Origin of the sequence: Aeromonas sp. S5(2024) (assembly GCF_041403025.1) — a bacterium.
In the GTDB taxonomy this organism is placed as follows: Bacteria; Pseudomonadota; Gammaproteobacteria; order Enterobacterales; family Aeromonadaceae; genus Aeromonas; species Aeromonas hydrophila.
In genome coordinates, this window is the sequence record NZ_JBGLRI010000008.1 from 114208 (window position 1) to 229550 (window position 115343).

A 115343-nucleotide genomic window follows, 5' to 3' on the forward strand; every position below is an offset into this window, starting at 1 on the left:
ACGCGACCAGCACCGACCGGCCACCCCGGCCGAGCGCATCCCCGTCTACCAGATCGAGGTGGAAACCAAATGATGAAATTAGCCTGCCAACTCAACGACATCCTGCCTGGTACCGGCGTCTGTGCCCTGCTCGAGGGGCGCCAGATCGCCCTGTTCCGCCCGAGCGCGGCGGCCGAGGTGTTCGCCATCGACAACCGGGATCCCTTCTTCGCCGCCAACGTGCTGTCGCGCGGCATCGTAGGTGAACACGAGGGTGAGCTCTGGGTCGCCAGCCCGCTCAAGAAGCAGCATTTCCGTCTGCGCGACGGCCACTGCCTCGAAAATGCAGCCATGTCTGTCCAGAGCTACCCGGTCGAAGTGCGCGACCAACAGGTCTGGGTTGCCGTCTGATGTCGACAAACCCCAGATCCATGTCGGTACAGGGCTACGTCCCCGTCAAAGTACGTGATCCGCAGATCTGGGTCATCGGCTAACACCATGCATATCAGGGCTGCCCGCGGGCGGCCCTCTTGAAGGAACCAAAGATGTATACCGAAACCATCAACAAGTGTGCCGCCAACGCGGCCCGCATCAACCGCTTCGAGCGCAGCGACAAGCTCGGCTTCTGGCTCAGCTCCGCCATGGCGGGGGCCTATGTGGGCCTTGGCATCATCCTCATCTTCACCCTGGGCAACCTGGTGGATCCGAGCATCCGTCCGCTGGTGATGGGGGCCACCTTCGGCATCGCCCTGACCCTGGTCATCATCGCCGGCTCCGAGCTGTTCACCGGCCACACCATGTTCCTCACCTTCGGGGTGAAGACCGGCAAGATTTCCATGGGGGATCTGCTGCGCATCCTGCCGCAGACCTGGGCCGGCAACCTGCTCGGATCCATCGCAGTGGCGCTGATCTACTCCTACGGCGGCAGCCTGCTGCCGGACGCAGGCAGCCTGGCGCACAAGGTGGCGCTGGCCAAGACCCAGGCACCGGCGCTGACCCTGTTCATGAAGGGCGTGCTGTGCAACTGGCTGGTCTGCCTCGCCATCTGGATGGCGCTGCGCACCGAGGGTGCCGCCAAGTTCATCGCCATCTGGTGGTGCCTGCTGGCCTTCATCGCCTCCGGCTACGAGCACTCGGTCGCCAACATGACCCTGTTCGCCCTCTCCTGGTTCGGTGCCCACTCCGAGGCCTACACCCTGGGCGGCATCGGCCACAACCTGCTGTGGGTGACCCTGGGCAACACCGTCTCCGGCGCCCTCTTCATGGGCCTCGGCTACTGGTATGCCACCCCCAAGGCTGAGCGCCCGGTCGCGGTGAGCGAGACCACCACCACTGCCAACCAGACCCAAACCGCCTGATCAGGAGGCCCCATGGACTACTTGCCCATCTTTTGCCGACTCGACAACAAGCCCGTGCTGCTGGTCGGCGGCGGCGAGGTAGCGGAGCGCAAGGCGCGCCTGCTGCTGGATGCCGGTGCCCAGCTCACCGTGGTCGCGCCCGAGCTCGACCCCGAGCTGGCGGAACTGGCTGCCAACGGCAGCATCGAGTGGCTGGCCGGTGAATTCGCGCCGCAGCAACTGACGGGCAAGTGGCTGGTGGTGGCCGCCACCGATCGGCGCGAGGTGAACGCCCTGGTCTACCAGAGCGCCAATCAGGCGCGGATCTTCGCCAACGTGGTGGATGATCCGAAACGCTCCAGCTTCATCATGCCGTCGATCATCGACCGCTCGCCGCTGATGGTGGCCATCTCCTCCGGCGGCAAGGCCCCGGTGCTGGCCCGCTTGCTGCGGGAAAAACTCGAAGCCCTGCTGCCCCAGCATCTGGGCGCCGTTGCGGCCTTCGCCGGCAGCCTGCGGGAGCGGGTCAAGGCTCGCTTCGCCAGCATGGGCGAGCGGCGCCGCTTCTGGGAACGGCTGCTCGGGGCGGATCGACTCGGGCAGGCGCTGGCACGGGGGGATCACGCCTCTGCCAATCAGCTGACCGACAGCCTGTTTGCCGACGAGAGCCAGACCGGTGGCGAGGTGGTGCTGGTGGGGGCCGGCCCCGGCGATCCGGGCCTGCTCACCCTGCACGCCCTGCGCCAGATGCAACAGGCGGACGTGGTGGTCTATGACCGCCTGGTCTCCGACGAGGTGATGGCGCTGGTGCGCCGCGACGCCAAGCGTATCTTCGTTGGCAAGCAGGCGGGCAACCACTGCGTGCCGCAGGAGGGGATCAACCAGCTGTTGCTGGACGAGGCGAAGAAGGGCCAGCGGGTGGTACGGCTGAAGGGGGGTGACCCCTTCATCTTCGGCCGTGGCGGCGAGGAGCTGGAGACGCTGGTCGGCAGCGGCATCGGTTTTCAGGTGGTGCCGGGGATCACGGCGGCCAGCGGCTGCGCCGCCTACGCCGGCATTCCGCTGACCCACCGCGATCACGCCCAGAGCGTGCGCTTCGTCACCGCCCACGGCAAAGGGGGCGCCCAGGATCTCGACTGGCCGCTGCTGGCCAAAGACAAGCAGACCCTGGTGTTCTACATGGGGCTCTCCTCCTGCGCCACCATCCGCGAGCAGCTGCTGACCCACGGCAAGGCGGGCGACACCCCGGTAGCGCTGATCGAGCGCGGCACCCAGCCAAGCCAGCAGGTCATTCGCGGCACCCTCGATCAGCTGCCCGAACTGGCGGTGGGGGTCGAGAGCCCGGCCCTCATCATGGTGGGATCTGTGGTGACCCTGGCGGACCAGCTTGCCTGGTTCGGGCAAGGATGCGCCGCCGACGCAGCCCTGGCCTCGGCCTGATCGCGGCATCCATTCCAACGCCACCCTCGGGTGGCGTTTCTTTTTCTGCATTTACTGTCATAACCTCTTGTTTTGAGTCTGTTATCCTATGGGGTGTGTCAGCCGGACCACCGAATTCAGGAATTCTGCTTCATGTCCCTCCCCGCCAAGAACAGCGCCAAACAGCGTGAACAAGACAGATCGCGCATTCTCACCCTGCTGCTGGCCGATGATGCCCTCACCGACAGCCTGCTCGACCCGCAAGGGGTGCAGGATGCCACCCTGCGGGATCAGACCAGCGAGCTCACCCGGCTGGTCAACAGCCTGCCCGCCGCCGATATCGCCGATGCGCTGGAATCCCTGCCGCCGGACGAGCGTCACGTGCTGTGGCAGCAGGTAGACGAGGAGAAACACGGCCAGATCCTGGTCGAGGCGTCGGAGACGGTGTGGGACAGCCTCATCAGCGGCATGAGCGACAAGGAGCTGCTGCACGCCCTGCGCACCCTCGACATCGACGATCAGATCTATCTGGGCCAGTACCTGCCCCGCAACCTGATGGGGCGGCTGCTCACCTCCATGGCCCCGGCCCAGCGCGACCGGGTGCGGGAGGTGATCCGCTATGGCAAGCACACGGTCGGCGCCATGATGGACTTCGAGCTCATCACGGTGCGGGCCGAGGTGAGCCTGGCCACGGTGCAGCGCTACCTGCGCCTGCGCGGCAAGATCCCCGCCAACACCGACAAGCTGTTCGTCACCGACCGGCGCAACCGGCTGCAGGGGGAGCTGCCGCTCACCACAGTGCTGCTGCACAGACCCGAGACCCTGGTGCGCGACGTGATGGAGAAGGATCCGGTCACCTTCGATCCGGAAGACAACGATGAAGCCGCCGCCCGTACCTTCGAGCGGGACGACCTGGTCTCCGCCGCCGTCATCGATGGCCGTGGCAAGCTGATGGGCCGGCTCACCGTCGCCGAGGTGGTGGATCTGGTCTATGAGGAGAGCGACACCGACCTGCGCCGGATGGGGGGGATCAGTGAAGAGGAGGACGTGTTCGCGCCCGTCTCCAAGGCGGTCAAGACCCGCTGGGCCTGGCTCGCCATCAACCTCTGCACCGCCTTCGTGGCATCGCGGGTGATCGGCCTGTTCGAGCACACCATCTCCCAGCTGGTGGCGCTGGCGGCGCTGATGCCCATCGTCGCCGGCATCGGCGGCAACACCGGCAACCAGACCATCACCATGATAGTGCGGGCGCTGGCGCTGCAGCATATCCAGACCGGCAACGTCTCCTTCCTGCTGTGGCGCGAGCTGGGGGTGGCCCTGATCAACGGTCTGGTATGGGGCGGCACCATGGGGGTGGCCACCTACATCCTCTATCAGGATGCCGCACTCGGCGCGGTGATGACGCTCGCCATGATGCTCAACCTGCTGGTGGCGGCGCTGATGGGGGTCATCATCCCCATGACCATGAGCCGGCTGGGCCGCGACCCGGCGGTGGGGGCCAGCGTGATGATCACCGCCATCACCGACACCGGCGGCTTCTTCATCTTCCTGGGGCTGGCCACCCTGTTCCTGCTTTGATCCGCTCGGCAATAAAAAGGGAGCCTTTATGGCTCCCTTTTTCATTCGGCGCGGCCGCTATACCCGGTATTTGGCCACTGCCTGGTTGAGCAGCTTGGCCTGCTCGGTCAGGCCGTGACTCGACTTGGCGTTCTCCTCCGCCATCAGGCTCGACTCCTGGGCGATGTCGCGGATGTTGTTGACGTTGCGGTTCACCTCGTTGGCCACCAGGCTCTGCTGTTCGATGGCGGCGGCAATCTGGGTGCTCATGTCCATGATGTGGGTGACATCCTGGGTTATCTGCTCCAGCAGTTCGCCCGCCATGCTGGCCTGCTCCGAGCTGCTGTTGCCCTGCTCGCGGCAGGTTGCCATCATGCCCACTATGTTGCCGGTCTGCTTCTGCAGCGAGCTGATGATGCCGGCGATCTCCTGGGTCGACTTCTGGGTACGGATGGCGAGGCTGCGCACCTCGTCCGCCACCACCGCAAAGCCGCGCCCCTGATCCCCCGCCCGCGCCGCCTCGATGGCCGCGTTGAGCGCCAGCAGGTTGGTCTGCTCGGCGATGCCGCGGATCACGTCCAGCACGGAGCCGATGGTTTCGCTCTCCTGCTGCAGCTGGGCCACTTCGCGGGAGGAGTTCTCCAGATTGTCGGCCAGCGAGCGGATCTGGCTGACGGTATTCTCCACCGCACTGCGTCCCTCCATCGCCTTGTTGTTGGTGGTCTGGGCATTGTTGGCGGCCTGCTCGGTGTTGCGGGCGATCTCCTCTATGGTGGAGCCCATCTCGGTGGAGGCGGTCGCCACCATGTCGGTCTCCTGCAGCTGACGAGCGGCCCCCTCGCTGGTGCGGCGGACGTTGCCGGAGAGGTGATCCGCCGCCTCGGTCAGGGTGTGCACGCTCTGCTTCACGTCGCCGATGAGGTGGCGAAAGCCCCCCAGCATCACGTCCAGATTGCCTGCCAGCTGCGCCATCTCGTCCGCCCCCTGCAGCTCTATCTTGAGGCGCAGGTCGTTGTCCTGCCGGATGCGGTTGACGGTGTCGTTCACCCGCGAGATGGGGCGGTCGATGCTGCGGCCCAGCAGCATGCTCATGATGCCGATCAGCACTATGATGATGCCGCCGCAGACCAGCATCAGGGTATTGAGGCGCGAGGTCTGCCGTACCAGCTCATCGGCGATGTGCTTGCCGACGGCGGTAAAGCCCTGCTCGGTCTGGTGCACCAGGCCCCGCATCTCATTGCGCAGCCCCTCATCTTCACTCAGCCCCAGCACTTGCATGCCCTGCACCAGCGCGACGAAGTCCTGCCGGTACTGCTCGCTGGCCTGCTCCAGCTTGCTGCGATCAGCCTCCGGCAAGGTTGCCAGCCGCTGCTGGAAGTCCTTGTGCAGGGTCTGGAAGCGCTCCAGATACTGGATGTCGGAGCGCAGCATGAAGTCTTTCTCCGCCCGCCGCAGCTGCAACATGGTGATGAGCAGCCCCTGTTCATCCAGCTGCTTGAGCCCCTCTTCCACCTGATGCACCGCGGTTCTCAAACGCCCGTAGAGGCCGTCTTCCGGCCCCAGCCCGATGATCTGCTGCTGGGCCACCAGATCGTTGAAGGCCTTGCCATAGGCTCCCATCTGCTGATCCAGCCGGGTCAGCTCGCCCTGCACGGCGCTGAGGTTGTCATCCTGACCCAGGGTCTGGTTGAGCTGGTGAAAATTGGCCAGCACCTCGTTGAAGCGGGTCACGAAGGCCGGATCCTTGCGGATCAGGAAATCCTTCTCGGCCCGTCGCAGGTTTAGCATGGCGATCTCGAGCCCGTCCACGTTGCGCTGGGCCTCGGTCAGATGGCGGCTCACCTGGTTGGAGTAGAGAAACAGGCCGCTCAATACCAGCATGGCAACGGCGACCAGCGCGGTATTCAGGATCAATTTATGACGGATCAGCACGATGAACCTCTCACAAGCAAGGGATGGACTGCATTGAGCTTATGCGGAAAACGTTATCCCCGTTGTTGTTCAAGGAATATTCATTGAAATGCCGGTCCCACTCCTTATACTGGATCCCACCTGTTTCCAGCGGTGGATTTGACACAATGGAATACAACACTTCAGAACTGTGCGACATCTATCAGGACATGGTGGATGTGCTCGAACCCATGCTCTGCTCCTTCGGCGGCCGCGCCTCGTTCGGCGGCGTCATCACCACAGTCAAATGCTTCGAATCAAACGGCCTGATCCGTGAACTCGTCAAAGAGAACGGCGTCGGTCGGGTGTTGCTGATCGATGGCGGTGGCTCCATGCGCCGCGCCCTGATCGACAGCGAGATCGCCACCACGGCGGCCGAAAACGAGTGGGAAGGGATCGTCTGCTACGGCTGCGTGCGCGAGGTCGACATTCTGGAAGATCTGGATATCGGCATTCAGGCGCTGGCAGCCATTCCGGTGGGTGCCGACAGCAAGGACGTGGGCGAGACCGATCTGCCAGTCAACTTCGGTGGCGTCACCTTCCTGCCGGACGACCATCTCTACGCCGATACCACAGGGGTGATCCTCTCCCCCGATGCGCTCGACATCGAGTAAGCAGAGCAGAGTGAAAATGGGAGCCAAGGCTCCTATTTTTTATGCCCGTCGCTGGCCGAAAACACGCAAAAAAAGAGGGCCAGTAAAAACTGGCCCCTTAACTGGAAGCAATGTGAGCAATGTCGTGCCTTCACAAGAAGTCCATCACGTTGGAACGAATGAAGTCTTTCCCGGAAAACAAGGTAACAATAATCATTCTCATTTAACTTGGCAACTCTTATTTGCCAAAAATGCAAAAAAATTGACCACCCCTGGGGGTGGTCAATCTCGTCAGGCTTGTCGCGTGGCCGTTTGCAGGCCGGCCAATCCGGCCTCGCCCACCAGCTTGCGGCTGAGATAACGCAGCAGCACGCCGTAGAGCGGCACAAACAATCCCAGGCTTATCAGCAGCTTGAACACGTAGTCCACGGTGGCAATCTCGACCCAGTGCTCGGCCATGAAGGGATCCGTGCTGCGCCAGAAAGCGATGGTGAAGAAAGCGATGGTGTCCACCAGGTTGCCGAACAGGGTGGAAGCAGCCGGTGCCACCCACCAGGCTTTCAGCAGCCGCAGCCGGTTGAACACCACCACGTCCATGAACTGGCCCACCAGATAGGCCATAAAGCTGGCCAGGGCGATGCGCGCCACGAACAGATTGAATTCGGCCAGGTTGCCGATGCCCTGGAAGCTGCCCTCGAAGAACAGTACCGACAGGGCATAGGAGATAGCCAGCGCCGGCAACATCACGGTCTGGATGATCTTGCGCGCCAGACCGGCACCGAAGATCCGCACCGTCAGGTCGGTGGCCAGAAAGATGAACGGGAAGCTGAAGGCACCCCAGGTGGTGTGGAAGCCGAAAATGGTGATCGGCAGCTGCACCAGGTAGTTGCTGCTGGCAATGATCAGGATGTGGAACAACGAGAGGCGCACCAGCGCCGTCTGGTGCTGAGCAGGGGTCAGATTCATATTGTGACCTTTTTGGTTAATGGGGTTAGGGAACCCATACCGCCACCATTGGCGATAATTGAGGGGCGAGATTATACGCCCCCACACTGATAGTTCAATCTTTATGCGGTTGGTTGAGGCTGCCGTACCATCCTAACCCCTGATGCTGTCGGGCCAGCCAGAGCAGTACCTCGGCATCGGCCGGCTGCTCAGCCGCCAGCCAGCAGCCGCTGTAGTGTTCGTATTCGAGCCGAAAGCGACTCTCCTCAAACTCCAGCAACCAGCTGTGACGATCGGCGCCGCACTCCCGCTCGAGCGCCACCAGCTCCCACTCCTGCAACAGAGCCTCGGCCAGGGTCGGAAAGCTGTCCCAGTCGAGCGCGGGGTTCACCAGCGTCACCACCCCGGCGTCCCTGTCTGTCTGCGCGATATGCCAGTTCATCTGCCGCTCCTCAACTGCTGCAAGAGAGCTCGCCACCGCAGTACCATGCCGGTTGCGGAGTAGCGAGTTCCTCGTATTCGGGTTGCTCATCATAGGGGTGCTGCAGGACCGCAAACAGCCGCTCGAACGGTGCTATGTCGCCCTGCTCGGCAGCCTCGATCACCCGCTGAGCCAGCGTGTTGCGCAGCACATACTTGGGGTTGACCGAATCCATCAGTCCCTTGCGCACGCCATCTTCGCTCCCTTCCCGGGCCAGGCGCGCCCGATAGGCCTCAAGCCACCCTTGCCAGGCGGCAGGATCCGGCAGCAGGGCCAGCAGGCTGGCGGGCCACACCCCCTCTCGCGTCACCTCACCGAGACGGCGTAGGAACAGGTGGTAATCCACCCCGTGCGCCGCCAGCAGCCGGAACAGCTCACGGAACAGCGCCGGATCGTCCTCTTCCCACACCGCCAGCCCCAGTTTAGCGCGCATCAGCTCGGAGTAGTGCAGCATCAACTGGTGTTCGTACTGGGCCAGGGCCGCAGCCAGCGCATCCCCATCCACGTGGCCGGCCAGCGCCTGCGCCAGCTTTTGCAAATTCCAGTAACCGGCCGCCGGCTGCTGATCCAGCGCATAGCGGCCGCCCGGATCCGAGTGATTGCAGACAAAGTCCGGCACATAGGCATCGATGAAGCCGTAGGGACCGTAATCCAGCGTCAGCCCAAGCAGCGACATGTTGTCGGTGTTCATCACCCCGTGGCAGAAGCCTGCCGCCTGCCACTTGGCGATGAGCCGCGCGGTGCGGCGCACCACTTCGGCAAACAGCTCGGCACCATCGGCCAGCTCGGGGAAATAGTGGCGCAGCAGATAATCGATAAGGGCCGGGATCCGCTCCCCCTGCCCGCTCCAGGCGAAATACTCGACGTGGCCGAAGCGCAGATGACTCGGGGCGGTACGCAGCACGGTCGCGCCTGTCTCCACCTGTTCGCGGTAGACCGGCTCCTGGCTGCCCACCAGCACCAGTGCCCGGGTGGTGGGGATACCGAGGGCATGCAGCGCCTCGGACGCCAAATACTCGCGAATGCTGGAACGGAGCACGGCGCGACCATCGCCGAAACGGGAGAAGGGGGTCTTGCCCGCCCCTTTCAGGTGCAGGTCCCAGCGGCTGCCATCCGGCGCCTGCTGCTCCCCCAGCAGCAGGGCACGACCATCGCCAAGACGCGGGCTGTAGCCGCCGAACTGGTGACCCGCATAGACCTGGGCCACCGGCTGCATGCCGGGCAAGGGCATCCCATGGCCACAGCAGGCCAGCCAGTCGGCCTCGCTCACCGCCCCCAGTCCCAGCTCGCCGAGCAGCGCACGGTTGAGGTGCAGCAGACCGGGGGCATGCAATGGCTGGGGGGCAACGGGCTCACAGGCCCAGGGCAGTTCGGTGGCAAAAGTGTTGATCAGCTTCATGGTGGTGCGGTTCGTCCCTGCGTATGCTCGTGTCACTCTTTATACCGCCGTCGGCCAGCACTGGCTAACGGACGATGCGCTATTTCATTTCAAGGAGAAGAAGATGCAAAGATGGTTGGGCGCCCTGCCCCTGTTGCTGTTGTTGGGGCCGGCCCAGGCGGCCGATGTCGAGGCCGGCAAGACCAAGGCCGCCGTCTGCGCCGCCTGTCACGGGGTCGAAGGCAAGGCTCTTATTCCCAACTATCCCCATCTGGCGGGACAAAACGCCGCCTATCTGGTGAAACAGCTGAAGGCCTTCAAGGATGGCAGCCGCAAGGAGCCTTTGATGGTGCCCTTCATGGCGCCGCTCACCGATGCCGACATGGAGAACCTGGCGGCCTATTACGCCAGCCTCAAATAAGCTGGCGCGCCCGTTGGCGACGCACCCGCCCGGCGCGACTTCACCAACCTTTTACCGCCGGCAGTAGTCGATGATAAGGTCCATAAAGGCTTCACCGAAGCGCTCCAGCTTGCGGTGACCCACGCCGTTGACCGCCAGCATTTCCGCCTCGGTCATCGGCATCAGCTGCGCCATCTCGACCAGGGTGGCGTCGTTGAACACCACGTAGGGCGGCACCTCTTCATCCTCGGCGATCTGCTTGCGCAGGGCGCGCAGCTCCTTGAACAGCCGCTTGTCGTAGTTGGCGTTATCGAGCAGGCCATTGCGCTTCTCCTTGCGGCTGGAGATGGGCTGCAGACGCGGCACCGCCAGATCCAGCTTCACCTCGCCGCGCAGCACGGGACGGGCCGCCTCGGTCAACTGCAGCACCAGATTGCGGGTGATGTTCTGGGTCAGCAACCCCTTGTGGATCAACTGGCGGATGACGCTCATCCAGTACTCGTGGCTCTGATCCTTGCCGATGCCGTAGGTCGACAGCTTGTCGTGGCCGTGATCCTTGATGCGCTGGTTCAGCGACCCGCGCAGCACCTCCACCACATAACCCACCCCGAAATTCTGCCCCACCCGCCAGACGCAGGAGAGCGCCTTCTGGGCATCTTCGGTGCCGTCATAGCTCTGGGGCGGGTCGAGGCAGATGTCGCAGTTACCGCACGGCTTGTCGTTGTACTCGCCGAAGTAGTTGAGCAGCACCTGACGGCGGCAGGTCTGCGCCTCGGCGAAGGCCGCCATCACGTTGAGCTTGTACTGCTCCACCTGCAACTGCTGGGGGTTTTCGATGTTGTCGAGCAGCCGGCGCACCCGGCCGATGTCGGCGGGATCGTATAGCAGCAGCGCCTCGGCCGGGGTACCGTCACGGCCGGCCCGGCCGGTTTCCTGATAGTAGGACTCGATGTTCTTGGGAATGTCGTAGTGCACCACGAAGCGCACGTTGGGCTTGTCGATGCCCATGCCGAACGCCACCGTCGCCACCACTATCTCGATGTCGTCCTTGAGGAAGGACTCCTGAGTGCACTGGCGCAGCTCGAGCGGCAGGCCGGCGTGATAGGGCGCCGCCTTGCAGCCGTGGCGGGAGAGCCGCTCGGCCACCTCTTCCACCCGATTGCGGCTGGAGCAGTAGACGATGCCGCAGTTGCCCTTCTGGCTCTGCACATAGCGCAGCAGCTGCTCCGCCGCCTTGAATTTCTCCACCAGGCTGTAGCGGATATTGGGCCGATCGAAGCTGGCGGTATGGATAAAGGGGTCGTGGAGTTCCAGCCGATGCAGCATGTCGCTGCGGGTCGCCTCGTCGGCGGTGGCGGTGAGCGCCACCACGGGCACCTGCGGGAACCACTGCTTGAGCCGGCCCAGCGCCGCGTATTCCGGCCGAAAATCGTGCCCCCACTGGGAGACACAGTGCGCCTCGTCGATGGCAAACAGGCCGAGCGGCAGCTCCGCCAGCCGATCCATGAACTCGTGCTGCAGCAGACGTTCGGGGGAGACATAGACGATTTTTATCTCGCCGCGCCGCATGGCGGCGAAGTTCTGGATCATCTCCTCCCGGCTGAGAGCCGAGTTGATGTAGACCGCCGCCACGCCGTTGGCGCGCAGGCTGTCCACCTGATCCTTCATCAGCGAAATGAGGGGAGAGACCACTACCCCGAGCCCAGGGCGCAACAGCGCCGGGATCTGGTAGCAGAGCGACTTGCCGCCGCCGGTGGGCTTGAGCACCAGCGCATCGCGCCCCGCCACGATCTGCTCGATGATTTCGAGCTGGCCCGGCCGGAATTGCTGATAGCCGAACACCGCCTGCAGCAGGGCAAGCGGATTCTCTGGCTGGGGGTCAGGCAGGGTTTCGGCAATGGCGGTCATGGGCTCTCCTTTGGGGTCGCCATTCTAAAGCAGCCGCCGCCCACAATAAACCTGCCATTGCGACTGTTAAGGAAGTGTTGCAGACTGGCTGGAGTTTTTACTCGGTCGTACTGCCAAGGATCGGACTCAAGGAATGAAACAGATGCTCAAGAAGATGGCGCTCAGTGGCATTGCCAACCTGTTCGCCGAGAGGATGCCGTTCAACAAGCTGATCGGCATGCAGGTGACGCACTACGACTTCGACAAGGTGGAGCTGCGCATCAAGATGGAGGAGAAGCTGATCGGCAACCCCTTCCACAACATCCTGCACGGCGGCGTCACCGCCAGCCTGCTCGATGTGGCCGGCGGCATGATAGTCGCCGCCTCCTGCATCGACGAGCTGGAAGACTTCTCCCCCAGCTACCTCAAGGAGCGCTTCTCCCGCCTCGGCACCATCGATCTGCGGGTGGACTACCTGCGGCCGGGGCGCGGCAACGAGTTCATCGCCACCGCCCACATCATCCGGGCCGGCAGCAAGGTCGCGGTTGCCCGCATGGAACTGCACAACGAAGAAGGGACTCATATCGCCTTCGGTACCGGCACCTACCTGGTGGGCTGAGCCAGCCTATTGCATAAAAACCACGCTGCTAATCTGATTTTAATCATTAGAAACCTTACCCCCTCTGCCGCCACCAGGTTCATACTGAAAGTCGGGATTGTGTGCAGAGGGAGGATTGCAGGCGATGAGCGCGAAACCGGCCACCAAACCATCCAGAGCCTTGTTGAGGCAGCTCGAGTCCATGCTCGACGAGGTGCAGACACCCGAGTGTCGCCACTGGCTGGAACAGGAGCTTGAGGGATACTCTCTCTGCTCGCCCCTGCCTTGGTATCGCATCATAACCTGCCGGCAACGCGGTCACTTCTTGGACCTGAAGACGGGAAAATACCTGACTTGTCATATCAACAGTCAAACGCTAAGCCAACGCGACCTGGCCCAAATTCAGTTCATCTATGCCCGTGAACCCGCCGCCCACTATTTGCTGCAACGCAATTCCGGTATTGAGCCCTGGCCAGAACAGCTGCTGGAAGATTATCAGGAGCAGCTGATCCCCGGCCATCTATGCCTGCAAGCTTGGCATGAGCCCGTGTCTTCATTACGTGAACAACTGATGGAGGGAATCGAACATTTCATTAGTGAGTACCCCAAGCACGCGGCCTTGCAACCTCAGCACGGCTTCAAGGCATTGCGGCATCAGCACTGGCATATCTAACAGGCGCCTGGCGCGCAAGGAGGGCACCATAGACAGAACCCAACCAGAGATTGCCACAATCTAGAGTGCCGGAGTCAGGATCAGACTCCACCCTGGGCCACCGAGCGGTGGCCCTTTTATTGCCCAGTGCCGAGCAACGGAACTGACAAGATGGATGAAACAGAGGGACAGAGGGACAGAGGGACAGAGGGACAGAGGGACAGAGGGACAGAGGGACAGAGGGACAGAGGGACAGAGGGACAGAGGGACAGAGGAGCATTGCAGTTACCCTAGCAAGCCGCCAGCCTGAATATCGCCTCCATTTGCGCGAATGCCAAATGCGAAAAGGCCGCTCTATTGAGCGGCCTTTTCTAATGTGGTCGGTGTGAGAGGATTCGAACCTCCGACCCCTTCGTCCCGAACGAAGTGCGCTACCAAGCTGCGCTACACACCGATGTCTGCGGGACGGGAATTTACCGAAAGCCCCGACTCGACACAAGCCTTTTTTACGTTTGGAAGGAAAAAAATGGCTGTTCGCTCAACTATTCGTCAGTTCTATCCGTCCTGAGCCGTCAGCGGCCAAAAAATGGCCTGGCAACGCTTATGACGAGGCGAGCTGGAATTCGGCCGGGCCGAGCAAGCGGCGACGCCAGTCAGCGACCACACCATGCTCCAGCCAGTCTGCCGCATGCTTGCGCCAGTTGGGCGAGAGGGCCGGATTTTCCAGCAGCAACAGCAGGTCCGCCTCGTTGCGCAGCTGGTTGAACAGGATGTCAGCGGTGCGCTTTACCGTCAGCTCAGGGTAGGGCCTGTCCGCCAGCTCCAGCCGCTCCTGCGGCATCACCATTCCCTCCTCCAGCACCCGCAACAGCCAGCCGCAGCGGCCGCTGAGCTGCATCACCTGCGACATCTGGCCATAGCCGAAACGCTGGTTGAGCTTGAAGCAGGGGGATCTGGGCTGGCTTATCTGGATCAGCGCCTCGCCGAGTCGATAGACATCGCCGATGCAGGCCTGCGCCTCGGTCAGCCCGACCCCGGAGAGGTTCTCGCCGAAGGCAGCCGGTTGCCAGGGAGTACGCGGGGCCGGCAGGCCCAGCGCCGTCTGCCAGTTGTGCCACCAGGGGTAGTGATCGGCGGGATAGTAGTGCAGCGCCCGATCAGGGCCACCATGGTGGCGCTGGTCGCACTGTTCGTCGCCAGCCAGACCATTGGGACCGCACCAGAGCGGTATGGAGGTGGCTTGTTTGTGGATGGCACTGACAAGGCCGGGAACCAGTTCGGTACCCTGGCCGCTAAAGATGGAGATCCGCATTCTCATCCTCCGGATTGACGAGAGAATGCGGATCTTAACACGAGGTCAGGCGACTGCCTGCATCTGGGTGGTCATGGCGATCTCGGCGCGGCGACGTTTCTCCGCCTTGGCCATCAGATACCAGCTGCCGAAGGTGAACAGCGATACCGACAGCAGGATCAGGCTGGCCACCGCGTTGATCTCGGGTTTCACCCCGAGCCGCACCGCTGAGAACACCTCCATCGGCAGGGTGGTCGAGCCCGGGCCGGAGACGAAGCTCGCCAGCACCAGGTCATCCAGCGACAGGGCAAACGACATCATGCCGCCCGCCGCCAGCGAGGGGGCGATCATCGGGATGGTGATCAGGAAGAACACCTTCCAAGGCTTGGCCCCCAGATCCATGGCCGCCTCCTCGATGGAGAGATCCAGTTCCCGCAGGCGGGCCGACACCACGATCGCCACATAGGCAGTACAGAAGGTGGTGTGGGCGATCCAGATGGTCACCATGCCCCGCTCGGCGGGCCAGCCCACCAGCTGGGCCATGGCCACGAACAGCAGCAGCAAGGAGAGACCAGTGATCACCTCGGGCATCACCAGCGGCGCCGTCACCATGCCGCCGAACAGGGTCCGGCCACGGAAGTGCGGGATCCGGGTCAGCACGAAGGCCGCCACCGTCCCCAGCGCCACCGCCGCGATGGCGGTATAGAAGGCGATCTCCAGCGAACGCAGTACCGAACCTATCAACTGCTTGTTGTCGAGCAGGCCGAAATACCACTTCAGCGACCAGCCGCCCCAGACCGTCACCAGCTTGGAGGCGTTGAAGGAGTAGATCACCATGATGATCATCGGCAGGTAGATGAACAGCAGCCCCAGCCACAGCATCAGCTTGGCAAAACCAAAGCGCCTCATACTTTCCCCTCCAGCTCTTTGGCCTGGTTGCGGTTGAACAGGATGATCGGAATGATCAGCACCGCCAGCATCACCACCGCCAGGGCGGACGCCACCGGCCAATCACGGTTGTTGAAGAATTCCTGCCACAGCACCTTGCCGATCATCAGGGTCTCGGGGCCACCCAGCAGCTCCGGAATGACGAACTCGCCCACCACCGGGATGAACACCAGCATGCAACCGGCGATGATGCCGTTCTTGGAGAGCGGCACCGTGATCTGCCAGAACCGGGTCAGGTTGCGGGCGCCGAGGTCGGAGGCCGCCTCCAGCAGACTCTGGTCGTGTTTGACCAGGTTGGCGTAGAGCGGCAGCACCATGAACGGCAGGTAGGAGTAAACGATGCCGATGTAGACCGCCAGGTTGGTGTTGAGGATCTGCAGCGGCTCGTTGATGAGGCCGATGCCCATCAACAGGCTGTTGAGCAGGCCGTTGTTGCTGAGAATGCCCATCCAGGCGTAGACCCGGATCAGGATCGCGGTCCAGGTCGGCATCATGATGAGCAGCAGCAGAACGGTCTGGGTCTCCTTGTTGGCCCGGGCGATGGAGTAGGCCATCGGATAGCCGATCAGCAGGCAGAGCACAGTGCTGATGAAGGCCATCTTGAGGGAGCCGAGATAGGCCGCGATGTAGAGCTCGTCCTCCTGCAGCAACAGATAGTTGCCCATGTGCAGCAAGATGGTGAGCTGATCGTCAGCCCAGCTCACCACGTCGGTGTAGGGCGGGATCGCCACGTCCGCTTCGGCGAAGCTGATCTTCACCACTATGATGAAGGGCAGCAGGAAGAACAGGAACAGCCAGAAGAACGGGATGCCGATCACCAGCTGCCGCCCCCCTAGTGCCTTCAGTCGTCTCAATGCCATCATGATTGCAGCACCACGCCGCTGTCATCTTCCCAGTAGAGGAACACCTGGTCATCCCAGGTCGGCCGCTTGCCGTGGCGTTCGGCATTGGCGATGAAAGCCTGAACGATTTTGCCCGAAGGCAACTGGATGTGATAAACCGAATGACCGCCCAGATAGGCGATGTCATAGACTTCGCCCTTGGTCCAGTTGAAGTCCGGATGCTCGATCTCCACCGGTTTTTGCAGGCTCATCAGCAGTTTTTCCGGCCGCAGGGCGTAGGTGACCTTCTTGTTCTCGGCGCGGGAGCTGATGCCGTGGCCCACGTAGATGGGCTGCTCCAGATCGGCGCAGGCGATGGTGGCGTGGTCCTGCTCATCCTCCACCAGCAGGCCGTCAAACAGGTTGACGTTGCCGATGAACTCGCACACCAGCCGGCTGGCCGGGGTTTCGTAGATGTCCATCGGACTGCCGATCTGTTCGATGCAGCCAAGGTGCATGATGGCGATCCGCTCGGCCATGGTCATCGCCTCTTCCTGGTCGTGGGTCACCATGACGCAGGTTACCCCGACCCGTTCGATGATCTCGACCAGCTCGAGCTGCATCTGGGAGCGCAGCTTCTTGTCCAGCGCCCCCATGGGCTCATCCAGCAACAGCAGCTTGGGCCGCTTGGCCAGCGAGCGCGCCAGTGCCACCCGCTGGCGCTGGCCGCCGGAGAGCTGATGGGGCTTGCGACGGGCATACTGGGTCATCTGCACCAGCTTGAGCATCTCTTCCACCCGGGCATCGACCTCCGCCTTGGGCAGGCCATCCTGCTTGAGGCCGAAGGCGATGTTCTGCGCCACCGTCATGTGGGGGAACAGGGCGTAGGACTGGAACATCATGTTGATGGGGCGTTCATAGGGCGGCATGTCGGTGATGTCGACCCCGTCGAGGAACAAGCGTCCCTCGGTGGGACGCTCGAACCCCGCCAGCATCCGCAGCAAGGTCGACTTGCCGGAGCCGGACCCGCCCAGCAGGGCGAAGATCTCGCCCTTGTGGATGTTGAGGGACACGTTGTCGACCGCCAGCGTTTCATCGAACTGCTTGCTTACCCTGTCTATCTTGACCAGCACTTCTTTGCGTTGCTGGCTGCCCTCGAGGGCTTTCTTGTAGGCACTGGAGGCTATCGCCATTACCAAACTCCCAAAGGTAATACCGGCCGGGGCCGATCCATAAAACAGTCTGGCGCCCCGGGATGGGCGCCAAGGTTAGGTTCCGGACTTGATCTTGGTCCAACTCCGGGTGATCAGGCGCTGCACCGCACGGGGATGTGCCTGCTGCACATACAGCCGCTCCAGCACCGCCTGGGGTGGATAGACGGACTCGTCATTGCGCACGTGCTCCTCCATGAACTCCCCCGCCTTGGCGTTGGGGTTCGCGTAGCCCACATGATTGCTGATCTGGGCAATCACCTCGGGCTGCAGCACATAGTTGATGAGGGCGTGCGCCTCTTTCACGTTGGTGGCATCGGCCGGGATCGCCATCATGTCGAACCAGAGGTTGCCGCCCTCCTTCGGTATGCTGTAGGCGATCTTGATCCCCTTGCCGGCTTCGTCGGCACGGGCCGCCGCCTGCAGGATGTCGCCGGAGAAACCGGCCGCCACGCAGATGTCGCCGTTAGCGAGATCGCCGATGTACTTGGAGGAGTGGAAATAGGCCACGTAGGGGCGCACCTTGAGCAGCTGCTCCTCGGCGCGCTTGAGATCCGCCGGATCCTGGCTGTTGGGGTTGAGCCCCAGATAGTTGAGCGCCGCCGGGATCATCTCGTCTGCCGAATCGAGGAAGGCGACCCCGCAACGGGCCAGTTTCTGCATGTTTTCCGGTTCGAAGATCACGGCCCAGGAGTCAATCTTGTCGACCCCCAGCACGGCCTTGACCTTGTCGATGTTGTAACCGATGCCGTTGGTGCCCCACAGATAGGGCACGGCGTACTGATGACCCGGATCCACCTTGTCGAGCTGCTTGAGCAGCACGGGATCCAGGTTGGCCAGATTGGGCAGCAGGGCGGGATCCAGCTTCTGGAAGGCTCCCGCCTTGATCTGTTTGGCCAGGAAATTGTTGGAGGGCACCACCAGATCGTAACCGGTGCGTCCGGTCAGCAGCTTGCCTTCGAGGGTTTCGTTGGAATCAAACACGTCATAGACGGTCTGGATCCCGGTCGCCCGCTGAAAGTCGCTGAGGGTGGTCTCGCCGATATAGTCGGACCAGTTGTAAAAGTGGACCACAGGGGCTGCCTGAGCCACATTTGCCAACCCCAGAGCCAGGGCCATCGTCACTATCTTGGTTGTGTGCACTTACTCAGTCCTCTTAATGTGTGATTTGCCAGTCGCGCATCCTTACGCGCCGTCCAACCTGTCGGGTGGGTCACCTCCCTCCCGGCCGAACTGCGGACCGGGAGGGGCACTCGTCACTTACTTGCCTGACTTGATCTTGGTCCAGCTACGCGTCATCAGACGCTGCACCTTGGCCGGCAGATCCGGGAAGGTGTAGATCTTGGCCAGCGTCTCGTCGCTCGGGTAGATGCCCGGATCGTTGCGGATCTTCTCGGACACCAGCGGCACGGAAGCCTTGTTGCCACTCGGGTAGCTGACGGCGTCGGAGATCTTGGCGATCACCTCAGGCTTCATCAGGTAGTTCAGGAACACATGGGCCGCTTCCACATTCTTGGCATCGGCCGGGATGGCCAGCATGTCGAAGAAGCTGCCTGCCCCCTCTTTCGGGATCACGTAGGTCAGGTTGACGCCGTTCTTGGCCTCGATCGCCCGTGACTTGGACTGCTGCAAGTCACCGGAGTAACCGACCGCCACGCACAGGTTGCCGTTGGCCAGATCCGAAATGTATTTGGAGGAGTGGAAGTAGGCGGTATAGGGACGGATGGAGAGGAATAGCTCCTCCGCCTTCTTCAGCTCGTCCGGCTTCTGGCTGTCCGGCTTGAAGCCCAGGTATTGCAGGGCGGCCGGCAGCATTTCGGTCGGCGAGTCGAGGAAGGAGACACCGCACTCCTTCAACTTGGCCATGTTTTCCGGTTTGAACACCAGATCCCAGGAATCCACCGGCGCCTTGTCACCCAGCACGGCTTTCACCTTCTCCGGGTTGTAGGCATAACCGATGGTGCCCCACAGGTAAGGAATGGAGTACTGGTTACCCGGGTCGCTCGGTTCGAGCGCCTTGAGCAACGAGGTATCCAGGTTTTGCCAGTTGGAGAGCTTGGACTTGTCCAGCTTCTGGAACACGCCCGCCTTGATCTGCTTGGCCAGGAAGGGGTTGGACGGCACGACGATGTCATAGCCCGAACTGCCGGCCAGCAACTTGGCTTCCAGCACCTCGTTGCTGTCGAACACGTCGTAGACCACCTTGATGCCCGTCTCCTTCTGGAAGTCTTCCAGCGTGTTTGGCGCGATATAGTCGCTCCAGTTGTAGACGTGCAACACCTTGTCCTCGGCCATCGCCCCGGTACTCATCATGACCAGTGCCACAGAGGCTGCAATCATTCCCGTTTTGAAAGACATCGTCCTTGTCTCCTAAGCAAATTGTATGCGCAAGCCAACCTGCCCGGCGTCCGCCTATCCCCGCAGCTTTGCCGCCGTCAGATCGAGACTGAGCCTGGCCAGATTGACCAATTCATCCACCTGTTCCTCGGTGATCACCAAGGGGGGCGATATGATCATGGTATCGCCGACAGCCCTCATCACCAAGCCATTGTTAAAGCAGAACTCTCGACAGGTCATACCGGCCTGCAGCCCAGCCGGGAAGCGGCTGTTGGTCTGCTTGTCCTGCACTATTTCCAGCGCGGCCACCAGGCCTTTGCCACGGGTTTCGCCCACCAGCGGATGGTCCGCCAGCTCCGCCCAGCGGCGCTGCAAATAGGGGCCGATGGTATCATGAACTCGCTTAACTATGCTTTCGTTTTGCATAAGCGTAATGTTGGCAATCGCCACGGCGCAGGCCACCGGATGACCGGAATAGGTGAAGCCGTGGTTGAACTCGCCTCCCTCTTCCACCAGCACCTTGGCGACCCTGTCCCCCACCATCACGGCCCCCATCGGCAGATAGCCGGAGGTGATGCCCTTGGCCAGGCACATGAGATCCGGCTTGATGCCGAAGCCCTCGCTGGCGAACCAGTGGCCGGTGCGGCCAAAGCCGCAGATCACTTCGTCGGCGATCAGCAGGATGCCGTACTTGTCGCAGATGCGCTGGATCTCCGGCCAGTAACTGTCGGGCGGGATGATGACGCCGCCGGCACCCTGGATCGGCTCGCCGATGAAGGCGGCCACCTGGTCCGCCCCCAGCGCCAGAATCTTCTCCTCCAGCTGACGGGCACGGGCCAGCCCGAATTCGTGGGCGCTCATCCCCTGCCCCTCGCCGAAATGATAGGGCTGGTCGATGTGCACGATACCGGGGATCGGCAACCCGCCCTGAGCGTGCATCCCCTTCATGCCACCCAGGCTGGCGCCCGCCACGGTGGAGCCGTGGTAGGCGTTGTGGCGGCTGATGATCACCTGCTTGTCCGGCTGCCCCTTGCTGGCCCAGTAGTGGCGCACCATGCGCAGCACGGTATCGTTGCACTCGGAGCCCGAACCAGTAAAGAAGACGTGGTTGAGGTGCGGCGGCGTGATCTCGGCCAGCAGGGTCGCCAGCTCGGCAGCGGGCGGGTGGCTGGTCTGGAAGAAGAGGTTGTAGTAGGGCAATTGCTGCATCTGGCGGGTAGCGGCGTCCACCAGCTCCTGGCGGCCATAGCCCAGGTTGACGCACCACAGGCCGGCCATGCCATCCAGAATGCGCTTGCCTTCAGAGTCTTCCAGATAGACGCCTTCGGCCCGGGTGATGATGCGGCTGCCTTTCTTGTTCAGTGCCTGAAAATCGGTAAACGGATGCAGGTGATGGCTGGCTTCCAGTTGCTGCCACTCACGGGTGGTATGCTGCATTGCTTGCTCCTCGGTTCCTTCGATTTAAGCGATGTTTGTTGGTCAGTTGATGAGGGGCAGACGCTCTCCCGGTCACGGTGACGCACCGGGTGTCATGCAGTGCCTGCACCCCAACTGTCTCGATTCACGCGGGAGGGGCCGGCGGCCCCTCCGGGCAGGGTGATGCGCGACCGGCGCGCATCCGGGTCACACGTTCAGCAGCAGGAACTCCCGTTCCCAGCGGCTGATCACCCCGAAGTAGGTCTCATATTCCTTGCGTTTGACCGCCACGAAGGCCCGGGTAAAGCGCTCGCCCAGCATCTCCTTGATGGGGTCGCACTGCTCCAGGTGGCTCAACGCCTCCTCCAGCGAGCGGGGCAGGCTGTAGGGCAGCTCATAGGCGCTCGACTTCATCTCCGGCAGCGGTTCCAGCTTCTCCATCATGCCGAGGTAGCCGCAGGCCAGGGTGGCAGCCAGCGCCAGATAGGGGTTGGCATCGGCGCCTGCGAAGCGGTTCTCCACCCGGCGGGCACTGGCCTCGGAGAAGGGCACCCGCAGCCCGCAGGTGCGGTTCTCCACCCCCCACTGCACGTTGCGTGGCGCGCTCTCGCCAAAGGTGAGGCGGCGGTAGGAGTTGACGTTGGGGGCCAGCAGCGCGGTCACCGCCGGCGTGTATTTCTGCAGGCCGGCGATGAAGTGCATGAACAGCTCGGAGTGGCCGCCGTTCTCGGTGCCGAACAGGTTGCGGCCGTTCACATCTTCCAGGCTCTGGTGGATGTGCATGGCGGAGCCGGGCTCGTCGCTCATCGGTTTGGCCATGAAGGTGGCGTAAATCCCGTGGCGGTGGGCCGCTTCCCGCATGGTGCGCTTGAACAGGAACACCTGATCCGCCAGATCGACGGCATCGCCGTGCAGGAAGTTGATCTCCATCTGGGCGGCGCCGGACTCGTGGATCAGGGTGTCCACCTCCAGCTCCTGCGCCTCGCAGTAGTCGTACATGTCTTCAAAGATGGGGTCGAATTCGTTGACCGCGTCGATGCTGAACGATTGGCGGGCTGTCTCAGGGCGTCCGTTGCGCCCCACTGGCGGCACCAGCGGATAGTCGGGGTCTTCGTTGCGCTTGACCAGGTAGAATTCCAGCTCGGGGGCCACCACCGGCTTCCAGCCCTGCTTCTCGTAAAATGACAGGACCCGACGCAGCACGGAGCGCGGCGCGATGTCGATCAGCTTGCCATTGATGTCGAAACAGTCGTGGATCACCTGGGCGGTCGGCTCCAGCGCCCAGGGTACGAAACGAATGGTGTTTGGATCGGGATAGAGCTGCATGTCCCGCTCCAGCGGGTCGATCATGCTGTCGTCATCCGGATACTCGCCGGTCACCGTCTGGGTGAAGATGACCTCGGGCAGGCGCATACCCCCCTCGCGCAGAAACTTGTTGGCTGGAATGATCTTGCCTCGGGCATTGCCGGTGAAATCCGGAAACAGGCACTCCACTTCCGTGATGCGATTGCTCTCCATCCAGCCCTTGATACTGTCCATGTTAAACCCCGACTCTACGGTTGCCATTGGCAAGGGTGTCTAATATATGGAACACCCTTGTTATCAAATTGTAATCAACACCACCATAAAAGCCCGCCATCAGGGGCAATGTCAAGCGGTGGTGTTTAAAAAACTATAAATAACGGCGCATATAATGACCATTGCGGGGACAAATACTAAACACCCTGGCGTGATAACGACTCACTGCAAGCCCGGTGCCAACAAGCTTGCAGGATCCCCCATGTTCTCAGTCAGACCCTGTCTGAATCGGGTCATTTTTTTGCAAGGGCGCACAATACTTGTCCTCTTTGCTTTGCATGCCTGCATTTTTTTGGTACAAGGCCCGCCCTGATTTGCACTCTCCTGCTTGGATTTGGTGCAAATTCAGGACACAGGGCTTGGTCTGCAGGCAGACAGCCCCCATAAACAGGGATAATTGGGTTAGTAAACTGACTGGTAGTAAATCGTATGTGTGATTTCATGACTGAAGACCAACTGGCCTTTTACAAGGGACAGATCGAGCGCCAGATCCTCGAACTCGAAGATCGCCTCAACTCCCAGGCCAGCCAGGCCATCGCCACCGATACCAACGAGATGGCTGATGAAATTGACCGTGCCAGCATCGAGGAAGCCCGTCGTCTGGAGCTGAACCGCATCGAGCATGACAAGCTGCATCTGCGCAAGCTGCGTGGTGCCCTCAAGCGCATCAGCGAAGGGGATTTCGGTTACTGCGAATCCTGCGGTGACGAGATCTCCCTCAAGCGGCTGCAGGCTCGTCCCGAGTCCCGCTTCTGCGTTGAATGCCAGAGCACCAAGGAGTTCAACGATACCCACGTGTATCGTCGCGTCGCCTGACGCCTCGCTGCCTGCTCACATTCGTGCGGCGAGCGTTGCCAGCGGGGTGGGCATGCAGGTGACAATGAGGACACCAGGCTGCTCACCCTGGCGGATCACGGCTACGCAGCAAGAGAGTGACAAGTTCTGTTAGACTCCGGGCAAGCCCGGAATCTACAGGAGAGCAGAGAGTGAAATGGTTCCTCAAACTGTGCTTGTGTCTGCCGTTGCTGGCACAAGCACAGACCCTCACGGTCAAGGTTCCCAGCCGGCCGATCAACGACCTCGACAAAGAGTACCAGCTCAAGCTGCTGGAACTGGCGCTGACCCATGCTGGCCAGCCGTTTCGCATCAAGCAGGTCGAACTCAACCTCAACCAGTACAGCCTGCAGCAACAGCTGAGCAAGGGCCAAACCATCAATGTGTTCTGGATGGGGACCTCCAGCGCCCTCGAATCCTCGCTCATCGCCGTGCCGATCCCGCTGTTTCGCGGTCTGGAAGGGCTGCGGCTCTCCTTCATCCACGCCGATGCCCAGGAGAAGTTCAACCAGATCAACTCGCTGGCCGACCTCAAGCAGCTGAAGGCGGCGCAAGGGGTGGGCTGGGCCGACAACAAGATCCTGGAGAACGCCGGCATCCCCACCTACTCGGGGCGCTACAGCAACCTGTTTCGGCTGATCAACGACGGTGACAAGCTGGACTTTTTCCCGCGCAACCTGGTGGAGATCTTCGCCGAGCGCAGCGAGCTGGTGGCGCAATATCCCAACCTGGTCATCGATCAGCACCTGCTGATCCGCTACCCCTTCGCCGAGTTCTTCTTCGTCAGCCCGGAATCCCCCAAGCTGGCCAAGGCGATCCAGACCGGGCTTGAGCGGGCCTATGCCGACGGCAGCTTCATGAAGTTCTTTCGGGAGAACCCCAAGATCCGCGAGGCCCTGGCCAGCGCCAATCTCGAGCGGCGGGTCACCATCTCCCTGCCCAATCCCGACATGACACCGTTGCTAAAATCCATTCCGGCCCAATATTGGGAGTATCCCCCGCAGGGATAAGAGTCGGCCACCTCAACCGGGGTGGCACCCACAGCGCGCCAGGGAGGTGCCATGAAGGGAATCGAGGAGTGGTTTGAACTGTACGGCCAGAGCCACCGGCACCCGGTCAATGTGGCGATCCACAAGCTGGCGGTGCCCGGTATCTATCTCTGCGCCCTGGCCCTGCTCTGGTGCCTGCCGGCCGGGCCGCTGCCGCCGTCGCTCAACTGGGCCGCGCTGGTCGCCATCCCCGTGCTGGCCTTCTATCTGCGGCTGTCATTTGCGCTGTTTGTGGGCATGACGGTGCTGACCGCACTGGGACTGGTCATTTGCCACAGCTGGCAAGGCCCCTTGCTGTGGCCGGCGCTGGCCGGGTTCGTGCTGCTCTGGATAGCCCAGTTCGTCGGTCACAAGATCGAGGGCAAGCGCCCCTCCTTCCTCGCCGACCTGCAATTTTTGCTGATCGGCCCCGCCTGGGTGCTGGCCAGCCTCTATCGTCGTTTGGGCATTCCCTACTGAGGGAAGCCAACAGGAGAGACCATGAGACATCCTCAGATCCTTGCTCGCGCCCTGCCGCTGCTGCTGGGCGCACTGATTGCCGGCCCGGCGCTGGCCGACAAGGCCGACCCCGTCGGCGAGGTGAGCACCGCCTTCAAGCTGTTTGGCCCCAACCATAAGATCCTGGTGGAGGCGTTCGACGATCCCCGCATCGACGGCGTCGCCTGCTATCTGGCGCGTCCCAAGACCGGCGGCGTCAAGGGCGGACTCGGGCTGGCGGAAGATCCCTCCCACGCCTCCCTCTCGTGCCACCAGATTGGCCCCATCACCCTGCCCGCCAAGTTGAAGGCGGGGGAAGAGGTGTTCGACGTCAGCACCTCGCTGGTGTTCAAGGAGCAGAAAGTGGTGCGCTTTTACGATCAGAAGCGCAACGCGCTGGTCTATCTGACTTACAGCACCAAGCTGGTGGATGGCTCTTACAAGAGCGCGGTCAGCGCCGTGCCCATCATGCCGTGGGGCTGAATCCCCACCATTTATCCCGTGATGACGACCCATATTTGCTGTAATTTAACTACATCATTATCTGCGGAGAGCACACCATGAGAGTCGCCGTTTTCAGTACCAAGAGCTACGACAAAGAGCACTTCAATCAGGCCAACAGCCAGTACGGTTATGAACTGGAGTTCTTCGACGTGCGGCTGGAGGCCAAGACTGCCCGGCTGGCCCACGGCTTCCCGGTGGTGTGCCTGTTCGTCAACGACGATGCCGACCGCGAGGTGCTGACCGAGCTGGCCACCCATGGCACCAAGGTGATCGCCCTCCGCTGTGCCGGCTACAACAACGTGGATCTGGTCGCTGCCAAGGAGCTGGGGCTGAAGGTGGTGCGAGTGCCCGCCTACTCCCCGGAAGCGGTCGCCGAGCACGCGGTGGGCCTGATGATGACCCTCAACCGTCGCATCCACAAAGCCTATCAGCGCACCCGCGATGCCAACTTCTCGCTGGAGGGGCTGGTCGGCTTCAACATGCACGGTCGCACCGCCGGCATCATCGGCACCGGCAAGATCGGCATCGCCACCCTGCGCATCCTCAAGGGCTTCGGCATGCGCCTGCTGGTGAGCGATCCCTATCCGAACCAAGCGGCCATCGATCTCGGTGCCGAGTACGTGGATCTCGATACCTTGTTCCGCCAGTCCGACGTCATCAGCCTGCACTGCCCGCTGTTCAAGGAGAACTACCACCTGCTGAACAAGGAGGCGTTCGCCAAGATGAAGGACGGGGTGATGATCATCAACACCAGCCGGGGCGGCCTGCTCGACTCCAACGCCGCCATCGAGGCGCTCAAGACCGCCCGCATCGGCGCGCTGGGGCTGGATGTCTACGAGGAAGAAGAAGATCTCTTCTTCGCCGACAAGTCCAACGAGGTGATCACCGATGACGTGTTCCGCCGCCTATCGGCCTGCCACAACGTGCTGTTCACCGGTCACCAGGCCTTCCTGACCCGCGAGGCGCTGCACGCCATCGCCGACACCACCCTCAGCAACATCCGCGCCATCGACAGCCAAGGCCGCTCTGACAACGAGGTGGAGTAAACCACCGCGCAATAAGCGAGGCGCCGGGTTGTGAGACCCGGCGCCTTCGGGTAGGCTACCAGCCCTTTTTTGCTCAGGAGTCTGGCTGCCCATGTTTATCGGATTTGATTACGGTACCTCCAACTGTGCCGTCGCCGTGATGGAACAAGGCAGCCCCAGGCTGCTGAACCTGAGCGGTGCCCACTACCTCCCCTCCACCCTGCACGCGCCCCACCGGGATGCCATCGCCGGCCTGCTGGCCGAAGGGCTGGCCCCCGCCCAGCAGAGCGAGTACCTCAAGCTGCGCGGCCCCGTGGTCACCCGGGCCCAGGCGGTACGCCGCCAGATGCGCGAAGAGGGGCTGATCGACGAGCTCAGCTTTGGCGCCGCGGCGCTGGAGCGCTATCTGGAAGAGCCGGACGACGGCTACTACCTCAAGTCGCCGAAATCCTTCCTTGGCGCCTACGGCCTCAAGGCTCCGCAGATCGCCCTGTTCGAAGACATCGTCTGCGCCATGATGCTGCACGTGCGGCGCGAGGCGGAGCAGCAACTCGGCGCGCCGATCCGCCGGGCCGTGGTCGGCCGCCCGGTCAACTTCCAGGGGCTGGCGGGGGAAGAGAGCAACCGTCAGGCCATCGCCATCCTGAGCGAAGCGGCCCGCCTCGCCGGGTTCGAGCAGGTGGAGTTTCTCTATGAACCGGTGGCGGCCGGCTTCGAATTCGAGGCCCGCCTGACCGAAGATGCGGTGGTACTGGTGGTGGACATCGGCGGCGGCACCACCGACTGCTCGGTGCTGCGGATGGGCCCGAGCCACCGCGACCGGCTCGATCGCGACGGCGATCTGCTCGGCCACAGCGGCCAGCGCATCGGTGGCAACGACTTCGACATCCGGCTGACGGTGGAGGGCATGATGCCGCTGCTCGGCATGCACGAGACCCTCAAGACCGGCAAGCCGCTGCCCCACCCGCTGTTCTGGGACGCTGCCGCCATCAACGACGTCAGCGCCCAGAGCCGCTTCTACAGCCTGGATACCGCCCGCCAGCTGCAGGATCTGCAACTCGACAGCCAGCCCGGCAGCAAGCTGGGCCGCCTCGCCAGTCTGCGCGCCCACAAGCTGAGCCACCAGCTGGTGTGGCGTGCCGAGCAGGGCAAGATCGCCCTCTCGACGCAGGAGTCCAATCACCAGTCGCTGAGCGAGCTGGAAAAAGGGCTGGAGGCGGAGCTGACCCGCGAACAGCTGGCCAATGCCTCTGCCCTGCTGCTGGAGAAGATTGGCGAGCTGATGGATGAAGCCATCGCCGCCGCCGGCGTGCAGCCGGATCGGGTCTTCATCACCGGCGGCAGCGCCCGCTCCCCGCTGATCCAGGCCTTCATCCGCCAGAAGCTGCCCCAGGTGCCGCTGGAAGGGGGTGATGACTTCGGCTCGGTCGCCTCCGGTCTGGCCCGTTACGCCGAGCGGCTGTTTGGCAGCGGTCAACCCACCCCGATCTGACCCAAATGAAATCTGGCGGAGGGTCTGTGTTGCCATTTAACGACACAGGCCCCACCCACAGGGCGACAGAAGCAGTCGGGGGCGCTCCCCCTCGCCCTGCCTGAGGGCGCGCACAGAGGGTATGCTTGTCACTCCCACTACCGGAGCCCTTTCATGCCCAGATTCTTGCTACTGCTGCTCGCCCTGCTTCTGCTCAGCGCCTGCAGCAGTACTCCCCGCTTCGCCTCGCAAGACCTGCAGCACCACCACTGGGTGCTCGACAAGCTGGATGGCCAGCCCGTTGCCGCGCCGCGAGACAACCCGCCCGATTTCGAGATAGGTGAGCACTTCACCGTCAACGGCATCGCCGGTTGCAACCGCTACTTCGGGCAGGGCCACCTCGAGGGGAACAAGTTCTGGGTGACCAGTCTGGGCAGCACCGAGATGGCCTGTCTGGCCCCGCTCGATGCCGTGGAGCAGGCGGTGCTGACCACCCTTACCGAAGGGGCCACCCTGAACGGTACTACCCAGACCCTGATCCTGCAGGGCAAACGGCATCGTTTGGAATACACCCTGCGCGACTGGGTGCTCTAGGGCTCACAAACCGGCATCACAAACAGGAACATGTGCCCCGCCTGTGGCACAATATGAGGCAGTGCTCGCAATGGAGGCTGCCTCAGCCATGTCGATGGACCGTCTGTTTGACAAGATCAAACAACTCCCCACTATCCCGCAACTGCTGCATGAGTTGATGCAGAGCTTCAGCGATGAAAATGCCCGCATCGACGAGATTGCGGCCAAGATCGCCATGGACCAGGTGATCAGCGTCAAGGTGCTGCGAATGGCCAACTCGGCCGCCCTGCGCCGTGGCAACGAAGTCACTTCCATCGAACAGGCGGTCATCCGCCTCGGTTTCAACCGGCTGCGCTCTGTGGTGGTCGCCTCCGGTATCATCGGCAGCTTCAAGGCGCCTCCCAGCTTCGACAAGAACAAGTTCTGGACCGAGACCTTCCAGGTCGCCACCATCGCCAAGACCCTGGCCCAGGAGGCCAAGGTGCTCGACCCCGAGACCGCCTTTACCTGCGCCCTCATCCACAACATCGGCGAACTGCTGATCCAGAGCACATTGCCGGAAGAGGCGGAGCTCATCAGTCTGGCGATCCAGAAGGGGAGCAGCCGGGTCGAGGCCCAGCGCGAGATGCTGGGCTACGACTATGCCCAGCTCGGCGCCGAGCTGGCACGGCGCTGGAATCTCTCCGAGGCCTTCGTCGATGCCATCTCCCAGCAGCTGGATCCCCTCTCCCACGACCCGGTCAGCAAGGAGGCGGTGTTGATCCGCCTGGCGGTCTTCATCTCCTTCGCCTGGAACGCGGGAGTGCCGGCCCAGGCCATCATCGCCCGCTTCCCCAAGCCACTGGCCGACCAGCTGGGGCTGGATCCCAAGTCGCTCGCCGGCCAGCTCGAAACCTTGCATGAACAGGGCAATGCCCTCGCCGATCTTCTGACTCAATAAGCATCATGACCCATCCATTTCTGTTTCATCCCCAGGTGGCGCCCTGGTTCAAAGAGAGCGCCGATGCCCTGCAACTGACCCTGTTCAGCGAGCTGGATGCCCCGATCCGTGAGGTGTGGCTGCGCCACGAGCCGGACAACGAGGAGTACCTGATCCCGATGACGGCGGTCTCCACCCGTGACCGGCTGCAGGTATGGCAGGCGACCCTGCCGCTCATCAAAGGGCAGGACATTCACCTCTACTGTTTCAAGTGTCTGACCGATGAGGAGCAGTGGTGGCTGCACGGGGCCGGCGTCAGCGCCGCCATGCCGCCGCGCGAGCAGCATTTTCGCTTCAACAGCCTGCACCAGCCACCGGCCTGGGTGCAGGACCAGGTATTCTACCAGATCTTCCCCGAGCGCTTCTGCAACGGCGACCCGTCGCTCAGCGTCAAACATCACGAGTACGAGTACAGGGGCAAGGCGGTGATCAGCAAGGCGTGGGGCGAGCCGGTCAGCCGCCACGAAGAGGGCCACGGCGCCTGCGAATTCTACGGTGGCGACCTGGCGGGCATCGATGCCAAGCTGCACTACCTGCAATCTCTCGGGGTGACGGCGCTCTATCTCAACCCCATCTTCGATTCGCCGAGCAACCACAAGTACGACACCCAGGACTACTTCAAGGTGGATGCGCATCTGGGCACCAACGCCCAGTTTGCCGAGCTGACCCGCAACCTGCACCAGCGCGGCATGAAGATCATCCTGGATGCGGTGGTCAACCACACCTCGACCGAGCACCCTTGGTTCTGCCCGCCGCTGGGCGCCCAGCGCAACCCGGACTCACCGTGGCGCAGCTTCTACACCTTTGACAACGAAGGGGATTACGTCAGCTGGAAGGGCATCCGCAGCCTGCCCAAGCTCGACTTCTCCAGCGAACAGGTGCAGGACGCCGTCTACCGCGCCGACGACGCCATCCTGCGTTACTGGATGCGTGCCCCCTACCAGATCGATGGTTGGCGCTTCGACGTCATCCACATGCTGGGGGAGCGTGGCACCGCCGAGGGCAACCGCGGCCACGTACGTGCCATTCGCGGCGCGGTGAAGCAGGAGAACCCGGACGCCTACGTGCTGGGCGAGCACTTCTTCGAGGCAAGCCAGTGGCTACAGGGGGATCAGGAGGACGGCGCCATGAACTACTACGGCTTCGCCCACCCGATCCGCGCTTTCCTGGCGGGACAGGACATCGCCTACCACCCCATCAAGATCAGCGCCGAAGAGCTCGATCGCTGGCTCAAGCTGGCGCGGGCCCACATTCCGTTCAAGAACCAGCTGGCCCAGTTCAACCTGCTGGACAGCCACGACACCGCCCGCTTCCTCCACCTGCTGGGGGAGGACAAACAGCGGATGCGACTCGCGGCCACCCTGCTGCTCACCTACATCGGCGTGCCCTCCATCTACTACGGCGATGAAGTGGGACTCTCTGGCGGCAACGATCCGGACTGCCGCCGCTGCTTCCCGTGGGAGACCACCGCCTGGGATCACGTACTGCACGACCATTACCGCCGGTTGATCCAGATCCGCCGCCAGCGTCCAGCACTGCGTCGCGGCGACATCCAGACCCTCTATGCCGGTCCACACAGCTATGTGTTTGCCCGCACCCTGCAAAGTGATCAGGTGGTGGTGGCCTGCAACCGTCATCCCAGCGAGCCGCGCACCATCAGCCTGCCCCTGTGGCAGACCGCGAGCCCGGCCAGCCGCTTCACTGACGCCTTCAACGGCGACAAATTCGAAGTGGTGCAGGGAGAAGTACAGCTCACCATCCCCGCAAACTCAGCTAGAGTGTTGCTCTCCAGCTAGGCGTCAAAAAAGCGGCCCCCCTGTGTTCCGCTTTTTGTTAAAGCCCCCGAGATCGCATAAAGTTGTTTGAGCTGGGTTGGATTTCTCTATGAATCATCTAGTTAGTTCACTCAGAGTGGAATAAAACTGGCATCATACAAGACCGCTTCCGACCCTTTTCGGCTAAACTGGCCCAAGGCACATAAATTGCTTGTCACTTGGCATCACTAGCGAGAATCCGTCATGTTCGACAATAAAACCCTATTGATTACCGGCGGCACTGGCTCGTTTGGCAAGATGCTGGTCAAGACAGTGCTGGAACGCTACAAGCCGAAACGGCTGATCATCTACTCCCGCGACGAGCTGAAACAGTTCGAGATGCAGCAGGTCTTCAACGCCCCCTGCATGCGCTATTTCATCGGCGACGTGCGGGACGCCAACCGGCTCACCATGGCAATGCGCGGGGTTGACTATGTGGTGCATGCGGCGGCGCTCAAACAGGTACCGGCCGCCGAATACAACCCCATGGAGTGCATCAAGACCAACATCCACGGGGCCGAGAACGTCATCCAGGCCGCCCTGCTCAATCAGGTCAAGAAGGTGATCGCCCTCTCCACCGACAAGGCCGCCAACCCCATCAACCTGTACGGCGCCACCAAGCTGGCCTCCGACAAGCTGTTCGTCGCCGCCAACAACATCGCCGGTCAGGATCCAACCCGTTTTGCGGTGGTGCGCTACGGCAACGTGGTGGGATCGCGCGGTTCTGTGGTGCCCTTCTTCCAGAAACGGATCGATCAGGGCGCCACCACCCTGCCCATCACTCACACCGAGATGACTCGTTTCTGGATCACCCTGCAGCAGGGGGTGGACTTCGTGATGAACAACTTCCCGCGCATGAAGGGGGGTGAGATTTTCGTGCCCAAGCTGCCCTCGGTGCGGATCACCGACCTGGCTACCGCCATGGCCCCTCAGCTGGACCAGGAGATCATCGGCATCCGGCCGGGTGAAAAACTGCATGAAGTGATGTGCCCGTGTGACGACTCCTACCACACCTTCGAGTTCGACGACTTCTTCATCATCGGACCGACCATCAATTTCAACAATCGCAACAATGACTTTTCTGTCACCGCCTCAGGTGAAAAGGGAACTATGGTGACCCAGGGATTCGAGTACAACTCCCGTGACAACGAGGATTTCCTGACGGTTGAACAGCTGAAAGCATTGAACAGCAAGGTGGTAATGGAATGATCCCGTACGGCAGACAGTCGATCAGCGAAGCGGATATCGAAGCCGTGGTCGAAGTATTGAGGTCCGATTTTCTGACCCAGGGGCCAGTGGTACCCCGCTTCGAGCAGGCAGTGGCGGATTACTGTGGTGCCCGCTTCGGGGTGGCGGTCAACTCAGGTACAGCCGCCCTGCATATCGCCTGTCTGGCACTGGGTGTCGGCCCGGGTGACTGGGTCTGGACCTCCCCCATCAGCTTTGTCGCCTCGGCCAACTGCGCACTCTATTGCGGAGCACAGGTCGACTTCGTCGACATCGAGCCCGATACCGGCAACATGTGCGCCATGGAGCTGGAGCGCAAGCTGGTAGCCGCCAAGGCGCAAGGATGTCTGCCCAAGGTGGTCATCCCGGTACACTTCGCAGGCCTGCCCTGCGACATGCAGGAGATCCATCGTCTGGGACAAGAGTACGGCTTTCGGATCATCGAGGATGCCTGTCACGCTCTCGGCGCCCGCTATCAGGGTGAACCCACCGGCAACTGCCGCTACAGTGACATCACCGTCTTTAGCTTCCATCCGGTGAAGATCATCACCACCGGCGAAGGCGGCATGACGATGACCAATGACCCTGCGCTCGCCAAAACCATGAGCATGTTGCGCAGCCACGGCATCACCCGGGATCCGGCCGACTTCATCAACGAACCGGACGGCCCCTGGTACTACGAGCAGCAAATGCTCGGTTTCAACTACCGGATGACCGACATCCAGGCTGCATTAGGGTTGAGTCAGATGGCTCGACTCGAGGAATTCTTGGTTAAACGACGGAAAATTGCTGCGCGTTATCAGGCTGAATTACCACGCCTTGGCTTGGAAGTTTTATCAGACCGTAATAATCGACTCTCAGCTTGGCACCTGTTTGTTATCAAAGTCCAGACGGAAAACCGTAAGACTTGGTTTGAATTACTGAGATCATGTGGGCTTGGTGTAAACTTGCATTACGTACCTATCTACAACCAGCCTTATCATCATCAGGCTGAATGTATGCAGAAAATAGCAAGTATTTTTTCTGCTCAGAGTATATCGTTACCGATCTACCCAGATGTTGAACCATCGATAATCATAAACTCAATTAGTAACATTGAATTTGTAAGCTAGATAATATGTAAAAAATATAAATAGATATTAACCTCTGCTGCTGCCTCATCTCTAGATAAAATTCACCCTATAAATAGCTCTCTCAAAATCATTATTTCATTGTAGTAACTTTAAGGAGCCGATAATGAAATCAAAGCAAGTTATAGTTACCGGTGCGACAGGATTTATAGGGCAGCATCTAATACCCTCTCTAATAGAACAGGGATATAGTGTAGTAGCAATCTCCCGAAACGTTAAAAAAGGGCATCAATTCGATTGGTTCGAAAAAGTACAATTTGTTTCAATGGACTATCATGAGGATGATTTCAATTTCACTCCAGAGGAAGGCTCAAGCCTTATTCACCTTGCTTGGCAAGGATTATCAAACTATATGTCGCTTTCTCATTTTGAAGAGGATCTTCCTAAAAGCTACAATTTCATTAAAAGATGCATATCATTGGGTGTTAAAAATGTCCTTATAACAGGAACATGCTATGAATATGGCATGCAACATGGGCAGTTATCAAGTTCGACCAAGACTGCCCCAGTCACTCCATATGGATTAGCAAAAGACTGCCTAAGACTATTCCTAGAAAATTTAAAACTGGAACACCCATTCACTCTACAATGGACTCGACTCTTTTATATATATGGTCATGGACAGAATAATAACTCTATAATTACTCAACTAGATGCAGCAATTGAGAGAAACGATCCTATATTTTATATGAGCGGAGGAGAACAGCTAAGAGATTACCTACCAGTTGATGTAGCAATCATGCAGATTATAGAGATATTCAGTTCCGATCAAAATGGAATATTTAACATCTGTAGTGGCCAGCCGATTTCAATAAGAAGACTCGTAGAAAAAAGAATATTAGAAAAAGAGTCCAACATTTCTATATCGTTAGGCCACTTCCCATATAGAAGTTATGAGCCAATGGCTTTCTGGGGTACCAAAGAATGAAGTTCGACATTAGGGAAACCACAGATAAAATATTAGATGATCTTTCTGAATACATGATCCAACAGTTAAGTTTTCTTTATCCAAGCACATCAATAAATGAAGATAAACTAGCAATCAAAAATAGCTTGCCATTAGCACTTAGGAGAATGAAGGAAATAAAGAAAGTCGCCATGCCATATGATGAAAACATATTCTACACATACCATTCTATGGAATATAGTACTTTTCTTTATATCATAGCAAACACTATATACTTGACGAATGGGAGTATAGAACTATGTGATAGGCTTTTTCTCCTTAATAGGTCATTAAATTCAATTGATCTATTTTACAAAAACAATATGCCACCAATATTTATAATTGCCCATGGATTAGGCTGTGTAATAGGCAATGCAGAGTATGGAAATAATCTCATTTTCTTTCAAAATACAACAATTGGCAGAGTTGGAAATGACAGTCCAAAAATAGGAGATAATGTGATAATCTATCCAAACTGCGTTATTACAGGCAAGACTATTATTGGTTCTAACTGTGTAATATCTGCTGGGACTGTAATACACAACAGAATAGTTCCTGATAATAGTCTCGTTAGATCTTCAGGTAATGAAATAAAATTCTCCTCCTTAAAAAGGGATTACTTAGGATATTACTTCAGAGGAAAATAATTATATGTCAAAGAGTATTTTTGTTCCTGCGTTACCAAATAGTCCACTTATGTCAAAAAGTGATGAAGCTTTACATGGAGAGATACATCTTAGATTTAATCCGGAACTAGACTTTATTGAAAATTATGCCTTTGATCCAAAAAAAGCTACATATGACAATAATTATCAGAACAGTCAAGCCCATTCAGATATATTCAATGCTCATATGAAAGGGATGTTTGGGATTATTAAGAAATACATCCCCAAAGGAGGTTTAGTTGTAGAGGTTGGATGTGGCAAAGGGGACTTTGTTGAACTAATGGAATCTGATAGCTCATTCTCAGTAATTGGCTATGATGCAACCTATGATGGTGATAATCCTCTTATTGAAAAAAGATATCTATCATTTAACGATAAAATAGATGCTGACTTCGTTATTCTACGCCATGTTCTAGAGCATATTCAAAATCCACACGCCTTTTTGGTTCTTATGCAACATGTCTTCGGACATGTTAAAATATACATAGAAGTGCCTAATTATAGCTGGATTATAGAAAACCAAGCATTCTATGATATAACTTATGAGCATGTGAATTATTTCACACCATATTCTTTAGCATATCTCTTCGATCACCAAATACATAATTCAGGATTGTGCTTTAACAATCAATATCAGTTTTTAATAGCCGACCTTCAATTACTTTCCAATACTTACCAAGAGCAATATCTCAGTAATCAATGGATTGATATAGACTTTTATAAAACATTTCACATGCTCTCAGAAAAAATACTCCACATAGAGAAGAAGATAATAGAGAGTAATAAAATATATATCTGGGGTGCGTCCACCAAGGGTTGTATGTTCCTCGTACACTGCCTTGACCGTTCAAAGATAATAGATAACATTGGATTCGCCATAGACATTAATCCCAAAAAATGGGGGAAGTATCTACCTGGCTCACACGTTCCCATCAAATCAAAGGATGAATTTTTTCATACTGTTAGAGAAGAAGACATCTTGGTGATCGCAAACCCAAATTATAAAGACGAAATTATTTTCGAACTTACTTCACAAAAAATAAATAATCTAATTATAATCACATTATAATATTCTCAGAGAGGGGATTGCTGTGATGAATTTTGTGTTGAACTCTCGGAGATAATCTAATTGATTGATTATTTCATCTGAGATATTCCATGGTAATATCAGTACATAATCAGGGATCGACAAACATAAATCCTCAGGATGAAAAATTGGAATATGACTACCAGGTAAAAATAATCCCTGCTTTGACTTTGCTGCATCATATACACAAGGTAATAAATCCTTTCTAATACCAGCATAATTCAAAAGGGTATTACCTTTAGCTGCTGCACCATATGCAGCCACAGTTTTACCTGCATGTTTCTGTAATAATAAAAATCCAAGTAGCTCATTCTTAATATTATTCACTTTCTCCTGAAAATCAGCATAAATATCTTTACTCTGTAAACCAAAATGCTCTTCTTCAGCTAGAACCTTACCAACCTCAGAACTAATACAGCGAGACTCCTCGGCATGACCCGCATATATACGCAAGCTACCTCCATGTGTAGGCAATCTCTCAACATTAAAAACTCTCAAACCTACAGAGTCGAGTATTCTCTTAACTACTTGTAATGAAAGATAAGAGAAATGCTCATGATAAATAGTATCAAATTGTATTTTATTTAATAACTCCAACACATGAGGAAACTCTAGAGTGATAACCCCATCCCGCCTAAGCAAAATTTTCATACCAAGACAAAAATCATTTATATCGGGGACATGTGCTAGCACATTATTTCCGATTAATAGATCTGCACTTTTATTCTCTGCAACCAGATGACGAGCCAGTTCCGAACCAAAGAAGTGTCTAATTATCGGAATACCTATTTTTTCTGCAGCATCGGCTGTACAGTCCGTTGGCTCAATACCAAAACAAGGTATATCTGCTGCCACAAAATTTTTTAATAAATAACCATCATTAGCGGCTATTTCAACCACTAGACTTTTAGAATCCAAACTTTGCTCAGATATCATTTTTTTGCAATATCTAGCAGCATGTTCTAGCCAACTAACTGATGTACTAGAGAAATACGCATAGTCGGCTTTGAATAATGACTTAGCATCAGTGAAGTCTTCTGTTTGAACCAGCCAACACTCATCACATACATGCAAGCGAAGAGGGTATGTTATTTCTGGAGCATTTAGATCATGGGTTTTTAAATACGCATTAGATGGAGGTGTAAAACCCAAATCTAGAAAGGGAAAATTTTTCAATTGTTTATTACAATGTCGGCATTTCATGGCACTATGATTCCTTGGAAAGAAATATCTAATAGAGGACGGATACGATCTCTTTCTGATATTTCAGAAGCAGCTAATGGCCACTTGATGTCAAGCTCTGGGTCAAATGGATTCAACCCACCCTCAGCTTCAGCACGATATTCTGTAGAATGGCAGTATATCATCTCAACATCATCACATAGAGTCTGGAATCCATGAGCAAATCCCTCTGGAATTAGTAGTGAATGATGCGTATCAGATGACAACTCTTCAACGTGATAACATAAAAAAGTGGGAGAATTAGCCCGAATATCTATAACCACATCCCATACCCGACCACGGATACAAGTGACTAATTTTTTTTCTGCATATGGTGAATGTTGAAAATGCATCCCTCGCAACGTTCCCTTCAGTAAAGTTCTCGTCATATTCATTTGTATGGCAGAAGAGTCCCACCCTAAAGCGGACATGTCATTTTCACAGAACAGCCTACTAAATTCACCGCGGTGATCAAGAAACACATTTCTTTGTAACAGTAAAACTCCAGGGAGAGGTTGCGCCAAAGTAGTGAACGAGCTCATCTTCCACCCTTTTCAAATAAATCAATTTGCTGTTGACATAACTCTCTAGCTTCATAACCATGATACCAATCTTTATACCATGTCATTGTTTGCTTGATAGCATCTAATAATGACCAGCGTGGTATGACGCCTAACCTAATATTGGCCTTGGTTGTTTCCAATGCCAAATATTCTGCCTCATAAGGCTCGTCACTGCTTCCACACCAAGTTACCTCACCTTTTCCGAATACATTTCTTGCCTCCATAATAACATCCTTAACACTCGCGAGTTCATGGCTATGTGGGCCAAAATTATACGCCCCCGAAAAAGCTGAGGATTCATAAAGATGCTTTGCTAAAGTCAAGTATGCCGATATCGGCTCCAAAACATGTTGCCATGGTCGAATAGCCTCCGGGTTTCTTATCAACAGATTCCCACCCCCTTGCCAAGCACGTATAGCATCGGGAATTAAGCGGTCCGCTGACCAATCCCCCCCGCCTATAACATTGCCAGCACGAGCAGATGCCAAAACGATTCCTTGTTCTGCCAAGAATGCATCTCTATAACTATTTATGACGAGCTCACAGGCAGCTTTACTAGCGCTATATGGATCATGACCTCCTAGAGTATCAGTCTCACGACAAGGCCATATTGATGATGCATTTGAATATACTTTATCTGTTGTCACCATTACCATACTCTTGACTGAGCTAACTCCACGAACGGCTTCAAGCAAGTGTACAGTTCCCATGATATTTGTTTCGAAAGTATTTACCGGGTTACGATAGCTCTCACGAACTAATGCCTGAGCAGCCAGATGAAATATAATATCGGGCTGAAATAAACGAACCAAAGATGCTAGGCTATATTTATCATTTATATTGCAAATGTGATGTTCACATAGCTCTGATATATTTGCAGCTTCAAATAGATTAGGAGAGGTCAATGGCGCTAAACCCACCCCCATGACAGAGGCCCCTAAATTATGCAGCCATAAAGTTAACCAACTACCTTTAAACCCAGTATGCCCTGTAACAAGGACTCTTTTACCTTTCCAAAAATAAGAATCATGCATTTTATCCATTACCAAACTTTCCATGGAGCTTGATTACTCATCCACAATTCTTCCAATTGATTTTTTTCTCGTAGAGTATCCATTGGTTGCCAGAAACCATGGTGTTCAAAAGAAACCAACTCCTTAATATTAGCTAATTCTATTAAAGGGTCACCTTCCCAGCTACACTGGTCACCATTCAACAACTTGAATACTGCTGGTGAAAGTACGAAAAAACCACCATTGATCAGACCACCATCTCCTCTTGGTTTTTCAGAAAAGCCTGTAACAACCTCCCCATCGCGAGTCAATGCACCATAACGCCCTGGAGGAGAGACAGCAGTAACGGTAGCAATTTTCCCATGAGATTTATGGAAGTCTATTAGCTCCTTAATATTAAGGTTACTGAGGCCATCACCGTAAGTAAAACAAAACTCTGACTCTCCCCTTAAATATTCTTCTACACGCTGTAGCCGCCCTCCAGTTAGAGTATTCTCCCCAGTATCTACTAATGTTACACGCCATGGCTCTACATGATTATGATGAACTTCCATTCTATTATTAAGCATGTCAAATGTCACATCAGACATATGCAAGAAATAATTTGCAAAGTATTCTTTTATTACATACCCTTTGTACCCTAGGCAAATAATAAAATCATTTACGCCATAATGTGAATATATTTTCATTATATGCCATAGAATTGGCTTGCCACCAATTTCTATCATTGGTTTTGGACGAAGATGAGACTCCTCACTAATCCTAGTACCCAAGCCTCCAGCAAGAATAACTACTTTCATCCATCCTCCATTCTAGCTATATAGCTGTATAATAGTCACTTGTAATTTCCTCAACTCAGCTTCGCTACTCACCTCATGTGTAATATCAGTAGAAAACTCTTTAGAGGCAATAATGAAGCATGTAAATCCCAGCTCTATTGCATCGCTGACCCGAACAACAGGAACTGAAACGCCATCAAAGACCAATTCTTGACCAGACAGAGCCTTATCTGTAAATAATGATGCGGTTATACCATGGTCACTCATGCAATTATAAAGGCGACAACCTATATCACCAGCCCCACAGATGACAAATTTAGGCTGTATATCTTTATCATCCAACCTTATAACTTCAATAATTTGTGCTAGACGTTTGTCCCATTTGTCATGATTTAGCTGTGCTTTGAAACCTTTAATATTAAACTTTATCAGTTTATACAATAAATTGATCCATTCTATAACCCCTGCATCATTGACAATATTTATTGCTTTACGAGATGTCTTATGAAATGGGATGAAATAATCTAGCCAATTTTTTCTATAAAAAGCAAAAAGATTTCGTTTAGCACTTATTCCAAATGGACCAAATTTTACCCAACCTTGATTTGAACGATTTAATTTCCCTAATGAGGCAAGATGCATAACCAGCGTCCAATCATCACCATGGAAACCCTGCTGATATATTTCTGGCCATTTGATAACACTGGATCTTCTATGAAGTCCATAGAAATGGGAGTTAGCATGCCAACATGAAAAAAACTTCAACATTCGCAATGCAACTCTATCTTGATCAAGCATCCAATCCCCCATCATTTCATCAGGTACTTTCTTCCCATCAAAAATTGTAGGGGATGTAGAGGAGACATATGAAGGATTATTATCTAAAAAATTGACGTGAATAGCTAAAAAATCAGGCGATCGTATATCATCAACAGCGGCCCACATAAAATATTCTCCGATAGATTTCTCCATCAGAAATTTAAAGTTGAATGCAGTCCCCATATTTTCTTGATGTCTAATATATGTTACTCGCTTATCGTGAGACTCATACTCTCGACAGATTTGCTCAGTCTTATCATTTGATGCATTATCTGATATGATAAGTTCAAAATCAGTGAATGTTTGTTCAAGCATTGCATTGAGACACTGTCTAATGATCTTTTCACCATTATAAACAGGTACGCCAATAGTAACCTTTGGTTTCATTTTAGTCGTCTTATAAAAGTACTATCTAGATAAAATATTTAAACAGTATAAATTCGCAAATCACTGACTTCGTTATTAAACTTACTACGAATCTCTGACTCTATTTCATCCTTGTATACGTATGAAGCAATAATAAAAACATTACAACCATTGTCCACTGCGACATCAATAGATACTACATCAATATATTTGTCAACATATATAGAAGTTATATTTTTATCTGTAACATAGTCGAATTTTATATCTGCACTCTTAAGACTATTTATAACCTCCACTCCTACTTCTCCAGCCCCACATATTGCTACCGAGCCATTGTCATTATGACGCAACTGAGCAATAAGATCTGGAAACCCAATTGAAAGTAGAGGTTCATTGGCTAACTTTTCTATTACAATTTCAATCTCATAGCATCCTTTAGCATGCTCTGCATTAGATATAGAGTAATCAAATCCAGTATCATTCTCTTGTAAACTACGGATTCTATACGTATTTATATCTAATGCGCTCTCAATATCAGCTATCAACTTTGCCGATGTATAAAACCGTAGATGTTCGCGGTTCCAGCGTGAAGGTAATGTCATTTTCCTTTCATAAAGAAATTGATGAGGAACAGTGATTATCAGATAACCCCCTATCTTAACCACCCGAAACCACTCCTTTAACGCCAATACCGGATCATCAACATGCTCAAGGCAATGACTGGAATGCACGGCATCTTGGCTAGATGTAGGAAAAGGTAATGTTAGGCCATCATAACCCGGAAAACCAATGTCGATAATAGTCGCATTGGGAACCACTGCAGGCCCTCTCCCCCCTCCAATATCAAGAATATGCCGTCCAGATAAGTATTTTTTATAAAAACCCATTTTAAGACGCTCAGCATGTGTCTTGGATGGCTCTCCACCTGGAAGGAAGGTATTATCCATATTCATTGGTTATTACTCCTAAGATATTCAAAAAAAGTCAATACTTTCCGTATAACAGAGTCAACATTTATTAGGCTGATACAATGTACATCACTTGCTTGGCAACAATCAGAGCAACCATCTAAACCATATTCAGGTTGAATGCTGATGAATGGTACACCCCATGGGCCAAAGCGTTTAGGAGAGTTAGCATGCCAGATATAACCGCCTATAGGGTGCTTTGATATTTCTACCACAGGAGTTTTCGCTGCAGCAGAAATATGCATAAGACCACTGTCATTACCAATATATAACTCTGACTCAGAGATTATTTTTGCAGACTCAAATAAAGACAAGCTACCGACTAGATTAATAGAGTTTGTTGTTTCCTCAACATAGATAGCATCATCAACAACATCCTTACCCCCAAGCAAAAGGAACTCATAGGTCGGATAGTAATGGCTGAGCTTATTTATAAGTTTAGAATAGGACTCTTTTGGCCAACGTCGATCTGGTGAGGCTGCCCCTAAGCCAATTACAAATCGCTGCTCTCTTGAGGCGTTCTGTTTAACAAAAGGAAGTTTTAGGCAACTAAATTTTTTGCTTTCTAATCCTAGCTGCTCGATAAACCAAAGCATTCTTGCCGTCTCATGCACCTCAAAAGGAGGAGAAAGACAATCTGTCAACATTTGGTCATATAACAGATTGTATCTGTGACAAAATGGTTCACTTTGAAATCCTATGCGGACAGGTATATTAAGTAATACCGCAAGAAAGCGTGATACGTTAGTATCAATACAATATCTTGGGAATAATGCTATATCACAGTTAGGCAAATTGTTTTTTATTCTGTCTAGGTCTTCAGCTAAGACATGGCCATGTTCATGATTGAAACGAGAACGCTTGTGCTCAGTTGGTAAATAGACGATGCCAGAATAGCGATCGTCATGCTCAAAGATAGACCTCATTGCCTCAGTTGTAACAAGAAACACATTCCTCGCACCGCTACTTAGCACGGACTCAAAAAAAGGTGTAGTAGTGATGACATCACCAATACATTCAACTTTAAAGATGACAACATTCTTTCCTCTCAAGTCACGTATTATAGGGGCAGGAATAACTTGTGAGAAATTCCCCATATTTAAAATCATAGCTGTCATTATCGATAAGTAGCTATCGATTTCGTCTTTTTGCTCCAGAGATAAGTTACCACTTATTTTATAACTATTTATCATGTTCAATAGTGGTTGCGGGCTACTTATCATTTTAGAAAGCATCTGCTCAAACTTTTCAAACAGATAAGCGACTAGAATTCGATTCTTTGAAACATGTATACCAGAGATTTGCCAAGGGTTAGGAAATACACTTTTTGGCTGTCGCATCACATAAATTTTCATACTACCTTCAATCGCCTGTAAGGCAACCAAATGAGCCAGCCATCTATTATTTGATTCAACAATAGATTCAATATAAAAATGGGCAAATCGTCCTGGAATAATTGCACTCGCCAGATAATTATCTGGCGTATCATAGTCATCTATTGAATATAACTTCCTTTTATCATAGCGTATCGATCCTGGATGGAAAATCCCTATAGTATTTGGCATATTACTTAAGGCTTCCAACTCACTGTCTTGTGGCAAGACAATAGCTCCATCATCTGAACATACAATTATGAAATCATAACTCTCGGCTGCTATTAATAAATCCCTACTCAGATTATCAATGCTACATACCTGGCACCTAGTATTAAACTCATGATAAAGAAAATCGGATATGTAACTTTCTAATCCTGTCGGCGTTATCCAGTAATCCCATTCGCGAGGCCAAGTCGATAAAAGCTGATCGATAACATGAGGTTTATTATATGAACAATTAAGGATTATTAAATATGAGCCCATATTATTCCGCCTTACAATTAAGTAATTATAGACTCGGTAGGGAGAAGAGATTTAACACCATCAATGATCCTCATGACGACATCAGGCTGTCCAGCTGATACACGAACATGCTCCCACTCAGGATAATCAAGATGCCAGTTCTCTCCATCGGAAGGCACCCATACCACGCTCTTGATACCATAGCCTGCAGCTATATGAGCACTAGCTGAACGAGGGGTGAGAACTAATGCTGCATGGCGAATGATACTCAACATTGTGATCTCATCACCAAGATAGGATGAATCGGCACCTAGATGATTATTTTTATCTTTACAACCTATTTCAACCTCATCACTTATATTAGCTCTGGCATTTACGGGTATATATGAACCTGTGAGCACTACAGGAAGTGGACAATGCTGAATAATATTTCGAAGTTGAGCAGGAGTAAGATTTGGTTGTGCCCAATTTGCAGTAGGCTGTAAAGCAATATATTTCCCTGAAACCAGCCCCGGTAATAGTGGCATGTCCGGCAAGTCTATTTTTGGTAGCTCATCAAAGTCCATACCTAAACCAAGGTAATATGAACCAAGATAATTTCCAGCTGGTGATGACTCTTTCTCTCGATGAAAAATAGCATAATTTTCTGGTAATGGGTAAGCACCCGAACCTAGATGAATAAGATGATCATTGTATGCGCGAACGATACTTGATAATGAATTATAGTAGACAGTGAGATTTGGATTCCTTCTTGCAAACTCTCTAGCAGCACTCAGAGCACATATCCTATCACCTAACCCCCACCCCGTCTCAACGATCACTTCCAATTTCATATTAACAACTGGATTGATATAATCAGGAACGTTAATACAACCAGGGCGTAGTTTGGCAATGTTTAGACAGTCTAACTCTTTTGATAACTCTTTTCTAAATACCCGATGAGAATATCCAGAACAAAGGTCTATTACCAAGAAATCATGTGGAGCAGACGTAAGTTCTAGAGTAATTTCACGATGATATTTAGTATTTGCCACTATAACTAAATCAGGTTTTATATCTTCCAATTCATCGTAGCTAAAAACTTGTAATCCATTACCAAACTTACCATGTTTTGCGCCGCTTTTATCTAAAGCCCCCAATACTTCAAAGCCAATAAAAAAGCCTCTATATACAAGATTAAAAACCAATTCACAATGTGGAGCGAAAATGACTTTCTTATTCTGCCATTGAAACGGTTCAACTTGATCATGGTAGTTTTTCGAAACAATGGCTGGTAAAGGAGATAAATATGTTTGTAACGTAAACGCCATGGGACCTCACATACCAACTAAAATTTACGATCAGAGCTTTTAATACTGTTGTTAAATCCTTATAGATAAATATGAAAATACACGAAAATCTTCACTGGCAGTGTATTCACTTTTTATATAAGACACGATTTCGTATGCATATGCTCGTGATGCAACCACAAAGCACTTTATATTTTGTAACTTTGCTTTTTCCAGTGTTATTACATCATGACCAGCAAGTTTGAAATTCGTTGTTATAGCCCTTCTATCAATTACACAGTTGATTCTGATACCATGGTTAACCAACAATTTATACACCGAAGACCCTAACTCACCGGCCCCATAAAGTGCTGTTTCTTTAATGCCGTGTTGCTGCAACTGTTGCAATAGATAAGGACCAACCTTCTCATCATCCTGACTAGACATCATTTCACCAATACTCTGAAGCTGTCCAGGAAATGCAAGTGCTACCACACCAGGATACCACCAGCACTTACGTACAAGAGGAAATACCCCTTCACACCCAATGTCAAACGCTCTAACACCACTATTGGTGATACTTAACAAGCCACTCACGTGTGCATCATCGATTAGGAACGCGCATTGGCCACCACTCAGAGGGACAGGCAAGGACTTCAGCATAGTCGCCTCCAACCAAGTCGGGTACTGCACTAACCGATAAAGTATCCCAAATAAATATTTACGTTCTAAAACATTTATACCATTTGATAACCAGTTATTATTTTTAGCTAAATGAGAGAATAATAACACAGCATCATGGAAACGCTCAAAATCTCTCCTCAGACCGACCTTAAATACTGGTTTTTTCACTGCAACCGGCAATATTTTTTCATTTTTAAATTTATAAGAACGCGTTGATGATAATAACCCATTCAGCAAAATTTCAGACAACTCAGGTGAATTCGCTATTACATCTGACCATGGTGAAGACGAACCAGGCTGAAACACATTTAGATGCTGAGACAATGAAAACTTCAATGCTCGCCTGTTGCTATAAAACATGAAATAATTTACATGATCAAGCGTAGCTACATTACATAAGTTGAATAGCAAGCTGCCACCACACCCCCAATCTAGAATTGCAGTTTCGGATGAGTTATCGACACCTTGTTGTTCAAGATAGGCCTGTAACCATACGCGCTGTTGTTGAAGATGATTCTCGATATCTATCTGCTTACATATGATCCAAGAATAAATATCAGACCATAGCGGTAATTCAATCAATTCTGCTAGAGTTTGGCTCATTATTGTAAGCCACTTTTTAGGAGCATCTAACCCAACGTCTTCAAATAGTTCACCAAGAGTATATCCACGGCGTTGAGCTAATGTGTGAAGTATCTCTGGCGACCATTTATTCTGTGATGGTAAAAAACTAGAACGTCGTGAAACAGCTAGCGTTTTGACAACCAAGTTGTGACCGGGTACTAATTTAATTAAATTGGAAATTATCTCACCTTCACGGAGCAAACAGAATATTTTTTGAACGCCTAGTTGCTGACAGCGTATAACAACCCATCTCGCGAATGAAAATAATACCGGTCCATAGATTAATCCACCCAGGCGTGAAAATAGCGAATTATCCTTAGTATTCCATATCCATAGCTTTCTGAGATACTCTAACTCATGGATCTGCAATGAACATAATCGTTGCTCATATCTAATTTGAGAAACATAGTCGTCACCTAATGAGGAATGAAAATACCGTACCCCAGCAGCAATAGCCATCTGCTCATCTGCAATCTTGTCATCACCAATGTGCAATATGGAATCTGCAGGGACTGACAGATGGTTCATGATATAAGGAAAAATATCTCCTCTACGTTTACTTAAGCCACGTTCACCAGAAACATAAATGGTCGAGATAGATAATCCAGGTTCATTTTCATGAAAGAACCGTAGAATTAATTCCGACTGCAAATACATATCAGATACAAGAATAAGCTCTCTATCGGTGTCCACGTACTGCAGTAACAATGCAATTAGAGAGCGATTCAAACGCCAATTTTTATATTCAAGGTCATTTTCTAACGCGAGCAATTTATCTGATGCAGCACTAGGCCAGCAAGCATAAATATCTGCCAGCATCACCTCTTGATGATGATAGCGTTTCATACTAACTTCTCTTGCTCTCTCTTCGGCCGCTTTGCGAAGAGCAACAAACGTCCAAAGATCATCATCAGGCCATAGTCCTTGTTGATGAGCTTGTCTTGCAAGAGATAGCCAGAATTGTTCGGGAGTCCCTGCAGCCCTGAAAATAAGAGTATCAAAGACATCACATGATATAATAGCAAGCCCTGGATGCTTCAAACATACTTCGAGCTCTCTCAAAAGCTCAGACTCTGTTGTCACCGGCATATCTCCAAACGTAGACATATTTTTTCGTAACAATACAGTGCATTCATAGCCGCATCATCCATATCAAAATAGCGATACTCGGCAAGGCGCCCCAAGGCAATCAGCTGCGGGAACCCGGTCAACTCATCACGACACGCTTGATAATGCTGTTTGGCCGCGTCGGTAAATAGCGGGTAGTAAGGCTCGAGCCCCTGTTCCGGCTGATAGTCACAGGGATATTCGTAAACAATGCTGGTACCGGGATGTACCTGCCCGCTGAAATGCTTGAACTCGGTGATCCGCGTGAAGGCTTCTTCATTCGGATAATTGACGGTAGTGACCGGTTGAAATTGTTCCTGCGCCAGATGGCGATGCTCAAAACGCAGTGAACGGTATGGCAGGTAATTCCCCTCTGCCGGCAACAGATGATCCAGCATCCCGGTATAGACCAAGGGGCCGTCAAACGGCTCGCCATCCAGCAGCACCCGCTTCTGCTGCCAATCCAGCCTGACGTGCTCTGCCATGGGGGTCGACAGCCTCACGTCAATCAGCGGATGCGCAAGCATGCGCTCAAACATGGCGGTATAGCCTGCGGCCGGCACCGCCTGCCAGGGGTCGGTGAAGTAGCGATCATCCCGACTGACCACCACGGGTACCCGCGCCGTCACCTCGGGGGAGATCTGCTCGGGCGGTACTCCCCACTGTTTGCTGGTGTAGTTGACGAACGCCTTCTGATAGATGAAATCCGCCAGTTCGCCCAGCAGGGGAGACTGCTCCTTGCGCAGTTCGAGGATCGGTACTCTGGCGCCATCCCCGAACCGGGTACGCAGGGCCTCAGTCATGGCGCTGGCCTTGTCGGCGGGGAAACAGCGCTCGATGCTGGTCAGGTTGAACGGGATAGGCACCAGTTGCCCATCGATGCGTGACAGCACGCGATGCTCGTAAGGCAACCACTCGGTAAACTGAGACAGGTAATCCCACACCTCCTTGCTGTCGGTATGGAAGAGGTGCGGCCCATAGCGATGGATCAGCACGCCATGCTCGTCATACTCGTCGAAGCAGTTGCCCCCGATATGGTCGCGCTGTTCCAGCACCAGTACCTTCCAGCCAAGCTGGCTGGCCATTCGTTCAGCCATGACGGCACCGGAGAGCCCGGCGCCAATGACGATTGCCTGATAACTCACGCCGCTTCTCCAAACAGTTGTTGCATGACCCGGACGGGATGGGCCCGCTGCGCCCACGCCAGTTGATGGCGCTCGTCGAAGAACCAGCCTGACGCCAACTCCGCAACCTCTACCACCGACTGCTCGATGAGCTGCGTGAAGCGGGCGACATCATCCTGCCGCAAAAAATAGAGCGCGGCAGAGTAGTAGTGATGGGCACGCCCCTGGGCAATGATCACCGGGTCCACGCCAAACGCAGCCGCATTGTCACAGGCGCGCAGCAGGTCGCGCAGCGACTGCTCACGGCGTTCTGCCGACTTGCGGGTCTGCCCGCCGAAGCTCTGGGTATGGAAGCGATAACGCCCCAACAGCTCGGGGACGAAATCCAGGGTGCCCGGATTGAGGGAGAGATTCAGGATGTGCCAGGGATAATCGAGAATGATCTTGCACCCTTCATCGATGGCATCAGCCATGCCGTCATAGCGGCGGAACATGATGGAGCTGGCATTGACGAAGACCCCGAAGCGGATCAGCGCCTCCCGCGTCATCACAGGTTCGAGGTAACGAGCATTGTAGTAATCGCGGGTGAAGAGCTTGATGCGCGCATCGGTCTCATCATCAAACATCTCCGCCTCGTGATAGCAAAGCGTGCAGCCGGGGTGTGCGTCCAGATAGTCGACCTGACGCTGCAGCTTGCCCGGCAAGGCCAGATCGTCGCCATCCACATAGGCAAGGTAGGCCCCTTTTGCTTCACCAAGCAGCCGCTTCTGGGTTCTGGCCAGCCCCATGTTCTGTTCGTTTTGCAGGGCCCGCAGGGCCGGCCACTGCCGTGCTAGCCGTTGCATGATGGACCAGGAGTCATCACTCGAGCCGTCATCAATAGCTATCACCTCGAACTCGAAATCCGTCTGCTGCTCGAGCAGGCTGAGCAGGCAGGGTTCGATGAAGCGCGCCAGATTGTAGACGGGCACCAATACGCTGACTTTCATAGGGAAATCCAAGGGAAAATGAATAGAAAAGAAGCGGATGGAAGAAAATGGGCAAGGCTACCGCACGGTCCCTGTCAACCCTTCTCCCTCTCTGTCAGGTTTTACTGCAAGAGGTATGCCTGACCAAGCTAATCCATTGAAGCTGCTGGATTTATGTGAGCCACACCCGATTATTCACGTCGGCTGAGGCCACGACTGCACAGTTGCAGCATGTCGATGCCATCCCAGTGCCATTCGAACGCGAGCGCCTGTCCCGGCGCCACCACCCGGTCAATCCGGCAGGTGGGAGCAGTCGGCAGCGCCGCTTCGACCTCGGCCCTGTCACCGCCGACCCAGACGCAGGTCTGCATGTCCCAGGGCTGTACCAGCAGCTCATTCAGGGTATCGGCCACAAATTCGGCAACTGTACCTCCTCCGACGTGTGCGAGCCGCAGCGCGCTCGCCGGAGTCAATAAGGTGACGCCGGACAAGCGGGTCACCTTCATTCCCCCCAGCTCGGCGGCATTTTGTTGACTGTGGATGAGCCTCTCCATCGCCAGGGAGGGATCGGCAGCAAAGGGGGCAAACAGGGCTTCCAGCAAGCGCCGGCGCAGCCCCTCGTCGGGCTCGCCCAGCCAGCAGAGGGTAGTTGGCGAGGCGCAGGCCTGCTGGTTGAAACGGGTGCAGTCCTGCTGCAGGGCAGCCAGCGTCAGTTGCCACTCCTGCGGATCCAGCCCGGCCAGCCAGCGACTGTCGAGCACCGCCATCGAGCGGCGATCCGGAAACACCACCTCCTGCGCCGTTGGTGCCAGGGGAATGGCCCGCACCTGGCGAATGGTCTCGTCGCCGCCCCAGATGATGCGCAGCCGGCAGCGCGCCGACAGCCAGGTTGTGATGCCCTCGTCGTGGTCATAGCGAATGAAGCGGGTACGGGCGGCGATCTCTTGCCATTCACCGAGGTCGAACAGTTCGTTGAGGATCGTCAACATGGCCTCCTGCTGCGGATCGCGGCGTGACGAAAGCCGCACCACGCAGGGGTTACCCATCAACAGAGCCACCAGCCAGGAGTAGAAGGCCACCGTCGGCACGTTGGAGGGCACCAGGTGAAAGGTGACCCCCAGCGGCCCCCGCCCCTGCAAGCGCTGCTGTTCTCTGGCCAGCTGACGGGGCCGCAGCCAGAAACCGAACGCAGCCAGATCAGGGTGACGACGACCCTCCTGTTGCAGGCGGGTCGACAGCGCCGCCACGAAGTCACAGATGACAGGGGCAAAGCAGGGCAGCGGCTGCGGGCAGAAGGTTTGCCAGCCCGCAGCCGGCGCCACGAAGCTGACCGCCGGCCCCTCCTGCCAGAGCCCGGTGGCCACCCCGGACGGGGTCATTGAAAGGTGTCGCTGCATCCCCTCACCTCGGCGCCGTGCTGGCGTCCCGCTACGTGAAAATAACGGCCATGGCGGCCACAAGGGCAGTCATCCTCCCCCAGCAGCACACCGAGATCCTCACTCAGCAGGCTGTGGCCGGGATAGCTGCCGGGAATGGCGGAGAGCACCTGCAGCAGGCCTGGGCTGCCAATCCCGAGCGGCTGATGGCTGAGCGGATCGCGCACCTGTACATCGGCAAACACGGGAGCATGCAAGTGACCCTGCTCGCACTCGACGAAGATGGAGCCCACCTGCTCCACCATGCCGTAGAAGTTGTGTACCCGGCCCAGCCCCAGCTGTTCCCGGCAGCGGGCCTTGAAGGCGGGATTGTCCACCGCCAGGTGCTGCAGCTTTTTCCAGCCGCCGCTGTGAAACAAAATACCCTGCGTCAGCGGCAGTTGCAGGCCGCGCTCGCGCAGCGGTTCCAGCAGGCATTGCCAGATCATGAAGGTGAAGCCGAACAGCAGCACCGGCTGGCCGGCATATTTGTCACAAAAAGCCTCTATCACCGGCCAGTTGGGCCGCATCTGCTCGTCGAGAGCATAGGTATGATCACGGCCGAGGAAAGAGAGCCCCAGCGCGCCCGCGCCGCGCGCCGAAAAGCCGCTGCGGTTCTGGATGAGGGCGGGTTGCTCCACCAGCAGCATGGGCAGGCGCTGCTTGCCGACAAACTCCTGCAGGATCTTCACCAGCACCTTGCTCTGCAGGGCGGCGGTCTCCCTGTCCAGCACGATCCGTGATGGTGAACCCGTGGTGCCCGACGAGGTGAGCACCTTGAACACCTCGCTCTGCGGCACGCTCTGCCACTGGGCTAGTTTGAACAGCCGGGCCGCCAGGTAGGGCAGCGCATCGTAGTCGGTCGCCGCGGCCGTCCAGCCGAAGGCTTGCAGCACATTGTCATAGGCCGTGCAGTGCGCCTGATGGTGCGCAGTCAGCGCGTTGAGCCGCGCCAGCAGCAGCGCCTGTTTGGCGGCCTGGGGCAGCGCGAAGACCGGTGCGCTCAGCAACTGCTCCATCACGCCTCCCCCGCCAGTCTGGCCAGGGCGGCATAGTCAATCTTGTGATTCGCGGTGCGCGGCAGTTGTGTCACCTGCACCACCTGCACCGCCCGCGGCGGGGACTGCAGCCACTGCGCCAGCTCGCGCTGCAAGCAGTTGGTCGTCAAGTCATCGCGGGGCTCGACAGCCACCAACAGGCAGTCGTCACGCCCGCCGCAGGCCCCCGTCCAGCCCCAACGATGGAGCTGGCTCTCGACCTCCGCCAGGCTGACCCGCTTGCCGAACAGCTTGAGAAAACGGCTGAGCCGGCCGCAGATGTAGTAGCGGCCCGCCTCGTCGCAACGGGCCAGGTCGCCGGTGGCCAGCTCCTGCAGCTGGGCACCCAGCGCCAGATCCTCAGCCGTGCCGGCGTAGCCCAGCATGACGTTGTCGCCGCGATAGACCAGCTCCCCCTCCCCGAGCTTGCCCCCCTCCAGCGCGCGCAAAGCGAACTGACCGCCGGGAATGGCACGACCGATGGCATCCGGATGAGCGGCCACCTCGGGCGCCGCCAGCCAGGCCATGCGGGCGGTGGCCTCGGTCTGGCCGTACATGACGAAGAAGCGCCGCTCCAGCCGCAGGGCCTGCTCGGCAAACTGCTGCGCCAGCGCGGGTTCGAGACGCCCACCTGCCTGGGTCAGGGTCTGCAACGAGGGGTAGCGGGCCCAGTCAAAGCGCAGTCGGGCCAGCATCTGGTAGGTAAAGGGCACCCCGGCAAAGCTGCTCACCTCGTGCAGATCGACCTGCTGCCAGAAGTCGCGCTCCAGCACGCTCCCTTCGTGCTGCACCAGGGAGGCGCCCACCAGCAGATGGCTGTTGAGCACCGACAGGCCGTAGGAGTAGTACAGCGGCAGGCTGGTGATGGCCCGCTCGGCCGTCGTCAGCGCCAGATAGTCGGCGATGGAGGTGGCGTTGGCAGCCAGATTGCGCCCCGACAGCCGCACCCACTTGGCGCTGCCGGTGCTGCCCGAAGTCGGCAGCAATACTGACAGTTCCGGGTGCAGGGTAGGCGTCGTCGCGGCAAGCCGCTCCAGCTGGCCGGCGTCATTGACCCGCCAGCTCACGCCAAACTGCCGGCAGCTGGCATCGTGCTGGCTCTCTGAGAGGGCGGGGTCTGCCAGCATCACGACATGCCCCAGCTTGAGCGCGGCCAGGTAGTGCAGCAGGTGGGCGGTGCGGGTGAAAAAGGGCAGATAGACCAGGCTGAGCTCGTCCGGATAGCTGGCCGCCAGCCGCGCCACCCGCCGTGCCAGCTCGCCGTAGGAGAGCCAGCCCTCTTGCGGGTCGCGCCAGGCCGGCGCCAGGTTGTCTTCCCGCAGGTGGGCGAGCAGTGCGTGCGCGTGATCCATCAGACCGTCATGCCTCCATCCACGCCGATGACCTGACCGGTCACATAGCTTGCCAGGTCGGAGGCGAGAAACAGCGCGACCTTGGCCACTTCGTCCGGCGTGCCGATGCGCCCCATGGCGATGCTGGCGAGTCGCTCGGCAAACTTGTCGTCCGGGATGGCGTGAGCCATCTCGGTGTCGATGAAGCCGGGGGCGATGGCATTGACCCGGATCCGGCTGGCGGCCAGCTCCTTGGCCAGCGACTGGGTGATGCCGATCACCGCCGCCTTGCTGCCGGCATAGCTGCAAAGGCCGGCGGCACCCACCCGCCCCATCAGGGAGGCCAAATTGATGATGCTGCCGCCACCGCTGCGCTGCATCAGGCGGGCGGCATACTGGCTGCAATAGACCACGCTGAAGGTGTTGTGACTGAAGGTCTGCTCCAGCTGGGCCTGATTGACCATGCCGAGCAGCCCCTCTTCCAGCATGCCGGCATTGTTGACCAGTACGTCCAGCTGGCGCGTCTGGGCAAACAGCTGCTGAAAGGCCTGCTTGACCGCCTGCGGCTGTGCCACGTCGACACAGAGCGGCTGACAAGGCACGCCGAACTCGGCGCCGAGCTCATTGGCCAGCCGGCTCATGGCCGCCTCGTCACGTCCCGCCAGCCACAGCTCGGCCCCCTGCGCGGCAAACAGCCGGGCAATGGCGAGCCCGATACCGCGCCCGGCACCGGTGATCAACACCCGCTTGCCTTGCAGCAGCCCCTGCATCAGAGGGCGACCCCGTACTTGGCGAGGATCTCCCGCGCCTTGGCGACCGAGCTCATGTCGATGATGTCATCGGTATCAAGCAGCACGCCGTAGCAATCCTCCAGCTGGGCGATCAGGCCCATGTGGGCGACGGAGTCCCACTGGGGAATGCTGTTGTAGGCCAGCTGGTCGCTGACGCTGCCGACATCGATGCCGAGGGCATCGGCAAAAACCTGTTCCAACGCTGTAGTCATCTGAAAAATCTCCGTAGCCGTTCTCGGGCGGCATAATAATCGGCGGGCTGCAGTTCGAGGGCGATGAAGTCGCCCTGTTGCCCCTGTTGGCGATAGCCGAGCTGTGCATTGAGGCGCAGGGCGGCGTCGTTGCCGATGCGCACCAGGGTGCGGATGCAGCCGAGCTCGAAGGTATCGAAACCCTGATCGAGCTGTGACAGGGCGGCGGCGACGGCCAGCATGGGGTGGCGCACGCTGGAGCGGCCCAGATAGAGGCCGGCATCGGCCACCGGCTGCCCCTGCAGCGATTGCCGCGCCTCCCCTTTCAGGTTGACGTAGCCGGCCCGCAGGCCGCGGCACCAGAGCACCCAGTGCTGCTGGTCAGACCGTTCCAGGCTGCTGACGAACCACTGCCGTTGCTGGCGGGGGGAGATGAGTGCCTGCTCCACCATCTGCAACCGCACCTCGTCCTGGTTGCGCCAGCGTCGCAGGGTGGGCAGATCCCAGGGCTGGAGCGGGCGCAATTCGACACCATAACTCATGTTCAATACCAATGACGTCCCATCACTTGCCCATGTTATCGACCATCGCCGGGCAATTCCGTAGCAAAGCTCAATAATATAAGATGAAAACTCGGTATAATCTCAAAAATAATCAACGAGTTGTCATCAATTATCCGGCCCGGCGACCACGTCGGGCTCCTCAGGGAGAGAGCATCATGGCCATCGCCATCATCCCGGCACGGGGCGGCAGCAAGCGCATTCCCCGCAAGAACATCCGTCCCTTCTGCGGCTTGCCCATGATTGCCTACGCCATTGAGGCGGCCAGAGACTCGGGCTGTTTCAGTCGGGTGGTGGTCTCCACCGATGACCCGGAGATCGCCGAGGTGGCCCGTCGCCTCGGGGCTGACGTGCCCTTCCTGCGGGGCGCTGCGCTGGCCGATGACCATACCGGCACCACCCCTGTGGTGATCGACACCATCCAGCGGCTCGACCAGCTCGGCATCCAGACAGAGCACTACTGCTGCATCTATGCCACCGTGCCGCTGATCCAGGCTGCCGACCTGCGCGCCGCCCACGCTCGCCTGCTCGCCAGCCAGGCTCCCTTCGTCTATACGGTGGCCGAATTCGGCTTCCCGATCCAGCGGGCGGTACGCATGGACGAACAGGGCCGGGTCACGCCGTTCTGGCCGGAGCAGATGGCGAAACGCTCCCAGGATCTGGAGCCCGCCTATCAGGATGCCGGCCAGTTCTACTGGGGCAGTCGCGCGGCCTGGCTGGGAGGGATCAGCCCGGTGGGGGGAGAGGGGATCGGCCACATATTGCCGCGGCATAGGGTGGTCGACATCGACACGCCGGAAGATTGGCACCTGGCCGAACTGCTCTATCAAGTGCTGGCCCAAGATGACGTTTAAAGTTGCCTTCCGGCTCGACGCCGGCGCCGATATTGGTCTGGGCCACCTGATGCGCTGTCTGGCCATCGCCGATCGGCTGCACGCCGCCGGGGCCGAGTGCCACTTCCTCTGCCACGATCTACCGGCGCACCTGCTGGCGCTGCTGCGGCCCCATCACCATCATCCCCTGAGCGCGCTCGATGACGCCGGCGCCCTGCCCCGCCTGCAGCCCGACTGGCTGATCGTCGACCACTACCGGATTGACCGGCGGCTCGAAACCCAGCTGGCCGCCCACTGCGGCCGCGTGCTGGTGATCGATGATCTGGCCGACCGACCGCACCACTGCCAACTGCTGCTGGATCAGGGCCCCTTGCGCCGCGCCGCCGATTACCAGCCGCTCACCCCCGCCGATTGTCGGCTGCTGCTGGGCACCGACTATGCCCTGCTGCGCCCCGCCTATCGCCAGCTGGCGCGGCCACACACCAGTCAGTGGCAACGGGGCCTTGTCTGCTTTGGCGGCGCCGACCCGGCCGGCGCCTGCCTCATCACCCTCAACAGCCTAGCCCGGCTGCCCTGGGCCCGCACCATCCAGTGGACCCTGGTGGCGGGCGGCGCCAATCCCTTCTGGCCCGAGCTGGAGCAGAGAGTGGCCGAACTGAGCGGCCTCAACCTGGTGCTGCTGCGCCAGAGCGACCAGATGGCCGACCTGATGAGCCGGCACGACTTCGCCATCGGCGCCGCCGGCGGCATGACCTGGGAGCGGGCCTGTCTCGGCCTGCCGACCCTGGCGGTGCCCATCGTCGACAACCAGCAGTTCAACGACCAGGTGATCGCCCGCTTTCAGCTGGCCGAGCGGCTGACCCTGAGCGAGCTGGCCGAGCCTGAGCGGCTGCTGCAAGCTCTGCAACGGCTGGAACAACAGTCAGACGACTACCGCCGCCGTGGCCAGCAGCAGGTGGACGGGCTGGGGCTGGATCGGCTCACCGCCCGGTTGCTGCAACAATCGGATTATCAGCTGTTACCAGATGGCCAACAGTGGCAACTACGCCATGATGACAAACTGCTGCTCACCCTGACGCTGAACGGCCAGCGGCTGACATGGCAAGCCGCCCGGCCACTTCAGCCCACGGAGTGGCAAGAGCTGGCACATCGCTTGCAGACAATTCTCTCCCAATTTCCCCTCTATCTTGCCGAGCCACCGCAGATAGCGCCCCCTGCCCCCTGGCAGCCGGCGCCGCAAGGCTGGCAACTTGGCACAGGAGTCTGAACACAGATGCAGATCGCCCATCAATCCATCGGCCCGGCGCAGGCTCCCTATGTGATCGCCGAGCTGTCGGCCAACCACAACGGCAACCTGGAGCGTGCATTGGCCATCATGACCGCCGCCAAGGAGGCCGGGGCCAGTGCGGTCAAGCTGCAGACCTACCGGCCCGACACCATCACCCTCAACAGTGACAGACCCGAGTTCCAGATCCACGGCGGCTTGTGGGATGGCCACAACCTCTATGACCTCTATGAGTGGGCGCACACCCCCTGGGAGTGGCATCAGGCCCTGTTTGCCAAGGGGCGCGAGCTGGGCCTGACGGTCTTCAGCAGTCCGTTCGACTTCAGCGCGGTGGATCTGTTGGAATCCCTCGACTGCCCGACCTACAAGATCGCCTCCTTCGAGCTGGTGGACTTGCCGCTCATCCGCTATGCCGCCCAGACCGGCAAGCCGCTCATCATGTCCACCGGCATGGCGAACGAGGCCGAGATCGCCGCCGCGGTCGAGATGGCACTCAAGCACGGCAACGGCCAGCTGGCCCTGTTGCACTGCGTCAGCGGCTATCCGGCGCCTGCAGCCGAATACAACCTGCGTACCATCCCCATGTTGCGCCAGCGTTTCGGGGTCGAGGTGGGGCTCTCCGATCACACCCTGGGATCGGCCACGGCCATCGCCGCCACCGCGCTCGGGGCCACTCTCATCGAGAAGCACTTCACCCTGGCCCGCGCCGACGGCGGGCCGGATTGCGCCTTCTCCATGGAACCGGCCGAACTCACCGAGCTGGTAGCCTCGGTCAACACCGCCCATGCCGCCCTCGGGGTAGCCGACTACCAGCTCACCGCCAGTGAACAGGGCAACCGCGCGTTTCGCCGCTCCCTCTATCTGGTCAAGGAGATGGCCGCCGGCGAGGTGCTCACCGCAGCGCACATCAAGTCGGTGCGCCCCGCCCTCGGCCTGCCCCCCGCCGATTACGATCGGCTCATCGGCAAGCGGGTCAACCGCAGCTTGAGTGCCAATCAACCGCTGAGCTGGGAGTGGATCGACAACGATGAGTGATGATCTCTTCAACCAGCACGGCAGGCTCATCAGCCAGCGCTGGCCCGCCCTCTGGCCCCGCCTGCTGGCACAGGACGTGGAAAGCCTGCCGGTCGAGCTGACCGAAGGGCTCGGCTCCACCCTCAGCCTCCACGGCATCCAGCTCACCAGCCGGCACGACCGGGTGAAGGAAGCCGAGCTGCAGGCCGCCAGCCTGCCCGAGCAGCCGGTGCTGCACCTCTACGGCGCCGGGCTCGGCGATCTGCCGCGCACCCTGCTGGGGCGCAGCAGCCTCAAGCGGCTGGAAGTGAAGATCATGAATGGCGCCCTGTTTGCCCTGGTGCTGCGGCTGCTGGACCAGCAGGACTGGCTGGCTGACCCCAGGATCGAGCTGATGATGGCCGGCGACGAAGGGGAGGTGCGGCTGCCCTTCTTCGCCCTGCCGCCCGAGCTGCTGCTGGTGGAAGATGCCGCCGCCCGCATCCGCGACCGGCTGGTGAGTGAAATAGACTTGCCGTTCGCCCGGGCCAGGTTCGACGCCGAGCACCCCGACGTCACTAGGCGGCTGGCCGAAAACCGCGATCTGCTGGCCGGCGACGGCGATGTGGCGTCCCTGTTTGGTCTGGCTCAGGGCAAGCAGGCCCTGATCGTGGCGAGCGGCCCAACCCTGCAGCACAACCTGACCACCCTGCAGGCCCAGTTGCAGCGCCGTCGGCAGGACTACCTGCTGATCAGCGTCGATACCGCACTGGCGTTTTTGCTTGGCCATGGCATCCGGCCCGACATCGTCGTCACCATAGATGACGCCATCGACGGCAACCGGCTGCCCGCCGCCCAGTCGGCCCAGACCACCCTGGTCTATTACCCCACGGTTCCCACGGCAGCCCTGCTGGCCTGGCAGGGGCCACGCAAGACCGCCTACTCCCGCAGCCCCATGTATCAGCAGCTGCGACAGACGCTCCCCAAGGGCGTGCTGCACTCGGGCGGCAGCGTCATTCATCCCGCGGTGGATCTCGCCGTGCAGATGGGTTGCCGCCAGGTCATCCTGCTGGGCACTGACTTCGCCTTTCCCGGCGAGCTCACCCACTCGGGCTGGGCCGACGGTGCGCTCGGCCCTAGCGCTGCGCTGGCACTCAGCTGGGCCCTCGACGGCCATGGCCGGCGGGTCAAGACCAATCCGAACTTTTCCGCCTACCGCACCGAGCTCGAGCGCTACATAGCGCGCCACCCCGAGGTGCAGTTCTGGAACTGCAGCCGGGAAGGGGCGGAAATCGCCGGCTGCCGCTATCACCCGGAGTACGTGCAATGAAAAACGGCCAGATCACCCGCCTCACCGCCCTGGCGCACCAGTTTCGGCTGGGGCAGTCGGTCGCCGCGAGTCAGGCATTGCCGGAACTGCTGCAAGCGGTGCTCACCGAGCAGGGCAACCTGCCACCCGGACTGGTGGCCGCCCTGCTGCAGTGCCAGGAGCGCCAGGACTGGCTGGGGCTGGCCGACTACCTCGAATATGAAGTGGTGCACTGCCTGTCGACCCCGACCGGCGACACCACCACAGGAGACCATTGATGATCAAGGCCATGTCCAACGCCTCCGAGCAGGAGCTGTCACTCCGCCAGACCTTCAGCGAGTTGCTGCACGCCAGCCCGCTGCCTGCGGCCGAGCTGGTGATTACCCAGATCCAGCCTATCTGGTGATCGAGTAGTCCGGTTGCGGGCTGAGGCGACGCAGCAGCCCGGCCTCCAGCAGCATCCGCGCCAGCGGCTCCACCCGCCAGAACGGCGCCCCTATGGTCTCGGCGATCTCGAACAGGGTCAGCTTGCCGTCGCTGTAGGCCAGCAGATTCATCATCTCCCGTACCTGCCAGCCCGAATAGCGGGTCGACAAGTCCGGGTAGAGGCCCCGCTTGCCGAGCTGGGGTTCGCCCAGCACGGTGACCTCGCAGCGCTCGTCCAGCTCCAGACACTCGATGGCCCGGCGCAGCGCCATGAAGCCGCCGGCCAGCCCAGCCGGCGTCACCAGCGAGAGATCATCGAGCGAGGTGTGGTACTCGGCATAACAGCCGTATCGGCTGCGCATCACCGAGGTGACCGGCAGATCGATGCCGGGCGCGCACAGCTGCCGCTCGTTGGAGCCCCGCTCCAGGAAGCTGTAGGCATGGTAGCCAGGAGCCAGATGACCCAGCACATGGCGACCAATGCGATCCGCCAGCGTGTTGCCTTGGCGTGAGGGCAGGAAGGAGTAACTGCGATCATCGCCAAGACAGGTCAGATTGAACCCGGCCAGGGTGCGCTGCTTGAGCTGATCCAGATGGCGGGAGAGATAGACGATGGCCCCCAGGGTTTCAGGCACCAGCATCAGTCGGTAGCTGTAACGTCGTGTGGGCAGTGACGCCAGCCAGGCCATCAGGAAGACGCCGACACAGGGGCCGGAGAGCTCGTTGTTGGCCATGGAGGGGTGACAGGTGTAGCTCGACAGCAGGATCTCCTGCTCGCTCTCCCCCGGCAGCACCCAGTCGCCATAGGTGAGCGAGCCCGGTGCCAGGGTGGCATCGATCACCACCTGATATTCCCCCTCCGGCAGCGCCTCACGCAGCCGATGGGGCAGACAGAAACCCCAGCGGCGCTTGTAGTAGGAGGTCACATAGGGAATAGCATCCGGCTGCTCGGGCAGAGAGTGGAGATGGGGCTGCAGCTCGGCCAGCGAGAGGGTGCAGCGCACCGGCTCCGAGTAGCCGACCAGATGCAGGTTGTGGTCCTGAAAATCCACCACCCTGCGTCCATCCGGCCCCACTATGTAGGCCTCCCGCACGTTCCACTCGTCAGGCACGGTCCAGTCGAAACACTCGGTGCCGCTGGCCACTTCATGGATCTGCAGCTCGGGCAGGCAATGCTCGCGCCACAGGGCCAGCGACTGCCGAACCCCGTCCCCGGTCAGGCTGCGGTTGAGTGGAAACTGCAGGGTAAGCAGCCGATGCAGCTGTTCACCGATCTGTGCCTGGTCGTCCCAGTCGGTGGGCAGATAGCCGCTCTTGGGTGAAAAACTCATGGGGTGGGTGCCTCGATCAATTCGACAATGTGGCCAAGGGGGCTCAGGAAAAACTGGACGTGGGCGCCGCCAAAGGCGATGGCAGGCTGGCTGGGCCCGAGGGGCAGGTGGCGCTGTGTGCGCAGCCGTTCGGCACTCTCCTGCAGGTTGTTCACCCGATAGGCAAGGTGGTTGATGACGTTGCGCCGGGTCTTGAGCACCTGGGCGACCGGGCTCTCTTCGCCGGCCGGGGCGACCAGCTCGTAGCAGAGGCCATGGTCGTCATGCGCGAACTGCACCCAGACCCGTTGCAGCGGATCTTCCACCGCCGCCGAGAAGCGGCTCAGCCCCAGCACGTCGCGGCAATAGGCCACACCGCTCGCCAGGTCCGGCACCACCAGTCCGAGGTGATCAAACTGCATGGGGTTCTCCTCCCGCCCGGATCAGGGCGTATGGGGCCGCCGCCAGCAACTCGCTGGCAGCCAGGATGAAGTCGCGACACGACACAGCCCAGACCGGCACCCGCTGGCACAGCGTCTGGCGCCAGGCGCCCCGCTCCTGCAACAGGGCCACCAGCCGGGAGAGGTCGATTTCGCTGGCCAGCGACAGGTCGCGCACATAGTAATCCGCCTGCCACTCCCGCACGCGGCCATCGACGCGCACCTGACCCGCAAACATCTTGTGATAGCGATAAGAGACGGCCAGCCGCTGCTCCACGTAGTGGGTGAAGGTGATGCGGTCGGGGTGGCAACCCAGCCCCAGCAGCCAGCCGTCCTGCTCCGCCAGCCAGCCGAACGGGCTCTCCTGACCGAAACAGTCGTGACACTCCCGGGCTACCAGCGCAGGTCCCTGCGGGCCGCTGATCGCCATGCTGAAGACGGGATCCCGCGTGCGTACCACCCCTTCGCGCTGGCGGAACAGCTCCGTCATCAAGCCCACCTTGCTCGGGGTCTGCGCAGGGTCGAAGCACTCGTCCGCCATCGGGCTGTAACTGAAGGTCGGCACCAGCAGGTGTCCGCCCAGCCACTGCTCCAGGCATGTCCAGAAAGCCGCGATGCCTGCGGCGTTGCCCATGCCGGCAAACTGGGCCACCACCATGGCATCCGAGTGCACCATCAGGACGCCGCCTCTGGGGATCCCCAGCTCGGTCAGCGCCTGCTCGAGTGCCTGTTTCACACGGCAACCCCTTTGCGCAGCAGGGCTTGCTGGATGTCGGTCAGACTCTTCAACTCGGCCAGCTCGTGCGGCTCGAACCGCACGGCATAGTGCTGTTCGACCAGCAACAGCAGGTTGAAGTGACCCAGAGAATCCCACTCGGGAAAACTGCCGAGGGCAGACTGTGCATTGACGCTGGCCTGGGGGAACTGCTGGTGTGCCAGCGCGATAAGGTCATTCATTGGCATAGAACTCCAAAAACGGGAGAGAAAGAGAGCAGAGATCAAGCGTGAGGAACAGCTCGTCCGCCAGCGGCAGCAACCCCGCTGGAGTGGTTATCGGCCGGGTTGGCAGGCTCGCCAGAAAATCCCGGGCCGGCTGGTTGCGGGTGGTGGCAACCAGGCTGATGACCAGCTCGGTCACGCCTTGCGTCCGCAGATGGTTTGCCAGTTGCGCCAGCAGCCAGTATTCAAAGCCGCGCCCCAGCACCCGGCAGCTGATGGCCAGGGTATCCAGCAGCGCCCTGCCCTCCTCGAACGGGCGCACCACCAGCAGCGCCGTCATGCCGTGATCGGCGAATCGGTCTCGCAGGCCGGCCAGCCAGACGTCGCTCCCCTCGCTGGCCAGCCGGGCCAGTTCCGCCGCCTGATAGCGGCGGCCGGAGAGGTTGAACTGATTGGTCTTCTGGCTGAGCTGCTCGGCTCGCAACTGGTTGCCCGGGGAGAGCGGCTGCCAGTCGGCCTGCAGCGCCAATTGCCGCAGAAAGGCGTGCTCGTCGCCCAGTTGCCGGCGCACCGCCTCGGCCTCGGCCTGGGCCTGATAGGAGTGCTGCCGCAGGCCGTCATCCCGACTCTGGTGGCGACTGCACAGAGCCGGCAACGTCAGCAGGGCATCCGGCCAGCTCCAGAGATCGGCCGGCGGGGTCATCACCATCACCTCGGGGCAGTTGGCCCGCACCTCGGCCCGCTCCAGCTCGCTGTCATCCCAGAAGACCAGGCTGTCCAGCCCGACATTGAGGCGGGCGGCCAGCCGCCGCAGCCCCTGGGATTTTGGCTCCCAGCCGATCTCGGCGGCGGAGATCTGCGCCCGTGTCAGCACCATGCCCGGATGCGCGTCAAACAGCCGCCACACATCGTCCGCCAGATTCTTGGAGCAGAGCGCCAGCACTATGCCCTGCCCGTGCCAGTGGCTGGCCGCCTGCTGGAAGGCCTGGTAGAGCCGGCCCATCCCGTCCTGTCCCAACAGGACGCCGCCGACACCGTCTTCGCCGACCACGCCGCCCCACAGGGTATTGTCGCAGTCGAGCACCAGCACCTTGTGGGCGGGTCGCTGCAACCGCTGCAGCAAGGGGAGAATCCACTGCGCCAGGCTGGCCAGACCGGCCATGGAGAAGGGGCAGGACATCAGATAGAGGTTGCGCCGATCGAAGCAGTGCTGGCGGCCATGCTGTTGCAGCCAGAGCGGCAGGTGCAGGTCGTCCAGGCTGGGTTGCTGCAGGCGCAGGCGGGCCATCTGCTGCTCGAACGCACTGGCCAGCGCGGCGAGCACGGCAGGGGCCGGGCCATAGACACAGAGCGGGGCATGGCTGCAGGCCCCCACCAGCAGATGATCCTGCGGGCGGCGCTGCAGATGCTGCAACAGAGGCTGGCAGAGCGCGTCGACGAAGGCCGCAACCGCCAGCTGCTGCTCGTCCTGCGCCAGACGGCCCCACTCCTGCAGGGTCCGGGCGGGCACCAGATCTTCCCACAGCCAGATGATGATGTGGGTCCCGGCCGCAGCCTCGGCGCTCTGATGCATCAGGGTCTGCAACCACTGGCCGTGGGGAGCCACCTGCACTTCGCCGTATTCAGCCAGGGGTCGCCAGGCGAGATTGCCCGGCATCAAGAACGAACTGCCACTGAGATGAAGCATGGTCATCACCTTCCCCACTGCGCTACCGGAACCATCCCGGCGACCGACAAATGGGATGATCGTGTTTGATCTTCATGAAAAACAAAAGCTTTTTTGGCCGTATTCAGTAGTTGATGCTGACGTAGGGCACCTCGTCCACCTGCCACAGCTGCTTGAGGTAGACGGTCAGCACGAAGAAGAAGTTGGCCAGCAGGTTGGCAAACCGATAGAGGATGGGATCGAAACGCACCCCGCTCTCTTCCAGCCGCACCAGCAGCCGCACCACCTTCTTGCTGCCGCAGCGGCACAGGTGCAGGGTCGGGATCGGCTGCGGCCCTTGCGGCAGCACGAAACCGGTGACCCGGCCGCGGCTCGCCTCGTTGTAGTGATCGTAACGCCCCTTCAGCCACACCAGATCCTCCTCGAAGATGCCGAGCCTGCCGCGTACCGAGCCATTGAGGTTGTAGATAAGCCGCTGCAGCGCCGCAAGATCCGCTAGCATGGGCGCAATCTCGGCATCCGGAGCCAGGTGTGACAACACGGCGCCCACCTGGCAGCAGAGCTCGTCGGTGGCGATCTCGTAGTCACACTGGAACTGGGTTTCGAAGATGAAGGGGTAGCAAAGCTCGCGCTTGTCTCTGGGCTTTTTCGGGTTCATGGGCTGGCCGGATCGGGAAAAAGGCCAGTTTGCCAGCCCCCGCAGGAGCTGGCAAACGGCCGGTCATGGTCCTCGATTCGAAACGGTTCAGACGCTCTTGCTGCTGGCATCCGTCGCCGGCTGGAACTGGCCGATCATCCGCAGCGCATCCAGCATCCGCTGGTTGAAGCTGGTAAAGCTGCCCACCTGGGCCGGATCGCTCTGGCCACGGGCCGCCAGCACCGCCGGCGTCAGCGCCTGCTGCTGGGATGCCGGCAGCAGAGAATCCGCCTGCTGCTGCACCTGATCCAGCTTGGGCAGGTAGTCCGCCAGCGGCTTGAGCATCTCCTGCAGGGAGTGCGCCCCCTGATAGGTCTGGCTCAGCTTGAGACTCTGCTTGAGCTTGAGCGAATAGGAGGCCAGTTGGCTGTCATCCAGCTTCAGCTCGCCCGCCTTCTTCAACAGGTCGTCGAAATTGCCGGAGAAGAAGTTGCCGGCCAGATCGTCGATCCCCTTGACCAACTTGCCGATGGAGTCCATCTCCTCGCTGCTCAGGTTGCCCTCCAGCGAGAAGCTGAAGCTCTGGCTCGACTTGAGGCTGAACTGGCTGCCGCTGTCATCCTTCTGGGACTTGGTCTGCCAGCTGTCGTTGAAGCGCAGCACCACCTTGTCGCCATCCTTGGTCTGGATCTCCAGCGAACCCTGCTGGCGGCTGGCCATCTCGGCCTGCCCCATGTCGGTGGTGGAGACCTTGCCGAAGAACTCCTTCTCGAACTGATCGAGCCCCTCCTGGATCAGCTTGTAGCTCTGATCCATGCCGGTCTTGATGTCGGAATTGTCCGCCCAGTCGCCGAGCTGCTTCCTGGCATCGCCAAAGCCCTTGTCCACCCCCTTGCGAGCCTGCTCCATCATGCCGGTCAGGCTGTCGTCCGACTTGCCGTCGGCCCGGGCAGCCCCCAGCCGGCCGGTGACGAACTGCAGCACGTTGTCGGCCACCGACTGAAAGTCGAACAGGGTATCCGGGGTCACCGCCTCCGGCTGATCCTGTGCCTTGGGCGCCTTGTAGCCCTGACCATTGATCTCCAGCGCGAACTGCAGCGCCTGCTGCACCAGCACCTGCGCCCATTTCGGCGCCTTGTGCAACGAGACTTCGTCCTCGTTGTTTACCGGCTTCGAGTCCGCCTGCTGGGGCGATTTGGGAGCAACACCCACTCCCTTGGGTTGGGCCGCGCCCACTCCGTCGATCTGCATAATGTGTCCTCCCACCATGCCTGTAGATCAGCTATCGGCCTGACTGCACACTTCTTGACCACAAAATACTGGACAATCTGCGGCGGCCTTTTAAAATCGGGCCCCTTTGGGTGGCTGCAGGCTTCCCCCGATTTCGACCCGGCCAGACCGGTGTGCATGTGAGGTAAATCATGACCCAATCCCAGCAGGTTTCCGCCGACCCGGCGCCCCTTCGAACCCCGGCCGACTACCAGGCCCAGCTCGACGAGAAGCGCGAGCGCCTCTGCGGGTTGTTTGCCGACTTCACCCTGCCTGCGCTGGAAGTGCACGCCTCCCCCGCCGAACACTACCGGATGCGCGCCGAGTTTCGCATCTGGCACGACGGTGACGACCTGTACCACTGCATGTATGCGCCGGCCACCAAGGAGATTATCCGGGTCGATCAGTTCCCCACCGCCAGCCGCCTCATCAACCAGCTGATGCCGGTGCTGCTGGAAGGGCTGCGCCCGCACCCCGTGCTGCGCCGCAAACTGTTCCAGATCGACTACCTATCCACCCAGTCCGGCCAGATCTGCGTCAGCCTGCTCTACCATCGCAAGCTGGAGAGCGAGTGGCAGCAGGCCGCCGAAGCGCTGCAGGCCGACCTGCGGGCCAAGGGGTTCGAGCTGCAGCTGATTGGCCGCGCCCACAAGCAGAAGATCTGCCTGGGGGAGGAGTTCGTCATCGAGCGGCTGACCGTGCAGGGCCGCGAGCTGGTCTACAAGCAGGTGGAAAACAGCTTCACCCAGCCCAACGCCGCCATCAACGAACAGATGCTGGGCTGGGCGCTGGACGTGACCAAGGGGAGCGAGGGCGACCTGCTGGAGCTCTACTGCGGCAACGGCAACTTCTCCATCGCCCTGGCGCAGAACTTCCGCAAGGTGCTGGCCACCGAGATCGCCAAGCCGAGCGTGGACTCCGCCCAGTTCAACATCGCGGCCAACGGCGTCGACAACCTGATCATCCTGCGCATGTCAGCCGAGGAGTTCACCATGGCGATGCGCGGCGAGCGGGAGTTCAACCGCCTCAAGGGGGTCGATCTCGGCGCCTACCAGTGCAACACCATCTTCGTCGACCCGCCCCGGGCCGGCCTCGACGACGCCACCGTCAAGCTGGTGCAGGATTACGACAACATCCTCTACATCTCCTGCAACCCAGAGACCCTGCAGGCCAACATGGCAGTACTCGGCGACACCCACGAGATCGCCCGCTTCGCCCTGTTCGATCAGTTCCCCTGGACTCACCACATGGAAGCCGGGGTCTATCTCAAGCGCAAGGCAGGTTGATGCCGCCGGGGCATAATTCCCAGCTCGACCAGCAAAACAAGACAGGGCCCGCGGGCCCTGTTTGATTATTTAACCCTGTGCATGGGGCGGCCGGAGCCGCTATGCTGGCGGCACGCGCATCCGCGCCACAGTCTGGGTGTCATGCCACCATGCAACGCATTCTTTTTGTTGAAGATGATCCCGAGATAGGCCAGCTCATCAGCAGCTGGCTGGCCCGCCACGACATGGAAGTGCTGCTGGAGCCGAGGGGCGATCTGGCACTGGCCAGGGTCGAGGCCGAGCAGCCGGACCTGGTGCTGCTCGACATCATGCTGCCGGGTCAGGATGGTCTATCCCTGTGCCGGGATCTGCGCCCGCGCTTCGCCGGTCCCATCGTCATGCTTACCTCGCTGGACAGCGACATGAACCAGATCCTGAGCCTGGAGCTGGGTGCCAACGACTACATCCTCAAGACCACGCCGCCCCCCGTGCTGCTGGCCCGGCTGCGGGTCCAGTTCCGCCAGCAGGGACAGCAGGCCCCGCAGCCCGTGGTCGCCAGCACGCCGCCCCAGCGCCTGCAGTTCGGCCGGTTGCAGATCGACGGGCCGGGCCGGGACGTGCGCCTCGACGGCGACAGCATTCCGCTCTCCACCGCCGATTTCGATCTCCTGTGGGAACTGGCCTGCCACGCCGGCCAGATCCTGGGGCGGGAGGCACTGTTTCGCAGCCTGCGCGGTCGTGACTACGACGGCCAGGATCGCAGCATGGACGTGGCCATCTCCCGCCTGCGCCGCAAACTGGGGGACGATACCAGCAACCCGACCCGCATCAAAACGGTGCGCCAGAAGGGTTATCTACTAGTACCCCACGCCTGGGAATAAGCCCCGCCGAATGACCTTGATGCTCCCTTCTCCCCTTGCGGGAGAAGGGTTGGGGATGAGGGGGCAACAAGGCAATGCCCAGACGTAATCCAGGCAAGAGGAGAGCCCCATGCGCCGCCTGTTTATCCAGTTCTATCTGCTGCTGATCGGCTGTTTCACCCTGGCCATCCTGCTGGTCGGCATGGTCTATCAGGTCACCGCCGAGCGAGCGGGAGATCGCTATCTGGAGCGGATGATGCAGGGCTCCCTCGGTCTGCTCACCGGCGAGCTGGCCCGCTTGCCGCCGGAACACTGGCCCGCCCGCATGGCCGAGCAGAGCCGCCAGCTCACCCTGCCGCTGCAGATCGGCGCCCTCGCCAACCAGCCGCTGGCCAACGAGGATCAGGCCTTCCTGGAGGCCGGCAACATCGTCATCGTCGAAGAGGATGACACCTTCCTGCAACGCATTCCGGGCACCGATCAGGTGCTGATCGTCGGCCCCGTCCCCTATCTCTCCTACCTGCACGAACTGCACTGGGTCGACGTGGGGCTGCTGCTGGTCATCGGCCTCTCGCTGGGGCTGCCGATCCTGCTCTGGCTGCGCCCGCACTGGCGCGGCCTGCAACAGCTTGAACAGACCGCCCGCCGGGTCGGTGATGGGGATCTCTCCTACCGCACCCGTTTGCCGCCCGGTAGCAGCCTGGGTCGGGTCGGCCGCACCTTCGACCAGATGACCGAGCAGCTGCAGGCCATGCTGGCCAGCCGCAAGCAGCTGACCGACGCCATCGCCCACGAGCTGCGCACCCCGCTAGTGCGGCTGCGCTACCGGCTCGCCATGCTGGATCCGGCGCCCTCGGCCGAGGAGCAGCAGGGGCTGGAGCGGGATCTCGGCGCGCTGGATGCCCTCATCGAGGAGATGCTCACCTACGCCAGACTCGATCGTCCCGAGCTGCCGCTGCAATGCAGCGAGCTGGAGCTCGGCAGCTGGGCCGGCAGCCGCCTCGCCGACTGGCAGGCGCTGCGACCGGACAAACGGCTCGACTTCGTGCGCCCGGCCATGGCCCTGCCCTGGCGCGGCGATACTCGCCTGCTGGATCGGGCGCTGGAGAACCTCATCGGCAACGCCCTGCGCCACGCCGCCGGCCGGGTCACCCTCAGCATGGCGCGTCAGCAGGATCTCTATCTGCTGGAGGTGGCCGACGACGGCGCCGGCATCGATCCGGCGCTGGCACCGCAGATCTTCGAGCCCTTCGTGCGGCTGGATCAGAGCCGCGATCGACGCACCGGCGGCGCCGGGCTGGGGCTGGCCATCGTACGCAGCATCGCCCGCCACCACGGCGGCGAGGTACAGCTGCTGCCGAGCAGCAGCGGTGCCCGTTTCTGCCTGATGCTGCCTGTACATTTAGATACAAACCGTCACCAGTCACTCACTGAACCGCAGGTCGAACAGCCCTAGGATGAAGTCATGGAGAAACGCTCCATGTTATCAACCCGAATGAGGAACTGGAATATGAACAAGCTGATCCCCCTGAGCCTGGCTGCTGTCTTCGCCCTGACCTCCGGCTTCACCATGGCTGCCACCCCGACCAAGGCTGCCGCTCCCCAGGCTACCCAGACCAAGGTCGTGAAAAAACACCACAAGGCTGCCCACGCCAAGGCGCCGGCCGTCAAGGTTGCTCCCAAGACCAAGTAATCGACCAACAAGCTTCCCGTAATAAAAAGGGGCCCCGACATGGGGCCCCTTCTGTTTTCTGCGCACTTGCCTTGGCTCAGCCCAGCATGTAATCCGCCGGCAGGGCAATACGGGCCACCCCGGATTCCACCGCCGCCAGCGCCACGGCGCGGGCGACGCGCGGCAGCAGACGGGCATCCATCGGCTTGGGAATGACGTAGTCCTTGCCGAAGGCCAGCTCGCTGACGTCGGCGGCGGTCAGCACCTCGGCCGGCACCGGCTCTTTGGCCAGACCACGGATCGCCTCGACCGCGGCGATCTTCATGGCATCGTTGATGCGGCTGGCACGGGCGTCGAGGGCGCCGCGGAAGATGAAGGGGAAGCAAAGCACGTTGTTGATCTGGTTCGGATAGTCGGAGCGACCTGTGCCCATGATGAGGTCACCGCGCACTGCGTGAGCCAGCGCCGGCTTGATCTCGGGATCCGGGTTGGAGCAGGCGAAGATCACCGGGTTGGCGGCCATCAGCGCCACCGCCTCCGCGGGCAGCACATCCGGGCCGGAGACACCGACGAACACGTCAGCCCCGTCGATCACCTCCATCAGGGTGCGCAGGGGGGTGTCGTTGGCGAAGCGCTGCTTGTACTGGTTCAGATCGGTGCGACCGCTGTGGATGACACCCTGACGATCCAGCATGAAGATGTTGTGGGGCTTGGCACCACACTTGATCAGCAGCTCCATGCAGGCGGTGGCGGCAGCCCCGGCGCCCATGCAGACGATGCGGCTGTCGCCAATCTGCTTGCCCTGCACTTCCAGCGCGTTGAGCAGGCCGGCGGCGGTGACGATGGCGGTACCGTGCTGATCATCGTGGAACACCGGGATGTCGCAGCGCTCGATCAGTGCCTGCTCGATCTCGAAGCACTCGGGGGCCTTGATGTCTTCCAGGTTGATGCCACCGAAGGTGTCGGCGATGGCCGCCACCGTGTCGATGAACTGCGCGCTGGTCTCGTGCTTCACTTCGATGTCGATGGCGTCGATGCCGGCAAAGCGCTTGAACAGCAGGGCCTTGCCCTCCATCACCGGCTTGGAGGCCAACGGACCCAGATTGCCCAGCCCCAGAATGGCGGTACCGTTGGAGATGACGGCCACCAGGTTGCCCTTGCCGGTGTAGCGGTAGGCATCGGCCGGGTTGGCGGCGATCTCGCGCACCGGCTCGGCCACGCCCGGGCTGTAGGCCAGCGCCAGATCGCGGGCGGTCTCGGCGGGCTTGGTGAGGGCGATGGCGATTTTGCCCGGCACGGGCTGGGCGTGGTAATCGAGTGCTTGTTGACGAAGATCGTGACGCTGATCGGACATGGGGGACCCCGATACGGTAGTGAATTGAGTGGTGCATTGGCTCGCCCACAGGCGAGGGCTGGGGATCATAAAGAAAACCATCGGGCTTTCACAGAGGAAAGTATCGTCACCCAGCCACTGACAAGCCAGTAATTAGCATGTCATGCCAACCAAGAATACCCATTTAGTTATAGATATGGTTTCACCCCATCACCGGAATGCCGGCTTTCGCCTCCGCCTGTCTGGCGATCGCTTCCGTCATGCCCTGGAAGATGAAGAGGTGGAACGGCAGCATGGCGAGCCAGTAGGCCAGCCCCCAGGCCCCCTGTGGATGCCAGTGGGCCGTCACCTTGAGCCGGGTCAGCCCCGACTCCTCCGGCAGTATGTTGAACTCCAGCCGGCCGACGCCGGGGGCCCGCATGTTGAACAGCAGATCCAGCCTGCGCCCCTCGTCCACTCCGAGGATCTGCCAGGAGTCCAGCATGTCCCCCTTCACGAAGCGATCCGGATTGGTGCGGCCGCGGGTCAGCGCCGGGCCGCCGATCAGGTGGTCCATCCATTCGCGCACCACCCACAGCTGGTTCATGTAGAAGTAGCGCTGCTCGCCCCCCAGTTGTTGCAGCACCTGCCACACCACCTCGGGCGAGGCGAGGCAGATGGCATCGCCGCTGGCGGTGCGGTCATAGAAGCCGTACTCGGGGTGGCGCCAGCGCAGGCCGAGCGGGGTCTCCTCCCCCTGCTGCTCGGCGCCCAGCTGCTGCTCCAGGGAGAGGCTCTCGGCCAGCGCCTCGTCGAAGCTGAGCAGGGTTTGCGGCAGCAGGGCCCGCAGCGGGCCGTCGTCGGCCGGGATGTCGTGCTTGAGGCCGCCCACCAGCGCCTTGGCCACCGGCTGCGGCACCGAGGTGACAAACTGCAGCCACCAGGCGGAGAGGCGCGGGCTGAGAAACGGCAGCGGGATGATGGGGCAGCGCTTGCCGATGTGGGCGGCGAACTTCTGCAACTGCTGCTGATAGCTGAGCAGCTCGGGACCGGCGGCATTGAAGATCTGGCCGTCCACCCCTTCAGCCTCCACCAGTCCGCCCAGATAGTGCAGCAGGTTGGAGAGCGCAATGGGCGGCGTACGCGAGCGCACCCACTTGGGCGTCACCATCATCGGCAGGTTGAACACCAGATCCCGCATCACCTCAAACGCCGCTGAGCCGGGCCCCACTATGATGCCGGCGCGCAGCTCCACCGTCGGTACACCGGCGCCCCGAAACAGCTCGCCGCAATAACGACGGGAGTTGAGGTGGCGGCTGTTGCACTGCGCCGGCTGGATGGCACCCAGATAGATGATGCGACGCACCCCGGCGGCGCGGGCGGCGGCGGCGAAGTTCTTCACCCCCTGCTGCTCCAGCCGGTGGAAGTCGGCCCCCGCCCCCATGGCGTGCACCAGATAGAAGACGGTGTCGATGCCGGCCAGGGCGGGCAGCAATGTGATCGGCTTGAGGCTGTCGGCAAGGCGAAACTCTACCCCGGGCGGCAGACGGCAGGGGCGCCGCGCCCCGGCAATCACCCGATAACCCAGTTCTTGCAGATGGGGTACCAGGTAAGAACCTATGTAGCCCGCAGCCCCCATCACCAGACAATCACGCATCTGCACACTCCCTGTCTTGCCCATGTTACCGCCCCTCATCTCCACCCCTGCTCCCGCAAAGGGAGAAAGGAGAGTCCCACCATAGGGCAAAGCGGGCCGTTACAGAACGCCGACCAATAAAAAAGGCGCCCATCGGGCGCCTTTTTCAGAATTCTTCAGAAGTAGAATTACTTCTTGGTGGTCATCGCACCGAAACGCTTGTTGAACTTGTCTACGCGGCCGCCGCTAGAAACTTCTTTCTGCTTGCCGGTATAGAACGGGTGGCACTCGGAGCACACGTCCAGGTTCAGATCTTTACCCAGGGTAGAGAAGGTGTTGATGACGTTACCGCAAGAGCACTTGGCGGTGATGGCTACGTAGTCAGGATGGATACCAGCTTTCATGGACAACCTCAATTATCAGGCCGTGTCGCTATCCGATCTTCTGTCGGACACCACACGATTGTTGAACACAGTTTCAAAGGCTGCGAATAATATAGGAAATGCCTGAGTTCAGGCAAGTGGCTTCGCAGAAAAAATAGGCAATCTCTGGTGAATTCTTCCCAAACGCTGGATCTGGTTCGTGTGGCTGTGCCGGTGCCGTTACGCCGTCACTTCGACTATCTCTCCCCCCTGCCTTTGCCTGCTCCCGGCTGCCGGGTCGAGATCCCGTTCGGCCCGCAAACCCTGGTCGGTCTGGTGGTGGATCACCCGGCCGACAGCCAGGTGCCGCGCAACAAGCTCAAGCCGATCAAACGCGTGCTTGATAGCGCTCCCGTGCTGGGGCCCGACATTCTGGCGCTGATGAACTGGAGCGCCAGCTACTACCAGCATCCTCTGGGAGAGGTACTGCCCCACGCCCTGCCGGTGCTGGTGCGCAAGGGGGAGCCCGCCGCCTACCGCGAGCTGGAATTCTGGTTCGCCACCGAAGCCGGCATGGCGGTCGATCTCAACGAGCTCAAGCGGGCCGCCAAGCAGCAGCAGGCGCTCGCCCTGCTGCGCAAGGGGCCGCAGACCCCCTCCGCACTCAAGCAGGAGGAGATTTCGAGCGCTGCCCTCACCGCGCTGGAGAAGAAGGGGCTGCTAGAGAAGCGTTCGCTGGAGCCGAGCCATGACGGCGACTGGGTCGCCCGCTTCGAGCCGGGCGAGGGGCTGCGCCTCAACGGCGAGCAGGCGCTGGCGGTCTCCGCCGTCACCAGCCAGAGCGACCAGTTTGGCGCCTTCCTGCTGGACGGCATCACCGGATCCGGCAAGACCGAGGTTTACCTGAGCATCCTCGAGCCCCTGCTCAAGGCAGGCAAGCAGGCGCTGGTAATGGTGCCCGAGATCGGCCTCACTCCGCAGACCATCAACCGCTTCCGGCGCCGCTTCAACGTGCCGGTGGTGGCGATGAACTCCGCCATGAACGATCGGGAGCGGCTCGATGCCTGGCTCGCCTGCCGCGACGGCGGCGCTGCCATCCTGATCGGCACCCGCTCCGCGGTGTTCACCCCGTTTCACAACCTCGGCATCATCATCATCGACGAAGAGCACGACGGCTCCTTCAAGCAGCAGGACGGTTTTCGCTACCACGCGCGGGATCTGGCGGTGATGCGGGCCCATCGCGCCGGCATCCCCATCCTGCTCGGCTCGGCCACCCCGTCGCTGGAGACATTGCACAACGCCCGCAGCGGCAAGTATCACCACCTCAGCCTGACCCGTCGCGCCGGCAATGCCCAGACCGCCCGTCAGGTGATCCTCGATATCAAGAACGTGCGCTTGCAGGCCGGGCTCTCCCCCCAGCTGGAGCAGCTGATGGTGGAACATCTGGCGGCGGGCAACCAGGTGATGCTGTTCCTCAACCGCCGTGGCTATGCCCCGGCTCTGATTTGCCACCAGTGTGGCTGGAGCGCCGCCTGCGAGCGCTGTGACGCCTGGTACACCTGGCATCAGGCCGGGCGACGGCTGCACTGCCACCACTGCGACAGCGTGCGCCCGCTGCCCCACCACTGCCCCGAGTGTGGCAGCAACGAGCTAATCGGCTCCGGGGTGGGCACCGAACAACTGGAGCAGCTGCTCGGCACAGTTTTCCCGCAATATCCGGTGGTGCGCATTGATCGGGACAACACCCGGCGCAAGGGGGAGCTGGAGACCCACCTCGGCGACATCAAGGCGGGCAAGTACAAGATCCTGATCGGCACCCAGATGCTGGCCAAGGGCCACCACTTTCCGGATGTGACGCTGGTCGGACTGCTGGATGTGGATGGCGCGCTGTTCAGTGCCGATTTTCGCGCCGCCGAGAAGCTGGCCCAGCTCTACACCCAGGTGGCGGGCCGCGCCGGCCGCGCCAGCAAGCCGGGGCTGGTGGTGCTGCAGAGCCACCATCCCGAACACGCTCTGCTGCAAGATCTGACCCAGAACGGTTATGGCCATTTCGCGGATACCGCGCTCAAGGAGCGTCGCCTGCTGGGACTGCCACCGTTCAGCTATCAGGGGCTGTTTCGGGCCGAGGCCAATGGCCGCGACGAGGTGCAGCTGTTCCTCAGCCGTCTCGCCGATACCCTGCGCAGTGCCCGCTATCCCCATGTTCAGGTGCTGGGGCCCATCAGCGGCTTCATGGAACGCAAGGCGGGCAAGTTCCGCATGCAGTTGCTGGTGCAGGGGCCGAACCGGGCGCCACTGGCCCAGCTGCTGGATTGGGCGGTGAAGGAGCTGGAGGGGTGGCCCGAGACCAAGCGGGTGCGCTGGAGTCTGGATATCGACCCCACCGAGCTGAACTGAGTCGGATTCTGGTCGCTGACGGTGAAGCGGCCGCTGGCGCGCGGCGTCAGCGACCGGGTTTGCCATGCGGGTGCAGGGTTCAGACCCGCAGGTCGACCTGCTGCACCCAGCCTCCCTTGCCCTGCTCGGTCACATAGAGGCCAGACTGGCGCAGCACCCCCTGATTGCCGCTTTCCCCCAGATGGTTGAAGGGGGTGTCGAGGGGATGCAGCAGGATGGCGCCGATCCCCAGCTCCACCAGGGCGATGGGGGACTGTTCCGGCTGCCAGAACTGCAGCGCCGAGAACTGGCTGTCCCGCTCGTCCAGCACCCCGTTACCATCCTCATCCAGGGTCGCCAGCTCGCCAAAACCGTTGCCGGAGCGGGCCCCGAACAGCTCGCCGCCGTCATCTATGGTGCCGTTGCCGTTGCGATCCAGCGCCACGAAGCCGCTCCCTTCACTCAAGCCGGGCAGGCTGTCCGCCTTGCCATCCTGATCGATGTCGAAATTGACCCGGGCGTCGGTCAGGCCGGCTATCTTGCCGTCCAGGCTGAGCACCAGCGGATCCTTGAGGGCATTGAGGGTGGTACGGCGCTGGCTGATGTCGAGCTGGCGCCAGTCCAGCACAAAGCCCAGATCCAGCTGCAGGGTCTGGCCATCCTGGGTCTGCAAGTTCGCGGCCGCTACCACGTTGAGCTGCTCTTTTTGCAGCAGGCTGTCGGTCACCTCCACCAGCTGATCCGGCTCGGCGGCGGGCTGGGTCCCCTCACCCGTCGGGGCGGGGACTCCCTCCGCGCTCTGGTCGGCCGGTTTGATCGGGTCCGGCAGCTCTATCTCGTGGCCCAGCATCGCCTCGATCATCAGCTTGATGAGCCGCTGGCGGTTGTCGAGCCCGTCGTTGGGAATGCCATCCTGTTCGCCCTTGCCGGCCTCGGCAGGCTTGGCGGGTGCCGGTGTAGGGGCGGCTGGCACCGGGCCGGCCGCAGTGCGGCTGGCCATCTGCAGCGTCAGCAGGCTGCTGCGGGTGAAGGTGAGCTGGCTGCCACCGCCGGCCGCTGGCGTCGAGTCCGCCGGCGCCGTAGCAGGGGACTGCGCCTGGCTGGCTGCCGGCACGGGTCCGAGCCGGCGCACCTTGCGGGACTGCGCCTGTTGCTGCTGGTATTGCACCTCCCCCTGGAGGTCGTAGTGATCGATGCGCATATCTTCGCCCTCGGCGCCATACACCTGGTCAGTTATCGACCAGCTGCCGAGGAGGGCTTAACACCGATTGGCTATATCAGGAGGCTGCGGCATCGGCATCCGCACATAACCGCCCCCGCTGGCGGCAATGAAAAGGGAGGCCTGGGCCTCCCTTGTCGTTCATGTTGTCACCGTGGTCATTGCGCCGGTTGGGAGACCCCTTCCAGCCGCACTTCCACCCGGCGATCCGGTGCCAGACAGGCGATCAGCGCCGGTTTGGAGCCGCTGCTGCAGTTGTTGCCGGTGATCGGAGAGGACTTGCCGCGCCCCTCGACCCGTACCTTGTCGGCAAACAGTCCCTTGGCGATCAGGTAGTCGGCGACGCTGCGGGCGCGCTGCTCGGAGAGCGCCTGGTTGTAGGCGTCGGAGCCGATGCGATCGGTGTGGCCGATCACGGTCGCCACCCCGTCTTTCGGATTGGCCGCCACTATCTGGCTGAACAGGTTGTCCAGCGCCTGGCTGGCAGCCGGCTTCAGGGTCGCCTTGTTGAACTCGAACAGCACGTCCGAGCTCAGACTGAAGGTCTTGGGCACCACCACCACGGCGGGAGCAGGCGCCGCAGCCGGGGCCGGTGCGGGCGCCGCCACTTCGCCGCCCTGCTGGCCGAAGCGATAGAGCATGGCAAACGCCAGCATGCCGTTGTCCATCTCGATGCCGGCACGATCGAGGGAGGTATCCCCGAGCGGGGTGGTGTACTGGTATTCGAGGCGGGCGGCCCAGTCACGGTCGATGGCGTATTCGGCCCCCAGCGCCCCGACGAACACGGCGCCATGCTTGTTGCCGGTATCCTTGATGAAGTCGGTGGCCGTCTGGGCCGACAGTTCGCTGTTGGTCCAGGCGTAGCCGCCGCCGATCCGGCCATAGAGATCCAGCGCATCGTTGACCGGGAACCCTATCTTCATGGTGGTCTGGATCATCTGGCTCTTGGCTTCCCCTTCCACCCTCACCCCGCTCAATTCGCCGGACGAGGTGTACTTGCCGAACCAGTCATAGCCGAATTCGAAGCCCAGGTTGGGATTGAGCTGATAGCCGGCAAAGGCGCCCAGCCCGAGCGTATCCTTGCTGGTGCTGGTGTTCTGCAGCGCTCCCAGGGTGTCGGAGACGACCTGCTTCTGATCCACGTCGAAAAACTTGGACCAGCCGGCCTTGCCGCCGGCGTACCAGGTGTTGTCCTGAGCGGCAGCCTGCACGGCCCCGCTGACGAGCAGGCCGCTGACCAGCACGGCAAGTATCGATTTGTTCATGGTGAAAGCCTCTGCAATGAGTCGTGATGGGCGCTCTTGCGCCTCTCTTCCCTGATGGGGCAAACCCGGCCCCGTCCATCAGGTTATCCCATCTGTTGCCTGCCTCAAATGACTTGGGACTCAAGAGTGTGAAGCACCCGGCATTCCCGGCAGGAAAACGCCCCATGCAGGGGGTATCCGTGGATGTGCCGGCCAGCGCCATGAAAAAGGGAGGCCAATGGCCTCCCTCTTGTTGCTTGCAACCCACCTAGCTGGCCAGAAACAGCCGGTAGGCGGGGTCGTCACTCACCTCTTTCCAGCCGTAGCCAATCGCGTGCAGGTAGTCGTGGAAGGCCGCCACGTCTTCATCAGGCAGCTCGAACGCACAGAGCACCCGGCCGTAGTCGGCGCCGTGGTTGCGGTAGTGGAACAGGCTGATGTTCCAGCGACAGCCGAGGGTCTCGAGGAAGCGCATCAGGGCGCCCGGCTGCTCCGGAAACTTGAAGCTGTAGAGGCGTTCACCGAGGGGCCGGGCCGGGCGGCCGCCAATCATGTAACGCACGTGGTTCTTGGCCAGCTCGCTCTCGGTCATGTTGACCACCGGATAGCCGTTGCCGCCGAGCTGATCGATGATCTGGCCCAGCTCCTCGTCACCGCCGGTGAGGCGCACCGAGACGAACAGCGACGCCTGCTCCGCATCGGCGTAGCGGTAGTTGAACTCGGTCACCATGCGGGGGCCGAGCTGACGGCAGAAGTCGAGGAAGGCCCCCTTGCGCTCGGGGATGGTCACCGCCAGCATGCCCTCGCGCTTCTCGCCGATCTCGCAGCGCTCCGACACGTAGCGCAGGCTGTGGAAGTTGACGTTGGCGCCGGACAGAATGGCCGCCATCCGCCCCCCTTTCACCTGTTCCCGCTCGCTGTAGGCCTTGAGGCCCGCCAGCGACAGGGCCCCCGACGGCTCGGCGATGGCGCGGCAGTCATCGAAGATGTCTTTGAGCGCGGCGCAGATCTGGTCGTTGGAGACGGTCACCACCTCGTCCAGATACTGGTTGCACAGGCGGAAGGTCTCCTCGCCGATGCGCTTGACCGCCACCCCGTCCGCAAACAGCGATACCCGATCCAGATTGACCGGCTCGCCGGCCGCCAGCGCGGCCTTGAGGCAGGCGGAGCCCTCCGCCTCCACCCCGATCACCTTCACATCCGGCAGCAGCTGCTTGATGTAGACCGCCACCCCGGCAGCCAACCCGCCGCCGCCCACCGGCACGAACACGTGGGTGAGGTGGGTATCCTGCTCCAGCAGCTCCTTGCCGATGGTGCCCTGGCCGGCGATCACCTCGACGTCGTCAAACGGCGGGATCAGGGTGTAGCCCTCCAACTCGGCAAGGCGGCGGCTCTCGCCATAAGCCTCGTCGAAGCTGTTGCCAAACAGCATGACGTTGCCGCCCTGACGGCGTACCGCGTCAATCTTGATGTCCGGCGTGGTCTTGGGCATCACGATGATCGCCTTGATGCCGAGCTTGGCGGCAGACAGGGCGACCCCCTGGGCGTGGTTGCCGGCGGAGGCGGCGATGACGCCGCGCGCCTTCTGCTCCTCGGTCAGAGTGGCGATCTTGTGGTAGGCACCCCGCAGCTTGAAGGAGTGGACCGGTTGCAGATCCTCCCGCTTCAGGCTGACGTGATTGCCGAGCCGCTCGGAGAGTTTCTTCAGGGTTTGCAAGGGGGTAACCCGCGCCGCCTCATAGACGGGGGAGAGCAGCACCTTGCGTAGATAATCCGCCGCAGAGACCATGGTTTATTCCTCCAGCATCGAACGATCGCGCACCGCACCCTTGTCGGCACTGGTGGCGAACATGGCGTAGGCGCGCAGGGCAAAGGAGACCTGACGCTGGCGATCGAGCGGCTTCCAGCCACGGGCTTCCACGGCAACGCGGCGGGCAGCCAGTACGCTGTCGGCCACCTCCAGCACCATGCTGCGGGCCGGAATGTCGATGTTGATGATGTCGCCATCCTCCACCAGACCGATAGTGCCGCCGGAGGCCGCCTCCGGCGAGACGTGGCCGATGGAGAGACCCGAGGTGCCGCCGGAGAAGCGACCGTCGGTGATCAGCGCACACGCCTTGCCGAGCCCCATGGACTTGAGATAAGTGGTGGGGTAAAGCATCTCCTGCATGCCGGGGCCCCCTTTCGGGCCTTCGTAGCGGATCACCACCACTTCACCGGCCTTGACGGTGCCGTCCAGAATGCCGGCAACCGCCGTGTCCTGGCTCTCGAATACCCGGGCCGGGCCGCGGAAGGTAAGGTTCTCCTCATCCACCCCGGCGGTCTTGACGATGGCACCGTTCAGCGCCAGGTTGCCGGCGAGCACGGCCAGGCCCCCTTCCAGGCTGTAGGCGTTGTCCAGCGAGCGGATGCAGCCTTCGGCGCGGTCCAGATCCAGCTCGGGCCAGCGGCAATCCTGGCTGAAGGCCTTGGTGGTGCGGATGCCGGCCGGCCCGGCGCGATAGAAGTCCACCACCTCCTGACTGGGCTGGCGGCTGACGTCATATTCGGCCAGCAGCTCCAGCAGCGAGGTTCCCAGCACGTTGCGGGTGTCCCCGTGCACCAGGCCCGCTTTTTCCAGCTGACCCAGAATGGCGACCACGCCGCCGGCGCGGTGCACGTCTTCCATGTGGTATTTCTGGGTGGAGGGTGCCACCTTGCACAGCTGCGGCACCTTGCGCGACATGCGGTCGATGTCGGCCATGGTGAAGTCGACGCCCGCCTCCTGGGCCGCCGCCAGCAGGTGCAGCACGGTGTTGGTGGAGCCGCCCATGGCGATGTCGAGCGCCATGGCGTTCTCGAACGCCGCCTTGGTGGCGATGTTGCGCGGCAGTGCCGAGGCATCATCCTGCTCATACCAGCGTTTGGCCAGGGTCACGATGCGCTGGCCCGCCAGCTTGAACAGCTGCTCGCGGTCGCTGTGGGTTGCCAGCAGGGAACCGTTGCCCGGCTGGGACAGACCCAGCGCCTCGGTCAGACAGTTCATGGAGTTGGCGGTGAACATGCCGGAGCAGGAACCGCAGGTGGGGCAGGCGCTGCGCTCCACCTGTTCGCTCTGAGCGTCGGAGACCTTGGGGTCGGCGCCCTGGATCATGGCGTCCACCAGATCCAGCTTGATGATCTGGTCGGAGAGCTTGGTCTTGCCCGCTTCCATCGGGCCGCCGGAGACGAAGATCACCGGGATGTTGATGCGCAGGGCGGCCATCAGCATCCCCGGGGTGATCTTGTCGCAGTTGGAGATGCAGACCATGGCGTCGGCGCAGTGGGCGTTGACCATGTACTCCACCGAATCGGCGATAAGCTCGCGCGACGGCAGGGAGTAGAGCATGCCGCCGTGGCCCATGGCGATGCCGTCATCCACGGCGATGGTGTTGAACTCCTTGGCCACCCCGCCGGCGGCTTCGATCTCGCGCGCCACCAGCTGGCCCAGATCCTTGAGGTGAACGTGGCCCGGCACGAACTGGGTGAAGGAGTTGACCACGGCGATGATGGGCTTGCCGAAATCCTGATCGGTCATTCCGGTGGCGCGCCACAGGGCGCGGGCCCCGGCCATGTTACGTCCGTGGGTGGTGGTGGCGGATCTCAACTTCGGCATTGTCTCTACTCCCTGAATGCCCAGCGGGCTCATTATCTTTGGAAATGAAAAAGTGACTCTCGGATCGGGAATCGATCCTGGTAAGGGCACCGCGCAGTGCCCTGACCGGAAGCGACTCGGGGAGGCACAGCGCCTCCCCTCTCTCATCAGTCGTTGACGGGCGTCAGCCAGCCCCACTTGTCTTCGGTCTGGCCATTGAACAGGCCGAAAAAGGCGTTTTGCAGCTGCTCGGTCACCGGGCCGCGGCAGCCTGCGCCCACCTTCATCCGATCGACGGAGCGCACCGGCGTCACTTCCGCCGCCGTGCCGGTCATGAAGATTTCGTCTGCGACATAGAGCGCCTCACGGGGCAGCGCCTGCTCGCGCACCTCGTAACCCAAGTCACGGGCCAGCGTCATGATGGTGTCGCGGGTGATGCCGGGCAGGATGGCGGCGGTAGCGGGCGGGGTGAACAGCACGCCGTTCTTCACCAGGAACAGGTTCTCCCCCGCCCCTTCGCTCAGGTAGCCATTTACATCCAGCGCCAGCCCCTCGGCGAAGCCGTTGCGCTTGGCCTCGCGGCTGATCAGCTGGGAGGAGAGATAGTTGCCGCCCGCCTTGGCGCCGGTGGGAATGGTGTTGGGAGCGAGCCGGTTCCAGGAGGTAACACACACATCCACCCCGTTTTTCAGCCCCTCTTCCCCCAGATAGGCGCCCCACGGCAGGGCGGCCACCATCAGGTCGGCCTTGGCATCCAGCGGCGGATGCAGCCCCAGCCCCACGTTGCCGACAAAGGCCAGTGGGCGCAGATAGCCGCCCTTCAGGCCGTTCTCGCGCACCACGGTGCGGCAGGCTTCATTCACTTCAGCCTCGCTGTAGGGGATGTCCATCCAGTAGATCTTGGCGGAGTCGAACAGGCGGCGGGTGTGCTCCTGCAGGCGGAAGATGCAGGTGCCCTTGGGGGTGTCGTAGGCACGCACCCCTTCGAACACCGAGGAGCCGTAGTGCAGGGCGTGGCTCATCACGTGCACCTGGGCATCCTGCCAGGGCACCAGTGTGCCGTTGAACCAGATGTATTGCGGGTGAGTGGCGGATTGGGAAGGCTGTGACATTGGCTTGGCTCCTTAAGCTCTGATCCGGGGTTGCTGTTCCAGTGCATCGACCCGGGAAACGTCCACCAGCTTCACCAGCTGGCTCCACAACTGCTGGATGGGACGCACCGACTCGACAGTAACCGTGATCCGCAGTTGTTGGCAATCCTGCTCCATGTTGAGGGCGCAGAGGTTGAAACCGCGGTGACGAACCACCCGCAGCACCCGCTCCATCACTTCGGGTCTGGGCTGGGCATGGATTTGCAAGGTATTGAACTGACTCATGGGCGTTGCTCCATCATCTGGTGGTTGGCGACTCCTGGCGGAACCAGGGGCCAGACGTTTTCTTCCTCTGAAATGGCCACATGCAGCAGGTAGGCACTCTCGCTTGCCAGCAGGCGATCGAGGGCGCCGGCTATCTGATCCTTGCATGTGATGGTTTCGCCGGGGATGCCGAAGGCGGCAGCCAGGGCGATGAAATCGGGGTTGTCGGAGAGGATGGTCTCGCTGTAGCGGCCGTCGAAGAACAGCTCCTGCCACTGACGCACCATACCGAGGCGCTGGTTGTCCAGCAGCACCATCTTCACCTTGAGCTGGGCCCGGCGGATGGTGCCAAGCTCCTGCACGTTCATCATGAAAGAGCCATCACCGCTCACCAGCACCACTTCATCCTCCGGGCGCGACATCTTGGCGCCGATGGCGGCCGGCAGGCCGAAGCCCATGGTGCCGAGACCGGCACTGGAGAGGTGGTTGCGCGGGCTGGTGAAGCGCATGTGCTGGGCCACCCACATTTGGTGTTGACCCACGTCGCAGGCCACCACGCTGCTCTCTGGCAACCGGGCGGAGAGCTGCTTGAGCAGCGCCGGGGCATAGATGGGCTGGCCGGGATGGTCGTAGCGAAATGCATACTCGCGGGCCATGTTCGCGCAATGCTCACGCCATGGGTCGATGGAGAGGGACATGGCGAGGCGCGGCAGCACCTGTTTGAGATCCTGAGTGATGCCCACCTCGGCGGCGCGGCGCTTGCCAAACTCGGCGGCATCCACATCCAGATGGATCACCTTGGCTTCGGGGGCGAACTCCTCCAGCTTGCCGGTCACCCGATCATCGAAACGGGCCCCCACCACCACCAGCAAGTCACACTGCTGCACCGCATAGTTGGCGGCCTTGGTGCCGTGCATGCCGAGCATGCCGAGATAAACGGGGCTGTCGGGGTCGAGTGCGCCGATCCCCTTGAGGGTGGTGACCGCCGGCATGCCGGTCGCGGCGGCAAACTCGCGCAACTGCTGCTCGGCATTGGCCATGCCCACCCCACCACCGACGTAGAGCACCGGGCGCTCGGCGGCGGCCAGCAGGGTGCGGGCGGCCGTCAGTTCGGCCTGGTTCAGATGCTCGGGCTCTGCCACCGCAAACAGCGGGCTCTGGGTTGGTACCTTGGCCAGTTGCACATCCTTGGGCAGGTCGATCAGCACCGGGCCCGGGCGCCCCTCACTGGCGATGGCGAAGGCTTCGGCGATCACCTGCGGCAGATCGGCCACATCGGTCACCATGAAGGAGTGCTTGGTGCAGGAGAGGGACATGCCGAGCACGTCAACCTCCTGAAACGCATCGGTCCCGACGGCGGCGCAGGGCACCTGACCGCTGATGGCCACCAGCGGCACCGAGTCGAGCAGCGCCTCCGCCAGACCGGTTACCAGATTGGTGGCGCCGGGGCCGGAGGTGGCGATGCAGACCCCCACCTGACCGGAGGCGCGGGCATAACCCACCGCCGCCATGGCGGCACCCTGCTCGTGGCGGCAGAGCTGATGGGCCAGACCACCGTCATACAGGGCATCGTAGACCGGCATGATGGCCCCGCCCGGGTAACCAAACACCTGAGTCACACCCTGTTGCTTGAGAGCCTGTACCAAAAACTGCGCGCCGTTCATCTGGAAAATCCTGTCCTGTGGTCGAAAAAAAACCCCCGAGCTGTGAGGCTCGGGGGTCGCTTGTTTCGTTCTGTCCGGTGGTGGGTCTATCCCTTGTTCCGTGCAGCTAAACGAGCCCCGAGCGGTGAGATAATAATCACCACTAGGACCACAATAATGCTGACGAAACGGGAGGCCATGTTCATAGTTACAACCGGAAATCCTGTGAAATTGGGGCGGTTTCTACCGCGAATGGCTATTAGAACTAGCACGGTGAATTTTATTGGGCAAGCGTTTTTTGCCTGACAAGACTCTGATTTTGACTGAGTCAGAACGCGTCAATTGGAACAAAAAACTAATAAAAAACGGTTAACCAGCACATATATCAAACCAAGGACGGGATTTATGTCATTAGCTGTGGTTTATAGCCGTGCCAGCTTGGGTGTCGCGGCCCCGCAAGTGACGGTGGAGGTGCACCTCTCCAACGGTTTGCCCGCCTTCAACATGGTGGGCCTGCCGGAAACCTCGGTGAAGGAGTCGCGGGATCGGGTGCGCAGCGCCCTGCTCAACGGCAATTTCGAGTTCCCGAGCAAACACATCACCGTCAATCTGGCGCCCGCCGATCTGCCCAAGGAGGGGGGCCGCTTCGATCTGGCCATCGCCATCGGTATCCTCGCTGCTTCCAAGCAGATACCCGCAAAATACCTGCTCGATCACGAATTTTTAGGCGAACTGGCCCTGACCGGCGAGATCCGTCCCGTGCTCGGGGTGCTGCCCGCCGTACTCGCCTGCCGCGATGCGGGTCGCACCCTGCTGGTACCGCGAGAAAACGGCCCCGAGGCCTCGCTGATCCAGGACGCCGAGGTGCGCACCGCCCATCAGCTGCTGGCCGTCACCGCCTGGCTGGCGGGCCAGTACGAACTGCCGCTGCCGGATCCCCAGACCACGGATGCCCTGCCCGATGTGCCGGACCTGCAGGACGTGATCGGCCAGTCCCAGGCCAAGCGGGCGCTGGAGATCGCCGCCGCCGGCAGCCACAACCTGCTGTTCATCGGCCCACCCGGCACCGGCAAGAGCATGTTGGCGAGCCGTCTGCCCGGCATTCTGCCGCCGCTGAGCGAGCAGGAGGCGCAGCAGACCGCCGCCATCCACTCCATCGGCGGCCTCACCCCGCGCGCCGGTCACTGGCATCACAGGCCCTACCGCACGCCCCACCACAGTGCCTCGGCCGTGGCGCTGGTGGGCGGCGGCAGCCACCCACGGCCCGGCGAAATATCGTTGGCCCACAACGGGGTACTGTTTCTGGATGAACTGCCCGAGTTCGAGCGCAAGGTGCTCGACTCCCTGCGCGAGCCGCTGGAGACCGGCCACATCACCATCAGCCGGGCCGCCCGCCAGGTGGATTTTCCCGCCCGCTTCCAGCTGGTTGGCGCCATGAACCCCAGCCCTTGCGGCCACTATGGCGATGGCCAGACCCGCTCCAGCCCGGATCAGATCCTGCGCTACCTCGGCAAGCTCTCCGGCCCCTTTCTCGACCGCTTCGACCTGACGGTGGAGGTGCCACTGCTGCCCAAGGGCAGCCTGACCGGCAAGGCGGAGCGGGGAGAGTCGAGCCAGCAGATCCGCGAACGGGTGCTGGGGGCACGGGAGCGCATGCTGAGCCGCAACGGCAAGCTCAACAACCTGCTTGATAGCCGTGAAATCGAAGAAATTTGCTGCTTATCGCCGCAGGATGCCGAGTTTCTGGAGAACGCCATCCAGAAGCTGGGGCTCAGCATCCGGGCCTGGCACCGCATCCTGCGGGTGTCGCGCACCATCGCCGATCTGGCAGGACGGCAGGCCATCGAGAAGGAGCACCTGATCGAGGCGCTCGGCTACCGGGCTATGGATCGGCTGTTGTCGCGGCTGCGCAGCGGCTGATACAAGGCAGGAAGCGACCGCGATGGCCCCTCGCATGGTCTCGCGAGCCATCGGCTGATATTATGGCCACAGATCTGACCACTTGATGGCCCCTTATCGACAGCAAGACGGACCCGACTCATGCCCAACAAGCTGATTGAGCGACTGCGCGGCAGCCTCTCGACCCTGCTCTATTTTCTCAACACCCTGTTCTGGTTTATCCCCATCCTCACGCTGGGCCTGCTCAAGCTGTTGCTGCCCCTCAAGGGCTGGCGCACCCTCTGCAACGCGCTGCTGGATGGCAGTGCCGGCTGCTGGATCGGTTTCAACAACCTGATCCAGAAAACCATCATCAGAACCCCTTTCGATGTGGTCGGAGTGGACAAAGGGTGCCGGAATGAGTGGTATATGGTGATTGCCAACCATCAATCCTGGGTCGACATACTGGTACTGCAGCGGATTTTTAATCAAAAAATCCCCTTCCTGAAGTTTTTCCTCAAGAAAGAACTGATTTGGGTACCTTTTCTCGGTCTGGCCTGGTGGGCGCTGGACTTCCCCTTCATGCGGCGATATTCGCGCAAGTTGCTGGAAAAGAAGCCGCATCTGAAGGGAAAAGACATAGAGACAACACGCCAGGCCTGTGCCAAGTTCCGCCATATTCCGGTGAGTGTAATGAACTTCGTGGAGGGCACCCGCTTCACCGCCCGCAAACACGACAAACAGGCGGCACCCTATCGCCACCTGCTGCACCCGCGGGCTGGCGGCATCGCCTTCACCCTGGCGGCCATGGGTGATCAGCTGCACAAGCTGGTGGATGTGACCATCGCCTATCCGGACGGCATCCCCAGTTACTGGGACTTCATGTGCGGTCGGGTCAAGGAGATCAAGGTTCGAGTCCGCTTTTTGCCGATCGAACGCAATCTGGTGGGGGATTACTTCAATGACCCCGAGTTCCAACAAGAGTTTCAACAGTGGCTGAACGGGATCTGGCATGAGAAAGACCAGACCCTGGATCAGCTGCTGGCGGACAAGACGCCCTCAACGACGCCATGCTAACCCTGCTCCCGGGTCCGCTGGTGCTGCTCATCAGCGCCGGCCTGACCATACTGTTTACCGCCCTGTGCGCCAGCCTGATCCTGCTGGTGTCACTGGCCAAGCTGCTGCTGCCGATCCCGGCCTTTGGCCGTGCCTGCAGTCGCCTCAACAACCGTTTCATGCGCCTGTGGCTGGCCTGCAACGCCCTGGTGATCCGCCTCACTACCCGCATCGACTGGCAGGTGGAGGATGACACCCGGCTGCGCAAGGATGGCTGGTATCTGATCGTCAGCAACCACATGAGCTGGACCGATATCGTGGTGCTGGGCCACCTGTTTCGCGACCGGCTGCCGGTGCCCAAGTTCTTCATGAAGCACGAACTCATCTACATCCCGCTGCTGGGGCTGGCCTGCTGGGGGCTCGACATGCCCTTTATGCGTCGCTACTCACGGGAGTTTTTGCTGAGGAACCCGCATCTACGGGGCAAGGACATCGAGACCACCCGCAACGCCTGCGAGAAGTTTCGCCACATCCCCACCACTGTCATCAACTTCGTGGAGGGGACCCGCTTCACCGAGGCGAAGCGCGACGCCTCCCGCTCCCGTTACCAGCACCTGATGTCGCCCAAGGCGGCAGGGCTGGCCTTCACCCTGGCGGCCATGGGAGAGCAGTTCGACAGCCTGATCAACGTCACCATCAGCTACCCGGACAACCCCGAAACCCCCTTCAAGGATTTCCTGATGGGGCGGATGAAGCGCATCCGGGTACGGATCGAGGAGCTGCCGGTGGATGAGCAGCTGGTGGGGGATTACTTCAACGACAAGCAGTTCAAACGCGGCTTCCAGCAGTGGCTGAACCAGCGTTGGCAGGATAAGGACGCCGTGCTGGCGCAGTGGCAGGCAGCCGATGCGGCGGCTCAGGCCGAGCCGCAGGCAGCCAAGGCGAGCGCCGAGGCCAGCGCGGGCAGCTGATCCTCGCTGAACACCCGGATGCCGTGGCGGCGCAGCAGGGCCGTGGTCATGCCCTCGCCCGCCACAGAGACACCCTCGAAACGGCCGTTGTAGATGCGGCCGCTGCCGCAGGAGGGGCTCCCCTCCTTCAGCAGGGCGAAGCGAATGCCCTGAGCCTGGCAGAGTTGCAGCGCCAGCCGGGCGCCGTGATCGAACTCGGCCGTCACATCCAGTCCACTCTCGGTCACCACCCGCTCGCCTTGCCGTTCAGCAGGCGGGCGCGGGGTCGGCAGACCACCCGCCACCTCGGGGCAAAACGCCAGCACTCGTCCTTCAGCCCCCAGCTCGCGCAGCCAATCGCTGACAATGCCCTTGCTCTGACCGTCGTAGCGCACCGGCTGACCCAGCAAGCAGGCGCTGACCAGCACCTTGTGCACGCTGGTCTCACTCATGCTTTGCTCCTCCGCTGGCTAAAATCTGGGCCCTCGTCGCGCAACGAACATGGGCCCAGCAGGCAGGCACTCACCAATACCTTGTGCACGCCTGCGCCACTCATGCTTCCGCTCCGTTCATCACCTGATCGAACATCACGCAGCAGGGGCTCTCCATCCGGTAGAGGATGGCGGGGCGCTGCTTGCCGGTACGCTTGCGACCGGTATCCAGCAGGATGCCGGCACGGTGGATCCGCTTGCGAAAGGCCGCCGTGTTCATCGGCGTCTGCAGGATGATTTCGAAAGCCCGTTGCACCTCGGAGAGGGTGAACTCGGCCCCCAGCAGTTGCAGCGGCAAGGTGCTGTAGCGGCTCTTGATCCGCAGTCGTTCCAGCCCTCGGGCAATCAGCTGAGTGTGGTCGAAGGCGAGGCTGAGCCCCGGCAGATCACAGAGCGGGTGCCAGCAGCCGTGCACGGCTTCGACCTCGGAGTCCACCAGGCAGAGATAGACCAAGGTGGTGGACCAGCCACGGGGATCCCGCTCCAGATTGCCGAGGGTGCAGACCTGCTCGCTGTAGCAGTGGCCCAGCCCCCACTCGGTCAGCAGGCGATGGCGAGCCGCGTCCAGATCCCGATCCCGGGTCTCGTCGATGCGCAGCGCCGGCAGTTGCCAGCAGTGGGCAAAGGGCGGGCGATCGCGAGTCTCAAGCAGCAGCTCGAGCCGCTCCTCGTTCAACCGCAGCACCACCATATCCAGACTCATTCTCAACATGCCGATCGCCCTGCTCGCCTTCGATTAATGTTTGGTAGATAATATCACACGAATAGTATGTGCAGGAGCCACTCAATGGGAACCGTCGCCAGCCTGGATATTGATGCGCAGAAGGGCTTTACCCCCCTCTGCCCGAACGAACTGCCCGTCGCGGGCGGGGATGATATTGTGGCTGCGCTCAACGCTCAGGCCACCCTCGCCAGCCTGCGGATCGGCAGCAAGGATTCGCATCCCGCCAACGCCGCCTGGGCCGTCAGCGATCCCGCCGGCATGTTGCTGCCGCTGGACTTGCCCAACGCCGACCTCACCTGGCCGGTGCACTGCGTGCCGGGTACCCGCGGCTTCGAACTGCTCGACGGCCTGCCAGCCCCGGTCGATTACGACTTCTTCGTCTGGAAGGGGGTCGAGCCGGATCTGCACCCCTACGGCACCTGCTTCCACGATCTGGCCGAGCGCCGCAGCACCGGACTCATCGAGTTTCTGCACGCCCGCGGCGTCACTACCGTACTGGCCGGCGGCCTCGCCACCGACTACTGCGTCAAGACCAGCGTGCTGCAGCTGCGCCGCGCCGGTTTCCGGGTGATCGTCCATCTCGATGCCTGTCGTGGCATCGCCCCCGAGACGGTTGCCAGCGCCCACACCCAGATGATCGAGGCCGGCGCCGAACTCGCCCAGAGCCTGATCGATGTACAACGCCTGCTGGACGCCTGATATGCCCCTCATTCTCATCAGCCTGCCCGATACCGGCGTCTGCAATCTACAAAAGCGGCAGGGGAGCGCTCTTGCGTTCACCCGCCTGCGGGGAGTCTGATATGCCACCCATACTCAACAGCCTGCTCGATACAGATGCTTACAAGCTGCACATGCAGCAGGCGGTGTTCCATCGCTATCCGGATGCCGAGGTGGTGGCCGAGTTCCACAGCCGCAACGAGGAAGACCTGCTGCCCATGATGGGGCAGATCGAGGAGCAGCTGCACCTCGCTGGTTCTCTGCGGCTGACCAGACCCGAACTCAATTTTCTCGCCGAGCGCCCCTTCTTTACCGCCGATTATCTGGATCACCTGCGTCGCAAGCCGCTGGATGCCTCCCTGCTCAAGGTGTTCGAGCAGGATGGTCGCATCAACGTGCGGGTCGAGGGCCCCTGGCAGGACGTGATCCTGTGGGAGATCCCGGTGCTCGCCATCATCAGCGAGATGCGCAACCGCTTCCGCTACCCCCAGTTCGGCGCCACTCAGGCGCTGGAGCGGCTCGATCAGAAGATCGACAAGCTGGAGCGGGAGCTGAGCCGGGAAGAGATGAGCGAGTTCAACCTCATCGACTTCGGCACCCGGCGCCGCTTCTCCCTCGCGGTGCAGGATGCGGTGGTGGGTCGCCTCAAGGAACGGCTGCCGGCGTTTCGCGGCACCAGCAACTACCTGCTGGCCCAGAAGTACGGCCTGCCGGCAGTGGGCACCCAGGCCCACGAGTGGTTCCAGGCCCACCAGCAGCTCGGCTTCCCGCTCGAGCACAGCCAGCGTGCCGCCCTCACCAGCTGGCTCGATGAGTTCACCAATCACCTCGGCATCGCGCTCACCGACTGCATCACCATGGATGCCTTCCTGCGCGACTTCGATTTCGAGCTGGCCAGCCGCTACCAGGGCTTGCGCCACGACTCCGGCGATCCCGTGGTGTGGGGCGAGAAGGCCATCAGCCACTATCAGCGGCTCGGCATCGATCCCACCGAGAAGACGCTGGTGTTCTCCGATGGCCTCAACCTCGACAAGGCGGTCGAGTTGTTCCGGCACTTCCGTGGTCGCATCAACACCAGCTTCGGCATCGGCACCAAGCTCACCTGCGATCTGCCCGGCGTCAGCCCGATGAACATCGTGTTCAAGCTGATGGAGTGCAACGGCGGCCCGGTCGCCAAGATCTCCGACAGCCCCGGCAAGACCCTGTGCCGGGATGCGGACTTCATCCGCAACCTCAAGCAGGCGTTCCACGTCGGGGTCTGACTTCGGCCAATCTGATGGCAAACAAAAAGCCCGCCGGTTTGCACCGGCGGGCTTTTTTCATCGGGTCTGACGGGATCAGTCTTTCTTGGCCAGCAGGAATTTCACCAGCTGGTTGAACTGCTCCTGGGAAGTAATGGATTCGATCTTCACCATGTACTTGCCGTTGACCAGGAAGGCCGGCACACCGCGGATGTTGTAGCTCTCGGTGTTGCGGTCAAACTGGGAGACCATGCCGGAGACGGCGAAGCTGTCGACGGCACCGTCGAACTCTTCGGCCGGCACGCCGTTGTCCACGAAGATCTGCTTCACGTCGGCACGGCTCTGCGGGTACTGACGCTGGGTGTGGATCTTGTCGAAGATGGCCGGGGTCAGCTTGCCTTCAACATTCAGCAGGCTGGCAACGGCGTAGGCACGCTGCATCTCCGGGCCCATCTCGCGGCCCAGGAAGGCCACCGGGTTTTTCTTCATCGGCACGCCTTCCGGCAGGTTCTTCTTCAGATCCTCGGCAATCGGCTCGAACTTGGCGCAGTGGGGGCAGTAGTAGGAGAAGAACTCCAGCACTTCCGGTTGGGCGCTACCGGTCTGTTTGACCACATCGTAGTTGACGCCTTCCTTGAATTCGGGGGCGGCGTGAACCATGGGGATCATCAGCATGGCAGCAAGGAAAAATAGTACTTTTTTCATGACGTTTCCTGTTAAGGGATCACTGTGAGGCACGCCCGGCGAACCGAAGCAGTGCCAAGCCTATTGCGTCACCACTGCGCAGTCAATGGTCAAGCAGGATGCGCGAGTCCCGTCTGCCGCCCGCTCTCTTTCCCTCATCACCAGCCAGGCGTCAGCGTCAGGGGCGGTGCCTTGAGCGCTTCCAGCTGGTCGTGCAGGGTCGCGATCTGCTGGCGCCAGTAGTGATCGGTGTTGAACCAGGGGAAGTGGCGCGGGAAGGCGGGGTCTTCCCAGCGCCGGGCCAGCCAGGCCATGTAGTGAACGATGCGCATGGCCCGCAGCGGCTCGATCAGCGCCAGCTCGCGCGGGTCGAACTCCATGAACTCCTCATAACCCGCCAGCAGGGTATCGAGCTGGATCAGCTGCTCGTGCCGCTCGCCGCTCAGCATCATCCAGAGATCCTGGATGGCGGGGCCACTGCGACAGTCATCGAGATCGACGAACATCGGGCCGTCGCGCCAGAGGATGTTGCCCGGGTGGCAGTCGCCATGCAGGGAGATCTGGGCCACGTCCAGGGTCATGGCGTCACTGACATGCTTGATCAGCTCGTCCAGCACCCCGAAGAAGGACTTGGCCAGCCCGCTCGGCAGCCACTCGCCGGACGCCAGCAGCTGACGCGGTTCGTGCAGCATGCTCTCCACATCGAGCCGGACTCTGTGGTGGAAGGGGCGGCTGGCACCTATCTGGTGGATGCGGCCGAGATAGCGCCCCACCCACTCCAGCTGGTCGAGGTTGTCCACCTCGAACTGGCGGCCCCCCACGCTCTGCCAGATGGCGAAGGGGTAGCCCTGATGCTCCAGCAGGGTCTCGCCGGCAAAGGCGATGGGAGCGGCAACCGGGATCTCCGCCTCATTGAGGCGGGCGGCAAAGTCGTGCTCTTCGAGGATCTGGGCCCGGCTCCAGCGACCGGGACGGTAGAACTTCACCACGTAGCGGCGACGATCTTCATCCTGAAACTGGTAGACCCGGTTTTCGTAGCTGTTGAGTTCGATGAGACCGGAGTCGATCCGCAGACCGCTGAGGTCCAGCGCATCCATGATGAGATCGGGATTGAGGTCGGAATAGTTGAAACGCATGTCATCCACCATGAGAAAGGGGCGCCGTTGCGCCCCATTCTATCACTACTGCTTATCATTGCCGCGCCCGATGACCGGCTAAAACCGGCCATGGTGGCGGTCACAGCCGGCTGATGAACTTGCTTGGCTGGCGCAGGATCCCCTTGCTGTCGTCTGCGGCAGCCCCTTCGCGTTTGAGCACGAAGCGGATGTCCAGGGTCGGCTTCTTCAGGTTGAAGGGGTCGACCGCTACGCTCACCGGCAGGGTGAAGATCTCGCCCGCCTTCAAGGTCACCTCGCGCGGGCCGAACCATTCGTGCTCCGGCAGCCCCTCCACATCCAGCTGATAGGTCTGGGGATGCAGGGTCTTGTTGAGGATCTTCAGGGTGTAGGTGTTCTCGATGAGCCCCTCGCTGTTCTCGCGGAACAGCTGGTTGCGATCCCGCAGGATATCGAGCCCCATCGGCATGATGGACATGGCGTTGTAGACGAACACCCCCAGCATCACCGCCATCACCAGGCCATAGCCAATCAGCTTGGGCCGCGCCACGTGGGTGGAGTCGTTGGCCAGCTTGTGCTCGGTGGTGTAGCTGATGAGCCCCTTCGGATAGCCCATCCGCTCCATGGTCTGATCGCAGGCATCGACGCAGGCGCCGCAGTTGATGCACTCGTACTGCAGGCCGTCGCGGATGTCGATGCCGGTCGGGCAGACCTGCACGCAGAGGTCGCAGTCGATGCAGTCCCCCAGCCCCAGCGCCTTGGGATCGGCCTTGCGGGCCCGGGCGCCACGGGTTTCACCGCGCTTGGCGTCATAGCCGACGATGAAGGTGTCCTTGTCGAACATGGCGGACTGGAAGCGAGCATACGGGCACATGTGAATGCACATGATGGCGCGCATCCAGCCGGCGTTGCCGTAGGTACAGGCGGCGAACAGCACCACCCAGAAGATGACCCAGCCGCTGGCCTGCAGGGTGAAGAAGTCCGGCACCAGCTGGAACACATCCTGGAAGTAGGCGACGAAGGTGAGGCCGGTACCCAGCGACAGCAGGATCCAGGCCAGATGCTTGGCCCCCTTGCGGGCCAGCTTCTCGGCGTTCCAGGGCGAGGCATCCAGCTTGCGGCGCTTGTTGGCCGCCCCTTCCAGCTTCTCTTCGAACCAGATGAACATGAAGGTCCACACCGTCTGCGGGCAGAGATAGCCACACCAGACCCGACCGAGGAAGGTGGTCACGAAGAAGAGCCCGAAGGCGGCGATCATGAAGATCCAGGCCAGCAGGGTCAGGTCCTGCGGCCAGATGGTGGCACCGAAGATGTGGAACTGCTGGTGACCGATGTCGAACAGCACGGCCTGGCGACCGTCATAGCGCAACCAGGGAATGGCGACGAAGAGCACCACGAAGAACCAGCCCATGGCCTTGCGCACCCGCTGCCAGTAGCCGGTCTGGGCCCTCACGTAGATGCGGTTGCCGGGATTGAACCTGTCATCGCTCGCTTTGAAGGTATTGGGGTTGTATGTCCCCGTTACATCGCCGGTGACATCCTTGATATCGATCTTGTCCTGGTCGGCCATTGCAACACTTCGCTCCACTCATTAATTGTTATGGAGCGGATTATATCTTAAACAGCCTGCTAATTGTGTGGGTAAAATGTATCTAATGTTCGAGTGGCGTCGCAATTTCAAGCAACAAAAAAGACGTATCGCCAGTTGACGAAACGCCTTTTGAGAGATTCTTTTGAACACCAATAAAGGCTCCAGCTGGAGCAATCTTTACTTGATGCCGCGGGCCTTGAGCAGGGCTTCCTTGAAGTCGGGCACGTGATCCTTGGCCAGGCCGGGGATCATCGCCTGCTTGTCGGATTCCCGCATCTTGAGGTGATAGATCAGCATGTCGTCGGTCAGCTCGGACAGAGGACCTTCAAATCCCGCTTCCTCGGCCAGTTTGGCAACAAACTGTACCAGGCTGAGATCCTGTTCCTTGATCCAGGCAGGCTGCAACAACTCCAGCAGCTCTTCGATACGATGACATTGCATAGACGACCTCTTTAATCTGTCTTGTGAAACTCAGGCAACCTTACCCATCAAGGCTACTTCGATACGATCCCGCCCATTATGCTTGGCCTGGTAGAGGGCCGCATCCGCTTTTTGAATCAGCTCGCTGATGGAGAGGCTCTGATCCGGCACCAGGGTCGCCACCCCGAAACTGCAACTGACCCGGCCGGAGACCAGGGATTTCTGATGGGGAATGCTCAAATCCTTCAGCGCCACCCGTACGTTCTCGGCGATCTGCAGCGCCCCCTGCATGCTGGTACAGGGCAGCAGCAGGGCGAACTCCTCCCCGCCGTAGCGGGCGGCGAGATCGTCCTCCCGCCGCTGCACTTCGGCCAGCAGGCCCGCCACCTGCTGCAGACACTCGTCCCCCAGCTGATGGCCGTACAGGTCATTGAATTGCTTGAAGTAGTCCACATCCACCAGCACCAGCGACAGTGGCGCCCGGGCCCGGTGACAGCGACGCCAGGCGCGCTCGAGGCAGTAGTCGAGGTGGGCCCGGTTGGCGATGCCGGTCAGCCCGTCCAGTCGGGAGGTGAGCTTGAGGTGTTCAGAGACCGCCTTCAGCTCGGCTACCAGATCGGCGTTGGAGAAACGGTGATAGAGAGACGCCACCTGATCCCGCCGCAAGCGGCGCAGCAGGGTCGGCAGGAAGACGAACAGGTAGCCGGCCAGCATGCAGGAGACGATCCGCTCCTGCTCGTTGCCCGCCCCCAGCTCGAACAGCATGGCCAGCCCGAGCGGCAAGACGGCGCCGTAGAGCGAGCGGCGGCTGCCGAACAGCATGATGGCGCTGCCGGTGAGAATGAGGCTGGAGAGCATCATCATGGCGGCACGATAGGTGTCGGGCAGCTTGTCCATGTAGAGCAGCACGCCCAGTGCCCAGATGATGGAGGTGATGGTCACCCCGATGAAGAGCTCGCGCTCCAACACCGGCAGCGGGATCTGGGCCAGCCTGGGCTGGCGCCAGCGCAGGTGCCAGCCTCGGCAGATCAGCAGCAGCAACACCCCGGCCAGCCAGCCGAGCGCCTCGGCGGCGGGCAGGTAGTCGTGGAACAGCAGGCTCCAGCCAAGCGCCAGCAAACCCAGGCAAGGCAGGCTGAATGAGGCGTGGGTATAGAGCTGGGCCATGATGGCCTGCTTCACCTGACGTGTCACACTCTGGGTCAACTGCGTACTCCCTGTACAAGAGCCGCACAGTCTACCACTACCCCTTCGGAGCCAACAATAAAACGTCCGTTATTAAGCGGTTAGTCAGTCGATGATGCCAGGCCCCTACCTGCCGGCAGAGACGGCTCAGCCGCGCTCCAGCTCGTCGAGGATCGGGCACTCAGGGTTTTCATCCCCGTGGCAACAGCCGACCAGCCCCTCGAGGGAGCTGAGCATGGCCTGCAAACCGGCGATGCGGGCGCGCAGATCAACGATCTTCTCCTGCGCCAGCTTCTTCACCTGGGCGCTGGTTCTGTGCTCGTCCCGATAGAGCGCCAGCAGCTCCTGGCACTCCTCCAGATTGAAGCCGGTCTCCCGCGCCCGCTTGACGAAACGCAGCTCGCGCAGCGCCCCCTCGGTGTAACTGCGGTAGCCGTTGTCGCTGCGGACCGGCGCCGAGATGAGGCCGATGCTCTCGTAGTAGCGAATGGTCTTGGCGGTCAGTCCCGTCGCCTTGGCTACCTTGCTGATGTTCATGGATGACTCCTTAACGGTTCGATTCTGTGCTGACATGGGCGAGCGCCCGCGGCTGCCAGCGTTTCAATAGCAGGGAATTGCTCAATACTGTGATGCTGCTCAAGGCCATGGCCGCCCCCGCCAGCTCGGGGCTGAGATAACCCAGCGCCGCCAGCGGAATGCCGATGATGTTGAACACGAAGGCCCAGAACAGGTTCTGCTGGATGGTGCGCCAGGTGGCTGCCGAGATGTCGATGGCATCGGCCACCAGCCGCGGGTCAGACCGCATCAGGGTGATGGAGGCGGTCTCCATCGCCACGTCCGAGCCGGAGCCCATGGCGATGCCGACATCTGCCGCCGCCAGCGCCGGGGCGTCGTTCACCCCGTCCCCCACCATGGCGACCAGCCCGCTGGTTTGCGCCCGCAGCGCCTCCACTTTCTCCACCTTGCCGGCCGGCAGCACTGAGTCGAAGGCCCCGTCCAGCCCCAGTTTGGCGGCAATATGGGCCACCGGCGCCGGCGCATCACCGCTCACCAGCCAGCTGGCGATACCGCGCTGGCGCAGGGTGGCGATGGCATCCGGGCTCTCGGGGCGCAGGGTATCCGCCAGTGCGGCTATGCCGGCCACCACGCCGTCGATGGCGACCCAGACCCGGGTCGCGCCGTCTGCAGCTTGTTCATCCTGTTGTGGCGGTTCAATACCAAGCTGGGCCAGCAAAGAGCCATTGCCGATGGCGACCCTGTGGCCGGCGACCTGACCGACAATACCGGCCCCGACCCGCACCTCCACCGCCTCCGGCTGGGGCAGTACCGCCTCCTTGCCGACTGCCTCGCGCATGGCCAGCGCCAGCGGGTGTTCGCTCGCCTGCTGCAGGGCGGCGGCGAGGCGCAGTTGTTCGTCGTTGCCACTCCAGCTGGCCAGCACCGGCCGGCCCTGGGTCAGGGTGCCGGTCTTGTCGAAGATCAGCGCCTTGATGGCGTGGGCCTTCTGCAGGGTATCGACATCCTTGATCAGAATGCCGTGGCGCGCCGCCACCCCGGTACCGGTGACGATGGCCGCCGGTGTCGCCAGCCCCAGCGCACAGGGACAGGCGATCACCAGCACGGCCACTGCCGCCAGCAGCGCCTGACCGAAGTCGTTGCTGATGGCGTACCACACCAGCAGGGTGAACAGGGCGATGGCCATCACCACCGGCACGAACACGGCAGAGACCTTGTCCACCAGCTGTTGCAGCGGCGCCTTGCCCATCTGGGCGTTCTCCACCAGTGCGATGATCTTGCTGAGGCTGGAATCTTCCCCCACCGTAGTGGCCTCAATCTCCAGCACGCCGGAGCGGTTGATGGCACCGCCCAGTACCTTGTCACCCTCGCCGCGCGGCACCGGCAGGCTCTCGCCGGTGAGGATCGACTCGTCCAGCTCGCTGGCGCCGCTCGCGATTCTGCCATCCACCGGCACCCGCTCACCCACCAGCACCCGCAGCCGATCGCCGCGCAGCACCTCGTCGATGGCCACGCTCTGCCAGCTCTCGCCACGCCAGACGGTGGCGGTTTCCGGCCGCAGCGCCATCAGTTCGCGAATGGCGGACTGGGTACTGCGTCTGGCCTTGGCTTCCAGCAACTTGCCGAGGGAGATCAGGGTAATGATGATGGCGCTTGCCTCGAAATAGAGCTGGCCGCTGGCGGCCATCCCCAGGTTGAGCAGCAGATAGAGGCTGTAGAAGTAGGCCGCACTGGTACCGGTCGCCACCAGCACATCCATGTTGGCGGAGCGGTTCTTGATGGCGAGCCAGGCACCGCGATAGAAACGGGCGCCGATCCAGAACTGCACCGGGGTGGCGAGCACCAGCTCCAGCCAGGCGGGCAGATGCCAGGGCAGCAGACCGGCCATAGCCAGCATGCCCGCCAGCAGCGGCAGGGTGAGCAGGGCCGAGACGATGACCCGGGTTTGCGCCTGACGGGCGTTGGCGGCCTCCTGCGCTTCCCGCTCCAGCAACTGCTGACGGCGGCGGCCGGCCGAGCCCTGCGCCAGCTGGGCGCCAAAGCCGAGCGCCTCGATCTGCTCGCGCAGGCCAGCGGGCGTCTGCATCCCGGGTACCAGCACGATACGAGCCTGCTCGATGGAAAAGTTGACGTCGGCGGAGATGACGCCGGGCAGCGCCGCCAGCATCTTGTTCAGGCGGGCCGAGCAACCGGCACAGGTCATGCCGGTGATTTGAAACAGGATAGTCTCGCTGCCGTAGTCGTAACCCTGCGCCTTGATGCTCTCCAGCACCGCCGGCAAACGGTCTGGGCTGGCAAGGTCGATGGCGGCTTGCTCCAGTGCGAAGTTGACGGTCGCCTCGACCCCTTCCAGCTTGTTGAGAGCGGTCGTGATGCGGCCGGCGCAGTTGGCGCAGCTCATGCCGCTGAGCGGCAACTGCAGATGAATGGGTGATTGAAGATGAGTGGTCATGTTGTTCCTCCCCGGAACCAGTCGGCCAGAATGAGCGCCGACCAACAAACCCTAACCTTTACTGTAAGGGTAAGCTCAAGCCACATGATCCACTTTTTGCAGATGAAAAAAAACGGCGCCCGTTTGCTGCCAGAGAGCCAACGGGCGCCGCCTTCAACTATTGCGCGGTGTGATCGGCTCAGATGCCGTACTGGGCGCGGTACGCCTTCATGGCCGCCAGTTGCGCTGCCAGCTCCGGCTGCTCGGCCTGCTTCTCTTCCAGATACTGGATCAGATCGCTCATCTGGATGATGGCGATGATGTGGGCGCCGTAGTCACGCTCCACCTCCTGAATGGCAGAGAGCTCGCCCTTGCCCTTCTCCTGACGGTCCAGCGCGATCAGCACGCCGGCCAGCGAGGCGCCGTTGGCCTGGATCAGATCCATGGATTCGCGGATGGCGGTGCCGGCGGTGATGACGTCATCTACCAGCATGATGCGCCCCTTGAGCGGGCTGCCCACCAGATTGCCGCCCTCGCCGTGATCCTTGGCCTCCTTGCGGTTGAAGCACCAGGGCACGTCCACGTCGTGCTGCTCCACCAGTTGTACTGCGGTGGCAGAGGCGATGGGGATCCCCTTGTAGGCCGGGCCAAACAGCACGTCGAACTCGATGCCGGCATCCATCAGCGCGGCGGCATAGAAGCGGCCGAGACGGGCCAGATCGCGGCCGCTGTTGAACAGGCCGGCGTTGAAGAAGTAGGGGCTTTTACGACCGGATTTCAGGGTAAACTCACCGAATTTGAGGACCTGTTTCTCCAGGGCGAACTCGATAAATTGACGCTGGTAGGCTTTCATTCTGGCTCCTTGCTTGGCTTGTCGTTTACTTTCGTGGGGTATAAAAAAACGCGGTCAATGCCGCGTTTTTAAAATCAGGAGAGCGACTGCTTCTGCAGCGCAATGATGTCGGCGATGCCGCCCTTGGCGAGCGCCAGCATCTCCAGCAACTCTTCATGGGTGAAGGGTTCGGCCTCCGCGGTGCCCTGCACCTCGATGATGCGACCATCTTCGGTCATCACCACGTTCATGTCGGTCTCGGCGGCGGAATCTTCGATGTACTCTAGATCGCAGATAGCTTCCCCTTCATACATGCCGACGGAGACGGCAGCGATCATCTGCTTGAGCGGGCTCTGCTTGAGCATCCCCTTCTCGACCATCCAGTTCAGCGCATCCACCAGCGCCACGCAGGCACCTGTGATGGCGGCGGTGCGGGTGCCGCCGTCGGCCTGCAGCACGTCGCAGTCAACTGTGATGGAGTGCTCGCCTAGCGCGGTCAGGTCTACCGCCGCGCGCAGGGAGCGGGCGATCAGCCGGGAGATCTCCAAGGTACGACCACTCTGCTTGCCGGAGGCCGCTTCGCGGTTCATCCGGGAGTGGGTGGAGCGGGGCAGCATGCCGTACTCGGCGGTCACCCAGCCCTGATTCTTCCCTTTCAGGAAACGCGGCACGCTGGTGTCGACGCTGGCGGTGCAAAGCACGCGGGTGTTGCCGAATTCCACCAGCACGGACCCTTCAGCATGCTTGGTGAAGTGGCGGGTAATGGTGACCGGACGAAGCTGCGCGGCAGTGCGATCGCTGGGACGTGACATGGGACGGACCTCTGGGCTGGCTGAATTGGCGCAGGAGTATAAGTGATCCCAGCCCAAATATCAGCCGCTAAAACCACGCTGTCGGCTGACGGAGCAGGCCTGGCTGAGTATACTGGCCCCACACTTCATCAAGCCCGGAACAATCAATGATTCACAGCATGACCGCCTACGCCCGCAAGGAACTCAAGGGCGACTGGGGCACAGCCGTTTGGGAAATTCGTTCGGTCAACCAGCGCTATCTGGAGACCTACATTCGCCTGCCGGAACAACTGCGCAGCCTGGAGCCGGTTCTGCGTGAGCGCTTCCGCGCCAAGCTGCAGCGCGGCAAGGTGGAGTGCAACCTGCGGTTCGAGGCCGCCCAAGCCGCTGCCAGCCAGCTGCATATCAATGAAGAGCTGGCCAAGCTCATCATCGACAGCGCCAACTGGGTGATGAAAGAGGCGGGTCAGGGTCAGCTCAACCCGGTCGACGTGCTGCGCTGGCCGGGCGTGATGGCTGCCGCCGAACAGGACATGGATGCGGTCGCCACCGAGCTGCTCGGCGGGTTTGACCTGACCATGGAAGATTTCCTCGCTTCCCGCGCCAGCGAAGGGGCCAACCTCAAGGCCCTGATCGAACAGCGTCTGGCCGGCATTCAAGTAGAAGTGAAGAAGGTGCGCGTGCACCTGCCGCAGATCATCGAGTGGCAGCGCCAGAAGCTCACCGACCGTCTGGCCGAAGCCAAGGTGGAGCTGGATCCGGCACGCATCGAGCAGGAGATCGTGCTGCTGGCCCAGAAGATCGACGTGGCCGAAGAGCTGGATCGCCTGGAGATGCACATCAGCGAGACCAACAAGATCATGAAGAAGGGTGGCGCCTGTGGCCGTCGTCTCGACTTCATGATGCAGGAGTTCAACCGCGAGTCGAACACCCTGGGTTCCAAGTCGATCAACGCCGAGGTGACCCAGTCCGCTGTCGAGCTGAAGGTGCTCATCGAGCAGATGCGCGAACAAATTCAGAACATCGAGTAATCGATACAAGAAGCCCGTCAACGACGGGCTTCTTTCATTTAACAATGCGCTCGGTTGGCGGCCTGCGCCAGATCGGATTTTCACGTTGCACCGACAGCATCTGACTCACTTGTGCGGTATGCTGTCACGCTGACGATCAACCATGACCTCTGTTGAGGCCTGCCTTATGAAATACCTTGTAGTTCAAACCAAACAGATAGGGGATGTGCTGATCTCCACCGCACTGTGCAACAACCTCAAGCAGAATGACCCAAGCGGCGAGGTTCACTATCTGGTCATGGATTATTGCGCGGGTATGGCGCAGGGCAATCCCAATATCGATCGGCTCATCATCATCGAGAAGGCCAGGCGCAATGAGTGGCGCTACATGAAGGATCTGCTGCTGGCCATTCGCCGCGAGCGCTACGATGTGGTGGTCAACAGCCAGGGCCAGATGATCGGCCTGCTCAGCTGCCTCTTCTCCGGCGCCCGCCTGCGCATCGGGTTTGACTCCTTCCCCTGGCGGCTCGGCCACAACCGCATCGTGCGTTTTCGCAAGGACACCGAATTCCAGGGCAACAGCACCCTGGTTGACGATCGCTTCTCGCTGCTCAAGCCGCTCACGCTGGCCAGCGAGGATCGCAACTACTACCTCTGGCTCAGTGAAGAAGAGAAACAACAAGGAAAGGATGCCCTGCTGGCCGCCGGCGTCGACCTGAGCCGCCCGCTGATCGCCATGGGCGTCAACTCGCTCGGGCACTACAAGCGCTGGCCCATCGACTGCTTCGCCAAGGTCGCCCAGTGGCTGATCGAGCAGCACGATGCCCAGATTTTGATCTACTGCGGACCGGGGGAAGAGGAGTACAACCGCGGCCTGAAACCACTGCTGCCCGCCGCCCTGCAAGCCAGCGTCTTCGACCACATCAAGACCCGCTCGGTACGGGAGCTGGTGGGGCTGTTCGCCCACTGCCGGCTGTTTGTCGGCAATGACACCGGCCCCCGCCACATGGCGCAGGCCATCGACCTGCCCCTGCTGACCATAGTGGCCCCGGGCGGCGACAAGATCATCGCCAACCCGGTCAACCACCCCCGTTATCAGGCCATCGATGTGTTCGATGCCAAGGGACCCGACTTCCAGCTGCCGCAGAACGCGGAAAAGGACTTCATCGACGAAGCCCTGCTGCGCGCCATCACGCCCGAGCTGGTGATGGAACGGCTGACAGCGCTGCCTGGTTGGCAAACAGCCACGCCCTGAAAGTACGCTCGAATTCGGCCAGATCGAGGGAGTTGATATCCTGCTCCCGGGTATTGGTCGAGAACAGCACGGTGGCTGACGGGGAGTTGGGGTGCCACTCCAGGAAGTTCTCGTTGCCGCCACCTATGTCCGGGTTGTAGAGGCCAAGAATGGGCTTGTGCAACCCGGCGGCGATGTGCACCGTCGCCGTGTCCACCGAGATCAGCCCCTGACACTGGCGCAGCTGAGCAAACAGCCCGGCCAGCGAGGGCGCATCCGGTGACAACAGCAGGCGCTCCGGTCGGCTCAAGCCGGCCCGGATCCCGGCCACCTCCTCCTCCATACCCGGCGGGTAGAGCAGACAGATGGCGCAAGAGCCGGCCGCCAGCATCTGCTCAATCATCTGGCGGATAAGTTCAGGCCGCAGGCGGCGGGAGCTGCCACTGCCGTAAGGGTTGAAACAGAGGACCGGCTCTGCTGGCCACCAGATGGCCAGCGCATCGGGCGGGCTCATGGTCGGGACTATGTATTGCTGGTCCGGATTGGTCACGCCAAGTCGCTGCAGCAGCAGGGCGAACTTGTCGGAGAAGTGCATGCCGCTGGAGGCCTTGCCCAGCTTGAGGTTGACCGCCTGCAGGGCATCGTCCATGCCGGCAACCCAATCCGCCCTCACCTGGCTGATGAAGTAGATGTCCTTCATTTTCAGCATCTTGCCAAAGTGCACCAGACACTCTACCTCCCCCAGCGAGTGTGCCAGGCGCTTGAGCTGGCCATAGCCCGGCCGCTTGGGCACCTCTATCACCTTGTCCATACCGAAATGATCGCGAAACAGGGGAGCCATGACCGCAGTCGTGACGATCCACACTTCCCGCTCCGGGCTGGCGCGCTTGATTTCGCGGGCCACCCAGGACGAGACGATCGCATCGCCCAGCTTGGCATCCCAGCGCAGCAACACTATCTTCCCCTTGCGCTCATGCAGCGGGACCGGCCGCTTGCGATCGAACAGCAGCTGTCCCAGCTTGCGGCGAAGAATGTCACGCTGGAGTTGCAGATCGTTGATTAATGACATGAGTCCACCAGAAGGGCCGTTGAGTTGGAAAAAGGATGATAACAGCCTGACGCGACTAGAGCGCCATCAGGGCATCGACCTGACGGCTGATCTCCGCCGGTGACAGGGCCGCCAGATTGTCCGTGGTCGAGCGCAGGATGATATTGCGACCCGCCAGCGGAATGAAGGCATCGCGCCAGCGCTCGTTGTTCATCAACACCAGGGTGGGCACCCCGAAGGAAGAGGAGATATGGATGATGGAGGTATCGGTCGAGATGACCCCTCTCGCATCCTTGATGATCTTGGCGGCATCGAGAATGGTATCAGGAAACAGCACTCTCATGTCCTGCCGCGGGCACGCCACGGGCTGCCTGGAGAATACCAGGTAGGAGATCCCCTGATAGCTCGGCAACTGTGCCAGGATCCCATCGATCTGTGTCTCCGTCATCGAGTTGCCAACCTGACTGCCTGTCAGGTTGACCAGCAGATAGCGGCCATACGCGCCGGTATCGAGCTGCTCATTGCAGGGTGACGGTACCGTGGCAGGCACGCCAGCCGCATCACCTGCCACGCTGAGCATGCGATAGACGAAGTGATCCCTGACTGGGCGTGACGACACTATAGTGGCCTTCTGGTTGAACAGCGGCAGCAACTTCTGCTGCCCTTCACTCTTGAAGCGCAGGGGCAACGACTGCAAGCGCCCGTTGGCCAGCAACAGCAACTTGGCCATGGCGATATCGTCGGGCTCGTCAAACAGATTGATCACCAGGTCATACTGCCGTTGCCTGAGTTCACGCAGCTTGCACCACATGCTCGCCGGCCACAGGGTATCGTTCAGGGTGATCACGTGACACTCATCGATCCCGGCGACCGACGCCGCCAGCAGCTGATTGCGCTGGCTGCACACCAGCTCGAGGCGTACGGCGGGGTAGATCTCCCTGAGCCGGGCAATGGCGGGCAGGGTGAGAATGAAATCACCGATGGCGTCATAACCGACCACCAGTACCCGCTTCACCTTCGCCCCGGCGGGGCATGGGGCGGCGTCAGGCGCTCTGCCGATCAGCCATCTGGCAATGGAGTGGGTAAGCAACTTCTTGAGATTCATGGGTTATCCAGCATGTATGACCGGCAGCGTCGGCAAGGCTGACAGGGCTGCCAACCAACAGCCGCTGCCGGCACGCCCAGTGCTATTTCAGATAGTGGCCGTAGGCTCTGTCGTCTATGGTGGTGGTGAACAGATCTACATCCAGACAGCAGGGTTCCACCCCGGAGGCAGACAGGCCATTGAGCTGCAAGCGGCCGGTCAGATAGTCGGAGGGCATCCGCAGCGGATAGGCGCACTGCAATAATTTTTTCGCCCCGGCCAGGGTCAGCACATACCCAGCGGTAGAGAGTACCCCTCGCTTGGAGGAGCGGCTGGGCGTCAGGTATCTGGCAAGCCGGTAGCCACCGGGCAGGGATGACAGGAATGGCCAGCGCTTGGCTTTGCCATGATGCAGGAAGACGATCTCGGACTGGCAGGAGTCTACTATCGTCTCGATGATCGCCTTGCTGTGCATATGCAGATAGATGTCATCTTCGAGCACCACGCAGCGCTCAATACCCTCGGCGATGATGCGCTCATAAACTCGGATATGGCTCATAGCGCAGCCAATCTCGCCAAAACTCAGTTCATGACCACACACTTCTTTGGCCAGATCCAAATCCACCTTGGCCAGCTCGGCATTGCTCAGCGTCTTTCCGTCGGTTGCATCTACAAACTCGAAATCTATGCCCAGATGCGCCATCTGCTGGACAACCATCGCCCGTCGCTCAACGCTGCGAGCCAAACTGATGACAAAAACCGGAATCATGACGTGCAGGTATCCTTTTTAAACTCATGGGAAAACCAGATGAAAACCAGGCTGAGCGTGTACAGATAGAGCACCCCTTGATGCTCAAACGGCACATCGCTTAGGGAGTTAATAGCAAATGCGAGGGGAACCAGCACACCCGCCGAAATCCTGCTGATATTGTTCGCCGCCAGATAGAGCGGCAGGCCAAGAAAGATCACCAGTGCAATAAATCCTATGCTGCCGCGAACGACCAGATTCTGCATATATTGATTATGTGAATGGACCAGCGCCGGATGAAATATCAGAGGAGATATCTGATGATTATCGATCTGGGTCTGTTTCAATGCATTGAAACCATCCGTGCCCACCCCCGTCACAGGTGAATCCAAAAAACCCAGCCAGGCGCTCTGCCAGGCAATGACGCGCAAGCCCCATGATGAGTCGTACGAACCTTTTTCTGCCGAGTTGAGATCCGAGACTGCCTCTGCGACCCGAACCTGAACCAGCTGGTTGGTCTGATAAATGGCGCCCGTTGTGACCGTACACAATATGGCTACCGCAATGTATTTCCACGGTTTGAAGTAGGCCTTGTAGCAGATGACGTAGGCAAGAATGATCCCGAAGGCGAGCCAGACCCCCCGGCTCTGGGAGAGATAAAGTGCAAACAGGGCCGCAATCAAGCCAAACAGGCTCCCCCCCCTCAACCATCCAGGCAACTGTTTTTGCTGGAAGACAAACCAGTTGAGGATGGCCAGCGTCAGCGCTGCCTGCGAGAAAAGGATCGCGTTGGTAAACCCTTCCACCCTGGCAATGCCGTGCTGGTATTGCCAGATGCTGAGAGTGCCCAATCCCATCCCGCCCAGCACGATGGCCAGATAACCCAGCACCAGCAGGCTCGGCTTGCGCGGCATCATCAGCGCAAAGACGACGACATAAAACAGCCCGCGCATGACTCCGTATTGATCACCGTGGATCAACCGGTTGATGAAGATCATGGCGGCATAGACCAGCAGCCCCCAGAGAATGCGACGGTCTTTGAGCCCCACATCCCGTTGTTTGCCGACAAAGTAATTCAACAAACCGAAGATGCCGGTCACGGCCAGCAGATTGGATTGAATGCTCTGGCCGAAAGGGGCCAGAAACAGGCCGCAAAAGGAGAACAGAATGGTCAGCGCAAACAGGGCTGTGGTTGTTCTATCGAGCAAGGCAAGGCTTCTGCTGAGCATCAATCAAGACTTCCTGAAGACATAGTTACCCCGGATTTTGCGCCACAGGCCAAAAACATCGGTACGCGGGAAAATGGCAATACGGCGGATCCGGAAAGGGTCCTGGTGCATGGCTCTGGGCCCGCTGTTGGTGGCAACCGCAAAACGGTAACCCGCCGCCATCGCCTGCACCTTGGCGCTCTCATCCATATCCCCATAAGGGTAGGCGAATGACAGCAGAGGGTGGCCGAGCAGGGCTTCGAGCTGTCGTTTGTTCTCTTGAATTTCATGAGCTTGCTGATCGGGTGCAAGCTTGCTCAACCTGGGGTGGGTCAGGGTATGCCCGCCGATCTCCACATGACCGGAGGCCGTCAGCGCCTTGAGCTGCTCGCCATTCATCAGGTCCACCCGGGTGTCCGGATTGTTCGCCTGTTCCACGTCCCAGCGGTTATACCCTTCCCCCGTGACCACGTATACCACGGCTTTGTAACCATATTTTTCCAGCAGCGGCAGCATGCGGGTCAGATTGTCCTGATAGCCGTCGTCCGCGGTGATCATCAGGTACTTCTTGCCGTACTGCAGCCGGTGAATGAAGCCCTTGTCAGCCAAATCCCGAAACGTCAGGGTCTCATAACCCAGCCACTTCAGCAGGCGCAGGTGCTTCTCGAACATGGCGATCGGCATCCAGGTGCCGTGTACCCCCTTCTCGCTGTCATGCTCGATGAAGCGGTGATACATGATGACCGGCATCTCGCGGCGCAGGGTCTCGACCACCGCATCCTGATAGATGGATTCCAGGCCGGAGACGACTCCCGCCAAGCCATATTCGGCCTGAATACGCTGACGAATTGTGTCTGAAACGGTGCCACTGGCCAGGGCCAGGGCAATCTGTGCCTTCAGTGCGGCAAAATCGATCGCCAGATCCTGGGGGCCGATATCGCCGAAGTTGCTGGCAAGCGCCTCATCCAGATTGTGCTCGGTCACCAGCCCGATGGCCTTGGCTTCACCGATGGCAAAGGCGGGACGACCACAGAGCAGGGCCTCCATCGCCACCCGACCAGCACCGATCACCAAGTCGCATTGCGCCATCAGCGCAGGGACATCTTCCACATAACCGACGAAATCGACCCGCTCCTGAAAACGCTGGAAACGCGCAGGCAGCTGGCTGCCGCTCACCACCTTCACCTGGCAGGCGTCCAGATCCAGCACCTCATCCAGCAACCGATAGCAGAGCTCACCCTTGGGGCCGCTCAGCCGACCTATGATGGCGATCACCGGCCTGGCATTGGTCGGGGCAGGCACAGGCTGGAACTTGTCGGTTTCGATGCCGTTGCGCAGCACCTGCACGATGGCCGGATCCACCCCCAGATTGTCGATGATCTGGTGGGCGATATCCTCGCACACCGCCACCGCTCGAAAGCCGAGAGCATGGAAGGCCTTGCGGGAGGCATGCACCGGCTGGCGACCGTGCACCGTGGTGATCATGGGGGTGCCGGTCAGCTTGCAGGCCACATAGCTGCTCCAGCCAGAGGCGCGGGAGTGAGCATGCACCAGCTGGATATGATGCTTCTTGATCAAATAGATGAGGTAAAAGACGTGCCAGAAGCGGCGCAGAATGCTCCGCTTGTTGAATCGCAGCTTGAACACCTCACCCAGAGTGGGCTTGGTCAAGGTGTCCGATACGTAGAAAACCTGGTGGCCACGCCGGGTCAGTTCGTTACCGACCGTGGTGGCATAGACCTCAGCGCCCGTCACTTCGAGCTGGGAGAGTGCCATCAATATGTTCATTGCGTGGTTACCCGGTAGAAACTGAGAAAAACCGTGGCAAACAACAGAGCCGGAAGCAGGTATGGCCTGCTTCCGGCTTGTCTGCACATGGCGGTGTAAAGCTCACCCGTTAGCGGTTGAGCCACGCCATATAATCCGCGACCCCTTCGGCCACGGTTTTGAACTCGGCGTCATAACCGACGCCGCGCAGCTTGGTCATATCCGCCTGGGTAAAGCTCTGATAGCGCCCCTTGAGGTGATCCGGGAAGGGAATGTACTCGATGGCACCCTTCTGATGATGCTTGATCACCGCTTCGGCCACATTCTGGAACGGTTCGGCCCGGCCGGTACCGCAGTTGAAAATGCCGGAGTGCTGCGGATTCTGCCAGAACCAGAGGTTCACCTTGCAGACGTCATCCACATAGATGAAATCGCGCATCTGGCCGCCGTTGGGGAAACCGTCGCAGCCTTCGAACAGCTTGGGATTCTCGCCCTTCTTCACCTGGGTATTGAGGTGGAAGGCAACCGAGGCCATGGAGCCCTTGTGCTGCTCGCGCGGGCCATAGACGTTGAAGTACTTGAGACCGACTACCTGAGAATTGATCTCCGGCATCCAGCGACGCACGTACTGGTCGAACAGCTGCTTGGAGTAGCCGTAGACGTTGAGCGGCTGCTCGAACTTCGGATCTTCGATGAAGTTGTCGTTACGCCCGCCATAGGTGGCGGCAGAAGAGGCGTAGATGAACGGGATTTCCCGCTCGATGCAGTAGTGGAACAGATCCTTGGAGTACTCGTAGTTGACCTCCATGATGAACTTGCCGTTCCACTCGGTAGTGGCGGAGCAGGCACCTTCGTGGAAGATCACCTCAATGCCGCCATCCCACTCTTCAAATTCGTCGCCGGAAACGATCCGCGCCTGGAACTCATCCTTATCCATGTAATCGGCAATGGTCAGATCGACCAGATTGACGAACTTGGTGCCGTCGGTCAGGTCATCGATGACCACCACATCGGTCCGTCCTTGAGCGTTCAGCTGCTTGACCAGATTGCTGCCGATAAAGCCAGCACCGCCAGTTACTACGATCATGGAGTTTGCCTCGCGTACGTTGATGGCCACGTGTGACTGCCTGTTAAAGCTGTGTATAGTGAGCCAATTTGAAATTGCCGAAAAGTTTATCACGGGCCGCAAGGGGATTCGACCTTGACGATTTCACCGGCCAGGGGCCCGGCAGAGGGAACAGCGATGAAAACCAGAGACAGGATCATTCACAGCGCCACCGAGCTGTTCAACGATCAGGGTGAGCGCAACATCACCACCAACCACATTGCTGCCCATCTGGGCATCAGCCCGGGCAACCTCTATTACCACTTCCGCAATAAAGAAGACATCATCCACTCCATCTTCGACCAGTACGCCCGCCACCTGAGCGAGAGCTTCACGCCGGCGCGCAGCGACGAGATCAAGCTGGAAAACCTGATGGGCTATCTGGATGCCATCTTCTATCTGATGTGGCAGTTTCGCTTCTTCTACGCCAATCTGCCGGACATCCTCAGCCGCGATGAGCCACTGCAGCAAAAATACCTCAAGGCCCAGGAGCAGTTGCGCGCCGCCGTGGTGGCCCTGCTCAGAAGCCTGCGCGAGGGCGGCATCATAAATGTCAGCGACGAGGATCTGCCGGATCTGGGCCAGACCATCAAGATGGTGGTCACCTGCTGGATCCCGTTCCAGATTGCCCAGGCCCCCAACACCCGCATCACCAAGCCGTTGCTCTATCAGGGAGTCTTGCGGGTACTGTTCCTGCTGCGCCCCTATGTGCAGCCCCAGGTGGCCGACCAGATCCGCCAGCTGGAACAGCACTATCGTCAACTGGCCCAACCAGCTGGGTGAGATCTGTTTCACAATTGTTGAATGTCAGCACAATCATTTGAATTCACCGCAACAGATTGCAGTAAAATACTGCCCATTGTTGATAATCAGCTGAAATAGCCAATAAGGATCGAGGATGTCTAACGGATTCTATCGTCACCTGACCGAGCAGCTTGAGCAGGTGCAGGCTGAAGGGTTGTACAAGCAGGAGCGCGTCATCACCTCGGCCCAGCAGGCCCGGATTGCGGTGGGCGGTGAGCAGGTGCTGAACTTCTGTGCCAACAACTATCTGGGGCTGGCCAACCACCCGGACCTGATCGCAGCAGCTCATCAGGGGCTGGACAGCCACGGCTTCGGCATGGCCTCGGTCCGTTTCATCTGCGGCACCCAGGATCAGCACAAGGAGCTTGAGCAGAAGATGTCTGCCTTCCTGGGCACCGAAGACACCATCCTCTACTCCTCCTGCTTCGATGCCAATGGCGGTCTGTTCGAAACCCTGTTCGGTGCCGAAGACGCCATCATCTCCGATGCCCTCAACCACGCCTCCATCATCGACGGGGTCCGGTTGTGCAAGGCCAAGCGCTATCGCTACGCCAACAACGACATGGCCGAGCTGGAAGCCCAGCTCAAGCAGGCTGACGCCGACGGCGCCCGCTTCAAGCTGATCGCCACCGACGGCGTCTTCTCCATGGATGGCGTCATTGCCGACCTCAAATCCATCTGCGATCTGGCCGACAAGTACGACGCACTGGTGATGGTGGACGACTCCCACGCCGTCGGCTTCATCGGCGAGAACGGCCGCGGCACCCACGAATACTGTGGCGTGATGGACAGGGTCGACATCATCACCGGCACCCTGGGCAAGGCGCTCGGCGGCGCCTCCGGTGGCTACACCTCCGGCAAGAAGGAGGTGATCGACTGGTTGCGCCAGCGTTCCCGCCCCTATCTCTTCTCCAACTCGCTGGCCCCCTCCATCGTCGCCGCCACCATCAAGGTGATCGACATGCTGGCCGACGGGCATGCGCTGCGCTCCAGCCTCAAGGAGAACAGCCAATACTTCCGCGAACGGATGAGCGCCGCCGGCTTCACCCTGGCCGGGGCCGATCACGCCATCATTCCGGTGATGCTGGGTGACGCCAAACTGGCCGCCGAGATGGCAAGCCGCATGCTGGCCGCCGGCATCTACGTGGTGGGCTTCTCCTTCCCGGTGGTGCCCAAGGGTCAGGCCCGCATCCGCACCCAGATGTCCGCCGCCCACACTCGTGAGCAACTGGACAAGGCCATCGATGCCTTCATTCGCATCGGCCGCGAACTCGACATCATCTGATTTGAATCAAGGGGCCTGGCGCCCCTTCTTTCTGCATTCATCGTGAAGGAACAACCATGAAAGCGCTCTCCAAACTGCACAAAGAAGTCGGCATCTGGATGACGGACGTACCGGCCCCCGAACTCGGCCACAACGACCTGCTGATCAAGATCCGCAAGACCGCCATCTGTGGCACCGACATCCATATCTACAACTGGGACGAATGGTCACAGAAGACCATCCCGGTGCCCATGGTGGTCGGCCACGAATACGTCGGGGAAGTGGTCGCAATCGGCCAGGAAGTGCGCGGCTTCGCGGTCGGAGACCGGGTATCCGGTGAGGGCCACATCACCTGTGGCCACTGCCGCAACTGCCGTGCCGGCCGCACCCACCTGTGCCGCAACACCATAGGCGTGGGTGTCAACCGCCCCGGCGCCTTCGCCGAGTATCTGGTGATCCCGGCCTTCAACGCCTTCAAGCTGCCGGACAACGTCCCCGATGAACTGGCCGCCATCTTCGATCCGTTCGGCAACGCGGTGCACACCGCCCTCTCCTTCGACCTGGTCGGTGAAGACGTGCTGATCACCGGCGCCGGCCCCATCGGCATCATGGCCGCCGCCGTCTGCCGCCACGTGGGTGCCCGCCACGTGGTGATCACCGACGTCAACGAATACCGGCTCGAGCTGGCCCGCAAGATGGGTGCCACCCGCGCCGTCAACGTGGCCAAGGAGCAGCTCAGCGACGTGATGAGCGAACTCGGCATGACCGAAGGGTTCGACGTGGGGCTGGAGATGTCCGGCGTACCCAGCGCCTTCCAGGACATGATCGACAAGATGAACCACGGCGGCAAAATCGCCATGCTCGGCATCCCCCCCGCTACCATGGCCATCGACTGGGGCAAGGTGATCTTCAAGGGTTTGTTTATCAAAGGGATCTACGGTCGTGAGATGTTCGAGACCTGGTACAAGATGGCCAGCCTGATCCAGTCCGGGCTGGATCTCTCCCCCATCATCACCCATCGCTTCCACATCGACGACTTCCAGCAAGGGTTCGATGCCATGCGCTCAGGCCAGTCCGGCAAGGTGATCCTCAGCTGGGACAAATAAGCCTTTCGTCCCGCCCATGAGATGAAACCCGGTGAAAACCGGGTTTCTTTTTTTCGGGCCAGCCTCGCCAGTTTGTGATCTGACGAAGAAACTTTGCACGCAGAGTGCTTAACACTTCACACACAAGCGTTTAAATGGCTGTAACTATTCGGTTATAATCCAGTCGTTTTCTAGGGATAATAAAAGCCTGCTGGGAGTACATGAGCGTGTTGAAAAAACTGAGCTATTTGCTGGCGGTCGGGATGACGGCCGCCAGTTTGTCCGGCGTAGTGCTTGCTGCCGATGATATGTCACCGGAGGCAATTGCCGAGCGGATCAAGCCTGTCGGTCAAGTCTATACCGCCAAGGATCTGGAAGGGATTGCGACCGCAGGCGCAGCCCCTGCGGCGACAGCGGCATCTGGTCCGCGCGACGGCGAAGCCGTGTTCAAGGGCGCCTGCTTCGCCTGCCACGATGCCGGCATCGCCGGTGCACCCAAGCGTGGCGACAAGGCCGCCTGGGAACCACGTATCGCCCAAGGCATTGAAACGCTTAAGAAACACGCCATTGCCGGCTTCGCAGGCAAGACCGGTGTGATGCCGCCACGAGGAACTTGCGCCACCTGTAGCGATGAAGAGATCGAAAACGCCATTCACTACATGATCGACAAGCTCTAAGTGTTTGAAAGGGCCGCATTTGCGGCCCTTTCAATCTGATGACTTCCGGCTACTCTTTGTAGGGTAGGCAAACCGGGAGTTACTCATGTCAGCGCAACCAATAGCACCCCATTACTCGACTCCCTTGCTGGCGTTGGTCTCCGCTATTATGGATTTCCCCGCCCCCTCCGCCGCCACTTCCAAAGATTACGACACCCTGATCCAGCAGTTGAACCAGCTCTGTCCGCTGCAGCATTTCGGCATGCTCGGCTTGTCGGAAGCCGGCCTGCAGTGGGTATGCGAATACCAGATCTCCGACAGCTTCAAATTGCAGCTGGGGCTGGAAGAGTCACGCATCACCGATCAACTGACCCAGCTCGATGAAGCCGATGGCTGGTGTTCGCTGCCGGTCGAGCATGGTCAAGTCCAGTGGCTGCTGGCCTGCTGCCAGCCCAAGGAGCTGCCAACCCTGCGCCTGTTGCTGGAGTGCCTGGCCAAGCGATTGAACGAGACCCAGGCAGGCTCCCAGCTGTCGGAGCTGGCCTCACCGCTGATCCGCAAAGACCCTGACTGGCAGAAGAAAATCGAGAGCATCAACCGCATCATCCGGCTGGCCAACACCTTGCCCAGTCAGGCGCTGTTCTCCCAGCTCGAGGCGGTACTTCGCCAGATGCTGGCCATTCAGGACATGCTGCTGGTGCGCATCGACAGCCACCGGCTCGAGAAGATCTATCCGGAGCAGCCCCCCCACAGCGACGAGTTCATTACCGGGCTGTGCCACAGCACCAACAACATGGAACAGCACAAGGAGCAGCTCT

General features: G+C 59.8%; 110 protein-coding genes and 1 tRNA gene (2 of these 111 only partly in view). 46 read left to right on the forward strand and 65 right to left on the reverse strand.

The annotated features are described in order from the left end of the window. The 5 genes from nirB to mgtE all read left to right on the forward strand — a co-directional run. Positions 1–73, forward strand: the 3' portion of a protein-coding gene (gene nirB, locus ACB032_RS15865) for a nitrite reductase large subunit NirB (RefSeq protein WP_371138289.1). The gene continues 2474 nt to the left of window position 1, outside the view; 73 of the gene's 2547 nt are visible here — the last part of the coding sequence; its start codon lies beyond the left edge, outside the window; it ends in the stop codon at positions 71–73. After that, entirely contained in the window at positions 73–390 is a 318-nt protein-coding gene (gene nirD / locus ACB032_RS15870; RefSeq protein WP_016352322.1) for a nitrite reductase small subunit NirD, read from the forward strand. The genes nirB and nirD overlap by 1 nt, the downstream gene beginning before the upstream one ends. A 134-nt stretch (positions 391–524) precedes the next feature. Continuing rightward, positions 525–1337: a nitrite transporter NirC gene (gene nirC / locus ACB032_RS15875; protein WP_102989835.1), complete on the forward strand. Its 813-nt coding sequence runs from the start codon at positions 525–527 to the stop codon at positions 1335–1337. Between the two features lie 12 nt (positions 1338–1349). Continuing rightward, positions 1350–2756: a siroheme synthase CysG gene (gene cysG, locus ACB032_RS15880; RefSeq protein WP_371138290.1), complete on the forward strand. Its 1407-nt coding sequence runs from the start codon at positions 1350–1352 to the stop codon at positions 2754–2756. A gap of 132 nt (positions 2757–2888) precedes the next feature. Next, complete coding sequence (gene mgtE, locus ACB032_RS15885) at positions 2889–4313, forward strand: magnesium transporter (protein WP_039213006.1); 1425 nt, start codon at positions 2889–2891, stop codon at positions 4311–4313. A gap of 57 nt (positions 4314–4370) precedes the next feature. Here the strand turns inward: mgtE and ACB032_RS15890 are convergent, their stop codons facing one another. Continuing rightward, the gene (locus ACB032_RS15890; RefSeq protein WP_371138291.1) at positions 4371–6224 is read right to left on the reverse strand and encodes a methyl-accepting chemotaxis protein; all 1854 of its coding nucleotides are present in this window, start codon (positions 6222–6224) and stop codon (positions 4371–4373) included. A gap of 146 nt (positions 6225–6370) precedes the next feature. On the opposite strand from ACB032_RS15890, the gene rraA reads away from it, so the two are divergent. Next, the gene (gene rraA / locus ACB032_RS15895) at positions 6371–6856 is read left to right on the forward strand and encodes a ribonuclease E activity regulator RraA (RefSeq protein WP_005306574.1); all 486 of its coding nucleotides are present in this window, start codon (positions 6371–6373) and stop codon (positions 6854–6856) included. A gap of 270 nt (positions 6857–7126) precedes the next feature. On the opposite strand, the gene ACB032_RS15900 is transcribed toward rraA, so the two are convergent. The 3 genes from ACB032_RS15900 to ACB032_RS15910 form a co-directional block, all read right to left on the reverse strand. After that, a complete protein-coding gene (locus ACB032_RS15900) occupies positions 7127–7801 on the reverse strand; it encodes a 7-cyano-7-deazaguanine/7-aminomethyl-7-deazaguanine transporter (RefSeq protein ID WP_024945581.1) in 675 nt (224 codons plus the stop codon). A gap of 94 nt (positions 7802–7895) precedes the next feature. Continuing rightward, on the reverse strand, positions 7896–8222 hold the full coding sequence (locus ACB032_RS15905) for a DUF3630 family protein (protein WP_371138292.1): 327 nt from the start codon (positions 8220–8222) through the stop codon (positions 7896–7898). A 10-nt stretch (positions 8223–8232) separates the two neighbouring features. After that, positions 8233–9660, reverse strand: coding sequence for a YdiU family protein (locus tag ACB032_RS15910; RefSeq protein WP_371138293.1), 1428 nt, complete (start codon positions 9658–9660; stop codon positions 8233–8235). A gap of 103 nt (positions 9661–9763) precedes the next feature. On the opposite strand from ACB032_RS15910, the gene ACB032_RS15915 reads away from it, so the two are divergent. After that, complete coding sequence (locus ACB032_RS15915) at positions 9764–10060, forward strand: cytochrome c (RefSeq protein WP_371138294.1); 297 nt, start codon at positions 9764–9766, stop codon at positions 10058–10060. Between the two features lie 51 nt (positions 10061–10111). Here ACB032_RS15915 and recQ read toward each other — a convergent pair whose 3' ends face one another. After that, positions 10112–11947: an ATP-dependent DNA helicase RecQ gene (recQ, locus tag ACB032_RS15920; protein ID WP_273763280.1), complete on the reverse strand. Its 1836-nt coding sequence runs from the start codon at positions 11945–11947 to the stop codon at positions 10112–10114. Positions 11948–12080: 133 nt separating this feature from the next. On the opposite strand from recQ, the gene ACB032_RS15925 reads away from it, so the two are divergent. Both ACB032_RS15925 and ACB032_RS15930 read left to right on the forward strand, forming a co-directional pair. Then, positions 12081–12545, forward strand: coding sequence for a thioesterase family protein (locus tag ACB032_RS15925; protein ID WP_029306122.1), 465 nt, complete (start codon positions 12081–12083; stop codon positions 12543–12545). 124 nt (positions 12546–12669) lie between these two features. Then, complete coding sequence (locus ACB032_RS15930) at positions 12670–13197, forward strand: hypothetical protein (protein ID WP_371138295.1); 528 nt, start codon at positions 12670–12672, stop codon at positions 13195–13197. A 356-nt stretch (positions 13198–13553) separates the two neighbouring features. On the opposite strand, the gene ACB032_RS15935 is transcribed toward ACB032_RS15930, so the two are convergent. The 9 genes from ACB032_RS15935 to ACB032_RS15975 form a co-directional block, all read right to left on the reverse strand. Further along, positions 13554–13630, reverse strand: a tRNA-Pro gene (locus ACB032_RS15935). Between the two features lie 147 nt (positions 13631–13777). Then, positions 13778–14488, reverse strand: a complete 711-nt coding sequence (locus tag ACB032_RS15940) for an MOSC domain-containing protein (protein WP_371138296.1) — start codon at positions 14486–14488, stop codon at positions 13778–13780. A 45-nt stretch (positions 14489–14533) separates the two neighbouring features. Next, entirely contained in the window at positions 14534–15376 is an 843-nt protein-coding gene (locus tag ACB032_RS15945; protein WP_011707793.1) for an ABC transporter permease subunit, read from the reverse strand. Next, positions 15373–16278, reverse strand: a complete 906-nt coding sequence (locus tag ACB032_RS15950) for an ABC transporter permease subunit (protein WP_017409743.1) — start codon at positions 16276–16278, stop codon at positions 15373–15375. The genes ACB032_RS15945 and ACB032_RS15950 overlap by 4 nt, the downstream gene beginning before the upstream one ends. Next, positions 16275–17429: a polyamine ABC transporter ATP-binding protein gene (gene potA, locus ACB032_RS15955; RefSeq protein ID WP_011707795.1), complete on the reverse strand. Its 1155-nt coding sequence runs from the start codon at positions 17427–17429 to the stop codon at positions 16275–16277. Before potA ends, ACB032_RS15950 begins: the two co-directional genes overlap by 4 nt. Before the next feature lie 75 nt (positions 17430–17504). Then, positions 17505–18566: a polyamine ABC transporter substrate-binding protein gene (locus ACB032_RS15960; protein ID WP_219255756.1), complete on the reverse strand. Its 1062-nt coding sequence runs from the start codon at positions 18564–18566 to the stop codon at positions 17505–17507. A 141-nt stretch (positions 18567–18707) separates the two neighbouring features. Then, positions 18708–19805 (reverse strand): polyamine ABC transporter substrate-binding protein, encoded by a 1098-nt coding sequence (locus tag ACB032_RS15965; RefSeq protein WP_016352333.1) that lies wholly within the window; start codon positions 19803–19805, stop codon positions 18708–18710. A gap of 54 nt (positions 19806–19859) precedes the next feature. Continuing rightward, the gene (locus ACB032_RS15970; RefSeq protein ID WP_371138297.1) at positions 19860–21221 is read right to left on the reverse strand and encodes an aspartate aminotransferase family protein; all 1362 of its coding nucleotides are present in this window, start codon (positions 21219–21221) and stop codon (positions 19860–19862) included. A 186-nt stretch (positions 21222–21407) separates the two neighbouring features. Beyond that, entirely contained in the window at positions 21408–22739 is a 1332-nt protein-coding gene (locus ACB032_RS15975) for a glutamine synthetase family protein (protein ID WP_011707799.1), read from the reverse strand. 468 nt (positions 22740–23207) lie between these two features. On the opposite strand from ACB032_RS15975, the gene ACB032_RS15980 reads away from it, so the two are divergent. From ACB032_RS15980 to ACB032_RS16045, 14 genes are all read left to right on the forward strand, one after another. Next, entirely contained in the window at positions 23208–23594 is a 387-nt protein-coding gene (locus ACB032_RS15980; RefSeq protein WP_010635769.1) for a TraR/DksA C4-type zinc finger protein, read from the forward strand. 170 nt (positions 23595–23764) lie between these two features. Beyond that, complete coding sequence (locus tag ACB032_RS15985) at positions 23765–24622, forward strand: hypothetical protein (protein WP_017409742.1); 858 nt, start codon at positions 23765–23767, stop codon at positions 24620–24622. Positions 24623–24673: 51 nt separating this feature from the next. Then, the gene (locus ACB032_RS15990; protein ID WP_102989823.1) at positions 24674–25120 is read left to right on the forward strand and encodes a DUF962 domain-containing protein; all 447 of its coding nucleotides are present in this window, start codon (positions 24674–24676) and stop codon (positions 25118–25120) included. Between the two features lie 21 nt (positions 25121–25141). Further along, positions 25142–25621 (forward strand): CreA family protein, encoded by a 480-nt coding sequence (locus ACB032_RS15995; RefSeq protein WP_011707802.1) that lies wholly within the window; start codon positions 25142–25144, stop codon positions 25619–25621. Between the two features lie 77 nt (positions 25622–25698). After that, positions 25699–26688 carry a 2-hydroxyacid dehydrogenase gene (locus ACB032_RS16000; RefSeq protein WP_324012820.1) on the forward strand — a complete coding sequence of 330 codons (990 nt, stop codon included), beginning with the start codon at positions 25699–25701 and terminating at the stop codon, positions 26686–26688. 91 nt (positions 26689–26779) lie between these two features. Then, positions 26780–28159 carry a molecular chaperone gene (gene yegD / locus ACB032_RS16005; protein ID WP_011707804.1) on the forward strand — a complete coding sequence of 460 codons (1380 nt, stop codon included), beginning with the start codon at positions 26780–26782 and terminating at the stop codon, positions 28157–28159. Positions 28160–28312: 153 nt separating this feature from the next. Continuing rightward, positions 28313–28732 (forward strand): META domain-containing protein, encoded by a 420-nt coding sequence (locus tag ACB032_RS16010; protein WP_242797026.1) that lies wholly within the window; start codon positions 28313–28315, stop codon positions 28730–28732. Between the two features lie 70 nt (positions 28733–28802). Then, the gene (locus ACB032_RS16015; protein ID WP_017409738.1) at positions 28803–29651 is read left to right on the forward strand and encodes an HDOD domain-containing protein; all 849 of its coding nucleotides are present in this window, start codon (positions 28803–28805) and stop codon (positions 29649–29651) included. Between the two features lie 5 nt (positions 29652–29656). Next, entirely contained in the window at positions 29657–31486 is a 1830-nt protein-coding gene (malZ, locus tag ACB032_RS16020; RefSeq protein WP_371138298.1) for a maltodextrin glucosidase, read from the forward strand. A 222-nt stretch (positions 31487–31708) separates the two neighbouring features. Beyond that, positions 31709–32713: a UDP-N-acetylglucosamine 4,6-dehydratase (inverting) gene (gene pseB, locus ACB032_RS16025; RefSeq protein WP_371138299.1), complete on the forward strand. Its 1005-nt coding sequence runs from the start codon at positions 31709–31711 to the stop codon at positions 32711–32713. Next, on the forward strand, positions 32710–33843 hold the full coding sequence (pseC, locus tag ACB032_RS16030) for a UDP-4-amino-4,6-dideoxy-N-acetyl-beta-L-altrosamine transaminase (protein WP_371138300.1): 1134 nt from the start codon (positions 32710–32712) through the stop codon (positions 33841–33843). The genes pseB and pseC overlap by 4 nt, the downstream gene beginning before the upstream one ends. Positions 33844–33967: 124 nt before the next feature. Next, the gene (locus ACB032_RS16035) at positions 33968–34789 is read left to right on the forward strand and encodes an NAD-dependent epimerase/dehydratase family protein (protein ID WP_371138301.1); all 822 of its coding nucleotides are present in this window, start codon (positions 33968–33970) and stop codon (positions 34787–34789) included. Next, complete coding sequence (locus tag ACB032_RS16040; protein ID WP_371138302.1) at positions 34786–35454, forward strand: hypothetical protein; 669 nt, start codon at positions 34786–34788, stop codon at positions 35452–35454. Before ACB032_RS16035 ends, ACB032_RS16040 begins: the two co-directional genes overlap by 4 nt. A 4-nt stretch (positions 35455–35458) precedes the next feature. Then, positions 35459–36541, forward strand: a complete 1083-nt coding sequence (locus tag ACB032_RS16045) for a class I SAM-dependent methyltransferase (protein ID WP_371138303.1) — start codon at positions 35459–35461, stop codon at positions 36539–36541. On the opposite strand, the gene ACB032_RS16050 is transcribed toward ACB032_RS16045, so the two are convergent. The 17 genes from ACB032_RS16050 to ACB032_RS16130 form a co-directional block, all read right to left on the reverse strand. Beyond that, the gene (locus ACB032_RS16050; RefSeq protein ID WP_371138304.1) at positions 36536–37762 is read right to left on the reverse strand and encodes a class I SAM-dependent methyltransferase; all 1227 of its coding nucleotides are present in this window, start codon (positions 37760–37762) and stop codon (positions 36536–36538) included. The genes ACB032_RS16045 and ACB032_RS16050 overlap by 6 nt on opposite strands. Further along, positions 37759–38322 carry a dTDP-4-dehydrorhamnose 3,5-epimerase family protein gene (locus ACB032_RS16055; protein WP_168968212.1) on the reverse strand — a complete coding sequence of 188 codons (564 nt, stop codon included), beginning with the start codon at positions 38320–38322 and terminating at the stop codon, positions 37759–37761. Before ACB032_RS16055 ends, ACB032_RS16050 begins: the two co-directional genes overlap by 4 nt. Next, positions 38319–39401: a CDP-glucose 4,6-dehydratase gene (gene rfbG / locus ACB032_RS16060; protein ID WP_371138305.1), complete on the reverse strand. Its 1083-nt coding sequence runs from the start codon at positions 39399–39401 to the stop codon at positions 38319–38321. Before rfbG ends, ACB032_RS16055 begins: the two co-directional genes overlap by 4 nt. Continuing rightward, entirely contained in the window at positions 39386–40156 is a 771-nt protein-coding gene (rfbF, locus tag ACB032_RS16065; RefSeq protein ID WP_371138306.1) for a glucose-1-phosphate cytidylyltransferase, read from the reverse strand. Before rfbF ends, rfbG begins: the two co-directional genes overlap by 16 nt. Before the next feature lie 12 nt (positions 40157–40168). Beyond that, positions 40169–41341: a glycosyltransferase family A protein gene (locus ACB032_RS16070; RefSeq protein WP_080602716.1), complete on the reverse strand. Its 1173-nt coding sequence runs from the start codon at positions 41339–41341 to the stop codon at positions 40169–40171. A 38-nt stretch (positions 41342–41379) separates the two neighbouring features. Then, positions 41380–42273 carry a methyltransferase domain-containing protein gene (locus ACB032_RS16075; RefSeq protein ID WP_371138307.1) on the reverse strand — a complete coding sequence of 298 codons (894 nt, stop codon included), beginning with the start codon at positions 42271–42273 and terminating at the stop codon, positions 41380–41382. Beyond that, positions 42270–43889, reverse strand: a complete 1620-nt coding sequence (locus ACB032_RS16080; RefSeq protein WP_371138308.1) for a glycosyltransferase family 9 protein — start codon at positions 43887–43889, stop codon at positions 42270–42272. Before ACB032_RS16080 ends, ACB032_RS16075 begins: the two co-directional genes overlap by 4 nt. 275 nt (positions 43890–44164) lie before the next feature. Then, positions 44165–45436 (reverse strand): hypothetical protein, encoded by a 1272-nt coding sequence (locus ACB032_RS16085; RefSeq protein ID WP_371138309.1) that lies wholly within the window; start codon positions 45434–45436, stop codon positions 44165–44167. A 51-nt stretch (positions 45437–45487) separates the two neighbouring features. Further along, a complete protein-coding gene (locus ACB032_RS16090) occupies positions 45488–47809 on the reverse strand; it encodes a hypothetical protein (RefSeq protein ID WP_371138310.1) in 2322 nt (773 codons plus the stop codon). Continuing rightward, on the reverse strand, positions 47782–48954 hold the full coding sequence (gene glf, locus ACB032_RS16095) for a UDP-galactopyranose mutase (protein ID WP_324012847.1): 1173 nt from the start codon (positions 48952–48954) through the stop codon (positions 47782–47784). The genes ACB032_RS16090 and glf overlap by 28 nt, the downstream gene beginning before the upstream one ends. Beyond that, positions 48951–49934 carry a glycosyltransferase family A protein gene (locus tag ACB032_RS16100; protein ID WP_323963906.1) on the reverse strand — a complete coding sequence of 328 codons (984 nt, stop codon included), beginning with the start codon at positions 49932–49934 and terminating at the stop codon, positions 48951–48953. Before ACB032_RS16100 ends, glf begins: the two co-directional genes overlap by 4 nt. Positions 49935–50092: 158 nt before the next feature. Continuing rightward, the gene (locus ACB032_RS16105) at positions 50093–51280 is read right to left on the reverse strand and encodes an acyl-CoA reductase (protein WP_371138340.1); all 1188 of its coding nucleotides are present in this window, start codon (positions 51278–51280) and stop codon (positions 50093–50095) included. Continuing rightward, positions 51277–52335 (reverse strand): acyl-protein synthetase, encoded by a 1059-nt coding sequence (locus tag ACB032_RS16110; RefSeq protein WP_077096305.1) that lies wholly within the window; start codon positions 52333–52335, stop codon positions 51277–51279. The genes ACB032_RS16105 and ACB032_RS16110 overlap by 4 nt, the downstream gene beginning before the upstream one ends. Then, positions 52335–53705, reverse strand: a complete 1371-nt coding sequence (locus ACB032_RS16115; protein ID WP_371138311.1) for an AMP-binding protein — start codon at positions 53703–53705, stop codon at positions 52335–52337. The genes ACB032_RS16110 and ACB032_RS16115 overlap by 1 nt, the downstream gene beginning before the upstream one ends. After that, positions 53705–54454, reverse strand: coding sequence for an SDR family NAD(P)-dependent oxidoreductase (locus ACB032_RS16120; RefSeq protein WP_323963903.1), 750 nt, complete (start codon positions 54452–54454; stop codon positions 53705–53707). Before ACB032_RS16120 ends, ACB032_RS16115 begins: the two co-directional genes overlap by 1 nt. Next, positions 54454–54687 carry an acyl carrier protein gene (locus ACB032_RS16125; protein ID WP_005306726.1) on the reverse strand — a complete coding sequence of 78 codons (234 nt, stop codon included), beginning with the start codon at positions 54685–54687 and terminating at the stop codon, positions 54454–54456. Before ACB032_RS16125 ends, ACB032_RS16120 begins: the two co-directional genes overlap by 1 nt. Then, positions 54684–55220: a GNAT family protein gene (locus ACB032_RS16130; protein ID WP_323963901.1), complete on the reverse strand. Its 537-nt coding sequence runs from the start codon at positions 55218–55220 to the stop codon at positions 54684–54686. The genes ACB032_RS16125 and ACB032_RS16130 overlap by 4 nt, the downstream gene beginning before the upstream one ends. 164 nt (positions 55221–55384) lie before the next feature. Here ACB032_RS16130 and pseF point away from each other — a divergent pair, with 164 nt between their 5' ends. The 6 genes from pseF to ACB032_RS16160 are packed head-to-tail and all read left to right on the forward strand — an operon-like array spanning position 55385 to position 60052. Further along, positions 55385–56080, forward strand: coding sequence for a pseudaminic acid cytidylyltransferase (gene pseF / locus ACB032_RS16135; RefSeq protein WP_371138312.1), 696 nt, complete (start codon positions 55385–55387; stop codon positions 56078–56080). Beyond that, positions 56070–57326, forward strand: a complete 1257-nt coding sequence (pseG, locus tag ACB032_RS16140; RefSeq protein WP_371138313.1) for a UDP-2,4-diacetamido-2,4,6-trideoxy-beta-L-altropyranose hydrolase — start codon at positions 56070–56072, stop codon at positions 57324–57326. The genes pseF and pseG overlap by 11 nt, the downstream gene beginning before the upstream one ends. Positions 57327–57332: 6 nt before the next feature. Next, on the forward strand, positions 57333–58379 hold the full coding sequence (pseI, locus tag ACB032_RS16145; protein ID WP_371138314.1) for a pseudaminic acid synthase: 1047 nt from the start codon (positions 57333–57335) through the stop codon (positions 58377–58379). Next, entirely contained in the window at positions 58372–59667 is a 1296-nt protein-coding gene (locus tag ACB032_RS16150) for a motility associated factor glycosyltransferase family protein (protein ID WP_371138315.1), read from the forward strand. Before pseI ends, ACB032_RS16150 begins: the two co-directional genes overlap by 8 nt. Next, positions 59664–59924: a hypothetical protein gene (locus ACB032_RS16155; protein ID WP_041216862.1), complete on the forward strand. Its 261-nt coding sequence runs from the start codon at positions 59664–59666 to the stop codon at positions 59922–59924. Before ACB032_RS16150 ends, ACB032_RS16155 begins: the two co-directional genes overlap by 4 nt. Continuing rightward, the gene (locus ACB032_RS16160; protein WP_371138316.1) at positions 59924–60052 is read left to right on the forward strand and encodes a hypothetical protein; all 129 of its coding nucleotides are present in this window, start codon (positions 59924–59926) and stop codon (positions 60050–60052) included. The genes ACB032_RS16155 and ACB032_RS16160 overlap by 1 nt, the downstream gene beginning before the upstream one ends. Here ACB032_RS16160 and ACB032_RS16165 read toward each other — a convergent pair. The 7 genes from ACB032_RS16165 to ACB032_RS16195 form a co-directional block, all read right to left on the reverse strand. Next, on the reverse strand, positions 60042–61403 hold the full coding sequence (locus ACB032_RS16165) for a DUF4910 domain-containing protein (RefSeq protein ID WP_371138317.1): 1362 nt from the start codon (positions 61401–61403) through the stop codon (positions 60042–60044). The genes ACB032_RS16160 and ACB032_RS16165 overlap by 11 nt on opposite strands. After that, the gene (locus ACB032_RS16170) at positions 61400–61804 is read right to left on the reverse strand and encodes a VOC family protein (protein ID WP_323963894.1); all 405 of its coding nucleotides are present in this window, start codon (positions 61802–61804) and stop codon (positions 61400–61402) included. Before ACB032_RS16170 ends, ACB032_RS16165 begins: the two co-directional genes overlap by 4 nt. Next, positions 61794–62558 carry an AAC(3) family N-acetyltransferase gene (locus tag ACB032_RS16175; RefSeq protein WP_371138318.1) on the reverse strand — a complete coding sequence of 255 codons (765 nt, stop codon included), beginning with the start codon at positions 62556–62558 and terminating at the stop codon, positions 61794–61796. Before ACB032_RS16175 ends, ACB032_RS16170 begins: the two co-directional genes overlap by 11 nt. After that, complete coding sequence (locus tag ACB032_RS16180) at positions 62555–62779, reverse strand: acyl carrier protein (protein WP_042879826.1); 225 nt, start codon at positions 62777–62779, stop codon at positions 62555–62557. Before ACB032_RS16180 ends, ACB032_RS16175 begins: the two co-directional genes overlap by 4 nt. Beyond that, positions 62772–64454: an HAD-IIIC family phosphatase gene (locus ACB032_RS16185; RefSeq protein ID WP_371138319.1), complete on the reverse strand. Its 1683-nt coding sequence runs from the start codon at positions 64452–64454 to the stop codon at positions 62772–62774. The genes ACB032_RS16180 and ACB032_RS16185 overlap by 8 nt, the downstream gene beginning before the upstream one ends. Positions 64455–64551: 97 nt before the next feature. Continuing rightward, on the reverse strand, positions 64552–65085 hold the full coding sequence (locus ACB032_RS16190; protein WP_371138320.1) for an ATP--cob(I)alamin adenosyltransferase: 534 nt from the start codon (positions 65083–65085) through the stop codon (positions 64552–64554). An 87-nt stretch (positions 65086–65172) separates the two neighbouring features. Next, positions 65173–66315, reverse strand: coding sequence for a DUF5610 domain-containing protein (locus tag ACB032_RS16195; RefSeq protein ID WP_011707847.1), 1143 nt, complete (start codon positions 66313–66315; stop codon positions 65173–65175). Positions 66316–66485: 170 nt separating this feature from the next. Here ACB032_RS16195 and trmA point away from each other — a divergent pair, with 170 nt between their 5' ends. The 4 genes from trmA (at position 66486) to ACB032_RS16215 (ending at position 70151) form a co-directional block, all read left to right on the forward strand. Further along, positions 66486–67619: a tRNA (uridine(54)-C5)-methyltransferase TrmA gene (trmA, locus tag ACB032_RS16200; protein ID WP_113994442.1), complete on the forward strand. Its 1134-nt coding sequence runs from the start codon at positions 66486–66488 to the stop codon at positions 67617–67619. Positions 67620–67768: 149 nt separating this feature from the next. After that, complete coding sequence (gene rstA / locus ACB032_RS16205) at positions 67769–68479, forward strand: two-component system response regulator RstA (protein WP_016352344.1); 711 nt, start codon at positions 67769–67771, stop codon at positions 68477–68479. Between the two features lie 109 nt (positions 68480–68588). Further along, the gene (gene rstB, locus ACB032_RS16210) at positions 68589–69914 is read left to right on the forward strand and encodes a two-component system sensor histidine kinase RstB (protein WP_371138321.1); all 1326 of its coding nucleotides are present in this window, start codon (positions 68589–68591) and stop codon (positions 69912–69914) included. Positions 69915–69968: 54 nt separating this feature from the next. After that, the gene (locus ACB032_RS16215; RefSeq protein ID WP_010635722.1) at positions 69969–70151 is read left to right on the forward strand and encodes a hypothetical protein; all 183 of its coding nucleotides are present in this window, start codon (positions 69969–69971) and stop codon (positions 70149–70151) included. Positions 70152–70227: 76 nt separating this feature from the next. On the opposite strand, the gene ACB032_RS16220 is transcribed toward ACB032_RS16215, so the two are convergent. From ACB032_RS16220 to rpmE, 3 genes are all read right to left on the reverse strand, one after another. Next, entirely contained in the window at positions 70228–71484 is a 1257-nt protein-coding gene (locus ACB032_RS16220) for a malic enzyme-like NAD(P)-binding protein (protein ID WP_371138322.1), read from the reverse strand. A 181-nt stretch (positions 71485–71665) separates the two neighbouring features. After that, positions 71666–73099 (reverse strand): DUF2867 domain-containing protein, encoded by a 1434-nt coding sequence (locus ACB032_RS16225; protein WP_371138323.1) that lies wholly within the window; start codon positions 73097–73099, stop codon positions 71666–71668. Between the two features lie 167 nt (positions 73100–73266). After that, the gene (gene rpmE / locus ACB032_RS16230; RefSeq protein WP_016352348.1) at positions 73267–73482 is read right to left on the reverse strand and encodes a 50S ribosomal protein L31; all 216 of its coding nucleotides are present in this window, start codon (positions 73480–73482) and stop codon (positions 73267–73269) included. Between the two features lie 147 nt (positions 73483–73629). On the opposite strand from rpmE, the gene priA reads away from it, so the two are divergent. Then, complete coding sequence (gene priA / locus ACB032_RS16235; RefSeq protein ID WP_371138324.1) at positions 73630–75837, forward strand: primosomal protein N'; 2208 nt, start codon at positions 73630–73632, stop codon at positions 75835–75837. A 79-nt stretch (positions 75838–75916) separates the two neighbouring features. Here priA and ACB032_RS16240 read toward each other — a convergent pair whose 3' ends face one another. The 7 genes from ACB032_RS16240 to ilvG form a co-directional block, all read right to left on the reverse strand. Then, complete coding sequence (locus ACB032_RS16240) at positions 75917–77017, reverse strand: hypothetical protein (protein WP_371138325.1); 1101 nt, start codon at positions 77015–77017, stop codon at positions 75917–75919. A 176-nt stretch (positions 77018–77193) separates the two neighbouring features. Further along, on the reverse strand, positions 77194–78300 hold the full coding sequence (ompA, locus tag ACB032_RS16245; protein ID WP_016352351.1) for a porin OmpA: 1107 nt from the start codon (positions 78298–78300) through the stop codon (positions 77194–77196). A 247-nt stretch (positions 78301–78547) separates the two neighbouring features. Further along, positions 78548–80068, reverse strand: a complete 1521-nt coding sequence (ilvA, locus tag ACB032_RS16250; protein WP_371138326.1) for a threonine ammonia-lyase, biosynthetic — start codon at positions 80066–80068, stop codon at positions 78548–78550. A 3-nt stretch (positions 80069–80071) separates the two neighbouring features. Further along, complete coding sequence (gene ilvD / locus ACB032_RS16255) at positions 80072–81913, reverse strand: dihydroxy-acid dehydratase (RefSeq protein WP_371138327.1); 1842 nt, start codon at positions 81911–81913, stop codon at positions 80072–80074. Positions 81914–82059: 146 nt separating this feature from the next. Beyond that, the gene (locus ACB032_RS16260; RefSeq protein ID WP_371138328.1) at positions 82060–83004 is read right to left on the reverse strand and encodes a branched-chain amino acid transaminase; all 945 of its coding nucleotides are present in this window, start codon (positions 83002–83004) and stop codon (positions 82060–82062) included. Positions 83005–83016: 12 nt separating this feature from the next. Further along, on the reverse strand, positions 83017–83268 hold the full coding sequence (ilvM, locus tag ACB032_RS16265) for an acetolactate synthase 2 small subunit (protein ID WP_005306810.1): 252 nt from the start codon (positions 83266–83268) through the stop codon (positions 83017–83019). Further along, positions 83265–84911 (reverse strand): acetolactate synthase 2 catalytic subunit, encoded by a 1647-nt coding sequence (gene ilvG / locus ACB032_RS16270; RefSeq protein WP_371138329.1) that lies wholly within the window; start codon positions 84909–84911, stop codon positions 83265–83267. The genes ilvM and ilvG overlap by 4 nt, the downstream gene beginning before the upstream one ends. Before the next feature lie 384 nt (positions 84912–85295). Between ilvG and ACB032_RS16275 the strand changes: the two genes are divergently transcribed. From ACB032_RS16275 to ACB032_RS16285, 3 genes are all read left to right on the forward strand, one after another. Further along, positions 85296–86810, forward strand: a complete 1515-nt coding sequence (locus tag ACB032_RS16275) for a YifB family Mg chelatase-like AAA ATPase (RefSeq protein ID WP_371138330.1) — start codon at positions 85296–85298, stop codon at positions 86808–86810. 120 nt (positions 86811–86930) lie between these two features. Next, entirely contained in the window at positions 86931–87845 is a 915-nt protein-coding gene (locus tag ACB032_RS16280) for an acyltransferase (protein WP_371138331.1), read from the forward strand. Further along, positions 87839–88795 (forward strand): acyltransferase, encoded by a 957-nt coding sequence (locus ACB032_RS16285; RefSeq protein WP_241417101.1) that lies wholly within the window; start codon positions 87839–87841, stop codon positions 88793–88795. Before ACB032_RS16280 ends, ACB032_RS16285 begins: the two co-directional genes overlap by 7 nt. Here ACB032_RS16285 and ACB032_RS16290 read toward each other — a convergent pair. Continuing rightward, on the reverse strand, positions 88741–89226 hold the full coding sequence (locus ACB032_RS16290; RefSeq protein WP_371138332.1) for a DUF523 domain-containing protein: 486 nt from the start codon (positions 89224–89226) through the stop codon (positions 88741–88743). The two genes, ACB032_RS16285 and ACB032_RS16290, sit on opposite strands and share 55 nt — an antisense overlap. Before the next feature lie 100 nt (positions 89227–89326). Continuing rightward, on the reverse strand, positions 89327–89977 hold the full coding sequence (locus tag ACB032_RS16295) for a DNA mismatch repair protein MutT (protein WP_011707866.1): 651 nt from the start codon (positions 89975–89977) through the stop codon (positions 89327–89329). Positions 89978–90052: 75 nt separating this feature from the next. On the opposite strand from ACB032_RS16295, the gene ACB032_RS16300 reads away from it, so the two are divergent. Both ACB032_RS16300 and pncB read left to right on the forward strand, forming a co-directional pair. Further along, positions 90053–90688, forward strand: coding sequence for a nicotinamidase (locus ACB032_RS16300; RefSeq protein ID WP_011707867.1), 636 nt, complete (start codon positions 90053–90055; stop codon positions 90686–90688). A 101-nt stretch (positions 90689–90789) separates the two neighbouring features. Continuing rightward, positions 90790–91968, forward strand: a complete 1179-nt coding sequence (gene pncB, locus ACB032_RS16305; protein WP_130631437.1) for a nicotinate phosphoribosyltransferase — start codon at positions 90790–90792, stop codon at positions 91966–91968. Positions 91969–92043: 75 nt separating this feature from the next. Here pncB and ACB032_RS16310 read toward each other — a convergent pair whose 3' ends face one another. The 9 genes from ACB032_RS16310 to rph form a co-directional block, all read right to left on the reverse strand. Next, the gene (locus ACB032_RS16310) at positions 92044–92652 is read right to left on the reverse strand and encodes a thiol:disulfide interchange protein DsbA/DsbL (protein ID WP_011707872.1); all 609 of its coding nucleotides are present in this window, start codon (positions 92650–92652) and stop codon (positions 92044–92046) included. 137 nt (positions 92653–92789) lie between these two features. Beyond that, the gene (locus tag ACB032_RS16315; RefSeq protein ID WP_017409685.1) at positions 92790–93779 is read right to left on the reverse strand and encodes a serine/threonine protein kinase; all 990 of its coding nucleotides are present in this window, start codon (positions 93777–93779) and stop codon (positions 92790–92792) included. Between the two features lie 88 nt (positions 93780–93867). Then, the gene (gene ccoG / locus ACB032_RS16320) at positions 93868–95316 is read right to left on the reverse strand and encodes a cytochrome c oxidase accessory protein CcoG (protein WP_016352365.1); all 1449 of its coding nucleotides are present in this window, start codon (positions 95314–95316) and stop codon (positions 93868–93870) included. A 198-nt stretch (positions 95317–95514) separates the two neighbouring features. Next, on the reverse strand, positions 95515–95778 hold the full coding sequence (locus ACB032_RS16325) for a YihD family protein (protein ID WP_005306857.1): 264 nt from the start codon (positions 95776–95778) through the stop codon (positions 95515–95517). A gap of 30 nt (positions 95779–95808) precedes the next feature. Then, positions 95809–96963, reverse strand: a complete 1155-nt coding sequence (locus ACB032_RS16330) for a GGDEF domain-containing protein (protein ID WP_017409683.1) — start codon at positions 96961–96963, stop codon at positions 95809–95811. Between the two features lie 126 nt (positions 96964–97089). Next, positions 97090–97479: a Cu(I)-responsive transcriptional regulator gene (gene cueR, locus ACB032_RS16335; protein WP_010635698.1), complete on the reverse strand. Its 390-nt coding sequence runs from the start codon at positions 97477–97479 to the stop codon at positions 97090–97092. Between the two features lie 10 nt (positions 97480–97489). Next, entirely contained in the window at positions 97490–99910 is a 2421-nt protein-coding gene (locus tag ACB032_RS16340; RefSeq protein ID WP_371138333.1) for a heavy metal translocating P-type ATPase, read from the reverse strand. A gap of 178 nt (positions 99911–100088) precedes the next feature. Continuing rightward, positions 100089–100742, reverse strand: coding sequence for an orotate phosphoribosyltransferase (gene pyrE / locus ACB032_RS16345; RefSeq protein ID WP_010676102.1), 654 nt, complete (start codon positions 100740–100742; stop codon positions 100089–100091). A gap of 74 nt (positions 100743–100816) precedes the next feature. Next, on the reverse strand, positions 100817–101533 hold the full coding sequence (rph, locus tag ACB032_RS16350; protein WP_024945517.1) for a ribonuclease PH: 717 nt from the start codon (positions 101531–101533) through the stop codon (positions 100817–100819). Positions 101534–101679: 146 nt separating this feature from the next. Between rph and ACB032_RS16355 the strand changes: the two genes are divergently transcribed. Further along, a complete protein-coding gene (locus ACB032_RS16355; protein WP_011707879.1) occupies positions 101680–102543 on the forward strand; it encodes a YicC/YloC family endoribonuclease in 864 nt (287 codons plus the stop codon). Between the two features lie 166 nt (positions 102544–102709). Continuing rightward, positions 102710–103777 (forward strand): glycosyltransferase family 9 protein, encoded by a 1068-nt coding sequence (locus tag ACB032_RS16360; protein ID WP_371138334.1) that lies wholly within the window; start codon positions 102710–102712, stop codon positions 103775–103777. Here ACB032_RS16360 and ACB032_RS16365 read toward each other — a convergent pair. The 6 genes from ACB032_RS16365 to rfaD all read right to left on the reverse strand — a co-directional run bounded on the left by ACB032_RS16365 (position 103713) and on the right by rfaD (position 110698). Further along, the gene (locus tag ACB032_RS16365) at positions 103713–104825 is read right to left on the reverse strand and encodes a glycosyltransferase family 9 protein (protein WP_201355120.1); all 1113 of its coding nucleotides are present in this window, start codon (positions 104823–104825) and stop codon (positions 103713–103715) included. The two genes, ACB032_RS16360 and ACB032_RS16365, sit on opposite strands and share 65 nt — an antisense overlap. 55 nt (positions 104826–104880) lie before the next feature. Beyond that, entirely contained in the window at positions 104881–105909 is a 1029-nt protein-coding gene (locus ACB032_RS16370; RefSeq protein WP_201355119.1) for a glycosyltransferase family 9 protein, read from the reverse strand. An 82-nt stretch (positions 105910–105991) separates the two neighbouring features. After that, a complete protein-coding gene (locus tag ACB032_RS16375) occupies positions 105992–106657 on the reverse strand; it encodes a glycosyltransferase family 25 protein (RefSeq protein ID WP_041216894.1) in 666 nt (221 codons plus the stop codon). Further along, a complete protein-coding gene (locus tag ACB032_RS16380; RefSeq protein WP_371138335.1) occupies positions 106654–107868 on the reverse strand; it encodes an O-antigen ligase family protein in 1215 nt (404 codons plus the stop codon). The genes ACB032_RS16375 and ACB032_RS16380 overlap by 4 nt, the downstream gene beginning before the upstream one ends. Continuing rightward, entirely contained in the window at positions 107869–109632 is a 1764-nt protein-coding gene (locus tag ACB032_RS16385; RefSeq protein ID WP_371138336.1) for a glycosyltransferase, read from the reverse strand. A gap of 109 nt (positions 109633–109741) precedes the next feature. After that, positions 109742–110698 carry an ADP-glyceromanno-heptose 6-epimerase gene (gene rfaD, locus ACB032_RS16390; RefSeq protein WP_024945510.1) on the reverse strand — a complete coding sequence of 319 codons (957 nt, stop codon included), beginning with the start codon at positions 110696–110698 and terminating at the stop codon, positions 109742–109744. Positions 110699–110854: 156 nt separating this feature from the next. On the opposite strand from rfaD, the gene ACB032_RS16395 reads away from it, so the two are divergent. The 5 genes from ACB032_RS16395 to ACB032_RS16415 all read left to right on the forward strand — a co-directional run. Then, positions 110855–111499: a TetR/AcrR family transcriptional regulator gene (locus ACB032_RS16395; protein ID WP_011707886.1), complete on the forward strand. Its 645-nt coding sequence runs from the start codon at positions 110855–110857 to the stop codon at positions 111497–111499. A 115-nt stretch (positions 111500–111614) separates the two neighbouring features. Continuing rightward, positions 111615–112805, forward strand: coding sequence for a glycine C-acetyltransferase (locus tag ACB032_RS16400; RefSeq protein WP_043126108.1), 1191 nt, complete (start codon positions 111615–111617; stop codon positions 112803–112805). Positions 112806–112861: 56 nt separating this feature from the next. Beyond that, a complete protein-coding gene (tdh, locus tag ACB032_RS16405) occupies positions 112862–113890 on the forward strand; it encodes an L-threonine 3-dehydrogenase (protein WP_016352377.1) in 1029 nt (342 codons plus the stop codon). Positions 113891–114090: 200 nt separating this feature from the next. Then, the gene (locus ACB032_RS16410) at positions 114091–114546 is read left to right on the forward strand and encodes a cytochrome c5 family protein (RefSeq protein ID WP_016352378.1); all 456 of its coding nucleotides are present in this window, start codon (positions 114091–114093) and stop codon (positions 114544–114546) included. 85 nt (positions 114547–114631) lie between these two features. Next, on the forward strand, positions 114632–115343 hold the 5' end (the start) of the coding sequence (locus tag ACB032_RS16415) for a bifunctional diguanylate cyclase/phosphodiesterase (RefSeq protein ID WP_224479761.1). The gene runs 1574 nt beyond the window's last position; 712 of the gene's 2286 nt are visible here — the first part of the coding sequence; the start codon lies at positions 114632–114634; the stop codon falls past the right edge of the window.

Coding starts and splice junctions, on each gene's coding strand:
- ACB032_RS16355 (WP_011707879.1), top strand. CDS start 101,680: ATGATTCACAGCATGACCGCCTACGCCCGCAAGGAACTCAAGGGCGAC.
- pseF (WP_371138312.1), top strand. CDS start 55,385: ATGGCCATCGCCATCATCCCGGCACGGGGCGGCAGCAAGCGCATTCCC.
- ACB032_RS15965 (WP_016352333.1), bottom strand. CDS start 19,805: ATGTCTTTCAAAACGGGAATGATTGCAGCCTCTGTGGCACTGGTCATG.
- ACB032_RS16370 (WP_201355119.1), bottom strand. CDS start 105,909: ATGAATCTCAAGAAGTTGCTTACCCACTCCATTGCCAGATGGCTGATC.
- ACB032_RS16115 (WP_371138311.1), bottom strand. CDS start 53,705: ATGGATCACGCGCACGCACTGCTCGCCCACCTGCGGGAAGACAACCTG.
- nirD (WP_016352322.1), top strand. CDS start 73: ATGAAATTAGCCTGCCAACTCAACGACATCCTGCCTGGTACCGGCGTC.
- ACB032_RS15975 (WP_011707799.1), bottom strand. CDS start 22,739: ATGGACAGTATCAAGGGCTGGATGGAGAGCAATCGCATCACGGAAGTG.
- ACB032_RS16285 (WP_241417101.1), top strand. CDS start 87,839: ATGCTAACCCTGCTCCCGGGTCCGCTGGTGCTGCTCATCAGCGCCGGC.
- ACB032_RS16160 (WP_371138316.1), top strand. CDS start 59,924: ATGATCAAGGCCATGTCCAACGCCTCCGAGCAGGAGCTGTCACTCCGC.
- ACB032_RS15950 (WP_017409743.1), bottom strand. CDS start 16,278: ATGATGGCATTGAGACGACTGAAGGCACTAGGGGGGCGGCAGCTGGTG.
- recQ (WP_273763280.1), bottom strand. CDS start 11,947: ATGACCGCCATTGCCGAAACCCTGCCTGACCCCCAGCCAGAGAATCCG.
- ACB032_RS16155 (WP_041216862.1), top strand. CDS start 59,664: ATGAAAAACGGCCAGATCACCCGCCTCACCGCCCTGGCGCACCAGTTT.
- ACB032_RS16275 (WP_371138330.1), top strand. CDS start 85,296: ATGTCATTAGCTGTGGTTTATAGCCGTGCCAGCTTGGGTGTCGCGGCC.
- ACB032_RS16050 (WP_371138304.1), bottom strand. CDS start 37,762: ATGAAATGCCGACATTGTAATAAACAATTGAAAAATTTTCCCTTTCTA.
- rstA (WP_016352344.1), top strand. CDS start 67,769: ATGCAACGCATTCTTTTTGTTGAAGATGATCCCGAGATAGGCCAGCTC.
- pseB (WP_371138299.1), top strand. CDS start 31,709: ATGTTCGACAATAAAACCCTATTGATTACCGGCGGCACTGGCTCGTTT.
- ACB032_RS15995 (WP_011707802.1), top strand. CDS start 25,142: ATGAGACATCCTCAGATCCTTGCTCGCGCCCTGCCGCTGCTGCTGGGC.
- ACB032_RS15960 (WP_219255756.1), bottom strand. CDS start 18,566: ATGGCCCTGGCTCTGGGGTTGGCAAATGTGGCTCAGGCAGCCCCTGTG.
- ACB032_RS15910 (WP_371138293.1), bottom strand. CDS start 9,660: ATGAAGCTGATCAACACTTTTGCCACCGAACTGCCCTGGGCCTGTGAG.
- ACB032_RS16325 (WP_005306857.1), bottom strand. CDS start 95,778: ATGCAATGTCATCGTATCGAAGAGCTGCTGGAGTTGTTGCAGCCTGCC.
- yegD (WP_011707804.1), top strand. CDS start 26,780: ATGTTTATCGGATTTGATTACGGTACCTCCAACTGTGCCGTCGCCGTG.
- ACB032_RS16260 (WP_371138328.1), bottom strand. CDS start 83,004: ATGTCACAGCCTTCCCAATCCGCCACTCACCCGCAATACATCTGGTTC.
- ACB032_RS16090 (WP_371138310.1), bottom strand. CDS start 47,809: ATGTCTACGTTTGGAGATATGCCGGTGACAACAGAGTCTGAGCTTTTG.
- ACB032_RS16190 (WP_371138320.1), bottom strand. CDS start 65,085: ATGAACCCGAAAAAGCCCAGAGACAAGCGCGAGCTTTGCTACCCCTTC.
- pyrE (WP_010676102.1), bottom strand. CDS start 100,742: ATGAAAGCCTACCAGCGTCAATTTATCGAGTTCGCCCTGGAGAAACAG.
- trmA (WP_113994442.1), top strand. CDS start 66,486: ATGACCCAATCCCAGCAGGTTTCCGCCGACCCGGCGCCCCTTCGAACC.
- rph (WP_024945517.1), bottom strand. CDS start 101,533: ATGTCACGTCCCAGCGATCGCACTGCCGCGCAGCTTCGTCCGGTCACC.
- ACB032_RS16195 (WP_011707847.1), bottom strand. CDS start 66,315: ATGCAGATCGACGGAGTGGGCGCGGCCCAACCCAAGGGAGTGGGTGTT.
- ACB032_RS15915 (WP_371138294.1), top strand. CDS start 9,764: ATGCAAAGATGGTTGGGCGCCCTGCCCCTGTTGCTGTTGTTGGGGCCG.
- mgtE (WP_039213006.1), top strand. CDS start 2,889: ATGTCCCTCCCCGCCAAGAACAGCGCCAAACAGCGTGAACAAGACAGA.
- nirC (WP_102989835.1), top strand. CDS start 525: ATGTATACCGAAACCATCAACAAGTGTGCCGCCAACGCGGCCCGCATC.
- ACB032_RS16185 (WP_371138319.1), bottom strand. CDS start 64,454: ATGACCATGCTTCATCTCAGTGGCAGTTCGTTCTTGATGCCGGGCAAT.
- ACB032_RS16105 (WP_371138340.1), bottom strand. CDS start 51,280: ATGACCCCGTCCGGGGTGGCCACCGGGCTCTGGCAGGAGGGGCCGGCG.
- cysG (WP_371138290.1), top strand. CDS start 1,350: ATGGACTACTTGCCCATCTTTTGCCGACTCGACAACAAGCCCGTGCTG.
- ACB032_RS15980 (WP_010635769.1), top strand. CDS start 23,208: ATGTGTGATTTCATGACTGAAGACCAACTGGCCTTTTACAAGGGACAG.
- rpmE (WP_016352348.1), bottom strand. CDS start 73,482: ATGAAAGCTGGTATCCATCCTGACTACGTAGCCATCACCGCCAAGTGC.
- ilvA (WP_371138326.1), bottom strand. CDS start 80,068: ATGGTCTCTGCGGCGGATTATCTACGCAAGGTGCTGCTCTCCCCCGTC.
- ACB032_RS15930 (WP_371138295.1), top strand. CDS start 12,670: ATGAGCGCGAAACCGGCCACCAAACCATCCAGAGCCTTGTTGAGGCAG.
- ACB032_RS16120 (WP_323963903.1), bottom strand. CDS start 54,454: ATGCAGGGGCTGCTGCAAGGCAAGCGGGTGTTGATCACCGGTGCCGGG.
- ACB032_RS16010 (WP_242797026.1), top strand. CDS start 28,313: ATGCCCAGATTCTTGCTACTGCTGCTCGCCCTGCTTCTGCTCAGCGCC.
- ACB032_RS16410 (WP_016352378.1), top strand. CDS start 114,091: ATGAGCGTGTTGAAAAAACTGAGCTATTTGCTGGCGGTCGGGATGACG.
- ACB032_RS15940 (WP_371138296.1), bottom strand. CDS start 14,488: ATGCGGATCTCCATCTTTAGCGGCCAGGGTACCGAACTGGTTCCCGGC.
- rstB (WP_371138321.1), top strand. CDS start 68,589: ATGCGCCGCCTGTTTATCCAGTTCTATCTGCTGCTGATCGGCTGTTTC.
- ACB032_RS15905 (WP_371138292.1), bottom strand. CDS start 8,222: ATGAACTGGCATATCGCGCAGACAGACAGGGACGCCGGGGTGGTGACG.
- ACB032_RS16170 (WP_323963894.1), bottom strand. CDS start 61,804: ATGCAGTTTGATCACCTCGGACTGGTGGTGCCGGACCTGGCGAGCGGT.
- potA (WP_011707795.1), bottom strand. CDS start 17,429: ATGGCGATAGCCTCCAGTGCCTACAAGAAAGCCCTCGAGGGCAGCCAG.
- ACB032_RS16110 (WP_077096305.1), bottom strand. CDS start 52,335: ATGGAGCAGTTGCTGAGCGCACCGGTCTTCGCGCTGCCCCAGGCCGCC.
- pseC (WP_371138300.1), top strand. CDS start 32,710: ATGATCCCGTACGGCAGACAGTCGATCAGCGAAGCGGATATCGAAGCC.
- ACB032_RS16045 (WP_371138303.1), top strand. CDS start 35,459: ATGTCAAAGAGTATTTTTGTTCCTGCGTTACCAAATAGTCCACTTATG.
- ACB032_RS16315 (WP_017409685.1), bottom strand. CDS start 93,779: ATGGTGGATGACATGCGTTTCAACTATTCCGACCTCAATCCCGATCTC.
- ACB032_RS16295 (WP_011707866.1), bottom strand. CDS start 89,977: ATGTTGAGAATGAGTCTGGATATGGTGGTGCTGCGGTTGAACGAGGAG.
- ilvM (WP_005306810.1), bottom strand. CDS start 83,268: ATGAGTCAGTTCAATACCTTGCAAATCCATGCCCAGCCCAGACCCGAA.
- pncB (WP_130631437.1), top strand. CDS start 90,790: ATGCCACCCATACTCAACAGCCTGCTCGATACAGATGCTTACAAGCTG.
- ilvD (WP_371138327.1), bottom strand. CDS start 81,913: ATGCCGAAGTTGAGATCCGCCACCACCACCCACGGACGTAACATGGCC.
- rfbG (WP_371138305.1), bottom strand. CDS start 39,401: ATGGAAAGTTTGGTAATGGATAAAATGCATGATTCTTATTTTTGGAAA.
- ACB032_RS16240 (WP_371138325.1), bottom strand. CDS start 77,017: ATGCGCATCGATCACTACGACCTCCAGGGGGAGGTGCAATACCAGCAG.
- ACB032_RS15925 (WP_029306122.1), top strand. CDS start 12,081: ATGAAACAGATGCTCAAGAAGATGGCGCTCAGTGGCATTGCCAACCTG.
- rfaD (WP_024945510.1), bottom strand. CDS start 110,698: ATGATCGTAGTAACTGGCGGTGCTGGCTTTATCGGCAGCAATCTGGTC.
- ACB032_RS15900 (WP_024945581.1), bottom strand. CDS start 7,801: ATGAATCTGACCCCTGCTCAGCACCAGACGGCGCTGGTGCGCCTCTCG.
- pseI (WP_371138314.1), top strand. CDS start 57,333: ATGCAGATCGCCCATCAATCCATCGGCCCGGCGCAGGCTCCCTATGTG.
- ACB032_RS16035 (WP_371138301.1), top strand. CDS start 33,968: ATGAAATCAAAGCAAGTTATAGTTACCGGTGCGACAGGATTTATAGGG.
- ACB032_RS16220 (WP_371138322.1), bottom strand. CDS start 71,484: ATGTCCGATCAGCGTCACGATCTTCGTCAACAAGCACTCGATTACCAC.
- ccoG (WP_016352365.1), bottom strand. CDS start 95,316: ATGGCCGACCAGGACAAGATCGATATCAAGGATGTCACCGGCGATGTA.
- ompA (WP_016352351.1), bottom strand. CDS start 78,300: ATGAACAAATCGATACTTGCCGTGCTGGTCAGCGGCCTGCTCGTCAGC.
- ACB032_RS16015 (WP_017409738.1), top strand. CDS start 28,803: ATGGAGGCTGCCTCAGCCATGTCGATGGACCGTCTGTTTGACAAGATC.
- ACB032_RS16215 (WP_010635722.1), top strand. CDS start 69,969: ATGAACAAGCTGATCCCCCTGAGCCTGGCTGCTGTCTTCGCCCTGACC.
- ACB032_RS15970 (WP_371138297.1), bottom strand. CDS start 21,221: ATGCAGCATACCACCCGTGAGTGGCAGCAACTGGAAGCCAGCCATCAC.
- ACB032_RS16225 (WP_371138323.1), bottom strand. CDS start 73,099: ATGCGTGATTGTCTGGTGATGGGGGCTGCGGGCTACATAGGTTCTTAC.
- cueR (WP_010635698.1), bottom strand. CDS start 97,479: ATGAACATCAGCAAGGTAGCCAAGGCGACGGGACTGACCGCCAAGACC.
- ACB032_RS16055 (WP_168968212.1), bottom strand. CDS start 38,322: ATGAGCTCGTTCACTACTTTGGCGCAACCTCTCCCTGGAGTTTTACTG.
- ACB032_RS16125 (WP_005306726.1), bottom strand. CDS start 54,687: ATGACTACAGCGTTGGAACAGGTTTTTGCCGATGCCCTCGGCATCGAT.
- ACB032_RS16070 (WP_080602716.1), bottom strand. CDS start 41,341: ATGAAACCAAAGGTTACTATTGGCGTACCTGTTTATAATGGTGAAAAG.
- ACB032_RS16300 (WP_011707867.1), top strand. CDS start 90,053: ATGGGAACCGTCGCCAGCCTGGATATTGATGCGCAGAAGGGCTTTACC.
- ACB032_RS16375 (WP_041216894.1), bottom strand. CDS start 106,657: ATGATTCCGGTTTTTGTCATCAGTTTGGCTCGCAGCGTTGAGCGACGG.
- ACB032_RS16360 (WP_371138334.1), top strand. CDS start 102,710: ATGAAATACCTTGTAGTTCAAACCAAACAGATAGGGGATGTGCTGATC.
- ACB032_RS16180 (WP_042879826.1), bottom strand. CDS start 62,779: ATGAATGACCTTATCGCGCTGGCACACCAGCAGTTCCCCCAGGCCAGC.
- ACB032_RS15945 (WP_011707793.1), bottom strand. CDS start 15,376: ATGAGGCGCTTTGGTTTTGCCAAGCTGATGCTGTGGCTGGGGCTGCTG.
- ACB032_RS16385 (WP_371138336.1), bottom strand. CDS start 109,632: ATGAACATATTGATGGCACTCTCCCAGCTCGAAGTGACGGGCGCTGAG.
- ACB032_RS16040 (WP_371138302.1), top strand. CDS start 34,786: ATGAAGTTCGACATTAGGGAAACCACAGATAAAATATTAGATGATCTT.
- rraA (WP_005306574.1), top strand. CDS start 6,371: ATGGAATACAACACTTCAGAACTGTGCGACATCTATCAGGACATGGTG.
- ilvG (WP_371138329.1), bottom strand. CDS start 84,911: ATGAACGGCGCGCAGTTTTTGGTACAGGCTCTCAAGCAACAGGGTGTG.
- ACB032_RS16075 (WP_371138307.1), bottom strand. CDS start 42,273: ATGAATATGGATAATACCTTCCTTCCAGGTGGAGAGCCATCCAAGACA.
- ACB032_RS16000 (WP_324012820.1), top strand. CDS start 25,699: ATGAGAGTCGCCGTTTTCAGTACCAAGAGCTACGACAAAGAGCACTTC.
- ACB032_RS16280 (WP_371138331.1), top strand. CDS start 86,931: ATGCCCAACAAGCTGATTGAGCGACTGCGCGGCAGCCTCTCGACCCTG.
- malZ (WP_371138298.1), top strand. CDS start 29,657: ATGACCCATCCATTTCTGTTTCATCCCCAGGTGGCGCCCTGGTTCAAA.
- ACB032_RS15990 (WP_102989823.1), top strand. CDS start 24,674: ATGAAGGGAATCGAGGAGTGGTTTGAACTGTACGGCCAGAGCCACCGG.
- rfbF (WP_371138306.1), bottom strand. CDS start 40,156: ATGAAAGTAGTTATTCTTGCTGGAGGCTTGGGTACTAGGATTAGTGAG.
- ACB032_RS16165 (WP_371138317.1), bottom strand. CDS start 61,403: ATGAGTTTTTCACCCAAGAGCGGCTATCTGCCCACCGACTGGGACGAC.
- ACB032_RS16290 (WP_371138332.1), bottom strand. CDS start 89,226: ATGAGTGAGACCAGCGTGCACAAGGTGCTGGTCAGCGCCTGCTTGCTG.
- ACB032_RS16085 (WP_371138309.1), bottom strand. CDS start 45,436: ATGGCGTTTACGTTACAAACATATTTATCTCCTTTACCAGCCATTGTT.
- ACB032_RS16400 (WP_043126108.1), top strand. CDS start 111,615: ATGTCTAACGGATTCTATCGTCACCTGACCGAGCAGCTTGAGCAGGTG.
- ACB032_RS16310 (WP_011707872.1), bottom strand. CDS start 92,652: ATGAAAAAAGTACTATTTTTCCTTGCTGCCATGCTGATGATCCCCATG.
- pseG (WP_371138313.1), top strand. CDS start 56,070: ATGACGTTTAAAGTTGCCTTCCGGCTCGACGCCGGCGCCGATATTGGT.
- ACB032_RS16340 (WP_371138333.1), bottom strand. CDS start 99,910: ATGACCACTCATCTTCAATCACCCATTCATCTGCAGTTGCCGCTCAGC.
- tdh (WP_016352377.1), top strand. CDS start 112,862: ATGAAAGCGCTCTCCAAACTGCACAAAGAAGTCGGCATCTGGATGACG.
- ACB032_RS16395 (WP_011707886.1), top strand. CDS start 110,855: ATGAAAACCAGAGACAGGATCATTCACAGCGCCACCGAGCTGTTCAAC.
- ACB032_RS16150 (WP_371138315.1), top strand. CDS start 58,372: ATGAGTGATGATCTCTTCAACCAGCACGGCAGGCTCATCAGCCAGCGC.
- ACB032_RS16365 (WP_201355120.1), bottom strand. CDS start 104,825: ATGTCATTAATCAACGATCTGCAACTCCAGCGTGACATTCTTCGCCGC.